Annotated in this window: 106 protein-coding genes, 5 tRNA genes and 14 pseudogenes (1 of these 125 running past the window's edge); 52 read left to right on the plus strand and 73 right to left on the minus strand. The window is 46.5% G+C overall.

The window, feature by feature from the left end; all coding sequences use genetic code 11:
- Positions 1 to 73: 73 nt before the first annotated feature.
- Both FTE26_RS12535 and FTE26_RS12540 read left to right on the plus strand, forming a co-directional pair.
- Positions 74 to 589, plus strand: a pseudogene (locus FTE26_RS12535) (hypothetical protein); the annotation flags it as partial.
- 171 nt (positions 590 to 760) lie between these two features.
- Positions 761 to 1,090 carry a DUF496 family protein gene (locus tag FTE26_RS12540; RefSeq protein ID WP_000450409.1) on the plus strand — a complete coding sequence of 110 codons (330 nt, stop codon included), beginning with the start codon at positions 761 to 763 and terminating at the stop codon, positions 1,088 to 1,090.
- 100 nt (positions 1,091 to 1,190) lie between these two features.
- Here FTE26_RS12540 and FTE26_RS12545 read toward each other — a convergent pair whose 3' ends face one another.
- Positions 1,191 to 1,373 carry a EutP/PduV family microcompartment system protein gene (locus FTE26_RS12545; RefSeq protein WP_001016348.1) on the minus strand — a complete coding sequence of 61 codons (183 nt, stop codon included), beginning with the start codon at positions 1,371 to 1,373 and terminating at the stop codon, positions 1,191 to 1,193.
- 71 nt (positions 1,374 to 1,444) lie between these two features.
- On the opposite strand from FTE26_RS12545, the pseudogene FTE26_RS12550 reads away from it, so the two are divergent.
- A pseudogene (locus tag FTE26_RS12550) lies at positions 1,445 to 1,573 on the plus strand (transposase domain-containing protein); the annotation flags it as partial.
- A gap of 288 nt (positions 1,574 to 1,861) precedes the next feature.
- Here the strand turns inward: FTE26_RS12550 and FTE26_RS12555 are convergent.
- The 13 genes and pseudogenes from FTE26_RS12555 to FTE26_RS12615 form a co-directional block, all read right to left on the minus strand.
- A pseudogene (locus FTE26_RS12555) lies at positions 1,862 to 1,954 on the minus strand (DUF957 domain-containing protein); the annotation flags it as partial.
- Between the two features lie 33 nt (positions 1,955 to 1,987).
- On the minus strand, positions 1,988 to 2,182 hold the full coding sequence (locus FTE26_RS12560; RefSeq protein ID WP_000988600.1) for a DUF5983 family protein: 195 nt from the start codon (positions 2,180 to 2,182) through the stop codon (positions 1,988 to 1,990).
- A complete protein-coding gene (cbtA, locus tag FTE26_RS12565; protein ID WP_000854814.1) occupies positions 2,179 to 2,553 on the minus strand; it encodes a type IV toxin-antitoxin system cytoskeleton-binding toxin CbtA in 375 nt (124 codons plus the stop codon). Before cbtA ends, FTE26_RS12560 begins: the two co-directional genes overlap by 4 nt.
- A gap of 88 nt (positions 2,554 to 2,641) precedes the next feature.
- Positions 2,642 to 3,010, minus strand: a complete 369-nt coding sequence (gene cbeA, locus FTE26_RS12570; RefSeq protein WP_001285585.1) for a type IV toxin-antitoxin system cytoskeleton bundling-enhancing antitoxin CbeA — start codon at positions 3,008 to 3,010, stop codon at positions 2,642 to 2,644.
- A 73-nt stretch (positions 3,011 to 3,083) separates the two neighbouring features.
- Positions 3,084 to 3,305 carry a DUF987 domain-containing protein gene (locus FTE26_RS12575; RefSeq protein WP_000692323.1) on the minus strand — a complete coding sequence of 74 codons (222 nt, stop codon included), beginning with the start codon at positions 3,303 to 3,305 and terminating at the stop codon, positions 3,084 to 3,086.
- A gap of 62 nt (positions 3,306 to 3,367) precedes the next feature.
- Complete coding sequence (locus FTE26_RS12580; protein ID WP_001186726.1) at positions 3,368 to 3,844, minus strand: JAB domain-containing protein; 477 nt, start codon at positions 3,842 to 3,844, stop codon at positions 3,368 to 3,370.
- Between the two features lie 15 nt (positions 3,845 to 3,859).
- Complete coding sequence (locus FTE26_RS12585) at positions 3,860 to 4,339, minus strand: antirestriction protein (RefSeq protein WP_077717789.1); 480 nt, start codon at positions 4,337 to 4,339, stop codon at positions 3,860 to 3,862.
- Between the two features lie 81 nt (positions 4,340 to 4,420).
- A complete protein-coding gene (locus FTE26_RS12590) occupies positions 4,421 to 5,239 on the minus strand; it encodes a DUF932 domain-containing protein (protein ID WP_001234629.1) in 819 nt (272 codons plus the stop codon).
- A 99-nt stretch (positions 5,240 to 5,338) separates the two neighbouring features.
- Entirely contained in the window at positions 5,339 to 5,572 is a 234-nt protein-coding gene (locus FTE26_RS12595; RefSeq protein ID WP_001119729.1) for a DUF905 family protein, read from the minus strand.
- A 78-nt stretch (positions 5,573 to 5,650) separates the two neighbouring features.
- Positions 5,651 to 6,105 (minus strand): annotated as a pseudogene (locus FTE26_RS12600) (IrmA family protein).
- A gap of 75 nt (positions 6,106 to 6,180) precedes the next feature.
- Entirely contained in the window at positions 6,181 to 8,697 is a 2,517-nt protein-coding gene (locus tag FTE26_RS12605; RefSeq protein WP_001348608.1) for a hypothetical protein, read from the minus strand.
- Between the two features lie 120 nt (positions 8,698 to 8,817).
- A complete protein-coding gene (gene agn43, locus FTE26_RS12610) occupies positions 8,818 to 11,937 on the minus strand; it encodes an autotransporter adhesin Ag43 (protein ID WP_021566425.1) in 3,120 nt (1,039 codons plus the stop codon).
- A gap of 327 nt (positions 11,938 to 12,264) precedes the next feature.
- Entirely contained in the window at positions 12,265 to 13,137 is an 873-nt protein-coding gene (locus FTE26_RS12615; RefSeq protein WP_001069680.1) for a GTPase family protein, read from the minus strand.
- A gap of 1,230 nt (positions 13,138 to 14,367) precedes the next feature.
- Between FTE26_RS12615 and FTE26_RS12620 the strand changes: the two genes are divergently transcribed.
- On the plus strand, positions 14,368 to 15,852 hold the full coding sequence (locus tag FTE26_RS12620; RefSeq protein WP_001297234.1) for a YfjI family protein: 1,485 nt from the start codon (positions 14,368 to 14,370) through the stop codon (positions 15,850 to 15,852).
- A 321-nt stretch (positions 15,853 to 16,173) separates the two neighbouring features.
- Here FTE26_RS12620 and FTE26_RS12625 read toward each other — a convergent pair whose 3' ends face one another.
- Together FTE26_RS12625 and FTE26_RS12630 are read right to left on the minus strand one after the other, a co-directional pair.
- On the minus strand, positions 16,174 to 16,776 hold the full coding sequence (locus tag FTE26_RS12625) for a hypothetical protein (RefSeq protein ID WP_000804452.1): 603 nt from the start codon (positions 16,774 to 16,776) through the stop codon (positions 16,174 to 16,176).
- Positions 16,777 to 16,862: 86 nt separating this feature from the next.
- A complete protein-coding gene (locus tag FTE26_RS12630) occupies positions 16,863 to 17,069 on the minus strand; it encodes a helix-turn-helix transcriptional regulator (protein ID WP_000957424.1) in 207 nt (68 codons plus the stop codon).
- Between the two features lie 758 nt (positions 17,070 to 17,827).
- On the opposite strand from FTE26_RS12630, the gene FTE26_RS12635 reads away from it, so the two are divergent.
- On the plus strand, positions 17,828 to 17,977 hold the full coding sequence (locus FTE26_RS12635; protein WP_052318419.1) for an Hha/YmoA family nucleoid-associated regulatory protein: 150 nt from the start codon (positions 17,828 to 17,830) through the stop codon (positions 17,975 to 17,977).
- A gap of 290 nt (positions 17,978 to 18,267) precedes the next feature.
- Here FTE26_RS12635 and FTE26_RS12640 read toward each other — a convergent pair whose 3' ends face one another.
- The 4 genes from FTE26_RS12640 to FTE26_RS12655 form a co-directional block, all read right to left on the minus strand.
- Entirely contained in the window at positions 18,268 to 19,839 is a 1,572-nt protein-coding gene (locus FTE26_RS12640) for an IS66-like element ISCro1 family transposase (protein ID WP_000381395.1), read from the minus strand.
- 19 nt (positions 19,840 to 19,858) lie between these two features.
- Positions 19,859 to 20,206 (minus strand): IS66 family insertion sequence element accessory protein TnpB, encoded by a 348-nt coding sequence (tnpB, locus tag FTE26_RS12645; RefSeq protein ID WP_000624622.1) that lies wholly within the window; start codon positions 20,204 to 20,206, stop codon positions 19,859 to 19,861.
- Positions 20,206 to 20,883, minus strand: coding sequence for an IS66-like element accessory protein TnpA (gene tnpA / locus FTE26_RS12650; RefSeq protein WP_001339397.1), 678 nt, complete (start codon positions 20,881 to 20,883; stop codon positions 20,206 to 20,208). The genes tnpB and tnpA overlap by 1 nt, the downstream gene beginning before the upstream one ends.
- A 222-nt stretch (positions 20,884 to 21,105) precedes the next feature.
- Positions 21,106 to 21,300, minus strand: coding sequence for a hypothetical protein (locus tag FTE26_RS12655; protein WP_001427456.1), 195 nt, complete (start codon positions 21,298 to 21,300; stop codon positions 21,106 to 21,108).
- A gap of 198 nt (positions 21,301 to 21,498) precedes the next feature.
- Here FTE26_RS12655 and FTE26_RS12660 point away from each other — a divergent pair, with 198 nt between their 5' ends.
- From FTE26_RS12660 to FTE26_RS12680, 5 genes and pseudogenes are all read left to right on the plus strand, one after another.
- Entirely contained in the window at positions 21,499 to 22,068 is a 570-nt protein-coding gene (locus FTE26_RS12660) for an inovirus Gp2 family protein (protein WP_001538131.1), read from the plus strand.
- Between the two features lie 259 nt (positions 22,069 to 22,327).
- Positions 22,328 to 22,729 (plus strand): putative zinc ribbon protein, encoded by a 402-nt coding sequence (locus tag FTE26_RS12665; RefSeq protein ID WP_000270974.1) that lies wholly within the window; start codon positions 22,328 to 22,330, stop codon positions 22,727 to 22,729.
- Positions 22,717 to 23,126: pseudogene (locus tag FTE26_RS12670) on the plus strand (zinc-ribbon domain-containing protein). Before FTE26_RS12665 ends, FTE26_RS12670 begins: the two are co-directional and overlap by 13 nt.
- Positions 23,127 to 23,409: 283 nt before the next feature.
- Positions 23,410 to 25,028: pseudogene (locus FTE26_RS12675) on the plus strand (ISL3 family transposase).
- Between the two features lie 79 nt (positions 25,029 to 25,107).
- Positions 25,108 to 25,400 (plus strand): annotated as a pseudogene (locus FTE26_RS12680) (gamma-glutamyltransferase); the annotation flags it as partial.
- A gap of 39 nt (positions 25,401 to 25,439) precedes the next feature.
- Here the strand turns inward: FTE26_RS12680 and FTE26_RS12685 are convergent.
- The 7 genes and pseudogenes from FTE26_RS12685 to FTE26_RS20305 all read right to left on the minus strand — a co-directional run.
- Positions 25,440 to 26,474 carry a phosphotriesterase-related protein gene (locus FTE26_RS12685; protein ID WP_001538129.1) on the minus strand — a complete coding sequence of 345 codons (1,035 nt, stop codon included), beginning with the start codon at positions 26,472 to 26,474 and terminating at the stop codon, positions 25,440 to 25,442.
- 2 nt (positions 26,475 to 26,476) lie between these two features.
- Positions 26,477 to 27,442 (minus strand): annotated as a pseudogene (locus FTE26_RS12690) (DMT family transporter).
- 56 nt (positions 27,443 to 27,498) lie between these two features.
- Positions 27,499 to 28,095: pseudogene (locus tag FTE26_RS12695) on the minus strand (glutamine amidotransferase); the annotation flags it as partial.
- A 13-nt stretch (positions 28,096 to 28,108) separates the two neighbouring features.
- Positions 28,109 to 29,337 (minus strand): IS3 family transposase gene (locus tag FTE26_RS12700; protein WP_097431850.1). Its coding sequence is split into 2 segments (ribosomal slippage): positions 28,109 to 29,022 and positions 29,022 to 29,337, totalling 1,230 coding nucleotides; the frame shifts between segments, so codons are not numbered across the junction.
- 91 nt (positions 29,338 to 29,428) lie between these two features.
- A pseudogene (locus FTE26_RS12705) lies at positions 29,429 to 29,593 on the minus strand (glutamine amidotransferase); the annotation flags it as partial.
- Between the two features lie 13 nt (positions 29,594 to 29,606).
- Positions 29,607 to 30,821 carry a PfkB family carbohydrate kinase gene (locus tag FTE26_RS12710; RefSeq protein WP_001538124.1) on the minus strand — a complete coding sequence of 405 codons (1,215 nt, stop codon included), beginning with the start codon at positions 30,819 to 30,821 and terminating at the stop codon, positions 29,607 to 29,609.
- A 195-nt stretch (positions 30,822 to 31,016) separates the two neighbouring features.
- Positions 31,017 to 31,124: pseudogene (locus FTE26_RS20305) on the minus strand (transposase domain-containing protein); the annotation flags it as partial.
- 72 nt (positions 31,125 to 31,196) lie between these two features.
- On the opposite strand from FTE26_RS20305, the gene FTE26_RS12720 reads away from it, so the two are divergent.
- Positions 31,197 to 32,330 carry an IS110-like element ISEc45 family transposase gene (locus tag FTE26_RS12720; protein WP_000555380.1) on the plus strand — a complete coding sequence of 378 codons (1,134 nt, stop codon included), beginning with the start codon at positions 31,197 to 31,199 and terminating at the stop codon, positions 32,328 to 32,330.
- 246 nt (positions 32,331 to 32,576) lie between these two features.
- Here the strand turns inward: FTE26_RS12720 and FTE26_RS12725 are convergent.
- A pseudogene (locus FTE26_RS12725) lies at positions 32,577 to 32,798 on the minus strand (IS66 family transposase); the annotation flags it as partial.
- A gap of 1,024 nt (positions 32,799 to 33,822) precedes the next feature.
- Between FTE26_RS12725 and FTE26_RS12730 the strand changes: the two are divergent.
- From FTE26_RS12730 to ldtA, 6 genes and pseudogenes are all read left to right on the plus strand, one after another.
- Positions 33,823 to 34,011 (plus strand): annotated as a pseudogene (locus FTE26_RS12730) (IS4 family transposase); the annotation flags it as partial.
- A gap of 8 nt (positions 34,012 to 34,019) precedes the next feature.
- Positions 34,020 to 34,163: pseudogene (locus FTE26_RS12735) on the plus strand (cobalamin biosynthesis protein); the annotation flags it as partial.
- A 151-nt stretch (positions 34,164 to 34,314) separates the two neighbouring features.
- Positions 34,315 to 34,860: a bifunctional adenosylcobinamide kinase/adenosylcobinamide-phosphate guanylyltransferase gene (gene cobU, locus FTE26_RS12740; RefSeq protein WP_000973176.1), complete on the plus strand. Its 546-nt coding sequence runs from the start codon at positions 34,315 to 34,317 to the stop codon at positions 34,858 to 34,860.
- A complete protein-coding gene (gene cobS / locus FTE26_RS12745) occupies positions 34,857 to 35,600 on the plus strand; it encodes an adenosylcobinamide-GDP ribazoletransferase (protein WP_001326708.1) in 744 nt (247 codons plus the stop codon). Before cobU ends, cobS begins: the two co-directional genes overlap by 4 nt.
- Positions 35,601 to 35,611: 11 nt before the next feature.
- Positions 35,612 to 36,691: a nicotinate-nucleotide--dimethylbenzimidazole phosphoribosyltransferase gene (gene cobT, locus FTE26_RS12750; RefSeq protein WP_097489400.1), complete on the plus strand. Its 1,080-nt coding sequence runs from the start codon at positions 35,612 to 35,614 to the stop codon at positions 36,689 to 36,691.
- A 61-nt stretch (positions 36,692 to 36,752) separates the two neighbouring features.
- The gene (ldtA, locus tag FTE26_RS12755; RefSeq protein WP_000986321.1) at positions 36,753 to 37,688 is read left to right on the plus strand and encodes a L,D-transpeptidase; all 936 of its coding nucleotides are present in this window, start codon (positions 36,753 to 36,755) and stop codon (positions 37,686 to 37,688) included.
- 54 nt (positions 37,689 to 37,742) lie between these two features.
- Here ldtA and FTE26_RS12760 read toward each other — a convergent pair.
- Positions 37,743 to 37,818: transfer RNA gene (locus FTE26_RS12760), tRNA-Asn, on the minus strand.
- A 326-nt stretch (positions 37,819 to 38,144) separates the two neighbouring features.
- Here FTE26_RS12760 and nac point away from each other — a divergent pair.
- Together nac and cbl are read left to right on the plus strand one after the other, a co-directional pair.
- The gene (gene nac / locus FTE26_RS12765; protein WP_001011466.1) at positions 38,145 to 39,062 is read left to right on the plus strand and encodes a nitrogen assimilation transcriptional regulator NAC; all 918 of its coding nucleotides are present in this window, start codon (positions 38,145 to 38,147) and stop codon (positions 39,060 to 39,062) included.
- Positions 39,063 to 39,163: 101 nt separating this feature from the next.
- On the plus strand, positions 39,164 to 40,114 hold the full coding sequence (gene cbl, locus FTE26_RS12770) for an HTH-type transcriptional regulator Cbl (RefSeq protein ID WP_087507337.1): 951 nt from the start codon (positions 39,164 to 39,166) through the stop codon (positions 40,112 to 40,114).
- Positions 40,115 to 40,151: 37 nt separating this feature from the next.
- On the opposite strand, the gene FTE26_RS12775 is transcribed toward cbl, so the two are convergent.
- Positions 40,152 to 40,227, minus strand: a tRNA-Asn gene (locus tag FTE26_RS12775).
- Positions 40,228 to 40,396: 169 nt separating this feature from the next.
- On the opposite strand from FTE26_RS12775, the gene yeeO reads away from it, so the two are divergent.
- Together yeeO and FTE26_RS12785 are read left to right on the plus strand one after the other, a co-directional pair.
- Positions 40,397 to 41,884 (plus strand): toxic metabolite efflux MATE transporter YeeO, encoded by a 1,488-nt coding sequence (gene yeeO / locus FTE26_RS12780; protein WP_021292827.1) that lies wholly within the window; start codon positions 40,397 to 40,399, stop codon positions 41,882 to 41,884.
- A 100-nt stretch (positions 41,885 to 41,984) separates the two neighbouring features.
- A tRNA-Asn gene (locus FTE26_RS12785) sits at positions 41,985 to 42,060 on the plus strand.
- A 452-nt stretch (positions 42,061 to 42,512) separates the two neighbouring features.
- On the opposite strand, the gene FTE26_RS12790 is transcribed toward FTE26_RS12785, so the two are convergent.
- From FTE26_RS12790 to shiA, 3 genes are all read right to left on the minus strand, one after another.
- Positions 42,513 to 43,229 carry a YebC/PmpR family DNA-binding transcriptional regulator gene (locus FTE26_RS12790; protein ID WP_000532912.1) on the minus strand — a complete coding sequence of 239 codons (717 nt, stop codon included), beginning with the start codon at positions 43,227 to 43,229 and terminating at the stop codon, positions 42,513 to 42,515.
- A 342-nt stretch (positions 43,230 to 43,571) separates the two neighbouring features.
- The gene (gene amn, locus FTE26_RS12795) at positions 43,572 to 45,026 is read right to left on the minus strand and encodes an AMP nucleosidase (protein ID WP_001060244.1); all 1,455 of its coding nucleotides are present in this window, start codon (positions 45,024 to 45,026) and stop codon (positions 43,572 to 43,574) included.
- A 101-nt stretch (positions 45,027 to 45,127) separates the two neighbouring features.
- Positions 45,128 to 46,444 (minus strand): shikimate transporter, encoded by a 1,317-nt coding sequence (shiA, locus tag FTE26_RS12800; protein WP_000378571.1) that lies wholly within the window; start codon positions 46,442 to 46,444, stop codon positions 45,128 to 45,130.
- A gap of 314 nt (positions 46,445 to 46,758) precedes the next feature.
- Here shiA and FTE26_RS12805 point away from each other — a divergent pair, with 314 nt between their 5' ends.
- Positions 46,759 to 47,811 (plus strand): glycosyltransferase family 9 protein, encoded by a 1,053-nt coding sequence (locus FTE26_RS12805; protein WP_000477887.1) that lies wholly within the window; start codon positions 46,759 to 46,761, stop codon positions 47,809 to 47,811.
- 261 nt (positions 47,812 to 48,072) lie between these two features.
- On the opposite strand, the gene yeeJ is transcribed toward FTE26_RS12805, so the two are convergent.
- Positions 48,073 to 55,149, minus strand: a complete 7,077-nt coding sequence (gene yeeJ, locus FTE26_RS12810; protein WP_126633508.1) for an inverse autotransporter adhesin YeeJ — start codon at positions 55,147 to 55,149, stop codon at positions 48,073 to 48,075.
- A gap of 716 nt (positions 55,150 to 55,865) precedes the next feature.
- Here yeeJ and FTE26_RS12815 point away from each other — a divergent pair.
- The 6 genes from FTE26_RS12815 (at position 55,866) to FTE26_RS12840 (ending at position 58,566) form a co-directional block, all read left to right on the plus strand.
- Positions 55,866 to 56,729: a DUF6387 family protein gene (locus FTE26_RS12815; RefSeq protein WP_000211446.1), complete on the plus strand. Its 864-nt coding sequence runs from the start codon at positions 55,866 to 55,868 to the stop codon at positions 56,727 to 56,729.
- A 147-nt stretch (positions 56,730 to 56,876) separates the two neighbouring features.
- Positions 56,877 to 57,095: a helix-turn-helix transcriptional regulator gene (locus tag FTE26_RS12820; protein ID WP_000250490.1), complete on the plus strand. Its 219-nt coding sequence runs from the start codon at positions 56,877 to 56,879 to the stop codon at positions 57,093 to 57,095.
- 15 nt (positions 57,096 to 57,110) lie between these two features.
- Entirely contained in the window at positions 57,111 to 57,440 is a 330-nt protein-coding gene (locus tag FTE26_RS12825) for a hypothetical protein (RefSeq protein ID WP_000790073.1), read from the plus strand.
- 13 nt (positions 57,441 to 57,453) lie between these two features.
- A complete protein-coding gene (locus FTE26_RS12830; protein ID WP_001030750.1) occupies positions 57,454 to 57,765 on the plus strand; it encodes a hypothetical protein in 312 nt (103 codons plus the stop codon).
- 78 nt (positions 57,766 to 57,843) lie between these two features.
- Complete coding sequence (locus tag FTE26_RS12835) at positions 57,844 to 58,134, plus strand: hypothetical protein (RefSeq protein ID WP_000164588.1); 291 nt, start codon at positions 57,844 to 57,846, stop codon at positions 58,132 to 58,134.
- A 51-nt stretch (positions 58,135 to 58,185) separates the two neighbouring features.
- Complete coding sequence (locus FTE26_RS12840; RefSeq protein WP_000416697.1) at positions 58,186 to 58,566, plus strand: hypothetical protein; 381 nt, start codon at positions 58,186 to 58,188, stop codon at positions 58,564 to 58,566.
- A gap of 125 nt (positions 58,567 to 58,691) precedes the next feature.
- Here the strand turns inward: FTE26_RS12840 and FTE26_RS12845 are convergent, their stop codons facing one another.
- The 6 genes from FTE26_RS12845 to FTE26_RS12870 all read right to left on the minus strand — a co-directional run bounded on the left by FTE26_RS12845 (position 58,692) and on the right by FTE26_RS12870 (position 63,686).
- Positions 58,692 to 59,096 (minus strand): H-NS family histone-like protein, encoded by a 405-nt coding sequence (locus FTE26_RS12845; protein ID WP_000005143.1) that lies wholly within the window; start codon positions 59,094 to 59,096, stop codon positions 58,692 to 58,694.
- A gap of 158 nt (positions 59,097 to 59,254) precedes the next feature.
- Complete coding sequence (locus FTE26_RS12850) at positions 59,255 to 59,734, minus strand: DUF4756 family protein (RefSeq protein ID WP_001233377.1); 480 nt, start codon at positions 59,732 to 59,734, stop codon at positions 59,255 to 59,257.
- 136 nt (positions 59,735 to 59,870) lie between these two features.
- A complete protein-coding gene (locus FTE26_RS12855; RefSeq protein WP_001000495.1) occupies positions 59,871 to 60,851 on the minus strand; it encodes a competence protein CoiA family protein in 981 nt (326 codons plus the stop codon).
- A 232-nt stretch (positions 60,852 to 61,083) separates the two neighbouring features.
- On the minus strand, positions 61,084 to 61,884 hold the full coding sequence (locus tag FTE26_RS12860) for a hypothetical protein (protein ID WP_000735922.1): 801 nt from the start codon (positions 61,882 to 61,884) through the stop codon (positions 61,084 to 61,086).
- Positions 61,881 to 62,450 (minus strand): replication/maintenance protein RepL, encoded by a 570-nt coding sequence (locus tag FTE26_RS12865; protein WP_000572028.1) that lies wholly within the window; start codon positions 62,448 to 62,450, stop codon positions 61,881 to 61,883. The genes FTE26_RS12860 and FTE26_RS12865 overlap by 4 nt, the downstream gene beginning before the upstream one ends.
- 906 nt (positions 62,451 to 63,356) lie before the next feature.
- Complete coding sequence (locus FTE26_RS12870; RefSeq protein ID WP_001076107.1) at positions 63,357 to 63,686, minus strand: helix-turn-helix domain-containing protein; 330 nt, start codon at positions 63,684 to 63,686, stop codon at positions 63,357 to 63,359.
- Positions 63,687 to 63,889: 203 nt separating this feature from the next.
- Here FTE26_RS12870 and FTE26_RS12875 point away from each other — a divergent pair, with 203 nt between their 5' ends.
- The 6 genes from FTE26_RS12875 to FTE26_RS12900 all read left to right on the plus strand — a co-directional run bounded on the left by FTE26_RS12875 (position 63,890) and on the right by FTE26_RS12900 (position 67,431).
- On the plus strand, positions 63,890 to 64,444 hold the full coding sequence (locus FTE26_RS12875) for a hypothetical protein (protein WP_000821759.1): 555 nt from the start codon (positions 63,890 to 63,892) through the stop codon (positions 64,442 to 64,444).
- 15 nt (positions 64,445 to 64,459) lie between these two features.
- Positions 64,460 to 65,011, plus strand: a complete 552-nt coding sequence (locus tag FTE26_RS12880; RefSeq protein ID WP_001224786.1) for a lipoprotein — start codon at positions 64,460 to 64,462, stop codon at positions 65,009 to 65,011.
- Between the two features lie 9 nt (positions 65,012 to 65,020).
- Positions 65,021 to 65,296 carry a membrane protein gene (locus tag FTE26_RS12885; protein WP_000430098.1) on the plus strand — a complete coding sequence of 92 codons (276 nt, stop codon included), beginning with the start codon at positions 65,021 to 65,023 and terminating at the stop codon, positions 65,294 to 65,296.
- A gap of 454 nt (positions 65,297 to 65,750) precedes the next feature.
- Positions 65,751 to 65,966: a hypothetical protein gene (locus tag FTE26_RS12890; protein WP_000655891.1), complete on the plus strand. Its 216-nt coding sequence runs from the start codon at positions 65,751 to 65,753 to the stop codon at positions 65,964 to 65,966.
- Positions 65,967 to 66,056: 90 nt separating this feature from the next.
- Positions 66,057 to 66,338 (plus strand): helix-turn-helix domain-containing protein, encoded by a 282-nt coding sequence (locus tag FTE26_RS12895; protein ID WP_000884144.1) that lies wholly within the window; start codon positions 66,057 to 66,059, stop codon positions 66,336 to 66,338.
- A complete protein-coding gene (locus FTE26_RS12900; RefSeq protein ID WP_000549476.1) occupies positions 66,331 to 67,431 on the plus strand; it encodes a reverse transcriptase family protein in 1,101 nt (366 codons plus the stop codon). The genes FTE26_RS12895 and FTE26_RS12900 overlap by 8 nt, the downstream gene beginning before the upstream one ends.
- Before the next feature lie 76 nt (positions 67,432 to 67,507).
- Here the strand turns inward: FTE26_RS12900 and mobQ are convergent, their stop codons facing one another.
- Positions 67,508 to 69,010: a MobQ family relaxase gene (gene mobQ, locus FTE26_RS12905; protein WP_000964108.1), complete on the minus strand. Its 1,503-nt coding sequence runs from the start codon at positions 69,008 to 69,010 to the stop codon at positions 67,508 to 67,510.
- 940 nt (positions 69,011 to 69,950) lie between these two features.
- Here mobQ and FTE26_RS12910 point away from each other — a divergent pair.
- From FTE26_RS12910 to FTE26_RS12930, 5 genes are all read left to right on the plus strand, one after another.
- Positions 69,951 to 70,388: a hypothetical protein gene (locus tag FTE26_RS12910; RefSeq protein ID WP_001259259.1), complete on the plus strand. Its 438-nt coding sequence runs from the start codon at positions 69,951 to 69,953 to the stop codon at positions 70,386 to 70,388.
- Positions 70,389 to 71,719: 1,331 nt separating this feature from the next.
- Entirely contained in the window at positions 71,720 to 72,229 is a 510-nt protein-coding gene (locus FTE26_RS12915; RefSeq protein ID WP_001400543.1) for a hypothetical protein, read from the plus strand.
- Positions 72,230 to 72,255: 26 nt separating this feature from the next.
- Positions 72,256 to 72,777: a hypothetical protein gene (locus FTE26_RS12920; protein WP_001044251.1), complete on the plus strand. Its 522-nt coding sequence runs from the start codon at positions 72,256 to 72,258 to the stop codon at positions 72,775 to 72,777.
- Positions 72,778 to 72,859: 82 nt separating this feature from the next.
- Positions 72,860 to 73,183, plus strand: coding sequence for a conjugal transfer protein TraD (locus tag FTE26_RS12925; RefSeq protein ID WP_001280265.1), 324 nt, complete (start codon positions 72,860 to 72,862; stop codon positions 73,181 to 73,183).
- Positions 73,184 to 73,519: 336 nt separating this feature from the next.
- Positions 73,520 to 74,077, plus strand: a complete 558-nt coding sequence (locus tag FTE26_RS12930) for a type 4 pilus major pilin (RefSeq protein WP_187803040.1) — start codon at positions 73,520 to 73,522, stop codon at positions 74,075 to 74,077.
- 68 nt (positions 74,078 to 74,145) lie between these two features.
- On the opposite strand, the gene FTE26_RS12935 is transcribed toward FTE26_RS12930, so the two are convergent.
- The 5 genes from FTE26_RS12935 to mtfA all read right to left on the minus strand — a co-directional run bounded on the left by FTE26_RS12935 (position 74,146) and on the right by mtfA (position 81,618).
- Positions 74,146 to 77,106, minus strand: a complete 2,961-nt coding sequence (locus FTE26_RS12935) for a type III restriction-modification system endonuclease (RefSeq protein WP_000766119.1) — start codon at positions 77,104 to 77,106, stop codon at positions 74,146 to 74,148.
- A gap of 9 nt (positions 77,107 to 77,115) precedes the next feature.
- On the minus strand, positions 77,116 to 79,014 hold the full coding sequence (locus tag FTE26_RS12940; protein ID WP_001400541.1) for a site-specific DNA-methyltransferase: 1,899 nt from the start codon (positions 79,012 to 79,014) through the stop codon (positions 77,116 to 77,118).
- A 151-nt stretch (positions 79,015 to 79,165) separates the two neighbouring features.
- Positions 79,166 to 80,464 carry a tyrosine-type recombinase/integrase gene (locus tag FTE26_RS12945; protein ID WP_001400540.1) on the minus strand — a complete coding sequence of 433 codons (1,299 nt, stop codon included), beginning with the start codon at positions 80,462 to 80,464 and terminating at the stop codon, positions 79,166 to 79,168.
- Between the two features lie 180 nt (positions 80,465 to 80,644).
- Positions 80,645 to 80,720: transfer RNA gene (locus FTE26_RS12950), tRNA-Asn, on the minus strand.
- A 100-nt stretch (positions 80,721 to 80,820) separates the two neighbouring features.
- A complete protein-coding gene (gene mtfA, locus FTE26_RS12955; RefSeq protein WP_001300307.1) occupies positions 80,821 to 81,618 on the minus strand; it encodes a DgsA anti-repressor MtfA in 798 nt (265 codons plus the stop codon).
- A 93-nt stretch (positions 81,619 to 81,711) separates the two neighbouring features.
- Between mtfA and FTE26_RS12960 the strand changes: the two genes are divergently transcribed.
- Positions 81,712 to 81,801 (plus strand) — tRNA-Ser (locus FTE26_RS12960).
- A 569-nt stretch (positions 81,802 to 82,370) separates the two neighbouring features.
- On the opposite strand, the gene FTE26_RS12965 is transcribed toward FTE26_RS12960, so the two are convergent.
- The 5 genes from FTE26_RS12965 to hiuH all read right to left on the minus strand — a co-directional run bounded on the left by FTE26_RS12965 (position 82,371) and on the right by hiuH (position 86,313).
- Entirely contained in the window at positions 82,371 to 82,901 is a 531-nt protein-coding gene (locus FTE26_RS12965) for a cytochrome b (protein ID WP_001079074.1), read from the minus strand.
- A 342-nt stretch (positions 82,902 to 83,243) separates the two neighbouring features.
- Positions 83,244 to 83,894 (minus strand): metal-binding protein ZinT, encoded by a 651-nt coding sequence (zinT, locus tag FTE26_RS12970; protein WP_001007756.1) that lies wholly within the window; start codon positions 83,892 to 83,894, stop codon positions 83,244 to 83,246.
- 256 nt (positions 83,895 to 84,150) lie between these two features.
- Complete coding sequence (gene msrQ / locus FTE26_RS12975) at positions 84,151 to 84,786, minus strand: protein-methionine-sulfoxide reductase heme-binding subunit MsrQ (protein ID WP_001240091.1); 636 nt, start codon at positions 84,784 to 84,786, stop codon at positions 84,151 to 84,153.
- Positions 84,787 to 85,791, minus strand: coding sequence for a protein-methionine-sulfoxide reductase catalytic subunit MsrP (msrP, locus tag FTE26_RS12980; RefSeq protein WP_272457584.1), 1,005 nt, complete (start codon positions 85,789 to 85,791; stop codon positions 84,787 to 84,789). It abuts the gene before it with no gap.
- Between the two features lie 108 nt (positions 85,792 to 85,899).
- On the minus strand, positions 85,900 to 86,313 hold the full coding sequence (hiuH, locus tag FTE26_RS12985; RefSeq protein ID WP_000920127.1) for a hydroxyisourate hydrolase: 414 nt from the start codon (positions 86,311 to 86,313) through the stop codon (positions 85,900 to 85,902).
- Between the two features lie 132 nt (positions 86,314 to 86,445).
- Between hiuH and hprR the strand changes: the two genes are divergently transcribed.
- Entirely contained in the window at positions 86,446 to 87,117 is a 672-nt protein-coding gene (hprR, locus tag FTE26_RS12990) for a response regulator transcription factor HprR (RefSeq protein WP_001362894.1), read from the plus strand.
- Positions 87,117 to 88,475, plus strand: a complete 1,359-nt coding sequence (gene hprS / locus FTE26_RS12995) for a two-component system sensor histidine kinase HprS (protein ID WP_000826741.1) — start codon at positions 87,117 to 87,119, stop codon at positions 88,473 to 88,475. The genes hprR and hprS overlap by 1 nt, the downstream gene beginning before the upstream one ends.
- Positions 88,476 to 88,582: 107 nt before the next feature.
- On the opposite strand, the gene hchA is transcribed toward hprS, so the two are convergent.
- A complete protein-coding gene (gene hchA / locus FTE26_RS13000) occupies positions 88,583 to 89,434 on the minus strand; it encodes a glyoxalase III HchA (protein ID WP_000218204.1) in 852 nt (283 codons plus the stop codon).
- Positions 89,435 to 90,024: 590 nt separating this feature from the next.
- Positions 90,025 to 91,083 carry a porin gene (locus FTE26_RS13005; protein WP_000824370.1) on the minus strand — a complete coding sequence of 353 codons (1,059 nt, stop codon included), beginning with the start codon at positions 91,081 to 91,083 and terminating at the stop codon, positions 90,025 to 90,027.
- Positions 91,084 to 91,732: 649 nt separating this feature from the next.
- Here FTE26_RS13005 and drpB point away from each other — a divergent pair.
- The 4 genes from drpB to vsr all read left to right on the plus strand — a co-directional run bounded on the left by drpB (position 91,733) and on the right by vsr (position 94,685).
- Positions 91,733 to 92,014 carry a cell division protein DrpB gene (gene drpB / locus FTE26_RS13010; RefSeq protein ID WP_243040254.1) on the plus strand — a complete coding sequence of 94 codons (282 nt, stop codon included), beginning with the start codon at positions 91,733 to 91,735 and terminating at the stop codon, positions 92,012 to 92,014.
- A gap of 39 nt (positions 92,015 to 92,053) precedes the next feature.
- Positions 92,054 to 92,749: a phosphohydrolase gene (locus FTE26_RS13015; RefSeq protein WP_000383064.1), complete on the plus strand. Its 696-nt coding sequence runs from the start codon at positions 92,054 to 92,056 to the stop codon at positions 92,747 to 92,749.
- A 66-nt stretch (positions 92,750 to 92,815) separates the two neighbouring features.
- Positions 92,816 to 94,234, plus strand: coding sequence for a DNA-cytosine methyltransferase (gene dcm / locus FTE26_RS13020; protein WP_001157218.1), 1,419 nt, complete (start codon positions 92,816 to 92,818; stop codon positions 94,232 to 94,234).
- Positions 94,215 to 94,685 (plus strand): VSPR family DNA mismatch endonuclease, encoded by a 471-nt coding sequence (vsr, locus tag FTE26_RS13025; RefSeq protein WP_000786004.1) that lies wholly within the window; start codon positions 94,215 to 94,217, stop codon positions 94,683 to 94,685. Before dcm ends, vsr begins: the two co-directional genes overlap by 20 nt.
- On the opposite strand, the gene yedA is transcribed toward vsr, so the two are convergent.
- Complete coding sequence (gene yedA, locus FTE26_RS13030) at positions 94,674 to 95,594, minus strand: drug/metabolite exporter YedA (RefSeq protein ID WP_001212238.1); 921 nt, start codon at positions 95,592 to 95,594, stop codon at positions 94,674 to 94,676. The two genes, vsr and yedA, sit on opposite strands and share 12 nt — an antisense overlap.
- 172 nt (positions 95,595 to 95,766) lie before the next feature.
- Between yedA and FTE26_RS13035 the strand changes: the two genes are divergently transcribed.
- The 3 genes from FTE26_RS13035 (at position 95,767) to dgcQ (ending at position 98,810) form a co-directional block, all read left to right on the plus strand.
- Positions 95,767 to 96,684, plus strand: a complete 918-nt coding sequence (locus tag FTE26_RS13035) for a DUF808 domain-containing protein (protein ID WP_000922682.1) — start codon at positions 95,767 to 95,769, stop codon at positions 96,682 to 96,684.
- 78 nt (positions 96,685 to 96,762) lie between these two features.
- The gene (locus tag FTE26_RS13040) at positions 96,763 to 96,945 is read left to right on the plus strand and encodes a YodC family protein (protein WP_000009301.1); all 183 of its coding nucleotides are present in this window, start codon (positions 96,763 to 96,765) and stop codon (positions 96,943 to 96,945) included.
- A 170-nt stretch (positions 96,946 to 97,115) separates the two neighbouring features.
- On the plus strand, positions 97,116 to 98,810 hold the full coding sequence (gene dgcQ, locus FTE26_RS13045; RefSeq protein WP_077628173.1) for a cellulose biosynthesis regulator diguanylate cyclase DgcQ: 1,695 nt from the start codon (positions 97,116 to 97,118) through the stop codon (positions 98,808 to 98,810).
- On the opposite strand, the gene FTE26_RS13050 is transcribed toward dgcQ, so the two are convergent.
- Together FTE26_RS13050 and yodD are read right to left on the minus strand one after the other, a co-directional pair.
- Entirely contained in the window at positions 98,807 to 99,622 is an 816-nt protein-coding gene (locus FTE26_RS13050; protein ID WP_000491497.1) for a mannosyl-3-phosphoglycerate phosphatase-related protein, read from the minus strand. The two genes, dgcQ and FTE26_RS13050, sit on opposite strands and share 4 nt — an antisense overlap.
- A 297-nt stretch (positions 99,623 to 99,919) precedes the next feature.
- Positions 99,920 to 100,147: a peroxide/acid resistance protein YodD gene (gene yodD, locus FTE26_RS13055; protein WP_000844800.1), complete on the minus strand. Its 228-nt coding sequence runs from the start codon at positions 100,145 to 100,147 to the stop codon at positions 99,920 to 99,922.
- Between the two features lie 162 nt (positions 100,148 to 100,309).
- Between yodD and dsrB the strand changes: the two genes are divergently transcribed.
- Positions 100,310 to 100,498, plus strand: coding sequence for a protein DsrB (gene dsrB / locus FTE26_RS13060; protein WP_000867217.1), 189 nt, complete (start codon positions 100,310 to 100,312; stop codon positions 100,496 to 100,498).
- A gap of 43 nt (positions 100,499 to 100,541) precedes the next feature.
- On the opposite strand, the gene rcsA is transcribed toward dsrB, so the two are convergent.
- The 14 genes from rcsA to fliF form a co-directional block, all read right to left on the minus strand.
- Positions 100,542 to 101,165, minus strand: coding sequence for a transcriptional regulator RcsA (gene rcsA, locus FTE26_RS13065; RefSeq protein WP_000103987.1), 624 nt, complete (start codon positions 101,163 to 101,165; stop codon positions 100,542 to 100,544).
- A gap of 289 nt (positions 101,166 to 101,454) precedes the next feature.
- Positions 101,455 to 102,240 (minus strand): flagellar biosynthetic protein FliR, encoded by a 786-nt coding sequence (fliR, locus tag FTE26_RS13070; protein WP_000983976.1) that lies wholly within the window; start codon positions 102,238 to 102,240, stop codon positions 101,455 to 101,457.
- 8 nt (positions 102,241 to 102,248) lie between these two features.
- Positions 102,249 to 102,518 carry a flagellar biosynthesis protein FliQ gene (gene fliQ, locus FTE26_RS13075; protein WP_000187358.1) on the minus strand — a complete coding sequence of 90 codons (270 nt, stop codon included), beginning with the start codon at positions 102,516 to 102,518 and terminating at the stop codon, positions 102,249 to 102,251.
- 9 nt (positions 102,519 to 102,527) lie between these two features.
- A complete protein-coding gene (fliP, locus tag FTE26_RS13080; RefSeq protein ID WP_001253441.1) occupies positions 102,528 to 103,265 on the minus strand; it encodes a flagellar type III secretion system pore protein FliP in 738 nt (245 codons plus the stop codon).
- Positions 103,265 to 103,630: a flagellar biosynthetic protein FliO gene (fliO, locus tag FTE26_RS13085; protein WP_001348482.1), complete on the minus strand. Its 366-nt coding sequence runs from the start codon at positions 103,628 to 103,630 to the stop codon at positions 103,265 to 103,267. The genes fliP and fliO overlap by 1 nt, the downstream gene beginning before the upstream one ends.
- Positions 103,631 to 103,632: 2 nt before the next feature.
- Positions 103,633 to 104,046 (minus strand): flagellar motor switch protein FliN, encoded by a 414-nt coding sequence (fliN, locus tag FTE26_RS13090; protein WP_001282098.1) that lies wholly within the window; start codon positions 104,044 to 104,046, stop codon positions 103,633 to 103,635.
- The gene (gene fliM / locus FTE26_RS13095; RefSeq protein ID WP_001295641.1) at positions 104,043 to 105,047 is read right to left on the minus strand and encodes a flagellar motor switch protein FliM; all 1,005 of its coding nucleotides are present in this window, start codon (positions 105,045 to 105,047) and stop codon (positions 104,043 to 104,045) included. The genes fliN and fliM overlap by 4 nt, the downstream gene beginning before the upstream one ends.
- Before the next feature lie 4 nt (positions 105,048 to 105,051).
- Positions 105,052 to 105,516 carry a flagellar basal body-associated protein FliL gene (fliL, locus tag FTE26_RS13100; protein ID WP_000133106.1) on the minus strand — a complete coding sequence of 155 codons (465 nt, stop codon included), beginning with the start codon at positions 105,514 to 105,516 and terminating at the stop codon, positions 105,052 to 105,054.
- A gap of 104 nt (positions 105,517 to 105,620) precedes the next feature.
- Positions 105,621 to 106,748, minus strand: coding sequence for a flagellar hook-length control protein FliK (locus FTE26_RS13105; RefSeq protein ID WP_000620088.1), 1,128 nt, complete (start codon positions 106,746 to 106,748; stop codon positions 105,621 to 105,623).
- Positions 106,745 to 107,188, minus strand: a complete 444-nt coding sequence (gene fliJ / locus FTE26_RS13110; RefSeq protein WP_000807584.1) for a flagellar export protein FliJ — start codon at positions 107,186 to 107,188, stop codon at positions 106,745 to 106,747. Before fliJ ends, FTE26_RS13105 begins: the two co-directional genes overlap by 4 nt.
- An 18-nt stretch (positions 107,189 to 107,206) precedes the next feature.
- Positions 107,207 to 108,580, minus strand: a complete 1,374-nt coding sequence (gene fliI, locus FTE26_RS13115) for a flagellar protein export ATPase FliI (protein WP_000213311.1) — start codon at positions 108,578 to 108,580, stop codon at positions 107,207 to 107,209.
- Positions 108,580 to 109,266 carry a flagellar assembly protein FliH gene (fliH, locus tag FTE26_RS13120; protein ID WP_001282706.1) on the minus strand — a complete coding sequence of 229 codons (687 nt, stop codon included), beginning with the start codon at positions 109,264 to 109,266 and terminating at the stop codon, positions 108,580 to 108,582. Before fliH ends, fliI begins: the two co-directional genes overlap by 1 nt.
- Positions 109,259 to 110,254, minus strand: coding sequence for a flagellar motor switch protein FliG (gene fliG / locus FTE26_RS13125; protein WP_000067950.1), 996 nt, complete (start codon positions 110,252 to 110,254; stop codon positions 109,259 to 109,261). Before fliG ends, fliH begins: the two co-directional genes overlap by 8 nt.
- Positions 110,247 to 111,905 (minus strand): flagellar basal-body MS-ring/collar protein FliF, encoded by a 1,659-nt coding sequence (gene fliF / locus FTE26_RS13130; protein WP_000994410.1) that lies wholly within the window; start codon positions 111,903 to 111,905, stop codon positions 110,247 to 110,249. The genes fliG and fliF overlap by 8 nt, the downstream gene beginning before the upstream one ends.
- 214 nt (positions 111,906 to 112,119) lie before the next feature.
- Here fliF and fliE point away from each other — a divergent pair, with 214 nt between their 5' ends.
- The gene (fliE, locus tag FTE26_RS13135; RefSeq protein WP_001274295.1) at positions 112,120 to 112,434 is read left to right on the plus strand and encodes a flagellar hook-basal body complex protein FliE; all 315 of its coding nucleotides are present in this window, start codon (positions 112,120 to 112,122) and stop codon (positions 112,432 to 112,434) included.
- A gap of 392 nt (positions 112,435 to 112,826) precedes the next feature.
- Here the strand turns inward: fliE and FTE26_RS13140 are convergent, their stop codons facing one another.
- The 3 genes from FTE26_RS13140 to yedE form a co-directional block, all read right to left on the minus strand.
- On the minus strand, positions 112,827 to 113,495 hold the full coding sequence (locus FTE26_RS13140) for an SOS response-associated peptidase (RefSeq protein ID WP_000334601.1): 669 nt from the start codon (positions 113,493 to 113,495) through the stop codon (positions 112,827 to 112,829).
- 106 nt (positions 113,496 to 113,601) lie between these two features.
- A complete protein-coding gene (gene yedF, locus FTE26_RS13145) occupies positions 113,602 to 113,835 on the minus strand; it encodes a sulfurtransferase-like selenium metabolism protein YedF (protein WP_000790498.1) in 234 nt (77 codons plus the stop codon).
- A complete protein-coding gene (gene yedE / locus FTE26_RS13150) occupies positions 113,832 to 115,037 on the minus strand; it encodes a selenium metabolism membrane protein YedE/FdhT (protein WP_000118901.1) in 1,206 nt (401 codons plus the stop codon). The genes yedF and yedE overlap by 4 nt, the downstream gene beginning before the upstream one ends.
- Before the next feature lie 186 nt (positions 115,038 to 115,223).
- Between yedE and yedD the strand changes: the two genes are divergently transcribed.
- On the plus strand, positions 115,224 to 115,343 hold the 5' portion of the coding sequence (gene yedD / locus FTE26_RS13155) for a lipoprotein YedD (RefSeq protein WP_001295642.1). Its footprint extends 294 nt past the window's final position; only the first 120 of its 414 coding nucleotides appear in the window; its start codon is at positions 115,224 to 115,226; its stop codon lies beyond the right edge, outside the window.

A 115,343-nucleotide genomic window follows, 5' to 3' on the forward strand; every position in this document is an offset into this window, starting at 1 on the left:
CAGCGCCTGACGGCGCTGTGTCTGGCATGCCTGCAATCCGGGAAACCGGACCAGGAAAAAACTTGCAGGCCATAACAGTATCTATCAATCTGCATTCTCACCGAACTTACTCGAACGCCCACGTCTGGAAAGCCATCTACAAAAACTCCTGACCGATGCCGTGAAAATGCGTGGACTGATTGCGCCCGCCAGCAAAGAAACCCGTATTCCAAAATCGATATATGAAGGTATCCAGACCATTAACCGCAATCTGGTTTGTATGCTGGAGTTGCAAATCAATGCATACTGGGCCACGCGCCCCAGCCATTTCGTGTTATTGAACGCGCAAAAACTTCGTGATACCCAGCACATGATGCAGCAAATACTGCTGAGCCTTGTTCATGCGCTGTACGAAGGTAATCCGCAGCCGGTTTTTGCCAATACGGAAAAATTGAACGATGCTGTGGAAGAGCTGCGTCAGTTGCTCAATAACCACCATGACCTGAAGGTTGTGGAAACACCAATCTATGGTTATGTGTGGCTGAACATGGAAACGGCGCATCAGCTTGAGTTGCTATCGAATCTGATTTGCCGGGCCTTGCGCAAATAATTCCTGAACTTCAGAATCATCTTGCTGCTGCTTCGATTCAGCAAGGATAAAGGGTATGATAGTGAAAAGGGATAAAAGCATTGTCATCTGCGGCAGCTATGAGTAATGTTGGCCCTAACGAATAGCGGTTGCTTAAACGAATCCGACTCTCACATTATCAGGGGTATAAAAATGGAAACTACCAAGCCTTCATTCCAGGACGTACTGGAATTTGTTCGTCTGTTCCGTCGTAAGAACAAACTGCAACGTGAAATTCAGGACGTTGAGAAAAAGATCCGTGACAACCAGAAGCGCGTCCTGCTGCTGGACAACCTGAGCGATTACATCAAGCCGGGGATGAGCGTTGAAGCAATCCAGGGCATCATCGCCAGCATGAAAGGTGACTATGAAGATCGCGTTGACGATTACATCATCAAAAATGCCGAGCTCTCCAAAGAACGCCGCGATATCTCCAAAAAGCTGAAAGCTATGGGCGAAATGAAAAACGGCGAAGCGAAGTAATTCCCGTTTTATTCAATGAGGGTTGCCCGGCAACCCTCATTGCTCATTGATTCTTATCTGTGTATCACCGTCATCATTCTCATCCGAGAACCAATCGAAATTAACAACAGCCTTCTTCTGTATGCAGCAAGGCAAAAAGTTCTGTAACTCCATTGTTATTAACTGCACTGGTTACTAACACGTTGTGCGCTCCAGCTTCCCGTAACCAACTTTTCACCAAAGATATTTGTTCCATGCTGGCTAAATCTGCTTTGGTTACTACTCCAATGACCGGGTGATTCATGGCCCGGTAGGGCGTTTTTACCTCTAATTCCTGCTTCAGCGCTGAGATTCCTGCTTGTTGCCAGAAAAGCAGGCACCTGCCGTCTGAACGGTATCGATCCGGAAGCGTATCTGCGCCATATTCTGAGCATACTGCCGGAATGGCCCTCCAACCGTGTTGACGAACTCCTGCCATGGAACGTAGTTCTCACCAATAAATAAGCGTCAATACGGTGCTCCGTTGACGCTTACTTTAATCCGTTTTCTGAGCTTAGATTTTTCTGTTCCTACCCAGACCGTGGATTTGGAATTCATTTTTTGTCAGGTCAATGCTAATCGTTAAAACGGCCATAACGCACCACCACTGGAAGGTTTATCAGTAATATCCTACCGTTGCTTCATGGTCGGGGCGTCCATTCCATTATTATCGGTTTTCCTTTCTGTTTATAAATGAAAACGCCAGCTGTATTCAGGCTGGCGTCAGGAGAAATGAAGCCTGTTGAGTGAGATTCACCGGTTCTGGTGCAGAAGCTGCAGATGGCGCAGGGTAAGGACATCTTCTCTTGCCTGCTTAATACAGGACAACAGTGCTGTTTCTGTGGTTAATGGCACTATACCCTGTATCACTGCATTGTCTTACAGCAACTGGTGAGGGCTGGCATAAGTTGCCGGTGTTTCGGTAGAGTCACGGTCATCCACCACGCGGAGTGAATAACCGTTTTCAGCGGCCTTATTAATCAGTTCAGTGATATTAACACCATCAATGTCAACGACAATGTGCCCCATATCCAGCGCCTGTACGTTAACGCTGTCGGCTTCCAGTGTCATCATTTCGCCTCCGGATACTTACCCAGGGTAATGTTATTTACCGTTCTGTAATTGTCGCGGGTCATCAGGCCGGTTGCCCGGCGTGCCCGGAGGATATCAATACTGTTTATTAACTGAGAGCGGGTACAGGCGCTGAATCCCGGCTGGTCGGTACGCACCAGCGCGTATTTTTCCACGAGAAAGTTCACCGCATCACACAGTGAAATGCCTGCCTCAATATGCTGCTCAATCACACGTTCATCGGCAAAAGGTGTGTCATTCAGTGTGAGGCCATAGTGCTGGTCCAGCAGTCGGGACAGCAGTATCTGCCAGATTTCAACAGGAGACGGGCGAGAACTGGCCGCCTGCCCGGGTAATACAGGTAATGTTTTCATACTGAAGATTTTCCTGATATGCAGATATAAAAATGGAAAAGTGGCGTGGTGAAAACACCAGGCCGTAGCAGAAGGCTATTCTGGAGAGTTAATTTTTCATTTCGGGCGTCGGATAAACAGCCAGATAAACGTAACCACAACTGCTGAGGGTATCGGCTTTGCAGGTCAGCCCTTTTGCATACAGCGTGACGGTATGCTGATGGCGGGGATTCAGTTCACCGCTGGTGAGCATGAGTTCCAGTTGTTTCATCAGCAGCGGAAAGGCCTGGTCCAGGTGGTACGCATCTGCATCGCTGAACAGGCCTCTGATACCGGCGCGGTCGGCAAGGTAATGCAACCGGTTACCCTCCTGCACCAGACGTGCCCCGAAACAGGGCGTCACGGTGCAGGGCAGCCCCCACCAGGGGCGGTCGTGATTGTCGTCGGGAAGTGTTGTCCCGGGGAGTGTGTCTGACACGATAAAATCCTTACAGAAAATCGGCTAAGAATGGTCCGGTAGTGGCGATAATTCTGCTCATCAGAATTCCCACTCAGTTCAGGGTGACGCTCATCAGCCGGACATACGGACCAAAACTGTCCTTACGGCGTTCAGCAAACACGGCCAGCACACCGGGAATATCCTGCACTTCACGACCGGTATACGCTTCAGCACTGCCGTGCCAGCGGTATTTACCGGTACAGAACGGAAAAAGACGGGATGTCGGATGTTGTTGGTGAATACGCATGGCTTCACCACGGGTGATAATTTTCATAATGGGATACCTCTGAAGACAGAAGATAAAAGTGAAAACAGGTGTGATGTGGTTGTGAAGGGTTAAAGCAGACCATGTTCGGCAAAGGAGAAAACCTGGTTGCCACCGACTATCAGATGGTCCGGCACCCGGATATCCACCAGGCCCAGTGCCTGTACCAGACGTTCGGTGATAAGCCGGTCTGCCTTACTGGGTGTGACTTCACCGGACGGGTGATTGTGTGCCAGTACCACGGCAGCGGCATTGTGGTACAGGGCGCGTTTAATCACTTCCCGGGGATGGACTTCCGTGCGGTTGATGGTGCCGGTGAAGAGGGTTTCACCGGCAATCAGCTGATTCTGGTTGTTCAGATACAGCACCCGGAATTCTTCACGCTCCAGTCCCGCCATGTTCAGAATCAGCCATTCCCGTGCTGCACGGGTGGAGGTGAAGGCCACGCCGGGTTCATGAAGATGGCGGTCCAGGGTTTTCAGAGCCCGCAGAATGAGGCTGCGCTCGCCGGGCGTCATCTCTCCGGGCAGAAAGGAAAGTTGTTGCATTGTGCTTCTCTCCATTCAGTCGATGATGCGCATAATGGCGCTGCATTCCGGATGCTGCAGGGCGTAATCCCGCAACCGGTAATAATGGACCGTCATGGCATAATTCTCCGTACGACAGGCATGATGACTGTACGTCATCAGACAGGCGGCAATACCGGCGGCTTCCGGGCTCATTTCTGCGCGGTTACCGTTCATGGCACTGAACAGTACCCATGTTTCGTCATCATCGTCATCCGGTTCGGGTGCCATAAATGCCCCGCCGTTGTTCAGGGTGTACAGATTACAGATACCACCGCAGTAGTCTTCGCACAGACGGTCCATCCAGCCGAAGACACGGGGCTCCAGGGTCACCCACTGTGGAATGAGGCCAAAATGCTGCGGCCAGAAGCTGATGCGCTGTTCATCAGGGACGAGGCTGGCAACCAACTGAGGCGGATTATTCTCTGGTGTTGTAGCTGAATAAATTGTGGGGGTATTCTGAGAAACGGTTTTCATGAGATAACTCCTTAAATAACAAATAAATGTGTGTTTTTCAGGAACGAAAGCTGAATGATTCCCTCACTCAGGGAAACGGCATCAGCGCAGGCTCTCCAGCATCGTTTCTGCCATCACCCACAATGCGCGATTGAGCTTAATGTCGGTATCAATGCTGTGAATGGCCCGGGTATGGATACGTTTTCCTTTTGCACTGCGACCGGAAATCCCGCCTTTCAGCATATTCTCCTGGATGGTCTGATATGCGCTCCACAGGTCCTTACCGTAATCCTCCCGGCGTCGCGGCGTCAGAATGTCGGCGGTGGTGACGGGCTGATGTTCGTCACCATAACGGTAAGTCAGTGCCGCCTGTGCCAGCGCCTGGCGTGCCGGTGGCGGCAGGACCAGCGACTGCATGGCATCACGCTTCTCCTCTATCCGGTCAAACACGCCCACCACCTCGTAAGCCCCTTCAATGACTCTGTCCACCACATTTCCCCGGTGCGGAACACGTACTTCCCCCAGAGACTGACCACAGACGCAGCCGTTCTGGCAGACGAACCTGAAGTACCCCGGCAGCATCTGGTAGCTGGAGGTACCGTCATGAGAGTTGAGCAGAATAATTTCAGGGACATGTTCTCCGTTTATCTCTCCGGCCCGCCGCAGACGCAGCATGTGTTTTGTGTATCCCCGGCGGCCCGGGTCGCGCACACGGGTCTGGCAGGCGAAGAATGGCTGAAAGCCTTCCCGCTGCAGGCTTTCCAGTACGGTGATGGTGGGGATGTACGTATAGTTCTGGCTTCGGGACGTGTGTTTATCTTCCCCGAAAATCCCCGGCACATAGTGCATCAGTTCTTCGTGTGTCAGCGGACGGTCACGGCGTATCTGGTTCGCATAACCAAAACGACTGGCTAGTCGCATAATTTGCTCCTTATCGGTGGTTAAGATTTACTGGTGTAATAAATGAAAAAGCCACGTCTCCCGGAGAAGACGCGGCCTGATGGGTGAAATGAATGACGTTTATTGTCTGAGAAGACCGTCACTGGCGAGCCGCGTATTAAGCACCTTTCCGGCATCGGGTTCAGAATTCCGGCAGCGCCAGCGTCGCTGACCTTCCGCGTTGCGGATAACCCGACGGAAATGCATTCCCGGGTCATCCTGGATAAACACATTGCGGTAAGCGGTTATGACAGCAACCGCCTGCCCGTATGAGAAAGATCCTTCAGCCAGGACATACTCTGTGTAACCCGGCATATCTGTTTTCTCCTGATAAATAAAAAGCCTCTGCCACGCGTTGTGACAGAGGCTGAAGCATGAAACTGACTTCAGGGATCAGTTAACGTTTTTTCCGGAAACGGTAATCAGCAGTGGATGGTAGTCCTGGGGATTGAAAACCGATAACGGCAACTGACACGATGGCCGTTACTTTCTTCAGTTGCTTTAATGATTTCGGTTGTGGCGACATTTTCCACGCACTCCGTTTCCAGAAATGCGTCTGTGGTTCGCGTGGCATTACTGTCACCAAAAGCTTCCGTTTCCATTTTTCTGGTCACCAGCGTCTGACCATATTTGTCTTTGAGTTGCAGAGTGATGGTGAGGGGGCCAAATCCTTCATCGTTTCCGCCATTATCCAGCCGGAACTGGTAAGCACAAATATTTCCCGGGAGCCATATCGTATCTGTATTGCGTATACTGATGTAACGTTGATCCTGTGCCCGGAGTGGGGCAGACCACGTTAACCCCAGAATGAAGGCGGTAATCATGCAGGTTTTGAACAGGTGAATCATGGTATTTACCTCTCTGAGTCATGACGATGACACTGACAAATCAGGTGATAAAGCGTAAAAGGCGCAGAATAGCCGTTATGCCGGTAACTCCGGGGGTAATGCTTCTTCCAGTCGGTTAACCATATTGCCGAGATGGGATGCATCATATTCCATGACGGGGCGTTGCCTGATGATACTGACCACCAGTGGTTTGATTAACATATTGGTCGCGGCCCGTTGTTGTATACCGGCGGCGAAAATGATCTCCAGAGCATTCTGATCGATAACACGGGCCAGATTCTCGTTCAGATTTTCAATCTCATGTCCGGTCAGCAGGAAACTGCCGGCAAGCCATGTCACCTGCTCCTGAATCATTGCCAGAATTTTGACGCGATCTTCTTCAACCAGCGCTCCGGCAATTTTTCCTGATACAGCGGAGGCAATCATTCCCCCCAGAACACCGCCAACCACACGCCCTGTCAGTGCACCAAATGGTCCCAGTGGACTGAACAGTATCCCGCCCGCCACTGACCCGACAGCTCCACCTGCCACACCGGAAGATGCCACGGCAAGATTCCTGATGAACTGCGCACCGGAGATCCGTCCCCGCAACATTTTGATCATGTCAGGGCCGGTTGTGACAGCTACCAGTGCCAGAGATGTCACCAGCGTACCCTTCATTACTTTGTTCAGGGCACTGATATTTCCTGCACCGGTCCCCTTCTGAAGAGCCAGTCGGACAGTCGGGCTGGCAGTCGAAAAATCAATGTGCTTCAGCATACCCTGAACAACACTGAGCCGGTGGAGTTGCTGGGTTGTGACGTAGACAGCCAGTGTGCGGGTGAAGGTTTTTCCTGCCTGGACAGCAGCTGTCTGCAGGGCAGCATCGCGATCGCCGGTGCTGAGCCAGAAGACCGATGCCGTCAGGGCAAAACTGATCCCTCCGGCCGCCAGACTGACAACCGAACCCTCGGCAATATCATAAGTGACCGATTCGATGGTCCCGAACCGGGTGATATTACGGGCCTGAGTATAAGTCAGATGTCCCCGACGAATCAGCCGGGACGCTTCTGCGGGATCGGTTACACCGGGTACTTTACCTTCGCGGATCTTATTCCTCATGGTTTCAACAGCGCCGGCATACTGATCACGGGGGACTTCCAGTTGCATGGGGCCATTATTTCCCATGTAACGATACTGTCCGTTTTGTCCGTCGAATGCCGCACCGACGCTACGGGCTGCAGTTGAACAATATTTCGTCTGGATTTCTGTTCCGCTGACCAGTCTGTCTGCTCCATTTCTGGCATTATTATCACCGAGGATCCGTGCGTTTTTCAGACGGACTCTGTCGACAATATGGTTTCCCCGTTCAGCGGCAAACCCATGTCCCTGCCCTCCGGAAGCAAACATTTTCTCATTTGTACTCCAGGTTTCCGGCAGTTTCATGAGAATCAGACCATTCGCCGTTGCATCGGAAATAAAGCTGTTGTAAGGGCGTTCATAAATTTCCTGACACAGTGTTTCTGTTTCGCGACAAAGAGAGGAGCAGTACCATTCCGGATCCGGCTTATGATTTTCCGGGGCATGATGTACTTCTGTCAGCCCGCAGGAGGCACAGATACGAAGCTCATCCACGTGATGGAATGATACAAAACGGCGACCTTCTGAAAAGGGATACCAGTCACCGCCGTCCAGGCAACGATCGAGAAAATCGTCATTCGCTTCCGGTGATAAATTCAGGCGGTTCCGGAAGAGCGTTTTCAGTTCATCAGGTGTGAATGACAGGTTCTCTTTCAACTGTTCGTTAAACCCTGCCATGTTTCTTTCATACCAGGCATTGTTCAGTAACCAGTTTCCGTCTGCCAGTTCAAATTCCCTCAGCTCTCCCCGGGAAATCCGTTGAGAAATGAGCGTCAGCCAGATGCGCTCCGTCAGTGAGTCAGGAAGGCTGTAATCGTTTTGCAAACTGGTCAGCCACGATTTACTGTTGAGCACCGGTTGTTCTTCCAGTGTCTGGCTGATGGCACAGGTCAGTTTTTTCAGCGCCTGGATCTGGCTGGCCGCCCATAGCAGCGTCACTAATGCAGCCAGCCAGTACAACAACCCGCCCCACCACATCAGTGACGGTGAAATATCGTACTGTAACGCGATCAATGGTGCGCATGCAGAACACGCCATAAGGAAAAAGGCAGTATAAAAACAGCAGTAATACCCGTTAATTTCCTTGCTGATATCTTCTGGTGTGATCCCATTCTGCTGAATGTTTTTGATCTGCAGGGGAACAGCCAGCAGACCACCGGCGAGAGCGGTGGTCAGAATAAATTTCACAGAGTCAAAGGTGTGAGCCTCCAGCGCGATATGTTTACCATCAAGTCCCCACATGAAGCTGATGATCATTCCGGCAATCGTCAGAAATACGCCTGCCAGCCAGCGAATATGGAACAACCGGGTTATGCGTTCGGTGATATAGCCAGCCAGTAAGGCCGGGCCGAACAGACACAGCAATATGAGCCCTGCCAGCGCAGAAGCCGTGCTGATTAATGCTCTGAACAAAAGGCGAAGAATGGCAAATCCTGCGATCAGCAGGATCAGCGCGCCGACTATCTGTAACATAGTCACTCCGTGATGAATATCATGTTATTGTTAATGCCAGCGAATGTGGCGTTGAAGATCCGTTGCGCCGGTCCGGGTCCCGGTCATGATGACCGGGACCACAGAGAGGCGATGGTTCTGTCAGAAGGTCACATTCAGTGTGGCCTGACCGTTATACCCTTCAGCGCTGCTGCCGCTGACGCTGTGGGCATAACCGGCCTGAACGCCCAGGGTGATATTTTCCCGGACACGGGCTTCCAGTCCGGCCTGCAGGTCCAGTGATGTGCCATTCTGTGAGGGAGAGAACGTCATCCCGCTGCCTGCAGTGGAAGTCCCCACACGCATATCTCCCCGGGAGCTGAAGGTGCGGATAACAGAAGGCTGTACCCACCAGTTCACCGGTAATTCACTCACACTGTGTTTTGCACTGTCACGCAGGGGGGCACGGGATGAGGTGCCTTCGCCAAAGGTCATATCGTTGTGGCTGCCCAGACGGAAACCGGCACGCACATGTTGTGCACTGCCATGCCCGAACTTCACATAACCGGCGTTGTCCTTACCGTCATCCAGGGAAAGTCCCTGCCAGGTATACTGCAGTTGTGGCTCCAGCATCAGGTTGTCAGTGATACTGAAGGGCAGACCGGTTTCCAGTGAACCCAGCCAGCCCCAGCCCCGGGCGCGGAAGTCGTTATTGTCCGATGACGCTTTCATGCTGTGGCGGGTTCCCTGTGCCACAATGTCAGCCCACAGGCCGGAGGACGTGTGTACCAGATTCAGGTATCCGCCCAGACTGCCGGCATCATCCCGGACCGTGCCGGCGCGGGAACCGTCATCATCCTTAACATCAACGGAAGAATGGCCTGCAGCACCATACACTCCTGTCGTCAGTGACATACCGGCAACCTCTGTTCTGAGTAGGTCACCCTCCAGACGGACGAGGCCATAGCTGCCGCTGCTTTCCGGCGTGGCCCCACGGGCAATACCGCCATTGTTATCGTGACCGAGATGACCGCCCTGAATGCTGAGACGGACGCTGTTGTTTTCACCATTTACACCGGTCTGATGGCTGCGGGAGCCTGCCACAATCCGGTCATAGTCCATTGCCTGTGTCAGCATGGAGGCATACAGGGGGACTTCTGCACGATAAGCATTTTCACTGCGCAGATACCAGCTCTCATCACTGTCCCGGTTGAGGGAGTAGTTAAAGGCACCGGCCTGCAGCCTGTTCCCCTGGACAAAGGCCCCTTCCTCCGTGGTGGCACCGTTAATGGCTTCAACCACCTGAATACCCTTACCGCTGGTCGCCAGCCCCGACGCACTGTTGCCGGCGTTCACCAGGTTCAGGATGGTTTTTCCGGTTGCCCTGCCGCCGTCAATGACCAGTCTGTCAGCATTGTTCTGTGCCATATCCGGGCGTACACGCAGGCTGATGGTGCCATTCTGTCCGTTCAGGTTTTTCACTTTCAGGGTTGCCGGTACGAACTTCCCTGTGCGGGTGGAGGTGAAATGAATCTGTCCGGCATGGCTGAGGTCATCCACCACCGACTGCACCGTGGCGTTATCGGGGATATTCCAGGTGGCACCGGAGGCGAGAGTGACATTCGTGGGGTCAATGGCACCGTTCAGCACAGTGCTGCCGGTCAGCTTCAGGGCTGTACCGCGCTGAGCAATGACATCCGTGGTGACGGTACTGTCGTTCAGCGTCAGCGTGCCTTCATTCAGGTTGACGGCTTTCTGGGTGAGTGTGGTGTTGCTGACAGTGAGTGTGCCACTTCCTGATTTTTCCACGCTGCCGTTACCGGTGAGAGAGCCTCCCTGCAGGAGTGCATCGCCTTCACGGATGGTCAGGGTATCGTTGTTCACCGTCTTCCCGGAAAGGGTAAGTATGGCGCCGTTATTCAGCGTGGTGGTGCCCGCCAGTGTGCCGCCCCTGGCGGTGAACAGTCCGCCATTTACCGTGGTATCCGTGGCCGTATCACCGGCGTTCAGCGTGAATGAACTGCCTTTTTCCAGCATCAGGGCATCCGCCTGACCGCCTCCGATACTGAATGCCTTTCCGTCGCTCCGGGTACCACTGACAGCGGCACCGGAATCGGCCAGCAGTACACCGCCATTTCCCATGGATACGGTGGTGGCGGTGCCACCGTTGCGGACATCCAGCGTTCCGCCATCATCCACGCGGGTATTAGTGGCTGTGTGTCCGGTCAGCACATCCAGGCGTCCGCCATTTTCCAGTACGACATTATCAGCTTTACCCTCCACAACAGAGAATGCTCCCAGGCGGTTTATGCCGGTAACGGTTGCAGCCGTACTGGTAACCAGTGCGCCGCCCTGCTTCAGGGTGACATTCGTGGCTGTACCACCGGCGTCCACCTGCAGTCTGCCCTTCTGATTAACGGTGGTATTCCCGGCCACACCCCCGTTTTTGACAATCTGCCAGCCGTCACTGTTCACAACAGTGTCAGACGCTGTACCGCCGTTGTGCACATACTGGTATCCCCCATTCAGCGTGGTATCCAGTGCGTGACCATGTACAGTCTGGTCGCCGCCGGCATAAACCACAGTGGTATTTGCCGTTCCTTCAGCTCTCACAATCTGGCGACCGTTTTTATTGATGGTTGTGCGTACGGCATCCCCGCGAACAAACTGCCCGGTATCACCGTTTTCTGCATCCGGTCCCCCTTCCGCCCCGGTATTAACAACGGTATCCGTTGCCACTGTACCGGGCTTGACGACCTGCCAGCCCTTATCATTAATGACGGTTCCTGTGGCTATCGCCCCCTCATGCATCCACTGTTCGCCACCATTCAGCGTGGTGTTCACTGCCCGTCCCTGAAGGCTCTGTCCGCCTCCGGCACTGATAACCGTGTCTGAGACACTTCCACCGGGGTTCACTCTCTGAAGACCACCACTGGTGACAGTCGTTTTGTTGGCTGTTCCGCCATCCTGTACCCATTGCCCGCCGGTATTGGCCTCGTTATCCGGCCCATACTCCAGCCCGGTACTGATGGTCATTCCGTTGGTCGTACCGAAGACAATCTGGTTGTCATGATTTGCCAGTGTTCCGCCGTTCACGGTTTCTCCCGGGTGCACAACGATGTCAGCAGCCAGCACCGGGAGTGACGTGACTGCGGCAAGAGACAGTGCAACCGCCACACCGCCACGTTTACCCCGTGCGCGGGCCAGTTCGGAGGCAACCACGAAAGCGCCCGTAATGTGATTCCATACCAGCCTGTAGCAGGTATTCAGATGTCGTTTCATCAGCTTTTCCTTAGATTGAGGGTGAATAAAAAAGCCGGTACCCACAAACGTGGATACCGGCAGGTAAAGGGTTACAGTGCCGGAGGTCCGGCTGTGGGAGTTTCTGAATTGTGGTTCTGTTGTTCCCTGAATGTCTTTCTGTACGTATCTGTGCATGTTACTGACAAAGGTTATTATTAGCTTATCGATCGATATAAACGATCGATAAAATAGATATCGATCGTTTTATTCTATTATTGAGCTATTGCACGGACAAGAGAGACAGTAACGAAAACAGTGCTTTTGTGAGCAGACTCAGAGTCAGGGAGGGCATCAGTCACGACAGGTTCAGAAGAAAATCCAGTTCCATACCGCACGGGCAACAGAGACCACCGTGTCACGAACAGCGCGCAGGGCCGTACGGACAACAGAGGCAACACAGACGCTCTCCGCTGTGTCAAATATCCGGTCCACCGCACCGGTAAACTGTTCACGGGCCTGAGAGCGGACAGATTCCGTGCGCAGCTCGTCCTGCAGTCGGGTCATCAGGGGACTGGCGGCATGGTCGGGAAGCGCTGTCATGAGCGCACTGACCAGCGTATCCAGTTCCCAGCCGGTGCGGGCCGATACGGCCACAACCGGATGTACGGGCCGGAACAGACGGAATACCGCCTCCGTTTTTTCGCGAATATTCTGTGCCTGTGCAGGAGAAGGCTGAATACCGGCCATATCCCATTCATGGCAGGGCTCCGTTTTGTCGGCCTGCGTCACCACAAACAGTACCCGCTGATGTCCCCGGTGCAGGATGTGTCGCCAGAAATACTCATCCACAGACAGGGCACGGTCATCGGCTTTAATCAGCCACAGTACCAGGTCAAGTTCAGGCAGAATGTCACGGTACAGGGCCTCATACTCTGCATCCCTGTCCCGGCTCTCGCCCACCCCGGGCAGGTCAGTGATAACCATGCTGTGACCGTGGCCACTCAGACGGAAGCGCCGTACTTCCCGGGTGCCGGCGTGAACATCACTGACCGGGGTGACCTCCCCCTGAAATAGTGCATTACAGAGTGAGGATTTACCGGCCCCGCTTTTACCCATAATGCCAATCACGGGTTCGTGACGGGTGAGTTTGCGCAGATGTTCCAGGATGTGACGGGAAAGCGAGTAAGGCAGGGAGGAGAGCGGTTTTTCAATTGCCTCAATGGCATCAGACGGATTCATACATGTATTCCCGGTGAAAAAAGACAAAACCCCGCGCACCGGAAAGGTGGCGGGGGATTCACGGAGATAATATCTGTCTGAAATTGTTTTTAATCGATGGGATTGTTGCGTATTAACATGAAGGAGATCAGGACTTATCCGTTACTGGGTGATCTCCTTCCATGAAAATACGCCGTTATTGTTAAACAGCAGGCTGATTTCTCCGTAAAGGGGAAAATATTTATCGGCTGCATGATTATCAGGTGTGTCTGTGTTTACTGCTGTGAGTATTTTTCAGTGTATTGTGGGGGAGATGTCAGTGGGAGATATTAAATTTACATTTATAATTATCTTACTTCTTCTGTGTGTTTTTTATAAGAGTGCACACGTAATGATATCTGTTGATACCATGTGGTTAAGTGTTTCCCTTCCTGGTCATGCGTAATGATTAAATGCTTTTGTGACACCATTCTTCCGGTCTGAATATTTATCCCGTTCTTTTTTATTTGTGCAGTGATACTGTCGGAAGAGAATTCAGTAATGTGAGGTGTCCTGGTCAGGATAATATCTGCTGAGATATTATTAGTTGAGTGTGTTTTTACTGAGCAAAAGCTGGCTTTTAATTCCTGTACTGAAACACTGTCGCTCGTCCGGGGTTAACTGAAACTGGATGATGATGTAAAATGAAGGCTGTTTTTGTGTTTGTCGAAGAAGTGTTATTTTAATCCATTCTCATCATTGGCTGGCGATTATACAGAAGTATTTGAAGAAAAAATGGTGCATTTTATCTGCGTCAGCAGGGAGGAAGTATTTTATTGATGTATCAGTATTAAATGGTTTTTGTTATTTATAAATATGTCATCCTGTCCATAGAATATTGTACTCAGCATTCAGTGCAGGAACTGTAGTCTTCTTTATTTTATTCTTCTTCAGGAGGGGGGGGATTCCTGAAGGCGTTATTCCCGGTGTTCTGTTTATGATTCATCCCGGCAGGAAACCGGTATCTGCAATACCCGGGATGATGCTTTTTGTTCGTACGTGGTTGTGTAAAATTTGAATAGTGGATGTGCTCTGAAGGGAAGGAGGGGACACACAGATTCATTTTGTCTTTCTTCAGCAGCAAAACACACTGTGGTTATTATTTAACCATTAAATCAACAAAAATTTTTACCTCATATTGATTTGACTGCTATTTTTGCTATTAATAGCCAGAATTGCAGTGCTTTTATATCTGTGTATAGTGAGGTTACTATGTCATTCGGTCAGCCTTGTGATGAGTTTCCCCTGAGTTCGCTGCCTCCACTCATTCGTGATGCCGTTATTGAAGCTCAGCAAATTACGCAGGCTCCCCTTGGGCTTGTGGCAGCGTCTGCCCTGGGCGCTGTTTCACTTGTCTGCCAGAATCTGATTGATGTCTGCAGACTGAATACACTGCGGGGGCCGGTCTCTCTTTTTTTCCTGACGCTTGCCGAGTCCGGAGAACGAAAAACCGCAGTGGACAAATTATTAATGAAGCCCCTGTACCAGCAGGAGATGCAGTTATATTCCAGATACAAAAGTGAACTGGCTGTCTGGAAAAACAAGGAAGAGCTTTTAAAGGCTCAGAAAAAAGCATTGTTGTCAAAACTGAATAAAGAACTCCGCAAAGGCGCGGATGAGTCAGAAACCCTCAGACAACTGGAAGTACTTCAGAAAAACAGTGCGGAAGAACCTGTGAGGTATAAATTCATTTTTAATGATGCCACGACTGCGGCAATTAAGAATCAGCTTTGTGGTAAATGGCGTTCAGTGGGTATTATGTCAGATGAAGCCGGTATTATATTTGATGGATATACCCTGTCTGAGTTGCCTTTTATTAACAAAATGTGGGATGGCTCTGTATTGTCTGTGGACAGAAAGAATGAACCCGAACAGATGATTGAAAATGCCAGAATGACGTTATCCCTCATGGTGCAACCCGGTCTTTTTGACCGATATATGGAGCGAAAAGGTTCTGTTGCCAGGGACAGTGGTTTTCTTGCCCGTTGTCTTATCAGTAAACCTGCAACCACGCAGGGGAAACGCTTTATTAACGGAGCTGTGATTCCGGGAGGATCATTAACGGCATTTCATGAACGATTAATGGAACTGGCCAGAGGCAGTATTGAAAAATCCAGTGAGGATGAACGGTATTGTTTGCATTTTTCGCCTGAAGCGCAAAAAATATTTATTGAGCACTATAATGTTCTGGAGCAGGATTTATCCCCTTCCGGACCCTTAAGCCCGTTTCGGGGACATGTTTCAAAAAAAACAGAAAACATTGCAAGAATTGCAGCGTTATTTCAGTATTTCAGCTATGGTGAAGGGAAAATCTCTGCCGATATCATGACGTCTGCTGTCGTAATAAGTTCGTGGTACACAGATGAATATAAAAAATTATTTGCGTTACCTGATGAATCTGAACTGCAGCAGAAGGACGCCGAGGAGCTGTTCGACTGGCTCATTGAGGAGTGCCGCGGAGAATGCCCACCCCGTGTCAGGAAAAATTATATTCTCCAGTGTGGCCCGGGTCGGTTCAGAAACAGGAAAAAACTGAACGCATTGCTGAACATTCTTGAATCTCAGTTCAGGCTTTCTGTCGTGCCGGAAGGAAAAACCATGTATGTTCTGCTTCCCCAGATAGCCAGTTTAAAGTTGTCTGATGTCTCTGGTATTTTTACCTCGGGTTATCACTACAATAAGCTGAGAGCGAAGTAACCGGTGAGCAGTTTTTCTCCATTATGCTTCAGACTTAGATGATTGATTATTATGGGGATTTCATCACCGATATTCAGATGTATGAATATCGGTGATGAACTAAAGCTCAGGAGCTGCGTGGTGGTGATGAATCAACAGGCATATAACTGATACCCGCCGGTCAGAAGTTCCAGCCTGCGACTTTCCTGTCTGCGTGCCCGCAGTCCGGCGTTCAGGTGCAGCGTGTGACAGAACGCACGGAGAGCGAAACGGCAGGCAGACAGGCCGTTCAGTCAGCCCTGGCACCCTGCCCGGATACCAGCTTCCCTGAAACAACTGGCATCAGGTGCGCTTATCGTCAACCGTTGTGCGGTATGCCAGGAGCACGTACTGATCCATCAGATCCGTCAGTGCTGCGCTCTGCTTCTGACGGTTGATGATCCATTCCTCCAGCTCTTTTTCTGATTTCCGTTTCAGATTCTCCGTCCAGTCGTCAAGGCAGTTTCCGGTCATTAAATCAAGCCAGCAAAGCCAGACCAGTTTGAGGCGCAACTCCGTGCCACCAAACTGACGGAAGAGGCTGATCAGTTTATTTGCCAGCGAACGCTGCCTCAGACGTTCACATTCAGACAGGAGAATGCCTTCCAGCATCGGATGATGAACCAGCAGATGTTCACTGGTGCATAAATTCACTATCAGATCATCATCCAGGGGCGGCGTGGTCCGTTTGTCCGGACCATAAATCAGCCGGTGCAGACTCTGGGGTACGATGGCAATCTCCGGTTTTTCACCATTGAATGACACCCACCCGGGCGTCAGATTATGGAAGTAGTAGATATTCGGATGACACACGCCCCAGGATACGGCGTGCCGGGTGAAGCCGGTCAGCCATTTCTGGTAGCTTTCGTGGAGCAGCTCGTAACGGGTCTGATACTGTGGTTTCATTTTCATATTCCTCACGGGGGATAACAGGCAGCAGAACGCCGCCGGCAGGCCGGAGACTGCGTCTGTTGCAGATGAACGGTTAAGAATTACGGACGGGACTGTGCAATACGCGCCTGCAGCCAGGCTTCCACTTCGCTTTTCAGCCATCGGGAGCTGCGGCCCATTTTGATGGGCGCAGGAAAGTCACCATCCTTGATGAGTTTGTAAAACCACTTATCGGTCAGGCCGGTCAGTTGAGTGATAAATGCCATGTCGACCATCTGGTCATCCATCAGTGAAACTGGGGTGAGCATGAGAATGTTCCTCCGGATGTTGTTAAACCAGCCGGTGTGGTCATGAAAACAACGCACCACCTTCACCGGCATAACAACCGGGGAGAAACGTAAAAAATAATCGGGAATGTGACCGCCAGGAGATAAACGGGGAGGTTACGGTGGCTGAGCCGTACCGGTATGCCGGGTGGTTGTTACGAAACGATGCTTCCGCACGCGCGCGCGATAAAGAAGGGATGATTTTCGTGAGGAAGAGGGGAAAACTGGCGTTCTGATAATTGCAGAGTTATTTACGGGGCGGTTACGATGGGGCAGACCGTGTCCGGTGGGCAGGCGACAGGTATCACCGATGGGATAAGACTGTCTGATTGGTATTATAAATATATAAGAGAGATCAAACACATGAGATCAAATACATGAGTTCATATATGTGAAATAAACACGGTGAGTGTGATCAGTGGGCATGATGAGAACGCAGTAGCAACAGACTGCGCTATCCCTGATAGCTGGCGTATAACCCGCGTATATAAAACGTATCTGCAATGTACGTGAACAGAGTGCATTAAGCATCCGTCTGAGCGGTAAACATATCCGACCTGGTGAGTGACAGTCTGAGAGACCGGTTAAGTGGTGGCTCGGGAGTAATGAGTTTGGGGTGGGTACCAGAATGCCAGTCTGGCGGTATGCTGACAGTATCACGTTAATTGCAGCATAAAGTGATGAGAGGCTAATGGAAGTTAAAACCAAAGCAGTTCCGTCGTTGTTCATCCCGGGAGACGCTGGAAAAAGTGATTTCCCACACGCGTTATAAACTTACCTCTGCGGAACTGGAAGCCTTCAACTCTGTGGTTGATCACTGGCTGGCAGAACTGACAATGAACAAGCTTTACGATCGTGTTCCCGCTTCAGTCTGGAAATATGTCATCTGAGCGTTCGGTAATCACAACTGCATCGCACCAGGTGTTATCCGCTTTGTGATTCTTATTGGCTCTTCTCAGGTTATTAAAAGCTGAATATGTTCCTGTTGTCGGGAACCAGGATAATACCGGGAACGTTAAGCGGTATAGCGACAACAAAGAATTCGAAATCAAAAGGGAATGGTGCCGGAGGCGTGGGCGGTAATGGGCTGATTTTCAGGTATTACCGGCTTACAGCGTGTGGTTGATATTGAGGGGCTGTGAGTTTCGCGGTAAGCGACTCGTCAGAACCGTATTGATATTTACTGAGAGCTCAGATCAACTTTCCAGGGCAACAGATCGCGTACCCGGTTTGCCGGCCAGTCCTGGATATGTTCAATGACGTAACGCAGCCACTTTTCTGGCTCCACATTGTTCAGACGGCATGTGCCGATCAGCGAGTACAACACCGCCGCATGTTCACCACCGCTGTCGGAACCCGCGAACATCCAGTTTTTCCGGCCTACGGCCACTCCCCGTAAGGCGTTCTCTGCGATGTTGTTGTCGATTTCCACCCAGCCATTACTGCAGTACACGTTCAGTGCATCCCACTGTTTCAGCAGGTATGCGAACGCTTTTGCCGTATCTGAGTGACGCGACAGTGTTTTCATCTGTTGCTGTATCCAGTCATACAGTGACTGCATCAGTGGCGCGGCTCTGGCTTTTCTTGCCGCCAGACGCTGTTCTGCTGAACAGCCCCGGACCTCTGCCTCGATGGCATACAGTTCACCGATACGCTGCAGGGCTTCCGTGGTGATGTAGGTGGGCGCTCTTGCATGCACATCGTGGATTTTTCTCCGGGCATGAGCCATACACGCGGCTTCCGTTATTCTGCCGGATTCGTATAACGCCCGGTAACCACCGTAAGCATCGGCCTGAAGCACACCGCTGTAACCGGCCAGGTGATTTTGTGGATGGATACCTTTCCGGTCCGGACTGTACGCGAACCAGACCGCCGGGGGCATCTGTGAACCGGCGTTACGGTCATCACGGACGTAGACCCACAGCCGGGCTGTCCGGGTTTTACCGCTGCCCGGCTCCTGGACCGGGACGGGGATATCATCAGCATGGACTTTACCGGGCATCAGCACATACTGGCGCAGGACGTCATACAGCGGCTCCAGCAGTTCAGCAACAGCACCTGTCCAGCGCCCCAGTGTGGCACGGCTCAGCTCCACTCCCTGACGACGGTATATTTCTGACTGGCGGTATAACGGCAGATGGTCTGCATATTTCCCGGTGACAACATGGGCCAGAAGCCCCGCTCCGGCATAACTGCGTGCAATGGGTTTTGAAGGTACTGGTGCCTGCACGATATGGTCGCACCGGCAACAGGCCTGTTTCGGACGTTGTGTTTCGATAACCTTAAAGGCGCTGCTGATAAGCTCCAGTTGCTCTGACACATCACATCCCAGAGAACTGAGTTCACCACCACAGGCAGGACAGCATTCCTCTTCCGGCCGGATAACCCGGGTTTCACGGGGAAGTGAGGCCGGTAACGGTTTACGGGCTGAAGACTGGCGCAGGGCGGATGGCAGTACCGGGTCATATTGCTCACCCAGCGTTTCCGCCATTTCTTCCTGAAGTGCGCTGATTCGCTCCTGTGCTTCCTGTATCTGCCGTTCGGTTTTTGCACGAAGTTTTTCTGAGCTTTTACCGAACTGCATACGTTGCAGTTTCGCAACCAGCGCCTTCAGCCGGTTGATTTCGGAAGCATAAGCCGCCACCCGCTGTGAGAGCAGGCGGTTGTATTCAGCCATCTGGCGGATGGTGTCCTGTTGCGTCTGCAACAGTGCCCGCAGGCGGGCGTTCTCATGAGCAAGTGAGGTGTCCATATCCTCACTTTACAACGGGTTATATGCGGATTCCAGCGCGTTCCGTTCGTTTCGGGTGCTTCCAGTTGATACCTTCAAGAAGCATGGATAACTGAGCCGGAGTAAGGTGCACCTTGCCGTCACGGGTGACTGGCCAGACGAAGCGGCCCCGCTCCAGGCGTTTGGTGAAGAGGCACAGTCCGTCACTGTCAGCCCACAACACTTTTATCTGGTCACCCCGGCGTCCGCGGAAGATGAACAGGTGTCCGGAGAACGGGTCATCCTTCAGGACGTTCTGAACTTTTGATGCCAGGCCGTTAAAGCCATTTCGCATATCGGTGATACCTGCAACCAGCCAGATACGCGAACCTGCAGGGAGAGATATCATCAGTGGCTGCTCCCTTTTATTTCGCGGATAAGTGTCTGTAATAACGCCGGCGTCAGTTTACCTTTAAGCCTGAGAGTTCCGGCCGGCAGAACCAGCTCACAACACAGACTGTCGGACGGTGTATTTATCTGCTCTGGTTCCTGTGCGGGGGCCGGGATTTTATTATCCGGCTCCGGCGTTAACGTCACGGGAAGCAGTGCCGGCATATTTTTTCCGGAAGGCAGCAGGCCACCTTTCCGGTATTGATGGCGCCAGTTGAAGAGCAGGTTATCGTTGATTCCGTTTTCCCGGGCGATCTGCGCCACACAGGCTCCGGGCTGCAGTGACTGCTCCACTAAGGCGATTTTAAACTCATAAGGGAAGTTGGGCCGCCGGGGACGTTTTTTTACCACGGGGGCTTCGGATATAACGGTGCTTTCAGGACGTACGACTGGTACCGTGGAAAATTGTCCGTAAAGGCAGGCATCAAGTTCCTGCTCCGACATGCCTGCGGGCAAAGGCCACGAAAGGCCAGCTCTCCGAAAGCGCACGAACATACTACAAACTGTTGATTTTGGTACACCCAGGCGACGCCCGGCCACAACCCGGGGTAAATGTTCTTCAAAGTGAAGACGTAAAGCTTCAGTGATCCAGGTCCGGTGTTTCATACGATAGTGTCCATTAAAAATGATGGACATTATTTTTGTAGAGCCGGAGGAAACAGACCAGACGGTTTAAATGAGCCGGTTACGTTTCGCGTATTTGTCAGAAACCCAGACGAGTTTTCCTGTATGGGACGAAATAAGGCAGCGGCAATACCTGGAAAAATTTAATATGGTATGAAGGAGAACCTGTCGGTTACGCTTAATATACCCGGTACACTGTCAGCTCAGGGGATACATGAACCGTTATCTCACCAGCTACACAGTATATACACACTGACTGACGCTGACAGTAGTCAGCAGGACCACAATAATCAGTGCCAGCAGTATGGTAACGATACGGTCTGTATTCCGGTAATAGCCGAAGGGGTCGACAGAACCACAATACGGGCAACATGTATTATGAGTAATCGCGTTTCCACAGTCCCTGCACTTCTTTTTGCGTATCACCATAACTCCCTCCTCACAGCCTTACCCGTAACCGGTTTTTTACATTAAAAAAACAACGCTGAAAATTCAACCGTCAGTCCGGAGACGATAGTTGGGGTATCACAGAGTGCCTGAGACAGTGTCCTGCCGGAGGTCACTTCAGGGACTCTGCGCATTTTTTACGACGTGGCTATTCCGTATGAACCATACGGAGATTTAACCATGACCTACAAATACAACCCCTTCTGGCAGCAACGTATTCGTGAGACGGTGCGGCACGCACTGAATGTTCATCCCCGCCTGACGGCATTGCGGGTTGACCTGCGTCTCCCGGATGTACCGGCAGCAACGGACGCAGCTGTGATATCCCGCTTCATCAATGCCCTGAAAGCCCGAATCGACGCTTACCAGAAACGTAAGCATCGGGAAGGTAAACGCGTGCATCCCACAACCCTGCATTACGTCTGGGCCCGGGAGTTTGGGGAGTGCAAAGGTAAAAAACACTATCACCTGATGCTGCTGGTCAACCGGGATACCTGGTGTCGTGCCGGCGATTACCGCGCTCCGGGATCACTGGCCGGGATGATTAAACAGGCGTGGTGCAGTGCCCTGGGAGTGGATGTCGGGTGCCATGCCACGCTGGTGCATTTTCCGGCCTGGCCGGCGGTGTGGCTGGCGCGTAATGATGACACCGGCTTTCAGCAGGTGCTGGAACGTGCTGACTATCTGGCGAAGGAACATACCAAAGCTCACTGCACCGGTGAGCGCAATTTTGGCTGTAGCCGGAGTTGAGCACGACTGGCGCGCCAATACCCGGCAAACCAAAAGTATGGGTTGTTGTCTGGCGGCAACGATGTATCCACTCGCCCACTGACTGTTTTTTACGTCAGTGTTCCATTGTGTGACAACCACAGTGCTGTAACAGCAACCAGCCTGCTTTACCCAAACTCCAGTCCAGATTTTAACTGAACCGCCATTCACACCCTGACCACGCTGCCCGTACCGGGACGGCTGTTGCCTGCGTGTCGTCTGGCGGCTGAGGAATATGACTATGTACGCAAAATCCTTTATCGCTCTTGATGGCAACGGACGTCTGACGGGCGCCCGTACTGCACAGGCCGCACCTTATGCTAACTACACCTGCCACTTGTGTGGCAGTGCACTCAGATACCATCCGCAATACGACACTGAACTTCCCTGGTTTGAACACACTGACGACAGGCTGACAGAGCACGGTCAACAGTGCCCTTATGTCAGGCCGGAGCGCAGAGAAATACAGTTGATTAAACGTCTGCAGCAATTCGTACCGGATGCCTTACCCGTGGTGCGTAAAGCCAGCTGGCACTGCAGACAATGTCACCACGATTATTATGGGGAGCGGTACTGCACACACTGCCAGACCGGAGGATTCAGTATTCCCCGGACAACTCAGGAGGAAATATGCGAATTCTGAACTGTTATATGGCGAATGACAGCAAAGGCCATTTTGTTACGGCGAAAGAAGCAGCGAAGCACAACCGCCAGGACGTTTTGTGCTGTGTGTCCTGTGGATGCCCGTTAACACTTCAGCGGGGCAATGACGGACAACCACCGTGGTTTGAACATGACCAGATGACTGTCGCTGAGAAAATCCTGCTGCGATGCACCTGGCTTGACCCGGCAGAGAAAGAGGCCCGTCGTTTGCATCTGCAGGGTATGACGGTTCCGGATTATACGGTGAAGGTGAGAAAGTGGTTTTGTGTGATGTGTGACGAAGATTATGAAGGAGAAAAGTGCTGCCCGCGTTGTGGTACCGGGGTATACAGCAGGGAGGGGGGCTGCAGGAAGGCAACTGGAAGGATAGGAACTGAGCGGTTCAGTCGCGGAAATCAGTTGCAGAGCTGTAATGATATCTCCGGGAGTGCTGCGTTGGTAGGGGCATCCCGGGATAGAGAAATTTTAGCACTTTGCCCTGAATGATTGTAGACGTTCCGAGTACTCGTACAGGTCTGAGTTATTACAGTTAGATATTCACTTTTTCTCCCGCATACTTCACATCTGTCAACGACGGATGAAAAGTGGTTCTTCCGCAACCTGGGTGGAAGAAAATGGATGAAACTTTCTGGCGAACAAGGATCTAAGCTGTTTTAAGTTATGGGCAACGCAATGCACTCTCTTAAGACACTTCTACAGTTACCTTGCGGATGGCGATGCAGTCGACAAATTATTAGCTCTGACGGTATAACCCTCCATCTCCACGGAAAACGCAAAACAGCACAATGTCCTGAATGCTTTAAGCGTAGCGACTCTGTTCATAGTTGTCGTCGGCGCCGGATACAGCATCTACCCTGCTCAGGGCAGACGCTATGGCTTGTATTTTCCGTCCGCCACTGGTACTGCCGTAACCCGGCTTGTCACGTAAAATTTTTGCCGAGTCGCTTGCTCCCTTCGCCAGTTCACACCAGCAGTCTTCACAGGCGTTACAAAATTAACAACGTCAACTGGGATTAATAGCTGGAGGTGAGGCTGGAAAACGGGCTGCAACGGCAGCGGGTCTCCGTTGCAGTGCTGATACTCTTCTTCGCAGGCTTATCAATACCCCGGAGACGAAACAGTCAGGCGCGCCTCATGTCGGTATTGATGAGTGGGCGTGGCATTGGGGCCACCGTTACGGTACGTTAATATTCAATCTTGATACTCACCGCCCCCTGGTCCTGCTTCCCGGCCGTGATCAGCGTACGCTGGCGACCTGGTTCAGAAAAGGTCCGGAAATACAGGTTGTATCGCGTGATCGCAGTGGAGTCTATGCGACAGCAGCACGTGAAGGTGCACCTCAGGCCAGACAGGTGGCCTATCGATGGCACCTGCTAAAAAATATTGGTGATGAGCCTGAACGAATGATGTACAGACATATGCCTCTGATACGTCTTGTTGTCAGAGAGTTATCACTGAAGAAATCACCTGAGCCAGAAATATCTGTGCCTGTAGCATCGCTCCGTCGTCTGGAACGCCTTAAACAGCACACCCGCAAAAAACGGCATCAGCGTTGGACAGAGGTTATGGCCCTGCATAACAAGGGATGTAGTTTCAGGGAAATATCCCGTATTACAGGCCTGTCGCGAGTGACAGTCAGTCGCTGGGTGGGTTCAGGAACATTCCCTGAAATGTCAACTAGGCCTCCAAAGCGAGGGCTTCTGGACCCATGGAGGGAGTGGTTAAAAGAGCAACGAGAATGTGGTAATTATAACTCCGGCCGGATATGGCGGGAAATGGTGGCCAGGGGGGTTACAGGCAGTGAAACCATCGTCAGGGATGCTGTTGCCAAATGGCGTAAAGGCTGGATCCCACCGGTTACTACTGCCGCAAGACTTCCTTCAGTGTCCCGGGTAAGCCGCTGGTTGATGCCCCGGAGAATAATCAGGGGTGAAGAAAATTATGCTTTCCGATTTATTAGTCTGATGTGTGAAAAAGAACCGGAGTTGAAAATAGCGCAGCAACTGGTACTCGAGTTCTACCGTATTCTGAAAACCTAAAATAAATCACAGCTAAGCAGCTGGTTCACTCGGGTCCACGAAAGCGGCTCAGCAGAACTTCGGTGCGTAGCTGCGGGGATGGAAGCTGATGCTGCGGCTATACGTGAGGCAATCAGCAGTCGCTGGAGTACTGGTGTTGTCGAAGGTCATGTAAATCGCCTGAAGGTGCTGATACGCCAGATGTATGGTCGAGCCGGACTTGAACTACTTAGGCGGAGGGTAATGAGTCCACTGGCATGAAAATCTTCACCTAGGTTGCGGAAGAGCCACTTTTGCACTGTTCGTGACAGTATGGCCTTTATGTACTCACTTTGTTACCGGTAGCTGGATCATCACTACCGTGCTGCAAATGGTGGTGAACAGCATCAATTGTGGAATGAATGTTGCCGAAGCGACCAATGCGCCTCGTTTCCACCATCAGTGGTTGCCGGACGAGCTGCGTGTTGAAAAGGGGTTAGTCCGGATACGCTCAAGCTGCTGGAAGCAAAAGGTCAGAAAGTGGCGCTGAATGAGGTGTTGGGCAGCACGCAAAGCATTATGGTTGGGTCGGATGGTGAGTTGTACGGCGCATCCGACTCGCGCTTGGTGGATGATTTAACGGCGGGGTATTAATTGACATCCCCCGGCGCAATGTGCCGGGGGATAATGGTTTTATGCGGTCAATAATCGTCCGGGATTATCGATACAGAGTTTTTTGAGGATCGTTTTATCGACGCCGCGCTCCGCCAGATAGGCCAGAAAAACATCTGGAACAAATCCCCAGCCATTACCGCCATTTTTAGCCCACATTTGTTTAAGGAAGACATCGTGGCTGAGAACAAGCTGATCGGCGTATCCCAACTCAATGAGATGAGCGACGGCATCGGCAGTCTCCTGCACCCCTGGCGCTATTCCCTCTTTCGGGAAGGTAATGTCTAGGCCAATCATGTCGAATTCCAGCCAGACACCTCTATCAAGCATTTTCCGCTGATACGCCACGTCTTTTCCTGACGGATCCGAGTGTGCGAGAGAGACTTTATTTGGCGAGACGCCCATTTCACCTAACACAATGTCGAGTACTTCATCACCGCGACGAAGCCAGCCCGGCATGTGAATATTCATCGCCACATGAGGATTGTTAATCTGTGCCAGCGAGGCAGCCCGCAAGCTGTTATGCTCGGCTTCGGTAAATGTCGGTGAAACACCTATTTCACCGATCATTCCGGCACGAATATCCGTATCGCCAATCCCTTGATTCAATTCTTTATCGATCGTTGTCGCCAGTTCATCAACCGTTTTATGAATTCTCTGGCTTTCAAATTTTTCCAGGTAGGGACCGGAGGAAGCAACAATATTCAGACCTGTTTTTAATGCGACTTCTCGTAATGCCTGCGCATCTCGTCCGATAGACTCAGACCCTGTGGCATCAACAATGGTGCGACCACCGAGCGAGATAAAGTTATTAATTTCGAAGATCACATCTTCAATAGGTTTGCGGTCCATATTATCAGCGCAGCAATAAGGATCGTGTTTTAATGCCCACTGGATTTCTGCCGTGACTTTTTTATCAACAAGCCGTTGTGAAAAAGGATAGCAAGGAGCATCCACAACAGAGGAAAGATCGTTGAACAGATGTTCATGAGGAAGTGTTAGCCCCATATCTTCACGGGCGACGGGGCCCGTCACAGTTTGTAGATAATCTTTCATGATTATACCTCCATTTTCTTCATTGTTTTCGAGGTTCTGTATTCCGGAATAGTGGTAACAATTGCACCGACCAGTGCAAACAGTGTTCCGATGATCGTGACCAGATAAACGCTATTGCCCAGCGATGGAATTAATACGTCAATCAATACTGATCCCAGTAACTGGCCCGCCGTTGAAGCAACCCCCAGCATCAGTAACCCCAGACCTCTGACCAAAATGGCCATTAAACCGATAGACATTAGTCCAAGCGGGCCGCCAAGATACATCCACCAGACATCTGGTAATTGAACAGTGACGTGCCCTAATGCGACACGAATAGCTAGCGCTGTGCCTAAAACACAAAATCCAACGATGAAATTCTAGGTGATTGAAACCAGCATGGATCCCGTAGCTTCAGCTACTTTTGCATTTCCAGCGGGCTGCCATCCTGCAAGCAAACCAGCTAAGAACGGAAGAATGGCAAGTAAGATGAAAGAGGTAGAATGCCACTGAGGTGACACAACAAAAATCGTAGCAATAACCGCAAATAATGCACCGATGATGCGATAAGGGGTAAAGTATTTTTTCTCGTCGACACCGATACCAAAGCGATCGCAAAGTAAACCAGACAGCAATAGCGCGGAGATCAGTGCGGTTTGAAACGTTGCGACCCCGAGTGCGCTGGCTGATGCGCCTTCAGAAAATACCACCATCGCTCCACAGAGACCGGCAAACCAGTTCCAGAGAGGAACTTTTCGGTTTTTAATCAGAGAAGGAATTGCCGCAAATTGTTGCCGGGTTTCTTTTCGCGCCATAATAATAAAAAACATCACGACTAAACCACTGGCAAAGGAGATAACTGCGCATGCATTACCATACTGTAACCAGTGACCTAATTGACCATTCACCGCTGATTGCATAGGGGAGAGCATACCCGCAAGAATCGTGGCAAGCATCCATAAGGGAGTTGAGTACTTATTCTTTTTCATACATCAATCCTTCTATTATAGTAAATGGAGTAACTGGAGTTACCCCATTATTATTATTATCTTGCAATATGAGTCAGTATATTTACCCACAACGCGGTATAGAACGGCCAGGACATAAACTGCTGTGTACCCCAGTGCGGTGAACAGTCACTCATAAAGCAGGCTATTTTCCCGTTGTGATAGTTACCAAAGACCAGTAATGGAGCGTTGTTTATTGTTAATACCACCTCAGCATTTTCTTTAGCGATCGCCCGGTTATAACCTAGGAAAAAAGGATATTCAGAGAACCCTTTAATAACTGGATGTTCAGGTTGTGATGGCTGTGCAATAACACCCTCTGGTTTTTCGACACGATCGTCACCATCTAACATCGTAACCGGGAGCACATCAGCCAGAACTGTATTTTTATAATTGGCTTTTGCTTCAATTCCCATGAATGAGAGATAGCCGCCAATCATCAATAACCCACCACCGTTATTCACATATTCTTTAATCAGTTCGAGAGCGTTTGGTTTTATGCGAAGCTGATAAAAAGTATCATTTTGTAGCAGGAAAGTATTACTACCAATATCACTAATAACGATGGCATCATATTGTTCTAACTGTGCCACATCTTCAGGGAAGGCAATTTGTACCGTATGTGCTGGCATATAGGTGGATTTGCCCCTATATTTCCAGACACCTGTTATCACTTAACCCATTACTGGCTTGCTGCCGTAGATATTCCCGTGGCGAGCGATAACCCAGTGCACTATGCGGATGCCATTCGTTATAATGCTCGAACGCCTCTGCAAGGTTCTTTGCTGCCGTTAACCCGTCTGGTTTGGGCATGACACTGATGTAGTCACGCTTTATCGTTTTCACGAAGCTCTCTGCTATGCCGTTACTCTCCGGACTCCGCACCGCCGTGCTCTTCGGTTCAAGCCCCAACATCCGGGCAAACTGCCGTGTTTCATTAGCCCGGTAGCATGAACCATTATCCGTCAGCCACTCTACTGGAGACGCCGGAAGCTCGTTGCCGAAGCGGCGTTCCACCGCTCCCAGCATGACGTCCTGTACTGTTTCACTGTTGAAGCCGCCCGTAGTGACCGCCCAGTGCAGTGCCTCACGGTCACAGCAGTCCAGCGCGAACGTGACTCGCAGTTTTTCTCCGTTATCACAGCGGAACTCGAACCCGTCAGAGCACCATCGCTGATTACTTTCTTTCACAGCCACTCTGCCTGTATGTGCCCGTTTCGATGGCGGTACAGCAGGTTTTCGCTCAAGCAACAGCGCATTCTGGCGCATGATCCGGTAAACACGTTTGGCATTGATCGCAGGCATACCATCAAGTTCTGCCTGTCTGCGAAGCAGCGCCCATACCCGACGATAACCATACGTGGGCAGCTCTCCGATAACATGGTGTATACGGAGAAGCACATCCGTATCATCAGTGTGACGACCGCGGCGGCCATCCATCCAGTCATCGGTTCGTCTGAGAATGACGTGCAACTGCGCACGCGACACCCGGAGACAACGGCTGACTAAGCTTACTCCCCATCCCCGGGCAATAAGGGCGCGTGCGCTATCCACTTTTTTGCCCGTCCATATTCAACGGCTTCTTTGAGGAGTTCATTTTCCATCGTTTTCTTGCCGAGCAGGCGCTGGAGTTCTTTAATCTGCTTCATGGCGGCAGCAAGTTCAGAGGCAGGAACAACCTGTTCTCCGGCGGCGACAGCAGTAAGACTTCCTTCCTGGTATTGCTTACGCCAGAGAAATAACTGGCTGGCTGCTACACCATGTTGCCGGGCAACGAGGGAGACCGTCATCCCTGGTTCAAAGCTCTGCTGAACAATTGCGATCTTTTCCTGTGTGGTACGCCGTCTGCGTTTCTCCGGTCCTAAGACATCAATCATCTGCTCTCCAATGACTAGTCTAAAAACTAGTATTAAGACTATCACTTAAATAAGTGATATTGGTTGTCTGGAGATTCAGGGGGCCAGTCTAATAGGTGACATCTACCTGACTATTTTTCAGACACTGGAGTAACCAGGTCGCACCTTCTTCATATTTACTTGAGGTAAAACTGTCATATCCTTTTGAATGAATCATATGAATATGCCAGGATTCCCCAATAAAGAGCACTTTTAGTGATTTTTTGGTGTTATTCATTCTCTGTCCCTTCTTAATGCGTAAAAATAGTTTGCTGATAATGTATACTCTGAATTCGATGTATCACAGATTCATGTTCAGGCATGTCGGAAGCATTGCTTGTCTCCACCGCTAGGGATGCAAAGGCGCTGGCATAACACAGTGCTGATTCCAGTGATTTTCCTTTCGCAAGTCCTGATGCCAGAGAGCCGTTAAACGCATCCCCGGCTCCTGCCGTATTTTTAACGACCGCTGGAAACGCTGGCGAATGAATGAATTTTTTGCCATCAAATGCGAGCGAGCCCTTGCTACCGAGCGTGATAACCGTGTTTTTTACCCCTTTATTGTGGATAGCTTCTGCAGCTCGTTTAGCTGATTCAAGATCGTGTACGTCTATGCCGGACAGTAAACCAGCTTCTGTTTCATTGGGGGTGATATAATCAACATCCTGAATAAGTTCGTTGACGATATCATTATAGGGTGCCGGGTTAATAATGACCGGGATACTGTTTTTTTGCGCCAATGTGATCGCTTGTTGCAGAGCGGTATAATTTGTTTCGAGCTGCAGAAGTATGACATCAGAATTAATAATCGCTTCTTTCTGAATAGTTATTTCATCGGACGACATTGTCATGTTGGCACCGGGATAGATCGCAATAACATTATCGCCAGTACCTTCATTAACAAGGATCGTGGCAGTTCCGGTTTGCGTTTCTTTCGTTTGATAAATTATACTTTTATAAATCTTAGACGAATTCATAAAGTTGATCGCATAATCACTAAAGTGATCTGTACCTACTTTTGTTATGAAATAAACATCAGTATCGGCAAAGCTTGCTGCCAGCGCCTGGTTACAGCCTTTTCCCCCCGGTGAAAATATAAAATTACTTGCCAGAAGCGATTCTCCGATAGTGGGAAGCCTCGGCAAATAACTGATGATATCAACATTAAACGAACCAATAACGCATACTTGACTTTTCATAGTTGAGTGGCCTTTTTTTATTCCCTGGGCTGTATCATAATTTTCAAGCGCATAAGCGATTTCATTTTTCGCAATAGTATCAAGCGAGTCTAGGACGATAAAAGCACCGCCATGATATCGAGTCAGATAGCCAAGTCTGGCAAGTTCATTAAGATCTGATCGAATAGTTTCTTTCGTTACATTGAGGCTATTGGACAGATCGGATACTTTTACAGAACCGAATTTACTGAGTCGTTTCAATATTTCATGATGGCGTTCAAATTTCATGCTTCACCTCACTTCAGTTACGTTAATATCTGTCGATGTATATTGATGTGATAATCACCATAAAGTGGCGGGGAAAAGCAAAAAAAATCAAAAATAGCCGGAGAAAAGGTAAGCGTTAATGGAGAATCATATTGATGCTTATTTATTGGTGAGAACTACGTTCCATGGCAGGAGTTCATCAATACGGTTGGAAGGTTATTCCGGCAGTACGCTCAGGATATGGCGCAGATACGCTTCCGGATCAATGTCGTTCAGAAGGCAAGTGCCGATAAGCCCATACAACAGTGCACTGCGCTCGCCGCCGAAGAACATAAAGATGGTATGACCTTTATATACTCACTATAGCATTGGTGGGATATTCCAGAGGAGGTCATTATGCATTCGGAAAATATTGCAGCTTACATCGGACTGGATGTACATAAAGAAACGTTGGCGGTTGCTATTGCTGCACCTGAACGGCTTGGCGAAGTTCGTTATTATGGTACGATTAACAACGAAGCCCAGGCTGTACGTCGATTATTTCAGAAATTGCAGGGACTTTACGGAAACATTCTTTCCTGCTATGAGGCTGGCCCCTGTGGTTTTGGGCTATATCATCAACTCACAGCGATGAATATAAAATGCCAGGTTATTGCCCCTTCCCGGATACCAAAATCACCGACAGACAGAATCAAAAATGATCATCGGGACGCAATTTCTCTTGCCAGGTTACTGCGGGCTGGTGAACTTACCCCTGTCTGGATCCCTGACCTGACTCATGAAGCTATGCGGGATCTAATCAGAGCCCGTGCAGCAGCTAAACGAGACAGCAGAGTTGCCCGACAGCGAATTCTGAGCATGCTATTGCGAACAGACAAACGTTATGCAGGGAAGCACTGGACCGGCAAACATCGAACCTGGTTAGCCAATCAATCATTTAGTCAGCCATCTCAACAGATTGCTTTTCAACACTATTGTCAGAGTCTGGAGCAGATTGAAGATCGCATACTTCAACTCGACCAGGAAATATCCCGCCTGTTACCTGAGTGGTCTCTGTGCAATCTGGTCTGCCAGTTACAGGCCCTTAAAGGTGTTGGTCAGCTAACCGCAATAACCCTGGTTGCTGAACTGGGTGATTTTTCACGATTTTCCAGTCCCAAACAACTCATGGCTTTTCTGGGACTGGTTCCAGGGGAATATTCCAGTGGAAACAGCATTCGTCCCAGGGGAATAACAAAAGTTGGAAACAGCGAACTGAGACGTCTGCTTTACGAAGCCGCCTGGTCTTATCGTACACCTGCAAAAGTTGGTGCATGGCTTATATATTACCGACCGGATTCTGTAACACAATATTCCAAAGATATTGCATGGAAAGCTCAACAACGATTGTGTTCTCGTTACCGAAGTCTGACAGCAAAAGGGAAAAAATCACAAGTAGCCATTACGGCGGTGGCTCGTGAGTTGACTGGATTTATGTGGGATATTGCACTTGCTGCCCAATCATCATTCAGTCAGCAGAAGCAAAATTAAACCCTGAAGCAGTCAGACACGGAATGAGTGATCCTCGTAAAAGAATTCAGGAGGTCAGAATGCGCCAATACCTGCATATAGAAAGAGGCCAGCTCACTGCGTAAATCGTCATGGGGCTAAAATCCCCGAATAAGAGTTTGTAAAATCCAAGATACAGTCTGACTGTTTCAGGTTCTTTAATCCGCGATATAACGAAGCTCCCGGAGCTGCGTAAGGTCTTTTTGGGCTCAATATTTGACAAAGGTCATAAGAGTTATTTCCGAGACAGATGGCACAAAGGGCTTTTTCCGCGGCATTATGTCTGCCTCCGCCTGACCGTCAACACTGTAATAACAGAGTGCGCCCCACTGATTCAGTACACAGCTGAACCATTCTCCCAGTCTGGATTTTTGGATAGCGTGGCATTTTTCTCCACCATGCATGCAGTGAGTCCAGTAACAGTTTGCTCTTCTTCTGCCTGACCACAAGATGTGCTGGACTGGTAAACGATGGGGATACCTGCTTACGCGAGAGCAATAAGTGGCTGGCCACAATTCTCGGTACAAAACTCTGCTGAATAGCAGCGATTTTCCCAGCGTGGTGCGTCGTTTGCATTTTACTGGTTCTAAGTTAACAATTATCTGTTCACTAATGACTACTCTAAAAACTTGTATCAGGACTATCACTTATTTAAGTGATATTGGTTGTCTGGAGATTCAGGGGGCCAGTCTATAAACTTTTTACAAAAGGATGAATGCAGAAGGTTACTCTAATGGCCAGAGTGATGACAATGATGGTCAGACGTTGACCTGCAGAAACTGCATTTTAATTGGTCTATAAAGTCTGCAAGAGGAATCAGGGTCAGATCAGTGAGTCTTATCGCGGCCCGAAGCTATGACTGAAAGAAGGCTGGATACAGAATTGCAACAATTTGGCAATGTCAGAACACAGAAGCTTTGCAAGCAGGTGAAAGGTTATGTCTAGCAAAAGGAGTATATCAGAATACATCTACTGATGTACAAAACACAACAATAGCTTCATGATATATAAATACGTGATGACGAGTGGTACTCCGCATGGTTATTTAACTTCTCAGCACCACTAATGATCCTGAGCAACTTCGTATTTGGGCCATTGCCATGGAGTAGAAAGCTGTGTCTGAGAATGCAGAATTTGAGAAAAGAAATCGCTTTCTTGGAGAGCTTCTGAAAATGGCACGCTAACAACGTTTTGTTAAAAAATGTGAATCACTTGCCGGGGCTGCATTTTCTATTCGAGGAGAATGTTGACGTAGATATTACAGAAATCTCAGCGCATCAGGATAAACTGCTACCTTAGGTCAACCACCAAAAGAAAATACAATACGTCCAGTTTGTATGCCTTTAATAACACATCTTCTAAATGTTGAAGAATTATCCCGCCTGCTGAAGAACGTTGCTCTGAGTGTGATAAACCTTTTTATTCTTGATGATGTCAGCGAGAAGATGGAATATATCCCCGACTGGGTCGTGGTTACCCGGTTAAACATCTGGTGGCGCTAATAAATCTGGCAAGTCACATTCTGTTGAATGCTGTGACAGTGCCTTACCGAGAGAGCGAAATTGTGGTGTTCTAGTGCATAGTCGCCACCATTCCGGATAATTCTATTGCGTTGTTTTACAAGTTCTTTTACAGCGCAGATCTGTCGCTGACGTTGAATCAATAGCCTGGATTTCAGAACACAATGCCCGTTTGCTGGTTGGTCCGGCAGTAGCATTAATTCATTATCTGAATGAAATGTGTCAATCCACAGAAACCGCTGTCAATGACGCATTTTGTCGGACGTTAACACGAGAAAGTCTGGCTATTCCGTAATGCCATCTTATTTCGTAATGGATTGAGAATGCTGGATTTTTAATTATATTACGCGCAGTATTAATCGCGTAAATGTTTTGCGGTCAGCAACGGTGGGGGATCCATTGTTCTGTTCAATGAATACCATCATACATTTGAATCAGGAGTCGGTATGATGATTTTGGTGACGGGGGGCGCACGGAGCGGGAAGAGTCGCCACGCAGAGGCGCTTATTGGGGACTCTTCACAGGTTCTGTATATCGCTACCTCGCAAATCCTTGATGATGAGATGGCTGCACGGATAGAACATCATCGGCAAGGCCGCCCGGAGCACTGGCGCACAGTGGAGCGCTGGCAACATCTTGATGAATTAATTCATGCAGACATTAACCCGAATGAGGTTGTGTTGCTGGAATGCGTTACCACAATGGTGACTAATCTGTTGTTTGATTATGGCGGCGATAAAGACCCTGATGAATGGGATTATCAGGCGATGGAACAGGCGATTAATGCTGAGATTCAGTCGTTGATTGCTGCCTGCCAACGTTGCCCCGCAAAGGTTGTATTAGTGACTAACGAAGTGGGAATGGGGATTGTGCCGGAGAGTCGTCTGGCACGACATTTTCGTGATATTGCCGGGCGGGTAAATCAGCAGTTGGCCGCTGCGGCAAATGAAGTATGGCTGGTGGTTTCTGGTATTGGAGTAAAAATCAAATGAGTAAATTATTTTGGGCGATGCTCTCATTTATTACGCGTCTGCCTGTACCGCGTCGCTGGTCCCAGGGACTGGATTTCGAGCATTATTCTCGCGGTATTATTACTTTTCCTTTGATTGGATTATTGCTTGGCGCGATTAGCGGGCTGGTCTTCATGGTGCTGCAGGCATGGTGTGGCGCACCACTGGCGGCACTGTTTAGCGTGCTTGTGCTGGTGCTGATGACCGGGGGATTCCATCTGGACGGCCTCGCTGATACCTGTGATGGCGTATTTTCTGCACGTAGCCGCGATCGCATGTTGGAAATCATGCGTGATAGCCGTTTAGGCACCCACGGCGGTCTGGCATTGATTTTTGTGGTACTGGCAAAGATTCTGGTGTTAAGCGAGTTGGCTCTGCGTGGCGAATCGATCCTTGCATCGCTGGCGGCAGCATGTGCGGTCAGCCGCGGGACTGCCGCATTATTGATGTATCGTCATCGTTATGCGCGGGAAGAAGGGCTTGGCAATGTGTTCATTGGCAAAATTGATGGGCGACAAACCTGCGTCACACTCGGCTTAGCCGCTATTTTTGCTGCCGTATTATTGCCGGGTATGCATGGTGTGGCTGCTATGGTGGTGACGATGGTGGCGATTTTCATCCTCGGTCAGCTTCTCAAACGTACGCTGGGTGGGCAAACGGGCGATACGCTGGGAGCAGCCATAGAGCTTGGTGAACTGGTCTTCCTGCTGGCACTGCTATAAAGAGACGTGACATGCAAATACTTGCCGATTTACTGAATACGATCCCAGCCATCGATTCTGCCGCTATGTCGCGTGCACAACGGCATATTGACGGGTTACTCAAACCTGTTGGTAGCCTGGGAAAGCTGGAGGCGCTTGCCATACAACTGGCAGGAATGCCGGGGTTGAATGGCATACCGCATGTGGGCAAAAAAGCGGTACTGGTTATGTGTGCCGATCACGGCGTCTGGGAGGAAGGGGTCGCTATTTCTCCAAAAGAAGTGACAGCCATACAGGCTGAAAATATGACCCGTGGAACAACCGGCGTGTGTGTGCTGGCAGAACAAGCGGGCGCTAACGTCCACGTAATTGATGTTGGTATTGATACTGCTGAGCCTATCCCCGGGCTTATCAACATGCGTGTCGCACGAGGTAGCGGCAATATTGCTTCAGCTCCGGCAATGAGTCGCCGTCAGGCTGAAAAGTTGCTTTTGGACGTCATATGTTATACGCAGGAGCTGGCAAAAAACGGTGTCACGCTGTTTGGTGTAGGTGAACTGGGGATGGCAAACACGACACCGGCAGCAGCAATAGTCAGCACAATCACTGGCCGGGATCCTGAAGAAGTGGTTGGGATTGGCGCAAACCTGCCGACAGATAAACTGGCTAATAAAATTGATGTTGTGCGTCGGGCGATTACGTTGAATCAACCAAATCCTCAGGATGGTGTTGATGTCCTGGCAAAAGTGGGTGGATTTGATTTGGTCGGAATAGCTGGAGTGATGTTAGGTGCTGCTTCCTGCGGTTTACCCGTGTTGCTGGATGGATTTCTTTCTTATGCTGCTGCGCTCGCAGCCTGCCAGATGTCTCCTGCGATCAAACCGTATCTCATTCCTTCTCACCTGTCGGCAGAAAAAGGCGCGCGTATAGCGCTCTCGCATTTGGGGCTGGAGCCTTATCTCAATATGGAGATGCGTTTAGGTGAGGGGAGTGGCGCAGCTCTGGCGATGCCCATCATCGAAGCTGCCTGTGCGATATACAACAACATGGGCGAACTTGCTGCCAGTAATATTGTTCTACCGGGGAATACGACTTCTGATTTGAACAGTTAAAAACGAAAAGTCTGATAAAAGCTATACTTAACGGATAGCTTTCGCGACATAGGAAAGGGACATGATGCGTCGTGTAAATATTCTTTGCTCATTTGCTCTGCTTTTTGCCAGCCATACTAGCCTGGCGGTAACTTATCCATTACCTCCAGAGGGTAGCCGTTTAGTGGGGCAGTCGTTTACTGTAACTGTTCCTGATCACAATACCCAGCCGCTGGAGACTTTTGCCGCACAATACGGGCAAGGGTTAAGTAACATGCTGGAAGCGAACCCGGGCGCTGATGTTTTTTTGCCGAAGTCTGGCTCGCAACTCACCATTCCGCAGCAACTGATTTTGCCCGACACTGTTCGTAAAGGGATTGTTGTTAACGTCGCTGAGATGCGTCTTTATTACTACCCACCAGACAGTAATACTGTGGAAGTCTTTCCTATTGGTATCGGCCAGGCTGGGCGAGAAACCCCGCGTAACTGGGTGACTACCGTTGAACGTAAACAAGAAGCTCCAACCTGGACGCCAACGCCGAACACTCGGCGCGAATATGCGAAACGAGGGGAGAGTTTGCCCGCATTTGTTCCTGCGGGCCCCGATAATCCCATGGGGCTGTACGCGATTTATATTGGCAGGTTGTATGCCATCCATGGTACCAATGCCAATTTTGGTATTGGGCTCCGGGTAAGTCAGGGCTGTATTCGTCTGCGCAATGACGATATCAAATATCTGTTTGATAATGTTCCTGTTGGGACGCGTGTGCAAATTATCGACCAGCCAGTAAAATACACCACTGAACCAGATGGCTCGAACTGGCTGGAAGTTCATGAGCCGTTGTCGCGCAATCGTGCAGAATATGAGTCTGACCGAAAAGTGCCATTGCCGGTAACCCCATCTTTGCGGGCGTTTATCAACGGGCAAGAAGTTGATGTAAATCGCGCAAATGCTGCGTTGCAACGTCGATCGGGAATGCCTGTGCAAATTAGTTCTGGTTCAAGACAGATGTTTTAAGAGCGTTGGTAATTAGAAAGCAAAAGCCTGCTAGAAAGCAGGCTTTTTTGAATTTGGCTCCTCTGACTGGACTCGAACCAGTGACATACGGATTAACAGTCCGCCGTTCTACCGACTGAACTACAGAGGAATCGTGTGAACGGGGCGCATATTAATGGCAGTGCATGGTGATGTCAAAGGGTGAAATGCATTTTTTTGTTTGTTTGCTGTCAATTTCAACAAAGTGGTGAGCTTTCAATCTTATTGGGTAATGAACCATCGTGGTGCATACCCTCCTTTTATAGGGCAGGGGAACGCGACAGCTGATTAAAGGAGCAAATGACGAATCTATCATAATCTCTTATTTGACAGTTGGTTAGCTTGTACATCAACACCAAAATAAAACTGGCAAGCATCTTGCAATCTGGTTGTAAGTAATGGCGGCACTTGGGCCGATTCTTAAAAACCGGAGGCAACATGAACTTCAGACGCCTGAAATACTTCGTAAAAATTGTAGATATTGGTAGCCTGACCCAGGCTGCTGAAGTATTGCATATCGCACAACCAGCGCTCAGCCAGCAGGTTGCCACACTGGAAGGTGAGTTAAATCAACAGCTTTTGATTCGCACAAAACGGGGCGTTACGCCAACAGACGCCGGAAAAATTCTCTATACCCATGCGCGGGCCATTTTACGTCAGTGTGAGCAGGCCCAACTGGCGGTGCATAACGTTGGTCAGGCATTATCGGGGCAAGTCTCGATTGGCTTTGCGCCAGGAACCGCTGCGTCATCCATCACCATGCCCTTATTACAGGCGGTTCGAGCTGAATTCCCGGAGATCGTTATCTATCTTCATGAAAATAGCGGTGCAGTGCTTAACGAAAAACTGATAAATCACCAACTCGATATGGCGGTGATTTATGAGCATTCCCCTGTGGCTGGTGTATCCAGTCAGGCTTTGCTGAAAGAAGATCTTTTCCTGGTAGGAACTCAAGATTGTCCGGGGCAAAGCGTTGATGTTAATGCTATTGCGCAAATGAACCTCTTTCTCCCCAGTGATTACAGTGCTGTTAGGCTTCGTGTTGATGAGGCTTTTTCCCTACGGCGGCTCACGGCAAAAGTCATTGGTGAAATTGAGTCTATTGCCACGCTTACCGCAGCGATTGCCAGCGGCATGGGCGTTGCAGTATTACCCGAATCGGCCGCGCGTTCGTTATGTGGCGCAGTAAATGGTTGGATGTCACGCATTACCACGCCTTCCATGAGTCTCTCTTTGTCATTAAATTTACCCGCCAGAGCGAACTTATCACCACAGGCACAGGCAGTGAAAGAGTTGTTAATGTCAGTGATTAGTTCTCCAGTGATGGAAAAAAGGCAGTGGCAATTGGTGAGCTAAGCGTTATATCGGGATGGAATAAGATGCGGGTTTTTATTATTTGTTATGCCGGGCATTAGACTTTAACAATAACGGGAAATCTGAACTGCCCGGAGTTTACCGTGAATTTCCAACAACTAAAGATAATCCGCGAGGCTGCACGTCAGGATTACAACCTGACAGAGGTTGCGAATATGCTTTTTACCTCACAGTCCGGCGTCAGCCGTCATATTCGGGAACTGGAGGATGAACTTGGTATCGAAATATTTGTTCGACGAGGTAAGCGACTGCTGGGCATGACTGAACCGGGCAAAGCATTACTGGTCATTGCAGAACGTATTCTGAATGAAGCCAGTAATGTTCGTCGGCTTGCAGACCTGTTTACCAACGATACGTCTGGCGTTCTCACTATTGCAACGACGCATACTCAGGCGCGTTATAGCTTGCCAGAGGTCATTAAAGCTTTTCGCGAACTTTTCCCGGAGGTACGGCTCGAGCTAATCCAGGGGACGCCACAGGAAATTGCGACGTTGTTGCAAAATAGCGAAGCTGATATTGGTATCGCCAGCGAGCGTTTGAGTAATGACCCGCAGCTCGTCGCCTTCCCGTGGTTTCGTTGGCACCATAGTTTGCTTGTTCCACTCGATCATCCCTTAACGCAAATTTCACCATTGACGCTGGAATCAATAGCGAAGTGGCCGTTAATCACTTACCGACAGGGGATTACGGGGCGCTCACGTATTGATGACGCATTTGCCCGCAAAGGTTTGCTGGCAGATATTGTATTAAGTGCGCAGGATTCTGATGTCATTAAAACCTATGTTGCTCTTGGGCTTGGGATCGGATTAGTTGCCGAACAATCCAGCGGCGAACAAGAGGAAGAGAATTTAATCCGTCTGGATATGCGGCATCTTTTCGATGCTAATACTGTCTGGTTGGGACTGAAGCGAGGACAACTTCAGCGTAACTATGTCTGGCGCTTTCTGGAACTTTGTAATGCAGGACTGTCAGTTGAGGATATCAAGCGGCAGGTGATGGAAAACAGTGAAGAGGAAATTGATTATCAGATATAGCAAAAAGCCCGCTATAAAAGCGGGCTTTTCAGAAATTTGGCTCCTCTGACTGGACTCGAACCAGTGACATACGGATTAACAGTCCGCCGTTCTACCGACTGAACTACAGAGGAATCGCTGTTGAGGCTGTTGAGGCACATCTTAACGGCGAAAAATCTTTTGTCAAACCCGATTTTTAAATTCCCCAACTGTTTGCCGTTTCTATCAACAGTTTGTTGCATTTGCAGACAATTTGTTGGCGAAAATCTTTGCAGCTTTGCTGATTCTCCCTCATTATTTGAAATGTGGTTTCACTTTCTGCAATTAAGGTCGGCTTTGAATATCTCCTCTGCTTTACGCCAGGTTGTTCACGGCACTCGCTGGCACGCTAAACGCAAGAGCTACAAAGTGTTGTTCTGGCGCGAGATAACCCCGCTTGCTGTTCCTATCTTCATGGAGAATGCCTGTGTCCTGTTGATGGGTGTCCTGAGCACTTTTCTGGTCAGCTGGCTGGGAAAAGATGCGATGGCCGGCGTGGGATTGGCGGACAGCTTCAATATGGTCATTATGGCTTTTTTTGCAGCTATCGATCTTGGTACTACTGTCGTTGTGGCATTTAGTCTCGGTAAGCGGGATCGACGACGAGCGAGGGTGGCGACGCGGCAGTCATTGGTGATCATGACGTTGTTTGCCGTACTGTTGGCAACGCTTATTCATCATTTTGGCGAACAAATTATTGATTTCGTCGCGGGTGATGCCACGACAGAAGTTAAAGCACTGGCGTTGACTTATCTGGAGCTGACGGTACTCAGTTATCCAGCAGCTGCCATCACTTTGATTGGTAGCGGGGCACTTCGTGGTGCAGGGAATACGAAAATACCGCTACTGATTAACGGTAGCCTGAATATTCTTAATATTATTATTAGCGGCATATTGATTTACGGCCTTTTCTCCTGGCCGGGACTGGGATTTGTCGGGGCTGGGTTGGGTTTAACCATTTCTCGTTATATTGGCGCAGTTGCAATTTTGTGGGTGCTGGCGATTGGTTTTAATCCTGCGCTAAGGATTTCGTTAAAGAGCTATTTTAAACCGCTGAATTTTAGCATTATCTGGGAAGTCATGGGGATTGGTATTCCAGCGAGTGTCGAATCAGTGTTATTTACCAGTGGTCGGTTATTAACCCAAATGTTCGTTGCCGGGATGGGGACCAGTGTTATTGCCGGAAATTTTATCGCGTTTTCAATTGCGGCTCTTATCAACTTACCCGGAAGTGCGCTCGGCTCTGCTTCTACGATCATTACAGGCCGAAGGTTGGGGGTAGGGCAGATAGCGCAAGCAGAGATTCAGTTGCGGCATGTGTTCTGGCTTTCCACTCTTGGATTAACGGCCATCGCCTGGCTAACGGCTCCCTTTGCCGGGGTTATGGCATCGTTTTACACCCAGGATCCACAGGTTAAACATGTCGTTGTGATTCTGATTTGGCTAAATGCTTTATTTATGCCTATTTGGTCCGCCTCATGGGTGCTACCCGCTGGATTTAAAGGTGCTCGCGATGCCCGTTACGCCATGTGGGTTTCTATGTTGAGCATGTGGGGTTGCCGGGTTGTCGTCGGTTATGTGCTGGGCATCATGCTTGGCTGGGGTGTGGTTGGTGTCTGGATGGGAATGTTTGCCGACTGGGCTGTGCGGGCCGTGCTGTTTTACTGGCGAATGGTTACTGGACGTTGGCTGTGGAAATACCCTCGATCCGAACCGCAAAAGTGTGAAAAAAAGCCAGCTGTGTCGGAATAAACGACAAAATGCAGATTATTTCAGCAAACGATTTCAAATTTAAAAAACAGGCTTTGACATTATGGGTGGGCATCGCTAATATTCGCCTCGTTCTCACGATTCCTCTGTAGTTCAGTCGGTAGAACGGCGGACTGTTAATCCGTATGTCACTGGTTCGAGTCCAGTCAGAGGAGCCAAATTTTAGTTTTGAGACATCTCTATGAGTCTCAAAACAGTTAAAAAAATAAAAATTATTTTTACCCGGTTACCTTGTAAAAAAGTGACCGGTTTTTTTGATTTCTGTGTTTCGTGCGCTTAATCGAGTCTCACGCTTCAGTGAGCAAGTTGCCCCCCCAACAGACATCACGATTCGCAAGGTCAAAAACTCTGTTCCATGAAGTACCGTACAAAGATAAAGAGAAAAATGCCTTATGCGGGATGTCGCTATCGCGTCTTTATCGGGAAACTATGCGTAATTGCCACTTTGCCTTCTGTAATCAGAAAAAGAAGAACTGGAATTTTAATAAATATTATTTCTCTGGGAACGAGTGGGGTATAATCAATATGACGAGTTGAATATTATATTTTTTATAAGAATTATATGAGATTAAAGAAATCTGCCGTAAAGACAGATTTCTTTAAAATATAATTAGAGATTTGCGACGTTATGATAAACTTTTTGTACATCGTCGTCATCTTCAAGGGCATCAACAAGCCCTTCAAAGATTTCTAAATCTTCTGGGGAAAGCTCAACTTCAGATTGCGCAATCATTTCTAATTCTGTTGTTGAGAACTCAGTGATTCCAGCTGCTTTTAGAGCCGCGATTCCTTTATGAAGGTCAGTAGGTTCGGTATAAATAACAATGTTACCTTCTTCTTCAGTCACATCACGAACATCAACTTCAGCTTCAAGTAAAATTTCAAAAATATGGTCAGGGTCTGATCCTTTAAATACAATCACACCCGTATTGTCAAACATATAGCTGACAGAACCTGCCGCTCCGATATTGCCGCCTTTTTTATTGAAAATTGTGCGAACGTTAGCAATCGTACGGTTAACATTTGAAGTCAATGTCTCGGCGATAATCATTGAGCCATTAGGACCAAAGCCTTCATAACGTCCCTGCACGAACGTTTCATCTCCGCCGCCTTTGGCTTTATCAATTGCTTTATCAATAACGTGCTTTGGAACTTGTGCCTGCTTTGCACGTTCAATAACGAATTTTAAAGATGTGTTTAATTCTGGATCGGGTTCACCTTGTTTAGCAGCAGCATAGATTTCTACACCGAATTTTGCATAAATTTTAGACGTTGCACCGTCTTTAGCCGTTTTTTTAGCAACAATATTGGCCCATTTACGTCCCACTGGAATGATCTCCTCGAAAATTTATTTACATTACTGGTAAATCGTTAACATGTGTTAATTCGGCATATTATATCATAACAGGAAAAATCTCGTCTATTAGAAATAAAAATATTCTAAAGCCATAATCTTATATTTAATTTTATAAAAACTTATATTGTTGGCGGGATTTTTTATAATTGTGTTTTGAAAGCATACTTGCTTTTAATATGTGGAAATCATTAAGACGATAATAAAACACGTATCCGCCCAAGGAAGCAAACAGCCCACGATTATTGCAGGCTATTTGCCAGGTGTCTTACTTACTCCTTCACATCTATTTCTGATAAGAAGGTTCAGAACTTATTATCGGAACGGCGGCTCATTAAAGGTTCGTAATTTACGCGAATGCAGTCGGTCGCCTTCTGCGCGCAGCAAATCGATCGCCCGAATGCCAATTTGCAGATGTTCGGAAATAGCGCCTTCATAAAAACGGTTAGCCTGGCCGGGAAGTTTAATCTCGCCATGCAACGGTTTATCTGAAACACACAGTAGTGTCCCGTATGGCACGCGGAAACGATATCCTTGCGCGGCAATGGTTGCACTTTCCATATCAATTGCTACGGCCCGGCTTAAGTTAAAACGAAGTGCAGAAGCTGAGTAACGTAATTCCCAGTTCCTGTCATCTGTGGTTACCACAGTACCAGTACGTAGCCGCTGTTTGACTTCCTCACCGGGCCTGCCGCTCACCAGCTTGGTGGCGTCATAAAGCGCACGTTGCACTTCAGCAATGCTCGGAATAGGAATATCGGGCGGCAGAACCGCATCAAGAACGTGGTCATCGCGTAAATAAGCGTGTGCAAGTACATAATCGCCAATGGCCTGACTTTCACGTAATCCGCCACAGTGACCAATCATCAACCAGACATCCGGGCGTAGCACTGCCAGATGATCGCAGATGGTTTTAGCATTTGACGGTCCCACGCCAATATTCACCAGAGTAATACCCTGACCATCGGCGGTAATTAAATGCCATGCTGGCATCTGATGTTTTTTCCATGCAAGGTCGGAAATGGCTTCTTCTGGCGCTTCGGTTTCGGCGGTGATCCAGTTCCCGCCAGCACAAGAAAGGGCAATGTAGGGACTATCAGGATCGAGGATCTGGCTGCATCCCCAACGAACGAATTCATCCACATAACGTGTGTAGTTGGTAAACAAGACGAACGGCTGAAAATGTTCAACTGGCGTACCGGTATAATGGCGCAACCGTGCAAGGGAAAAATCGACGCGGCGCGCATCAAAATGCGATAGCGGGGAGAATTCAGTTGGATGATAAATGCCGTCTGCAGTTTCATCGCCAATTTGCGCCAGTTCTGTTGTCGGGAAGTAGCGAGTTAACCCAGCGCTCATTGAGCGATCAAGTGTCAATTCAGAGCCATCGATGACATAAGGATAAGGGATTTCATGCTGCGAGGGTTGCACTGAGATATGCGCACCATAATCCTGATACAGCAACGTAAGTTGTTCATTGAGATACGAACGAAAGAGAGTAGGGCGAGTAATCGTGGTGGTGTAGCTGCCTGCGTGAGTAAAACGACCAAATGCGCGCGTTTTGGGGGGATTGGTTGTGCTACCGTCCCAGGTTACGGTCAGTGATGGATAGACAAAAAGACCTTGTTTGCGGGCGTTTTCATCAGGTAATTCGCCACTTGTAATATAGTTGCCAATGGCGTTGCGTAATGCGACTACAGATTGCTCATACAGCGCGTCGAGTTTATCCAGTGCCTGAGCTGGGGTCAGACCGGAGCCCTTATTATTCATGTGTGTCTCCTGTTCCATACAATTACCGCACATCCGATAGTATGTCACAGGAATGTGAAACAAAAGTGTAAGGCGAAGATCGGATGATCTTCGCCAGACTATCAAGCGCGTTGATTGTCTTTCATCAACAAAGCGGTCATTGCGGAAATCAGACATCCAGCCAGCAAATAAATGGCGACGCTATGCCAGTTCCCGGCAAAGTAAGTGATGAGTGCAGCGGCAATAAAAGGTGTAAATCCACCGCCAACCACACTGGCGACCTGATAACCGACTCCAGCACCACTATAGCGATAACTGGCACCAAACATTTCGGTAAACATCGGTTGTTGCACACACACCACCATGTCATGCGCAATGTTTGCCAGCATTATGGAGAAGAAAACTATCCAGAAAATAGATTGTGCTTCAAGCGCCATAAAGAAAGGAAATGCGCTCAACGTTCCGATTAACGCACCTGTGATATAAACCCTGCGGCGACCAAAACGATCGGCAAGCCAGGCAAAACAGGGAATTGTCAAGCAGCTTAATCCACCTACCAGCAAACCAATATTGAGGAAAAGTTCGCGCGGTAACCCCATATTCTGGGTTGAATAATTAAGTGCAAAGGCAGTAACGATGTACATCGTCAGCAATTCGCACAGTCGTAGCGCAATAATCTTCAGGAAAGCACCGGGATGTCGTAACAGCGCTTCGATAACCGGGATGCGTTTTTTCGCGGCAGCTTGATAATGTTGCTGTTGTTCAAATTCCGCGGACTCCTCCATGCCATTGCGCACCCACAATGCTCCCAGTACCAGTACGATGCTAAACAGGAAAGGAATGCGCCAGCCCCAGCTTAAAAACTGTTCGTCAGTCGTCATCATACTGATCAATGAAACCAGTCCGGTTGAAAGCAGTAAACCTACACCGTAGCCAACTTGTACACCGCTACTGTAAAAGGCTTTTTTATTTTTCGGTGCACTTTCAACGGAAAGCAACGCCGCGCCTCCCCATTCGCCGCCGACGGCAAATCCCTGAATGGCACGCAGTGTCACCAGCAAAATAGGTGCCCACCACCCAATGGTCGAGAATGAAGGAAGAATACCAATCAAGGCTGTCGCGATGCCCATCATCCAGACGGTCAGCATTAACATGCGCTTACGTCCCAGTCGGTCGCCAAAGTGACCGAAAATGACACCGCCGAGCGGACGGAAAAGGAATCCGACGCCAAAGGTGGCAAATGCGGCGAGCGTTCCCATCGCCGGGCTTACTTGCGGGAAAAACTCGCGATTAAACACCAGTGCGGCGGTGATGCCATAGAGTAAAAAATCATACCAGTCGACGACGGCACCAGCGAAGCTGCCTAACGCAGCTCGTCGGGCGCGACTTAACGAAAGCGTCCCTTCATCGGGACGAGTGGAGATGAGCGTGGAGTCCATAATGATCCTGTTTGTACTGTCTTTTTATAATTAGTATGGAAAAGGTAACTCACATTGCCGTCGATCTATAAACGAACCTTATGAGACTACCTCGACAGAGCGCATCTGCAAATGATTTTATGGCTGATTAGCGGCAACATGAAAAATTCGCTGGAAGATGAAAGCGCAGGAGTTGCTGGTGTTGTTTAAGGATTAAGCAGAGGACCCACAGGTTAGAGATATGAAACATAAAAGTCCGCATATGCACAAAATGGCACCCTGATGAGTCTGATAGACTGCATTGCATTATAACCAGTAGGGAGGCGAGGTTAGGTATGTTTTTAGCATCATTGTTGAGACGTATTGCATTTAGTTACTACGATTATAAAGCTTATAATTTCAATATTGAAAAAACAGACTTTGTTGTCATCCATATTCCCGACCAGATTGGCGATGCTATGGCCATCTTTCCTGTTATTCGGGCGCTTGAATTGCATAAAATTAAGCATCTTTTAATTGTTACGTCGACAATTAATTTAGAAGTGTTTAATGCACTTAAACTTGAAAAGACTAAATTAACATTAGTCACAATGACTATGCAGGATCACGCAACATTAAAAGAAATAAAAGATTTAGCAAAGAACATAACACAGCAATACGGTACGCCGGATCTTTGTATAGAGGCGATGCGTAAAAAGAACCTGAAAACGATGATATTTATCAGTCAGTTGAAAGCAAAAACGAATTTTCAGGTTGTTGGTTTAACCATGAAGTGCTACTCCCCTTTGTGCAAGAACGCGTCCCGGATGGATCAGAATCTCCGGACTCCTGTACCCATGACATGGGCATTTATGATGCGTGAGGCGGGTTTTCCAGCAGTCAGGCCAATATATGAATTGCCACTAAGTGAGGATGTACTCGATGAGGTGCGCGAGGAAATGCGATCGTTAGGATCTTACATTGCGCTTAATTTAGAAGGTAGCTCGCAGGAACGTACATTTTCATTATCGATTGCAGAAAATCTAATAGCAAAAATTCAAAGTGAAACAGATATACCAATAGTGATCGTTCATGGACCAAAAGGGGAAGATAAAGCCAGGGTATTAGTGGATTGTTATAATAATGTCTACCGTTTATCCTTATCACCCTCGATTAAACGTTCAGCAGCAATCATAAAAGATGCTTATATCGCAATAACTCCTGACACCTCAATATTACATATGGCAAGTGCCTATAATACTCCCGTTGTTGCAATTTATGCTGATTACAAAACGCGATGGCCCGCAATGGCCGATGTTTCGGAGTCAGTCGTCGTTGGGCAAAAAATTGACAATATAAGTCTGGATGAATTCGCAAAGGCATTAAAAAGTGTTTTGGCGAGAATATGAGACAGTACTTATGCATAGTAATGCCGATCTGTTATGAACGGTGGTGTCATCAATACTCTGAGGCTGGTCAATCATCACAGAAAACCAGCCTTTGGATCAAAGCTGTACTCACCGGATACGATCATAGTCACATCGAACGCGATTCTTGCGGTGCAGCAGTTTTATTTATTCATTTTCTGTGAGAGAAGGGCAAGCTCTATAGAGGGAATGTAAAAAAGAGTGCTCCGAATGGAGCACTCTTTAAGAAATTATAACGGAAAATCACAGGTTTTTATAACATGTCGCATAAGCAAACCCAAGCTTTTCAAATACGCTTTGATCACCTGTTGCCAGGGAAACTACGTATTGTTCGCTTGAGTTTGCGGGACTAGATGACCAATACATATTTGATTGAAAACCAGCTTCAGTCGTGTAATGCCCCATATCTCCCCATTCACTGTACAGTGACCCGATGCCTCGGGAACGACTATGGTTTAAATGGTCTGCACGGGGAAGTGTGTAGCCATTGCTACTGCAAAAATTTTCAGCAAGGCTGTATATCATGAAAGCATCGCCGGAGTTCACCCACCAACTCTTCACACGGATTTCGTATACATAGCTAGGGCCTCCTGATTTTGGCGTCGCCGTAATCCTTTCCCAATTGCTGCCGACATTTTTAAATGTCACTTTACCGGTAGCATCAACATCGACCCAGGAGGCAGAGCTTGAAAACTCATAATCAGCCGCCGTTTTTCCTGGGGCAAAGTTGTCATTATTCAACTGATAATACGCCCCGGTGAACCCCTGCGAAGGGAATGTAGTTGTCGGTAGGTCAGTACCATTGACTGATACTGTACCGCTCATTATTTTGTCTTCTGCGCGAGTGAATTGTATTGTGGTACTCAGACCAGCTTGATGAACACCATTCAATACAGGGATCAGCGTTGCGATACCCTCTCCGCCGCCTGTAATGGTGGCTTTGTAATCACCGTTGATATTTTGACTGTAATCAATTGCGCTAATTTTCATATAGGGCACGTTAGTACCTGATTGCACAAATTCCATCCCTTCAGAAACTTTGATCGGATTGCCTGATATATCGTGCAAAACAAGATGTAGCTCAGCACTATCGGTAAAGTCCCCTTTCAGTGAGGACCGATTGTTCTTAAGGACGGACTGCGAGGCGTCTGCCGGGCCTGCCACCAGCGTTATATCTACTGTTTGCATTCCACCAGCGGTCGTGACTGCGCTTACCGTGACGCTACCTGTCATCGCTCCTTTCACGCTTGTTGTCGCGATTCCGTTTTGATCGGTCACCGCTGTTAATGACGTTAATGTGGCAGAGCCGCTTTTTAAGGCGAAGTACACAGTGAGACCTTCGATCAGGTTACCACTGCCATCCTCAACCGTTGCCTTTAAGGTACTTAAATCACTGTTGGTGGCGGCGATAGTCGATGGATCAGCGATAAAGCTAGCAACATGTGCGGTGCTTGAGTTGCCAGTGACTTTCACGGTTGTCTGTGTCTGTATTGTTACGCCGTTATGGAACGATGCAGTCACCGTATATGTACCGACTTTATTGCTGGTCAGAACGACCGGAGCCTGACCTGAAGAGTTAGTTCTCACTTTTCCGCCACTTAACGTCGCCCCTTCTGGCGTTACGCTAAAGTTGATGACCTGACCCTCCACTGGAGTGCCATTTGCAGAGGTTAGCGTTGCCGTCAGAGTAGTGCCTGTAGGGGCATAGACACCGATAAGCGGACTGGACGCCGTGAGTGTCAGTTTTTCATCAATAGCCTCCAGTTGTTTCTCAAGTGAGGCTCCATTCGCCAGGGATGCTTTCACCATATACGAACCGTTTCTTTCGGGCGTCATGGAGACCTCGGCTATACCATGCGTATCAGTAGAGACAATATTTTGGCTGATGGTCATGTGCTCTGGTGGCTCTGCACTGAATGTTACAGATTCATTAAGAATCGGGTTGCCAAACTGGTCGTTGACGTGAGCTTTAACTGCTACGTCTTGTGCGACCATTAGCTGACCTTCAGGTATCTCCAGACTGGTAATCGTTGCAGAATTAATATCTGCTTTTGCATTCAGTAATCGCGATATGACTTCAGTAGGTTTATCTGCCAGAGAGGCTGAAACTGTTTTCAGTCCGACTTCGGTGCTTGTCACAAGAATTTCAGCGAAACCCTGATCATCCGTTTCAACGCTGGTGCTGCTTAGCGTGACGGAGGTTCCGCGGAAATTAACTTTTATGCCTTCTACCGGGTTGCCGTTAGCGTCAGTGACGCTTGCAGTCATGGTCGCGCCCTCGGTCGTGCTGACGACGAATGAGTATACAGAGGTTAAGGAGGCTAGTGTTGCGGTACCAGCATCGGCAATCAAAGTCACCTGTTTCGTATCACTGACACCATAATTGATCACGCTAACTGTCACGGGATAGGTGCCGGATTTGGTACCGCTCAGTGTAACTTCAGCCTTGCCGTTGATATCAGTAATGGCGGAACCGCCTTGTCCGAGAGTGAAGCTTGCGCTCACATCTGCCGGTAGCGTGAATGTCACCGCCTCATTGGCGAATGGGTTGCCGTTTCCATCAGTCACTGTTGCCTGCAGCTTGGTCATCCCAATGTTATTGGCGATGAAATTGTCCTCGGTAACGTTAAGATTAACCTGCGCAGTGAGCGTATCCGCAGTAAAGTTCACCACCAGTTGTCCACTCTTACTGCCAGCCATCGATGCTGTAACAGTATGAGCGCCTGCTTTTAAACCTTTCAGCGTGACTTTCGCTTTGCCTTCAGTATCAGTAATCGCTTTACCGCCATCGCTCAGCGTGAAGTTCGCCCTCACATCTTCCGGCAGAGTAAATGTTACCTCAGTGTTGGCTATCGCATTGCCCTCTGTATCAGCGACTGTTGCTGTTAGTGTTGTGAGATCGTTATTGTCGGCAATCACCGGATCCTTCGAGGCTGCCAGCGTGATTTCAGCATTCGCGACGTTCGGCACATAGGTCACTGTTTGTTGCATCGAATCGCCATTGTCGAGGGTTGCCGTCACTTGATAAACCCCGGCTTTTGTAGCGGTAAAGCTTGCGTAAAAATAGCCGTAGTAGTTGGTAGTATATATACCGTTATTACTGAGGGTCACGCCTTCACTTGGTGAAACGCTGAGGGTTACCTGATGCTGGGGTACACCATTGCCGTAATTATCCTTCACCTCAATATACAGACTGGTTGTCTCGCCTGCGGAGACTGTATCAAAAAGTGCATGTAGCAAGGTGAGATGTGCTGTAGACGCATCCGCGTTGACATTAATTGATGTGCTAAGCGTGGAGTTACCATTTTCCAGACTGGCCTCAACGGTATCCGGTCTCGCTCCTGATTCTATCGAGGAGCGGGTATTGGTATAAGTGACGGTTGCCTTACCCTGTTCGTTCGTTACGGCTTGGCCGCCATTCGTCATTTCGGCAGAGTTTGTTCGGCTGGTGAAGTTCACAGTCACACCTTTCACCGGAAAGCCATTATTATCAACGACTGTGGCGGTGATGACGCTGCCGGTGCTGTTCTGCGGGGTACCGGCGATTATGCTGTCTGGGACAGGCGTCAACTCGATAATTTTTGCCGCCGCTGTGTCGCCAATAAAATGCACAGTTTTGTTGTCGCTGGCACCATTATTAGCCAGTGATGCCGTGACCGTCTGCTCACCAAAGGCAACGCCTGCGATAGTGGCCTGCGCGATGCCAGACTCATTGGTATTACTCACTCCCGGGGTCAGGGTGAGTCCTGAAGAGGCTGAGCTGAATGTTACCGGAAGATTATTCACCTCATTGTCGAACTGATCTTTAACCGTTGCAGTTAGCGTTGCGCTATCGACGCCATTACCTGTGATCTCATCTTTTGATATCTGCAGGACAACCTGAGCCGAGGCTTTGTCCGCCACAAATGTTACCGGCTGCGAATCACTGGTATTGTTATTACCCAGCGTTGCGGTAACCGTATGCGTGCCCGCTTTTTTACCTTTCAGCGTGACATGCGCTTCCCCATTGGCCTGAGTGATGGCAATACCGTTATTTTCAAGGGTAAAGTTTGCCGCAACGTCCTGTGGCATGGTGAAGTTGACCGTTATCCCCGCCACCGGATGATTCGACGGATCTTTCACTGTTGCTGTCAGAGTTGTCTCATCCACGCCATTCCCAATGATTTCCGCTTTCGATGTTTGCAGAACGACAACCGCTCTGTCTTTATCCGCCACAAACGTCATTGGCTGTGTATCGCTGACATTGCTGTTAGCCAGACGAGCCGTGATCATATGCGTGCCCGCTAACGTGCCGGTCAGGGAGGCGATTGCAGTCCCGTTGCTATCCGTCATGCCTTTTCCGCTGTTGCTAATCGAGAACCGACTTGCGACGTCGTTTGGCACAGAGAAGGTGATTTCTTTATCTTTTAATGGGTTGCCATTTTTATCCTGCAAGGTTGCAGTCATATGTAGCGGAGCTGTGTTGGTGACGGTGATATCACCTGAAGGCACACTGAGGGTCAGGGCAGCAGTACTTTGATCACCGATAAAAATCACCTGTTGATTAGCCTGAGAACCAGAGCTCACAGAGGCCGTAACCCTATAATCACCATTTTTCAAACTGGTCAGCGTAGCTGTGGCGATCCCGTCGTGGCTATTCACTTCTGTTTGGCTCAGTTTCGCCTCTGCTGAATTAACATTGAAAGTGACCTTGACGTCATTGAGCAGGTTGCCTTTTGCATCCCGGACTGTCGCGGTCATTGTGGCGCTATCATTGCCGTCAGCGACCACTTCATTTTTCGACTTCTGCAGCTCAACCTGCGCGGTACTCGAGTCGCCGACAAAACTGACGATTAACGTTTGTTTCACGCCATTTTCAAGGGTGACTTCAACCGTGTTGTCTTCCTGCTTACTACTTTTCAGATCAAAAGTCGCCAGACCATTAACATCCGTTTTTGCGGTGTTTTGATTGTTGAAGGAAGTTGCCGATCCGCTTAATACCGCAAACGTGACGGTATGATCATTGATTGGGTTGCTTCCTTCATCAGCGACATTGACCGAGACGGTGTTTGCTGCATTCTCATTGGCGAGCACACCATTATTGCTGGCAGATAATGTCGCAATTTTTGCTGACTGCGGGTTGGCGTCGATGATAAAACCAGCGGTATGCAAATCTTCATTCCAGTTTTGCATTAATAGCTTCGCAGTAAGCCCACTGCCTTTGGTATAGGCGGTATAGGTTGCCTTATAGACGCCATCTGCGGTTTCTTTCCAGTCTGTAGTGACACCAGGTTTCACGTTGTCGATGCTGACTGCGTTATTCAGTTGCTGTTTTTGCTCCTTAACAGGTTTGTCATTTTCATCTCTCAGTTCTACCGTCACCTCGATAGGATTGCCGGAGAGATAACGGTCTTTATCAATTTTAATTGACGAGTGAGTTCGGGATGACGAAATAGAAATGATATTCACCACGGCGGGGGCTTTAGCCGCATCCACACCATTCAGCTGTGGCATCAGCGTCAGCGTGCCAGACATCGCTCCTGTGGTCAGGATCTGGGTATAGCTTCCGTCACCATTATCTTTCCATTCAGAAAGGGTGATGTCCTGAACACCTTCGTGACGCGTCGAGAGCACCAGCCCGACAACAGGATTACCTGCTGCATCATGCGCAATAAAAGTCAGTGTGGCGGTTGAATGGGAATCCGCGTTCAATGTTTGGGTACTTAACGATACCGAGGAATCTTTCTGGCTTAGCGTAGGTGCCTGAACGACCACCATGCTCTGTTCACGATTCGACAAATTGCCTTTGACATCTTCGGCGGTGACTTCAATCGGCCAGGTGTTATCGGTTTCTGGCGTACTGGTGAACCGGTAAGCCGGCAGGGTAACCAGAATATCTTTACCCGTTGTGACCACTTTGCCACCGGCAGCTTCCAGAGCGGTGGCTTCGACGTTATAGCCTTTCAGGGCATATTTGGTTTGTAGCGACGAAACCAATGATTTCACTTCTCCTGACTTCCCTGTCACGGGGTCTGTCAGGGTCAGGCGAACCAGTTCTTTTTTGCGGTATTCCAGAACGATGTTGTTGTTGCGATCCACCAGATCATAACGGCTGCCTGCAAGGCTACGCCGTGCAGCGACTTCATTCGGGTCAAGCTGTTTCTGCATTGCGCTGCCAGGTTGCCAGGTAAAATCGACGGCAAAACGGGTGTCATTTTCGCCCTGTTTACCCTGGCGTTGCTCCGCGCTGAAGGTCATCAGCGGGAAGGGGGTATAGTTAAGTCCAGCGGTTATGGCATGAGGATTACTTTGCCGATCGTCTTTATCGAACAGGGCCACTTCATCGCCATAATACTGTTCATAGACCAGTTTACCGCCAAGGTACGGCCAGGCGGGTAGCCAGCCTTCTGCGCGTACATCCCAGCCATTGGCCGGGCGGGCTTCATAATCGTTGTCCAGTTCAGGTGCGCTGCGCCAGTTGGTCAGTCGCAAATAGCCGTTACTGCTTAATTTTAGATAGTCGCGCCAGTACTCCGCGCCAATGCCGGCGCGGGAGTGGTAACGGCTAAGATCGTGGTCGAAAAAGAAGTTGATGCCCGACATCCATGTGGGAGTGAAATGACGCCAACCTAAGCCGTTGTTAATCTGCGTACGCTCGTCAGTACGATGGAGAGTATGCTGACTGAAAAAGAGATTATCAGGCGTTTCATACCACGGATGGAGAAAATCGAACTGGGAGTTCTTCAGGCTAAAATCTTCATCCACGCCCAGCGTGATTCTTGCGGTACCGAAGCGGCTTAACCAGTCTGTCATTGCGCCTGAAGCCTGAGAAGAGGCCCATCCACGCGCCATATTTGCCGCTTGCTCGCTGTTCATATCTTCGGCGAGCAGAGACCCGATTGGCTGTGAAGTACTGGCTATCTGTTGCTCAAGGTTGCCACTGCTATTACCCGGTGGCGGGGTTAAATTATTTTCACTAACTTGTGCCGGGACATCCAGTTCATCACCCTGGCGGACATTATCAAAACCTCGAGCAAACGTACGAAACTGGTTGAGTTTGCGTAACTCAGCCACCGAAATACCGAAACGTTCGGCAACGCTTTGGGCCGATTCCAGCGCTCCAAGGGTGTAGGGCACCGTATTGGCATTTGCAATGGCAATTTGTGCAGGAACTGGTTGTTGGGTTGCGGTGTTTACCACACCTTGTGCTGCCGCAGCCATAGGGAACGCAAGTTGAGTTATCAGGCAGATACCCGCAGTTAAGCGGCGTAGTTTAATTCCCATCCCGCATAAGATTTGTCGGTCATTTATTTCTTCTCCACTTCTCTTCTTCGTAGCCATGCTTACCTTCCCTGAACGAGCTAACATAAATGCGCCCTTTCTAGCACAGCGAAAAAATGTAAATCCTGATAGCAATATGATTGAAAATTAATAACTTTTCGTTAGGCAGTTTTGGGTGTGAGTTGCAAGAGGGGAGACTACTGAATAACTCAAGTTTTATAATCGAGGGGAAAATGGTGATGGCGTTCATAGCAAAACGCCCTCAACCATAAAGGTCGAGGGCGCTTAAGATGTTAAAAAACCGCTATCCGTTAAAAAGCAATGTTCAACTAAGGTCAGTGACATTGCGCTAAAAAAGCGAATTTTTAGAATTTGGCTCCTCTGACTGGACTCGAACTTCATCTGTATCTCCTGTTGTTACTGATTTTGTTAAGTTTAACTATATTTTTACCAACATATTTACCATCATTATTGTTTTCTTATCAATAAAATGTCAATTAAAAACAATTGGTTGTTGTCATAACCATCTAACTATACGAATCTGATTTAACTTTATCTATCAACATGATGTTGTCGTTATTTTTGTTAAAGTAATTGATATAAAACAATTAGTTAATTTTTAGTAAAGAAACGATGTTTAGTCAAGATTAAAGCACTTACATCCAAGATCACTTATCTGCTCTCACACCATTTTGAAAACCCGCCCCTCTTTTCCACTTTCTCTATCATGATGAATGGGTTAACTTTTATGAAACTTAAAAGCAATCGGTAGAATAATGACTACACAAAAGGAAATGGAAGAAATCAGGACTGCATTATCTTGGTTTGATGTACGCCGATATGATGGCCTGAAAGACCTCACCCTAGAACAAATCTATGCAGAGCTTGAAAGACGGATGTTGGCTTACAAAACAAGGCAACAATGGGAAACAGCAGGCAAAGATAATCAAATGCAAGCTATATACCATGATGCCAAAATCCGATGTGGTGATGTGATACTTCAATCAGACTGGATTTCAGGCAATCACAGACTGTCACATAGCTATGCTGTAAGACCAATGAGCAGAGTTCAATTGTTCAACTATGGGCGGGCTATGTATCGGCTGGAGAATTCTGAGCAAACAGACCCTGTTGCAGTGAGTTCTGACTACATCTCTGAGTATCTGAAACAAGGTGGCATGAATCCTGCCAACAAAATACTGGTTGAAATTGACTTGGAAGAAGCCAGCAGCGACGATCTCGCAGAACACCTGAAGGTGCTGATTGCTCTATGGCAAAAGCAGCTTAAAACGGCAAAACCACCAAAACGAACTTTTCGGTTTGGTCATAAGACTTTTCAAAGAATACTTGATTACAAAGTCATCCCTTTGATGGATTTGATCTCATGGGAACAGCTCTACAACGAAGGTAAGAACATACCTTTCAACATCTTAGCTGACATTCTACATGGTACTGGTGGGATTCGGAGCCGTGATAACATCAAAGATACTGATTATGATTACGCGAAAAGTTATCTTGATAACGATGAGTACTTCAAGGTTTTAAATGATTTTTATATTAAAAACAATATGTTAAAGGACTGGAAGATCACTGACGTGATAACATTTAACGATAAAGCCACGGATAAAAACAAAAAGTAAACACAAGGGATGTTCACAAGCTGCGAATGTCCCTATAAAGAGTATCCCTCCAAAAATTTCCGCGAAACTCACGGTTGGTGAACATCCCTAGTTTAGAACCAGCTAAAATCCTAGAATTATCTCCATCGAACAACACAGGAGATAAACATGGTTCAAAACAAAACAGATAAAACTTTAAAACTTATTCGCTTATCAGAAGTAATAAGGAAAACCGGGTTCGGCAAAACGTGGATTTATAAACTTATCAGCGCGGGGAAATTCCCCAAACAAATAAAAATCGGTGACAGAGCTGTTGCTTTCATTGAAAGCGAAGTTGATGAGTGGATTTATAAAGCTATAACTGCTTCTCGTAATACATCTAACTAATAAAAGGAAAATAACATGAAAAATATAAATGTGCCTGAAATATCATTTATCTTTGATAATGATAAAACTGAAGTTTTCTCAAGAATGGCAATGGATAACTTAGCTCTTTATGTGGAAAACATGTTTAAGATAATGGGTGATCAATTTGAACGTCATCTTTATGATGAAAAATATATGAATATGGTTATGGATCATATTATTTATATCACAAAACCAGACTTCCTCAAGTGGGTGAGAGACAATAATGTTGGGGAATGTGTTTTTTTGATTGATGAAGTTATGGAAGATTTAAAATACTCTTATAGAGAGTTCAAAAAAATCTATCCTAAACTTGGCATTAAATAAAGAGGAAGAAATCATGAATAAAGATCTGAAAAAAGAAGCAAACAAGATATTACTGCATTTATCTAAACAATGCTTTGAATTGCGTGTGAGTTCTGTTATTCAGAACCATCCTGAACAAGTAGAACAACTCAAGCATGAAGAAGCTTTTATGATGAATACTTATAAGGACAGTATTAAAGTAGCAAAACATATGTTCCCTAAAGTCGTAAGGAATACATTCTTTGATGTAAAGTTATCACCAAGGCTCATTGATAACGATTTTATATTGAAAGCATTAAAGGCATTTCATAAACAAATGGATTTTATGAAAGATTTTCAAAAGTAGTTTTTTGTTTTAGCCCCGTATTCAGGGGCTGAAAATAAGAGTAAGTTAAAATATATCATGTAAAAATGAGGAGTAATCATGACTAAAAATATTGAAAGTAAAAATACATCTACTGAGTTGTTCTATGATCTTGCAAAGCGTTCTTTTGAAGCGAGCTGGAAAACAATGCAGGATATGTGTAGTGATAGCATTTCGCATCTTGTCGATGATGCTGATTTTATGAGCGCATTTATACGGCTCACTATTAATCATATTTGTCATAACTTTGAGAAGTTTACTACACAAGAAGGAAATCAAGGACACCTTACAGAGGTCAACTTTGAAGAGGTTGCAGAACGGCTTGTGCGTAATGCTTGGGTGTTTTGCTAAAACTCATGTGTATTTTTATTTAAGTCTTAATATTAATAAGAGAGGATTTTTATGGAAAAAGTTAAGATGAGCAAAAAAGATAAAACGATGATATTTGCTATATCAGTGACATTAATGTTATACGTAAACAGGATTTACGGGATGGCAAGTGTAAATGATGAAGATGTTATGACTTTTGTAAAAGAAGAGGATGCTGTTGATTCACTGTTACGTACTCAAATGTTAGAAATCATTAATGGTTTCGATTATTACAAAGGTCTTTATGGTTCGGGTAAAGAAAAAAAGGAGCATATAGATATGGCAGAGCTATTGGAGAGAGTAACATTTTATTATGACCTTTATATCAGGGATATGTTGATAAGAAATCTGGAAAAAGGACAATCCTTAGTTGATAATGGAGTGCTCGACTGGGATCTGGACATAAATAGATAACATCAGGAAAATGTTATTTAGAGGAATGTATGAGTATATCAATAGTGTAATGACGGAATGGATTCCAGTATTACATATAGCCTGATTTTTAAAACCGTCAAAATAAATTGACGGCCTTAGAATGATCAGATTGCGAAGTCTTCCAGTGTTTTACCTGCTTCAATAGCAGCAGCGATCACTTTAGGAGTACGGCCCTGACCCGTCCAAGTCTGTTCATTACCGTTTTCATCTGTATATTTGTATTTAGCCGGGCGTGGAGCACGGGGGGATTTTGCTTTAGGCTGAGATGAACCAACCGCTAAAAGTAGTTCAGCAGGATCGATACCATCTTCTAACAGTTTCTGGCGGAAGGCTTCAAGCTTAGCCTGACGTTGTTCTTGTTCCTTGAGTATTGCCTGTTCTTCCTCACGGCGCTCATCAACGATAACAGAGAGTTTTTCCAGCATCTCTTCCAGCGTTTCCAGATCAGTTTCACGAGCCTGTGCGCGAAGTGTACGAATATTATTCAGTGCCTTGAGAGTTTCACTCATACGATGCCTTCCTGTGTTTAAAATGGGGATTTATACAGTTAATGTATAGGATGCGATTGAACAGCCAAAAATATACTAACCGATAAATAATATAGTAAATACTATCGGTTAATCAATCTAATAAATTCCATTTTACACTGAATAGCACAGGATAAGTTTTACAGAGGCATTTTCCTGCGTATCTGACTTGATGGTTTGAACTCTGACGAAATGCGGGAGAGTTGTTCAAGGCTCTGTTCAATAGAACGCTGAAACTCCAGAGCGGCTTCTTTACGCTGTTTTACGACCAAGGCAACAATTTCTTCATCACTTTTTTCTGAAAGTGTTTTGGAATAAAGCATTCTCTCATGCAGTACATCAAAATTACCTGATGATTTTGCTGCTGTTCGTGCTGTTGAACTGCTTATCGGGTTAAGTTCATCAATAAACAATTCAATAAGAGATTCTCTCTTTTTATCCAGTCTGCGAAGTTCGGTATGGGCAGACTTAAATTTTTTAATCTTAATCCACGGAATATTATCAGAGCATAGTTTACGATATTCATTTCGGTATTCTTCTATCGGAATATAATTTTTTAGTTCTTTTACTGTATCTAAATATTGGATTAAATCACTGTTGTCTGTTTTTACTTTTCTCATATAAAACCTCGTTAATAAAATAATGTATATATTTATATTACGAGATATGGTGTAAGTGTCAAATGACCTAATATATAGGCAAAAGTTTTATATGTTTTCTACTTCATCAAACTCATCTTCTTGAGAATAATCAATTTTATTTATGGCTTATATTCATTAATTTTCCTCTTAATATATCAAGCTCTTTTTGCTTACTTAATTTGGAACCAAACCATTTATATTCTAGGGTGTATTCAAAATCATTAAGGTATTTAATATGTGTTGTTTCCCAATTAATATATCGTATCCCTATGATTGCTTCACAATGGACACAGGTATTGGAAAGATAACCCTTCTTTACTTTAGGTGTTCTGACAAAACAAATTGTATGAGGAGCTTTATCAGTAGGACCATTGTTATGGATGAATACAGGTGTGTTTTTTTTACAACGGTAGCAAGTAATTATATCAGCAATATAATTGTGCTTTTTGTCATTCGGTATGTTTAATGGAGTATAGAGGTTTCTATCTATTTTATGTTTATCGCATAATCTGATAACATCCATAAAATGATTTATACAATCCTTACAAAAACCTAAGCGAAACCGGAAATCATGGCATCGCCACAAAAATGGGTTTTCAATGACTGTTTCTGATTTTAGCTCAATCCAAGGAATAGACAGTTTTTCTTTTTTATTTTCATCAGTCTCATGGGTATGATAAATTTCAATTGCAATTTTTCTACTGTTTTGAGTGTCAGCGACAACATCACAGCGATAGTTATCTATAGAGACTTCTTCGTGTGAGGAAGAAAAGAAATGTGGTGGGATAGTTTTAATATTTTCACCATGACAACCAAAACATTTACTGATTAGTGTGATTTTTCTATTTCCTCTAGCATTTTCATATACAGCATAACAGATGAGTATTTTTGCTAGTTTGTGATATACAGACTCAGGATCACATTGTGTGTCACTTCTGTGTGAAAAGTGTCTTTTTTTGATTTTCCCTTCCTTAAACGTTAATTGCTCATTGCAACACGGACAATAATATTTTTGGCCTTTAACTGCATCGTGAATATGAATGAGTTTTTCATCAACAGATTTAGCCCAAGGTATCTTAATAACAGTATCATTCATTCTTCATCCTCATTTGAATTTTTACTATTTATTGTCTGCTCTCTATAAAACAACCTTGCCTGATAACCTTTAAGTATTATCTTTGTTCTGGAATAATCAAATAATATATCCATATCTATTCTCCCACATGATTTACAGATCACAAATTCCCATCTGAGGTCATGTAATTTACTTATTGACATACTATCTTTTGTTTCGCCACCACAAGCACATTGCATAACAATCTCCAATTTTAAACTAGTTTAAGGGTTTTATATTGTTCAAATATAAGTTCACCGTTTTCAGTATAGATTTCAACTTTACCAACTTTTCCATCTGGTCTTTTAATTGAAAAGCGGATTAATCTCTCATCACGATACTTTTCAAAAAGTTCAGGTTTCTCAGCGAAGTATTTAGCTTTGGTGGAAACACTAAACAGATAATCACAACTTGAACTTATTGTTCTTTTAAAATCCATTTCGGATAATCCACTTTCTCTTATCTTTTTATTGATAAATTCTTTCAGTGGTCGTTCATAAAGTTCTTTTTCTTTAGCTCTACGTTCTTCCTCTTCTCTCTCTCTTTGTTTTTTAATCAAATAGGATTTATGTTTTTCTTCTTGCAGTTTAATATTTTCGCTGTGAATAATAGCATTTATACTTGAAGCAGGAACAACAGATGTCGTTAAAGCACAATGGGAATATTTATTATTAGCTTGTAGATTTTTTACCGTTTTTTCTATTTTTTCTATATGTAATTTTTTATCAAATGAAACAATCCTTCTGTCATTTTCTTTTCTTACCAATTTTGATGTGTTTTCAATATTATCTTGGCTATCTAAATTCAATGAAGATACAATTCCGTTTCCTACATGGTCGTAGAGAGCTTGTTTTTTCGAATCGATATAACATTCAAGAAATGAGTAGAGTTTAAATTCTTCAACTCCAAATGTTTCTTCAAGCATCGTCATTTGTTCTGCTAGTACATTGAGAATATCATTTTTTGAGAGTCTTTCATGAAGTTTTATTTCAAGTGAACCGGGTAGTTTTTTCATTTTTTCACCTTATTGTTACTGGGTTTATTAGAGTTACTGCTGGAAAGATAATATGTTTTCATAAACGTCAAGCGATCACCATTAAACATATAGTCTGGATTAATAAAGTAATAGTTCTGTACCATAGTCTCTGCGATAAATTTCTTATCAGCAAGTTCTTTCATGCCCTTGAAATAGGTCGTTCTCGATATCTTCACGATATCTTGATCTACAATATCATATGACATTAAAATAGTATCAGTATCCTTATTATCTCTGATAGCAAGATAAAGAATCTTGAAGACTTTCTTACCAGATGAAGACAATCCTTCAATAGCCGATACGCCATCAACATAAAGTTTAACAAACTGTGTCTTATCTACTTCCATAGCCTGAAAGAAGCCACCATTGCCAACGTGCTCTCCCGTATTTTCATTCACTAATGCTAAGCGGTCTTTTCCTGTTGTAATACGTCTAATACCAGTTTTTGTATGTAGATTTGTATCATTAAGAAATGGGTTTTTAGTATGACGTGGGAGACCTCTTCGTGATTTCTTTACTTCAGTTTGTATCTTATTTTCTATCATGGTATTTACTCCTTTATTTTTTTAGTTATACATTTAAGTTAATACTATATTTTGCGTGTAAGTCAACACTTAAGGTTTATATTTTTTAAAATAAATAACACTTAATGTTTTTACTTATGAAACTTGTAGTGCGACAGCATATATATAAATAATACTTTATCATTTTTATTTGAGAATAGTTATCAACTTAAGTACCGGGATTCGGGACTTTAACTCCCGGATGTCGGTACTTGGTTTTAAGCTATAACTGGCCTGAGAGCATTTTCCTTCTTCATTATTCAATTAGTGAAGCTGAGAACAACTATGCAGAGGCATTTTAGGGGTATAGTTTTACTTTTTATTGCATTGGTTTTCTCTCTTCAATTTATATCTCAGCGAAGTGATTGTTTCAAACAATCACTAAGCGCTGCTGATATCTTATTAAAGTTGAAATTTTTTCCCATTTACCTCATAGCGGCTATCGCCGCAATTCTTCATGGATAAATCCATCATTAACAGTGCAAAGCACTGTCCAGCAATGTGATTGTTTCGAAACAATCACGAAGTGCTGCTTCTATGAATATAGTTTCCCTATATGTTTAAGAGCAAATGCTATAGGTTGAAAATAACATGCTAACTTTCAAAACACGATCGTTATTAATTATTATAAGAAAAAAGGATCTAACGTTCATGAATACTTTAAATTTACGATTTAAATTATACATAAAAACTTGATGATTGGTTCAGTGTTAGGGCGTAGCCGTGCGTAAGCACCGAGATAAAAATCCTCAAAAAAGATTTTAAAAACACATTGTTATATTATTGGAAGAATATAAAATAATTTGATTGCTTTAACAAAAAAACTGGAAGTAAATTGGTATAGTTAAAATTTACTAACTAGTAGATGCTAATGAAAACCACATATGTTTACTTCGTAATATTATTTTTATCAATAATTTTTATTATTGTTTTTTTATTGTCTTCAGATAAATTTTCATAATTCATCACGATAGTAGCAAGTTCATCATCTTCCACGTAGAAATATGCTAAAGGCACATTTAACGTTTCTGCTAATTTTTGTGCAGTATGAATATCCGCTTCATGAACTCCTTTTTCGTATCGGTTGATACGAGTGCTTGCTACAAATTCGTCGATCCCGGCAGCAATGCCCAGCTTCTTTTGAGACAAACCAGCAGCCGTACGCGCTTCTTTCAAACGCTTACAAAAGATTTCTCTATGGGATTCTCGCTGGTTCATAAAAGCCCTCATCATCAAGAGCTACGAGAATCGTAGTTTTACCTTGTCTTGAATACTACGTTTAACGTAGTATCTGTTTGGGATGATGTACTGGTTTGCCGATACAGGTGACCTCAATGCTATCAAAAGTGATAGATAGAGAAGTTCACACGACCCATACCAGTTCAAGCCATTTTGTTATGTATTGACCTATGGGAAATGAAATGAAGAGAATCTTACTTGTGGCTGCAATGGCCTTAACAGGATGCCAACAGCTCAATGATGGCGTGAATACAGTTAATGGAGCAATCAATTCTTCGTTGTCATCAGTAAACAAAGCACTGGGGGGAACTGCCACACCTCAAAGCATTGGCCCGGTATCATCTGTTTCTGGTCTTGGTGCTGTTTGCAAAGACTATGAAGAAAATGCAATGGCAGCAGAAAAGAAATGGACTGGCAAAAGGATCTCTATCACCAATGCCACTGTTCTCGAGGTTACGAAGGGCAGAAGTGCCAGCGATATGATGACGGGAATGCCTAAGTCAGCCCCTAACTATTACCTTTTATTTAAAACCTCTGATACCAGCTACTGCGGCGCGATGGTCTGGCTGGATTACTACTCTGGTATTGATGATGCCGTTCTTACTTACAAGAAAGGCCAGAAAGTCAGCGTTACCGGAACGATAAACAATTTCGAAGTCCGTGGGTTCGCTACCGTCAACAACGCCGATATGCCAGTTCGTCTTGTTGTTCTGAGAAACGGCACAATCAACCATTAACTCTGGGATAACACTATGCGTAAATTTTTACTCGTGGCGGGTCTTGCTGCTCTTGTATCGGGATGCGGTGAAAAAGGCGATTTTGAAAAAGCGATCAACGCAAAAATATCACAATCAAAGCTGTGCTACTCCTTGCAGGACAACGATATTGTATTCAATAAAGGTTTTCCAATTAAGGTTAACCGTGGCTACCGTTCTGCCGGATACAGTGCCAGTGATGAAATCCTTAAAGGACTTGTTGAACAAGGGCTGCTCACTGTTTCACAACAGGCAAATGGGTTTAGCAGTGTTGATGTTCTGGAAGTAACTGACAAGGGCCAAGAGGTTGAGTTTTGGAACCGTGAGAATGGTGCCTGCGTCGGTCATCGGGAAGTTACTGAGATAAAGGAATGGACCGAACCGGGAAACGGTAATCAGAAAGTTGTACGCGTGTCATATACATGGAAGTTGGCGGATGTTCCTTCATGGGTGGACAAAAAAGCGTTCTCCAGCGTCAAGGGTATGAATGAACCTGAAGACGGCATGATTAATCTTGTTAAAACCAGCAATGGCTGGAAAGCGATCTAAGGGGCTATCATGGAAAACAATACCATCAAGTGTCCATTTTGCCTGAAAGAAAGCCAAAGGGGTGTCCATGTCTGCACCGGCTGCATGGCGACGGTTCTGTATGGAACCTTCCCCGGCTGGTATGCTTTCATTGTTATAGTATTGACCTTCGGCCTGTCTATTCTGATCGGAATGTCTACAGGTATGGCGGGAGCTACTATCAGCCTACCGATAATTGCGGCTGTTGGGTTTGTCGCAGGTAAGGCAATTTTCTCTGATAATGTTGTGTTTAGGCGAAAGATGTAAAACCCTTACCGTAAATGCAAAGAAACCATATCTGTTGAACTAAGTGTGGTTTTTTTGCATAACAAAGTATTTTATATTCCAAAAAAACATATAAAACATGTTGCCTGTCAGGCAACAACTATCTATTATCAAATCATGGACGAACGAACTCGTTTGTCTTTGCTCTTTAAAAACCTCTAGGATCGGTAAAGGACTGAGTGAAACTTTCAGTCAACCATTTCTCCAATACGAGACGTGGCCCATGTCCCTCTTCATTGTGATCGTAACTTAATGCGAAATGTATATTGCAATCGTCTATCTACGATACGGCATTGTTTAATGCTGAAATGGCGGGGTATCCAATCAGTTGTGTTGGATGGGTGTTGGCTGGCTTTGTCTACGGTGTGCAACACGATCCACAAGACATTTTGGCGGGGATGCAAGTTGCATCGTGTTGTTAAAATGAGAGGTTTTTATGAAAGATGTTTTAGACACTTTGCGCCAAGTGCGTGAAAAGAGCAAACACACTGTAGACAATAGCTCTTTGAAAAAACTGGATGATGCGATTCTGACCCTTGAAAAGAGAATCGAGGAGAATTCTAAAGGCCACACAGCCTTAGATTATCTTTCTTATATCGCGAAGATCTTTGCTTTAATTAAACTTCTGAGCGGTGATTCTGATTTTCATTGATATCTACCTACTAAGGGGATTTGTTATGTATCCATCTTCATTTTTTGAACGAGCAGCCAGCCATGTCAATCCCATTATCTGAGGTGCACTATGTTAGATATTGGTTCAACCATTAAACTATGCCGTGAAGCACGTAAGCTCACCTTACAAGAACTTTCAGATAGAACGGATTTAACGAAATCTTATCTATCTCGTATAGAGAACAATCAAAGAGATCCTACTATTACAGCGTTAGAAAGAATATCATTAGCGCTACATATCCCTCTAAATATAATCATCCTTCTTTCTGAAAGTGAAGAGACAAATGATGAGTTTTCTGACATCAATAATATGCTCAAAAAAACTATAATGGATACATTAGTTAATGCATAAAAATTGGAATTATTCAAATAAACCACTTGCTAATTTAGAGTCTCTATTCAAAATGCTGGAAACGAATGAAGAGAGGCTCACTTATCTTTTAAAAAACAAAAGAAAATATTTCAAAACGGTGCCTGTAATAAGAAAAGGTAAAAAAAGAACGACGTATAAAGTGGTTGGTGAATTATTAAAGGTACATGAGCTTATTAAACAGCGTATTTTTTCTAAGATATCACTCCCAGAGTATATTACTGGAGGTAGGAAAGGAGTCAGCTATATTGATGATTGTAAATCCCATCTTAATAAGTCAATTATCATTCAAGAAGATATGAAGGATTTCTTTCCTTCTATAAAAGAAGATCTGATAGCTAAAGCTTTTCAATATTACATGAACTTCTCTCCTGAAGTTTCGTTATTAATAGCGAATCTGTCAACACTTGAAGGCTCACTTGTTCAAGGGACTAAGTTAAGTACTGACATTGCCAACTTAATATTTTTAGAAGAAGAGGCTCTCCTCAGTGAGGAAGTTAGAAAATTAGGTGGAATTTACACGAGATATGTCGATGACATAACTATTAGTTTCGAATCTGAAGTTAATAATGATGATATTTCAAAAATAAAATTAATGATATTGTCAATGGCGCTCAAAAGTGGGGTTAGATTAAATAGGAAGAAATCAAGGGTTTTGAGGAATGGTCAGTCTAAAATTGTACATGGTGTAAAAGTAATCAAAGAGCTTAGACCAACACAAAAAAGAAAAGATAATATAAGGGTGTGTCTTTTTAATTTGAAGAAAAAAGTGATTGAAAAAGAAAGTGTTATGGATGTCCTTACGTTGTATTTTAAAATTAGAGGATTAATAAATACATTAAAGCAGCAAGGTGATAAGAATCATGCAGAGTATATAAAACAAGCTAATCAGTTAGTAGCTGGTGTTGATAAAAAGGAGGCAATAAAATCAATCAGGAAAATGAGAAAGGTTAAAGATATCAGGAAATTAAGATCGTTATATTCAAAGTTAAAACCATTAGGGTATACATCTAAAAGTGTTTCTGCTATTTTGGATGTTGAATATAAAACATGTAAATGTAAAATTAATAACTAACTGATTGAGAAGTTACGGGTAAATCATACTGGATTGTCATCGATTTATTACGGATTACGATTAATGTGTAATAAAATTATTTATTAACACGATAACTGGATGGTCTCAGTTGTGGTGAATTGTTTTTTTTGTTTTCATGTATCGACGGATTGAGAACTATGTCCCTATTGGCATTGTTGTGCTCGCTATTCTGACGACTTGGGAAACGGTTGATCTCATCCGGTGTTGGTTTATAATCATCTTGGTTAAACTTGGATTTTTTCTCATATTCAGTGCGAGAGATATGACGGCCTAATACCTCATCAAAGACATAGTTTTCAGCAATACGTTTATCATGTTCTTCACTGATAAGATCATTTTGGGATTTGTTTGCTTTAGCCCATACAAACTTCTGCTTGAAAAAATCTATGACAAGAGTTGTGAAGCGTTTAAAAATATTATCCTGACGTGGAGTAGTCTGTTTCCTCTTAACACGTTCAGGGGCGCTTCTGGATGCCCTGTTTGGGTTTTGAGAGGTGGATGTTTTCAGAATAGTATTTGTACCAGAATCAGAAATACTGATTGATGGCGGAATACAAGCAACAACCTTGCTGACTTTGGATTTATCACGATAGGATTTAACGCCACGCATACGAGTATGAGGAGCTGGTGCTACCAGTAAAGGTCTTTGTTCGTCATTTGTAGAAGAGCTGGATCGCGTTTCAGGTAAAACAATTTCTTCTGGTTCAGCAAGATGTGTAATCGTAAAGCTTCTGACATCAACGACGATTTCAAGATCAAGTTCGCTGAATGTTTTGTAGACTTCAACTGCTTCCTGCTTCGCTACATCACGAACTGTCTGTTCTGCGGCTCTTTGTTCCTGAGCAGCCTTACTACGCCATTTGGCACTATGGATACGTTTCATTGCAGGACGGTTTGTTTCAGCGGCTTTAGCAAGCCATAGCGCTTTTTCTTCATTATCTAAAGCTACCGCCGCTTTTTCTAATGCCTCTTCATGCTGGGCCTGAAGAGAACGATGATCGATACGTTCTGATGAACCAGCAGCAGCGAGGAAGCTGTTAGCCATAGATGCCCATGATTCACGCCAAAAAATAGACATTTTTCTGTCGTTCCAGCTTCTTTCCTTTTTGCCAAAACCTTCCGGGCCTATTGTTTTTAAGGTCAACATAACGTGAGCATGAGGATTATCACTATCGAGATCATGAAAAGCGATGTCAGCAATCATGCCTTTATCAACGAAATTTTTCTGACAATACTCAAGGACAAGTCTTTTCTTGTCGTCATTGTTTAACTCGGCAGGAATAGCAACATCGAAATAACGGGATGTTTGACCATTGTTCTGGCGCTCAACTTTTTCCACTTCATTCCACAATGCTGTAGAATCTTTTACGATGTGTTCTGGTGCGTTAGCTGGAGCTAATATGAAGTGCCCATATAAATCAGTACGGCGACTGTAATCATACGTATCACCTGTTCTTTCATCTGTTATGCGTGTACGAGCATGATAGGCAGCCTTCGCAACGGAAGACCTGCCTTCTGAACGTTTCACAATTTTAAAATCAAGATGAAAAATAGCCATACAATAAAAACAACCTCAATATAAATTTAAATATCAAACCAAAATATAAATCTCAAATGCGACTATGCTGGTTTTAGTTTTTCGTAAGAAAAACTCTGGTGTTGACGTTGACCTTGTTTCCGAAGGAAACGGTGTTAGCCTGCGGCAGGCAACCGTCGGTAGACCCCACACACTGCGTAGCAGTGTATAGGTGGGCATTGCTTTATTTTTATATCTCCTAACGGAGCTAAAAATAACGACAATGTAAAAAAGTTTTTCTATAGTTAAATAATAACTCTAGTTTTACGGGCTGTGAAATTTACAGGGCTAGAATCGGATGAACGGCTGAGGTATTACACGAACCTTAATGATTGTGGTTTTAGAGAGCGCCCGTAAGGGCAAAAGTAGTTAAATTAGTCTCCCGCCGTAGGCGGGAAAGTGAAATTTAGATAAAACAGTGAAAATAACAGATGTTTTTCCGTGTTGCACAATTCACAGGTTAGGCATGAAAATTATAATAAAAATATAACAAATAAAAAGAAAAACTCTAACGAGAAAAATTAAGTAACGTGGAGAGAATCGCTTAAAATGTTAGTGTGCGCTAGCGCACAAGTGTACGATTATTCAATTTTTCATTATCCTATTTTTGATTTTTAAACTGGTCTGACCATGCTTTATTCCAAACTGATAAAAAACAAAATTTGAAACTGACTATCATTAACAGGGCCTTGCCCTGTTTCAGCAATGTGATTGCTTGCGGCAATCACTAAGTGCTGCTATTGATTTTTATCTGTTGTATTTCGTATGCGTGAAATAAAAACATTGGCAGATGCCATTGAAACATATAAGAACATTAAAAAATCAGAATTAAGTCAAACTATATCAAATATATAATCATCAAAAGCAAAGACATAGCGAGTAAATTCTGTATTATATTATTTGTATTAAAAAGGAGAGGATTATGAGAACAATAACCATGTATAACAAAGAAAACTTAAAACAAGCGGAGGCGGTATACGATAAACTTCATTCTATAACCAGAAAGTTAAAGTGGGAGATTAACAAACTAAAAGAACAGTCTTTCTCTTTAACTCTAAAAGAAGAGTCAGGTAAATGTGTTAAAGACGCTTATTTAACTTTATTAGATAAGACGAAAACAGAACTGAATGACTCTATCTGTAAAATTGGATTTGTTGATAATGATGTTTATCTTTTTATTGACTGGTTTCTAAATAAACATTGTGCTGTGAATACCAGAGATGGTGCTGCTCCTGATGGAACACATTTTATCTTTTATGATTATATCGATCTTGAGATACAAAACTTCAACAGCATAGTATCAGAGATTAAAGATAACGCCCTTAATAAGTTGTTTAGAGCTATGGCGGTAAGCATTTAATCTGATTTAACTTTGTTTTCATGGAGAGGGGATAACAAAAAGAAAGGTGTATGTTCTTACTGTCAATACAACATATCACATAAATATTTCATCTTATATTATAAGGTGAGGTTGATATCAAAGTTCATGTTTTCCACTAGACGAAAGATGTCATGTTGCTGGAAGAGGTATAATGAGTTCATGACACATAGAACAGTGAAGTAGCAGTAATCAAGTATGGAAAAGTAGGGCATTATGGCTTCTTCATTCTGTTATTGGTGTTTTAGTTCATCTTCGTGAAACACAGGCTGTAAACATCGATTGTAGGCTTATACATGCACAGTTTACGGTCATATCTTAAAATCAACGTAAATACTAAAGCTCTTAAAACAGCGTCTTAAAATCGCATACAGAACGTTTTAAAGTAGTATAGTGAAATATAACAGAGAGAAAAAGACTAAATGTTTATCTGGTCTTTTTTATTTTTTAATAAAGTTAGGTTGTTTTATTTGACAAGCAAAATATTGTGTTGTAAATAAAATAAAGATACAAAAAAAGCCAACTTTCAAAGTTGACTTTTTAAGGACTAAAAAAGTTTTGCCGACTTTTGAAGCCTTGTAATCAGTTAGAGGAATAACGTGATTACAAATATAATAAAGTATTAAATAATCTTTTCATATTTGTCAAATCTAAATCTCAACTTTTTACAAGCTTTTCAAATACCATTTCCAAAAACATTTTAGTTCTCGAAAGCAATAACGTTAAAACCTGCTGTATCAGGTCTAAGAATCTTTGGACATCATGTGTTAAAAACTGTTTTGTTCTTAGGTTATTGTAGGTGGCATATAAACGGGGGGAAGTCGGTAGCCACCAACTTGAAGCGTTCATCTAAAATCTATAAAGCGGTAGTATAATTTTCTTTAGTAAAACGAGAAAATGCTTTAAATGATCATGATGTATCCGTAGGAGTCCGATGGGGTGTCCCAGTAATGGAAACGTGCTGGAACTCAATAGCTACGGTGAGAATCGCCAACCTGCGAACCTAAAAAAAATATTACAATAGTATTTTTTACGGGGGGTTAGGGGGGTGAAGCTTGCAGAAAAACTAAGTTTTCCTGACGGAAAACTACTACGACTGAAAGTCGCTACCTAAAACCCAGAACCTAATCTAATAAAATTCTAGTACTACTAGTACAAAAAAATAATTTAAAAAATCAGTAGGTAGGTGATGTTTCATTAAGTAACTAATGGAAAGTACGTAGGTTCATAAACTAAATATAGTGCATGGATTAATTTGAGTATTTTGGTTTTTAATTGTATTAATTAAGAAATATAAATAAAAAGGTAATGATATGGAAAGTAAAACAAAAAAATTAAGAATGGGATGGATACAAAATCTTACTGAGAATGAAAAAAAGATAATAGATGATTTTCTGGAAGAAGCCGCTAAGTTAAAAGGTAAAGCACTAAATAAAAAAGAAAAACAGACTGTCAAATTTATTGCTCGTGATCAAGTCCGCTCGATTAGAAAAGAGCAAAAATCAAAAAAACAAAAGAAGAGTAAAGTTGATATGGAAAAAAAAGAAGATGAAACAATTAATACCATATCAAATAATGCGGATGAGCAAGGAAGATTAAAGATACTATCAGCTAACGAAAGAGATTTTATCAATAATGCCATATATGAAGAAATGAAAATTAAAGGTAGAAAGCTTGTAAAATGTGAAATGAAAGAAGTTTTAAAAATCGCTCGAAAAAAGATCCTCAACAATCGTATATCTTGTCAGATCAAAAAAGAAAGAGACAAAGAACGTCATGCAGTAGTGTTTGAGTGGAAAAGACCAGAAACCTTCCGTCGTTAATCGGATATAATAATAGTGAGAAATATATGAATAAAACTAAAACTAAAACAAAAAAATTGAAAGAAAGTGAGTTTATAAGACATATAGAAAACAATCCTGTTGTCTCAACGGCTCTATGCGAGAAATATGGAATCTCTACTGAAACGATTGCCTATGCTTTATATGTTCATAGCAATAACTTCTTTCTTAAAAACGACTACGTTCAGGATGACATTCACTATGATATAGTTAAAAACAATTTAATAATAATGAAACCCACGCTTAGACAATATTATAGAAGAACAAGGCAAGTAGATTATAACGGATATACTTTTTTATCAGGAATTAAAGAATATCAAGACTATTGTATTTTGTTGACGCTTTGCTGCTATCATTGGATAGCTGATGTATTTACTGTCTATAATCATAGTGAAGGAAGCCAATTTGTCGTTGATGTTGCCAATGATCTTCTGAAAAGGAGCATAGATTATTTTTCAGTAGAACATGAAAATATTATTAACCGTTTTAATATCTTAAAAGAAAAGTTCCCATCTTACAAAAAAGGTTAATAAAATCATTTTTAAATATCCTCATTGACTAACATATATATAAGAAATATATATGTATCATGGAACTATAGGAGGATAGAAAATGAGTGATATTTCAGATAAAGAACAAACCAGAAAGAAACCACGAATCAAAAAGACACTGGAACAGCAATTAGCATCTGCTCAGATGCGTTTAAATCGTTTACAACATAAGTCTAAGAAAGAGTCTAAACAGATAGAAACACGCCAGAAAATAATTTTAGGTGCGGAAGTTGCCAAGGTTCTTGATTGTGATATTTTTACGGTGGATAAGGATCTTGTTTTAGGTATGCTACTAGAGATACCTCACCTACATCCAGATGATAAAGAAAGATTTAAAAGAAGCGGAATGTTATTTCTGGCTAGTATGAAAGGCCGAAAAACTTAATGGAATATAGAAGTCATTGTATAAATATAAAATGTTATATGTATTCAACTTTCATTGAATTAAATTTGACATTATTTTATATTAATTGTATTTTATTTTTATCATCACAGATGAATAACTCCATATTCAAATCTTGTAAGCTGTGGTGGTATTTAATAAAGTCATGGGGGTATACTCCCGATAAAAAGACCGTAAGTGAACACGGTCTTTTTATTTTCTGTTAAGTAATCCGCTTGTCGGCTGCTTTGTATATAATATTCTTTTTGTTGTTGCATTTATTTCTATATTTATTATTTCTTTTATATCATTTTGATCAATTATGGAGATATAAAGGAAATGAAAAAGACAGTATTAATTAAAAACATAAAAAATAAAAAAGGTTTCTCACTTTTAGAACTATTACTTGTTCTTGGGATCATCGCAGCATTAGTAGTAGCTGCTTTTATCGTTTATCCAAAAGTACAAGCTTCTCAACGTGCACAGGCTGAAAGTAATAACATAGCAACAATCCAAGCGGGTGTTAAGGCGCTTTATACATCAGCGTCAAGTTTTACAGGATTAACTAATACTGTTGCTGTTCAGGCTAAAATATTTCCTGATAATATGTTAAATGGTTCAACACCAATAAATGCATTCAAAGGAAATGTTGTGGTTGAATCAGCAAATACAGGTCCATCAGCAGCGCAAGGGTCATCATTCACCATAACATATAAGAATGTCCCTGCAGCAGAATGTACAAAAATTATTACAGCAGCGGCAGGTAATTTCTATACGGCAGGAGTAGGCACGGTCGGTAATGTTAAACCTGCTGGAGGTGTGCTGGATGTCGCAGAAACTGCAACACAATGTGAAAGCGGTGGGAATAGCAACACATTAATTTTCACGTCTATCTAACAAAAAGGGCTTGATAAATTATTTTTGGTTTCTTATTTAAGGAAAGGGCCTTACGGCCCTTTTCCATTTTATATACTGCTTAATACATCATTTATGTTTGTAGAGCGCATATATCTCGCAGGATTATTCATCTGATCTTTGAGTGAGATAAAATGAGCATTACCACAAGTAATTTTCGCATCTTCTTCATTACCAAGGCCAATGTGTTTACTTTTTGTTTCTACAACAAAGTAAATATGTTCTTCACCATTGTCTTCAATAACTAAGGCCCAGTCAGGATTGTAGGTTCCCAGTGGAGTCGGTATTTTAAACCAACCGGGAAGCTTCACATAAAGCTTAACTTCATCCTGTTCTTCGAGTTCCTGAGCGAAACGGCCTTCGACTTCAGAATCTTTAGGAACGTATTCGTAAACTGACTTAGACGAGGTTTCAAAAAGATTACGGGCATATCCCGTCAGTTCTTTATCCATAAACAGGCTTTGCGCATATACCTCGCCTTTCAGTGGATAATATTTAATACCATCAACAATTGACAGGCGTTTGCAGTAGTTGATTCGGCCTATAGCTTCACTGATAAACTGCTGTGGATTTTTAGCAAAATCAGCGAGTCTTCCACTCTCTTTCAGGATGGTGCTTAAACTGCGTCTTGTCAGTCCGGTTTTTTCCTGTAGAACACCAAGAATATCTGGCAATGGCTGCTCTGCAACATCAATTACAGTGCTTGTTGTCCCATTAGACAGAGCTTTAACATCAAGGCCAGATTGACTTTGTTTGATCGTTGCTTTGCTGAAACTGACCATTGCTTTCGCTACAGGCTGCATTTCAGAAAGTGATTTCGTACAGGATTTAATCAATTCATCTTCATCAAATGCCAGACGGTACAGCGTTTTTTGACAAATGCGCTGCCATAACGCTTCGAATTCCGGGCTGTTTAAGACTTCTTTCCGGTATTTGATTGTTTTACGCTCATCAGCATTGTTTATATTGAGTCGCCCTGCTGATTTACGTAGGATAGTTTCAATTTGTTCCTGTAGTAAGGCGTACTTCTCGCCAACAGCAAAAGTGTTTTTGAAAAGGGCTTCTTTCAGTGCTTTAGTTATTTTTCCCGACTTTTCCAGATAACCTTCAGTCTGGAGTTCAGCCCAAATCTCATGTGAACCTGCGATACCTACACCTTGCGGGTAATCAGAGGCGATCAGATGTGCAAACGCATCTTTTTCGATGATACCAAAACGGATGCCTGTTTCGTTCTCAATTTCACTCTGTAGTCGTTCAGCATAGGCTTCATAATTTTCACTGGCAATTACAGTCAGAATGTTAATGCTGTCATCACGAACACGTTCACCCTCTTGGTTAACACACAGGCGAAGACCACGCCCTAATGTTTGACGACGTTCTCGTTCACTTCCCATCTCTCGAAGGCTACAGATCTGGAATACATTGGGGTTATCCCAGCCTTCTTTCAAAGCAGAGTGTGAAAAAATAAATCTCACCGGATTAGAGAAACTCAAAAGCTTCTCTTTATTTTTCATGATGAGGTTATAACCGCGTTCCGCATTTTCGCGGCCTGCATTATTGCTTTCGGTTGTTTCAGCCCATGCACCTTTTTTATCAATGGAAAAATAACCATCATGAACGTCTTTAGCATGTTCTGGATGAGAAGGAACCAAAGTTTTATATGCGGGGCTTTTAATGGCCTTTAGATATTCTTCTTCAAAGATGCGGGCATATTCACCCGGTTCAAGCAGTCCTTCTTCATTAGTCTGGCGATAGAAATCAACCTTATCAATGAAAAATAGGGTAAGAACCTTGATTTGCTGAGGATTAAGGCGAAGCTCTTTATCCAGATGTTCACGGATTGTACGTCTAATCATATGCCGCTGGATAAGCATTGGGTCAATATCACCTACGATATCACCTTCTTTCATATAGTAGGTATTAGAAGGCGTATCCAGTGTCAGATAGCCTTCTTTGCCCGTGCGGATCTCACTTATCCTGTATCCCTGATAAATATCACGCCCCGTTTCGTCATCAAGTGTCATACCGTCATGCACGGTAATTTCAGAACGATTTACGCCCCCTTTTTTATCGGCTATATCAACAATAAGAGTCGCGCTAATGCTATTCTTCTTATTGTTAATACTGACCAGTTTTACATAGGGGCTATTACTTGCATTTTGGACTTCAAGCCCGGCAACTTCGATTTGTTTCACCAGTTTCTGATTGTAAGCATCAATGGCATCGAGGCGATACACCATATGATGTTTATGCACATGTGTCGCTGAATAGCGTAAGGTAAACATTGGGTGCATAGCATCAAGTGCGGTTTTACCTGCACCATTTAAGCCACCATCAACACTTTGCGGTTCATCGACAATAATAATTGGACGTGTAGCACGGATTAAATCAATGGGCTTATCCAGATCGTCCACAGTTGTTTTTTCACTGGACTGATAGAGCTTGTTAACATCTTTTTTGTTAATCGCACCCACAGTCATTACCATGATCTGCATAACAGAACTGGTTGCAAAATTTCGAACATCCGCAGGTTTTGCCGAATCATACAGATAGTATTCGTATGGAACTCCCGCATACAGGCTTTTGAAATGCTCTTCAGTAATTTGTAGTGTTTTATAAACGCCTTCCTTGATGGCAACGGAAGGAACTACGATGATAAATTTGCTCATGCCATATCGTTTATTCAACTCAAGCATGGTGCGAAGATAAACATACGTCTTACCTGTCCCTGTTTCCATCTCGACAGTAAAATCATGGCTGTCGAGCACAGGTGAAGGTGGAAGCTGGTTTTTCAACTGAACATTGTTTAAGTTTTTTAGCAGAACATCATCTTCGGGTATTTGTGGGTTAACAGGCATTGAACCCGTTGAACCTTCAAATGAGAGAACGCCCTGAGCTGGTGCCAGCACAGTCATTTCGCTTTCCCATTTTTCCTGACCTTCAAACAGATCGCAAACTGATGTTATGGCGTTTTGCTGATAGGTAAGGTCAGATTCAAAATGTAGTTTCATCTCATTCCCTTACAGGCTGTGCAGGTTAGTCAGGCCATGTTGTTCCAGAATGGCGCAAAGATTTGTTTTAGCAACATTATTTTCAAATGCGTCATCAAGGAAATAGCAGACAGTATCTTTGCCAGCTTTTAAACTCTTATGCCAGTCAATGATCCCCTTGGTTAGTTCCTCAACAGAAGAGGCAGGGATTTGACGGGTAAAGCAGGTAAACAATTTGCCACCATCAACACAAGAAACAGTTAATTCATCAAACTGACGGGTTTCAACGTTTACACTCAGATCAATACCACGCTTAAGCATCAGTTCAGTCAGCAAGTCTTCTTCACTACGACCTTCAAGGATTGGGCTTACATAAGCATCAAGCTGTTGTGAAAGTGTTTCGGCGGAGGCTTCCCACGGACGAATATTAGATGTATCAAGTTTAAACACACGAAAACCGACATCACCATTCCATTCTGGATTGTCTTCACGAACTTTTTTACCTGCACGACGCAGGCGTTCTTTGGTTAGCTCTGAAATTTTTAAATTAAGTCCGTTATTAGTACAGAATTCAGCCAGTGTTTTTTGTTCTTTATTATCTGGCGAAATCATTTCAGGGAGCTGAATTAGAATATAGTTTCTATTCCCTCCGTCTTCTTTATTCTTAAGGTAAACTGCATGTCCTGTAGTTCCCGAACCAGCGAAGAAGTCCATCACAAGCGAGTCCTTATTTGTGATCATGCTTATTAGTCTTACTATAAGCTTGGTTGGTTTAGGTGTATCAAATACTTTGACTCCATCAAATAGCGATTTGATTTCCGCATTGGCGTTTCTAGTGCTACCTGCAAAGTCATAAGGCCACCAAGTTTGGTTTACCACACCTGATTTAGTTTCAGAAAGGAATTTTTTTTCCATAGGGAAGTTGGAATCCCCACTTTTCCCCCACCATATTCTATCTTCTTCCTGTAACTCACTTAATATATCTTTTGGGCGACGCCAGCATGTTCCATCTGGTGGATAAATAGATTTACCCATTGGGTTAATCAAAGGATAATAATCTCTCTCACGAAATTCGCTTCTTGTTAACGGTGTTGCTAACCATACACCTCGTGGGTCATTGTCTGGATTTTTGTAATTAGATAATTGCTTTTCATTTCTATCTAAAAGATTAAGAGACAACTGACCATTATGATACAAAAAAAGGTGATTGTGGGTTTGAGCTATAGATATAGAGTCATTCCCCGGGGTATCTTTCGACTGCCATACAATGTTGGCAATGAAATTTTCCTCGCCAAAGATTTCACTACACATCTTCTTAACATTGTCTGATTCGATATCATCGACATTAACTGCGATAACGCCATCTTTTCTTAAAAGATTCTTAGCAAGTTTCAAACGTGGATACATCATATTTAACCAATTGGTGTGATAGCGACCACTGGTTTCGGTATTCGTGCTGCGTCGAGAACCCTCTTCTGTTTGCCCTGTGATCTCAAGATAATTTTTAATGTTATCTTGGAAGTTATCAGGATAAACAAAATCTTTCCCGGTGTTATAAGGCGGATCGATGTAAATAAGCTTTACTTTTCCGGCGTAGCTTTTTTGAAGGAGCTTTAACACTTCAAGGTTATCACCTTCGATCATAATATTTTGGGTGTTATCCCAATCAACACTTTCAGCTTTACACGGGCGTAAGGTGCCACGAGATGGGGTTAGAGCAAGCTGGCGAGCCTGACGTTTACCATGCCAGTTCAGGCCATAGCGCTCTTCTTTTTCGTCTACATTCTCACCTAAAAGCTGCTTTAAAACATCGAAATCGATGCTTCCTTCATTAAATGCTTCAGGAAACAATGACTTAAGTTTGCTAATATTATCTTCAGTGATATTCATTGATTGTAGTTCTGGCATATCAGAAGTTATTTTTTTCATAAAAAGTATCCATCATGAGGTCACGGGAAAGCAGTGTCCGAAATTGGTAAGCATTTTACGGCATGAAGTCATAGCCATCAACCAATGATGGCTATTCAAATATATTCAAAACAAAGGGTTACATGCTGCTATGTGATTTGTTATCAAGCGGTTAGGCTTGGTTTTCTAACCCAAAACGAGCATCTGTGGCAAATTCAAACGGCCTTACCATACCGTTTCTGCTTGCATCAAGGTAGTCAGCCCACCATTGGAGCATCAGGCGACGCTGCTCAAGATGTTTTGCCTTGTGGGTATAAGCAGCACGGACGCTGTTGCTTTCCTTATGGCTCATTTGAAGCTCTACAGCGTCTTCTGACCATAGCCCGGACTCAATTAAGGCACTACAGGCCAGAGTGCGGAAACCGTGTCCACAGATGTCCTGCTTCGTGTTATATCCCATATTACGCAGGGCTTTGTTGATGGTATTTTCACTCATGGGTTTAAACGAGTCATAACAGCCAGTGAAGATTAATCCATCATCATGGCCTTCTTCATAAGTCAGTTGTCGGATCTCTTTTAGTATCCTCATAGCTTGCTTACAAAGGGGAACGAAGTGCTTACGCTTCATTTTGGCACCACGAGTCGAATGTTTGACGTTTTCAATTGCTTCACGCTGTTCGGGTATCACCCATAACTTACTTTTGAAATCAATTTCAGACCAGCGAGCGAAACGAAGCTCACTGGAACGAATGAAAATCATCAGATTGAGCTGTATTGCCAGTATGGTTAACCTGCGGCCTTTGTATTCGGCAATTTTGTTCAGTAGCTGGGGTATTTCTTCCAGCTCAAGTGCAGGGCGGTGTTCAGTTTGTGGTTTCTGAACTGCACCTTCCATATCATAGGCTGGGTTATGGCGTATCAGCTTTTGCTGGACGGCATGACGTAGGATCGCGGTAATGTATTGTTGAATGCGCATGGCAACTTCAAGATAACCAAGAGCCTCAACTTTTTTCACCGGAACCAGCAGATCACCCGTATCCAGTTCGGCAACATCTTTGTCACCGATTACCGGGAAGACATAAGTTTCAAGGCGCTTCCATACGGCATCACCATAATCATCAGACCATTTTGTTTTCGTGGCGAACCACGCTTTGGCTACTGTTCTGAAGGAGCGTGTATTATCACGTTTGGCTTTAAGCTCTTTAGCCTCTGCCTGTTTCTTTGCATTAGGGTCAATACCCTGAGCCAGAAGCCTTCTGGCCTCGTCACGGCGTTGTCTTGCGTCAGAAAGAGAAACAGCAGGGTAAACACCGATAGAGAAAAGTTTTTGCTTCCCTTCGAAACGGTAGGCCATTTGCCAGTATTTCGAACCTTTAGGGGTAACACGAAGGAACATACCAAAGCCATCAGTCAGCTTGTATTCCTTCTCAAGGGGTTTTGCATTTTTTGCTTTAATATCAGTCAGTGACATGAAAACACCCCCTCATTTGTTGGTAAAAGGGAAATCGAACCAGCATTACCAGCATTTTTACCATCAAAATGATATGGCTTCGAGTGGTTTTTAGTGAACGAGGGTGAACTACTGAAGAGGGATAACCAATTGATAGAAATGCAGAAAGCAGACGTTAGTGAACGTCTGCTTTCTTGAAAATGGCTCCTCTGACTGGACTCGAACCAGTGACATACGGATTAACAGTCCGCCGTTCTACCGACTGAACTACAGAGGAATCGTGTGAACGGGGCGCATATTACTTAGCGGTACCTTGTCTGTCAACACTAAATTTCATAAGTCATTTCAATTGGTTAATTAATCTGCAAAGTTGTTAATTAATGAACATTCGTCGCCGAAAACGAGTCTGTATCATTAGTGCGATGCAGTCTCTGCAAAGGATCTTGTTGATAAAATTGGCAGAAACGTTGCCACAATGAAGGGAAACGAGGAGCAAAAAGTTCTGGGGCGCTAAAGAAATATTCAGAAAGTACGGCAAAACATTCAGCAGGATCACTGGCAGCATAAGCATCAATGCTCGCCGCATTCTCGCCAACCAATTCGATTTCTTCCTGAATGTTGTTCATTGCAGCATGAAGATCGTGTTCCCAGCCAGCAACCTCACGCAACGGAATAAAGGGAACTCCGCTGGCGCGATCGCCGTTACGGGTGTCCAGCTTATGAGCGACTTCATGAATAATCAGGTTAAAACCAGAAGCATCAAAAGAATCTTGTATATCCAACCAGTTCAAAACGATAGGCCCTTGCTGCCAGCTCTGACCTGACTGAACAATACGTTGGTTATGCACCAGACCGATATCGTCTTCCCATTCATCATCGACCACAAATGGCGCAGGATAAATTAAGACTTCATGAAAACCATCCAGCCATTCCAGTCCTAACTCCAGAACGGGTAGGCAAAATAGAAGTGCTATCCGGCAGCTTCTTAATGAATCCAGTTCAAAGCCCTGTAAAGGAACAAGCCGCTTTTGCTGTAAAAAACGTTCGGCAAGAGTGACTAATTTGCTTTGTTCCTGTTCCGTCAGACACGTTAAAAGGGGGATCGATAGTGCTTCCTGCCAGGGAAGGGCAGTTTGATGTGCTGATTCTTGTACTTTCCAGGGCCACTTAATCATCGTTTTGCTCGCAAACTCGTCACTTGAACAAAATTGCACGGACAGGGACTGTTAAAATGCCAAATTTCCTGGCATCATGGCAACCATCTGAACGGAGAGATGCCGGAGCGGCTGAACGGACCGGTCTCGAAAACCGGAGTAGGGGCAACTCTACCGGGGGTTCAAATCCCCCTCTCTCCGCCACTTTATCAATGACTTATCTCCCGACTTCCCGCCTTGCTTTTCCTAAACAGAACAATCGTAGAATATTCTTGAAGGGTTAGATCGTCACTGTTTTCTGTTCGATACTGTGACATTCAGCACTTGATTCGCTATGGATCTGACAGGAAAGTTTCGAGCGAATATGTGCAGTTATTCAGTCGTTTTCTTATCGGTCACCATTCTTCTTTTAGACATTCATCCTATGAAACTGCTGTAAAGTTGGTGGTGGGAACTGAAGTTGCGTAGAGAAGGGGTCAATATTTGAGCCAAAAAAGGAACGCGGCCGTCAGATTAAAGCCGCGGGACAAAGTCCATAATTTCCAAGAGTTGTTGAATTTCCCAGCTTTTTTGAAAGCCTTTGTATCATACTAACAAGTAAAAAAGGTTTAAATACCAAAATTAACCTGTATTTTTGATAAGTCTTACCATTGTACGATTTACACAGTTTCTGCTCCTCCTTGTTGATAGTGGAAAGGGTGCATTGTGCACTTGCGTAAACATTTATGACGCGTTGATGTCCATGGTTCACATTTCCTTGTCAGGGGATCGACTTATTTGCGGCGAGGCATCATTCGTAACAGAGTATTATCTTTCTGAATGTAGTGATGAAAGAGTGCTGCGCCAGCGTGAGCTGCGATTAAAAAGTAACCTATATTTGCCCAGGTTTCGTGAATATTTTTTATCAGTGCTTTAATTTCGCTGTTTGGGGTAACAAAGGGAGACACATTGAAACCAAGGAAACTCCACGATTTTCCACTGTAAGCCATCAAAGCAATCCCCAGCAGAGGAAGTGCAAGGAAGGTTATATAAAGCATGATGTGCATTAGCGAAGCCGCTTTCATTTGCCAGGCAGGTGGCGGTGGTACAATAGAAGGATCACTATAACGGTGTTTTATAATCAGGCGTGAAAACATTAACACCCAAACGAATATACCCGCATTGTAATGTGTTTCTCGCATCAGCAGATAAGTACTACTACCTTTAGGAAACCAGCCACGGAGTTCCATCGCGGCATAGGTTATTGCAACGAAAAGCAGCGTTATCCAATGTAAATAAATTTGAGTTTTTGAGAATCGGTTCATTTTTGTAGCTCCTGTAATTTTTACAGTCAAGCTATCCCACGAACCTTAAAAAATCCTTATACAGATGTGGTTTTAAGAATTTGTTATTTAAAAAATTGATAGTGCACATTGTAACCAGCCAATATAAGCAATGGCGTGAGCACAGGTATCTTTCTCTGTTGGCCGTATTGTGTATGGAATCCGTTATTGGTTAACTCAATGCGGGTTAGCTTATTAATATACAGACACGTCATAGTGATGAGCGTGTCTGTAGCTAGCTTGCGTTCAGTGGCGTTTGTGGATGGACCAGTGGCAGTTATGATGACTTACTAAAGCGGCATCGAGGCGTTATCATGAGAATACTCAATGAGACATCATTTCCTCGACCACTTCTTCGCTACTCAACTGATATGGATAATACGTTGGCCAGTTTTCCATTTCATTTAATAAAGATTGCTGTGAATCATTACCCATAAAAATGTGAAAATGAGATGATTTTCGTGGTGCAATTATATGATCGCTAAATTGTATATATTTAGGGGCTTTGCTTTCAGGATCTTTACATTCGAATAAGTAACGAACGCCTTTCTTGCCTGATTTATAGGTGAGTATTTTGTATCCATCGTAATCATATTTACAGGATGTTGTTTCATTATTTCTATGGAATTCAATAATGCCGTCCTCAATGCCAATCATCTCGATATCTGTTGCATAACCTTTGTGATAATAATCTTTAATTTCAGCAAATGTTTTAGTTTTATCTGCATCCGCTTTCTTCTGAAAGACGGGGTCAAGTTTGCCACTTTGCAGTAAAGGATAAACGGATTGCCAGACTCCATCCCAGTCACTGAGCGTTCGGTTTTGTACATTGGCATCATCAAAAACACCATTAGCAGCTTTTTGTTCGACCTCTGTTAAGGGTTTGCCGTGTGAGTGATGACCATGCGAAAAGGCAGGAGCGCTAACAATAAAGACACCTAAAGCAACAGCCAGTTTGTGAAGACGAATCGCCAAAACAGTTTCCTCCAGAGTCATTGTATATGATGTGTAATGTTATATTGTAACATATGGCAAAATGCAACAACTCTTAGGAAACGAGAGCATGGTATTCTCAAGTGTATTCAGCTATGTTATTGAAATAGAATAAATTATTCTGGAGATGAGAGGTTGATGACAAACGAAACATAACCTGATGTGATCTGCGCAGGCCGGACAGGGCGCTCGCGCCACATCCGGCAGGGATAACGCGTACTTTGTCGGCAATATGAAGTTATACAGATAATTTGTTGTGAACCTGCTTGCGTAACCGGTTAAAAAGGGAACGCAACTTCTTATACCGTAAGGCTAAAAGCAGTACAGCCAGCCCAGCGTAGATGAGCGGCTGCGGTGAAATAATCTTCACTGACCACAGATAATGTATTGGGGCCAGGATCGCGACAAGATAGACGAAATTATGCAACTGTTGCCAGTGCTTGCCGAGTTTTCGCTGCATCGCCTGGGTTGAAGTAAACGCTAAAGCAAGCAAAATAACCCAGCTGATAATTCCTAACGTTAAATAAGGCCGGGTAATTAACTCCTTACCTAATAACGCCAGATTATTCACGCCCAGCTCCAGCAATGCGTAACTGGTTAAATGCAGTGTCGCCCAGGCAAAGCACCATAAGCCTAACAGGCGGCGAGTGCGTATCAATAACGGCTGTTTTGCGTAGCGTGCCAGAGGTGTGATTAACAAGGTCGCCAGCAAAAATTTCAGTGCAGTGCGACCGGTAAAATGCTGAATATCTTTCACCGGATCGGCACCCAGTCCACCGTGATTGATCGCCCAGACCAGCCAGAGAAACGGCAACAATCCGGCAAGATGCAGGCAAACTTTCAGCCATGTCACCTGTTTTGCTGTCAGACGCATTCAGAAATTCTCCCGCAAATCCAGGCCACGATACAGCGATGCCACCTGGTCGGCGTAACCATTAAACAGTAGCGTTGGCTGGCGCTGTACATCGAGGATGCCGCCTGAACCAATAAATCGTTCGGTAGCCTGTGACCAGCGCGGGTGATCAACATGCGGATTAACGTTGGCGTAAAAACCGTATTCGTCAGGCGCTGCCAGATTCCAGGTGGTTGGCGGACGCTCGCGGGTCAGCTTAATACTGACTATCGATTTAATCCCTTTAAAGCCATATTTCCACGGCACAATCAGTCGTACCGGCGCGCCATTTTGTGGCGGTAACGCCTTGCCATAAACACCCACGGTCATCAGTGTGAGCGGATGCATTGCTTCGTCGAGACGCAATCCTTCGACATAAGGATATTTCAGCCCGCCGCCGATAAAGCGGTCCTGCTGGCCAGGCATCTGTTCCGGTGCATAAATTGTTTCGAAAGCGACATACTTCGCATTGCTGGTGGGTTCGGCAAGCGCCAGCAATTTGTGCAGCGGAAAACCAATCCACGGCACCACCATCGACCACGCTTCCACGCAGCGCATACGATAAATACGCTCTTCCAGCGGGAAGCGACGGGTTAAATCATCGTGATCGAGGGTCAATGGTTTTGCCACTTCGCCGCTGATTTTCAGTGTCCATGGATCGGTTTTCAGGCTACCAGCATTAGCGGCGGGATCGGCTTTATCCAGCCCGAATTCATAGAAGTTGTTATAGCCGGAAACTTTATCTGCTGGCGTCAGTGGCAGGTTATTTTGCCAGGCGGCAGGCTTGCTGAACTCCAGCGGTTTTCCGGCGGGGGCGGGTGGGCGATCGTTCCCTTTAAACCAGCTAAGCAGATCGGCATGCGCAGCGTGAGGCAAAGAAAGTGCAGCTGCGCTGATGCCCAGTGCTTTTAACACCTGCCGACGCTTCATAAAGAATACCGACTCGGCCGTAACATCTGATTCTTTTAAAAATTGATTCTTATTCATAAGCCATCACACTTTTTTGTCGTTAGCCAGCAAGAGCCGTTTACTGTTAATCTGTCAGGGAGTGTCCTCCCTAACAGTAGCAGAGATCTGCTTTTACATATTTATGCTTTAACTGCCACGATAGGTTGAATACCCATATTGGCTAAGTAATAAAGGCACATGATAATGCTCGTTCACTTTATTAATATGAAATTCAACGGGGATCTCAGGGAAGAAACTTTCAAGATTTTGTTTCTTGAAATAGTCCCCGGTTTTAAATACGACACGGTAATCGCCAGTAGTCGCAGTTTGCTCGGGCCACAGTGCCTTAATTCGTCCATCCTTATCTGTTTTGGCGGTATTAAGTTGTAACCAGCCGTTATCCGCCTTCTTTTCAAGAGTGACTGTCACGTCAGCAGCGGGTTTTCCGGTTTGCTGGTTCAAAATGTGCACGCTAAGAATGTTTTGTTGTGCGGCATAAACCAAAGAAGGTAATGAAAATGCTGCCGTTGCTACCGAGAGTACTAAATAACGCTTTAACATGTTTATATCCTTGTCATGTGAATGAGTTTTGAGGATAGCGAAAAAGCGGCCAGGGTAACCTTACAGCAGCATTACAATTTTGTAATGAACCAGGCTGTTTCTATAACATATGATTTATGGCATATTATTTTCATGAAGATTTTACTTATTGAAGATAATCAAAGGACCCAGGAGTGGGTAACGCAGGGGCTTTCCGAAGCGGGTTATGTCATTGATGCCGTTTCTGATGGCAGAGATGGGCTTTATCTTGCGCTGAAGGATGATTATGCATTGATCATTCTGGATATTATGCTTCCGGGTATGGATGGCTGGCAGATCTTACAAACGTTAAGAACAGCAAAGCAAACCCCTGTTATTTGCCTTACTGCAAGGGATTCTGTCGATGACAGAGTCAGAGGGCTGGACAGTGGAGCAAATGATTATCTGGTAAAACCTTTTTCATTTTCTGAGTTGCTGGCAAGGGTTCGGGCACAATTAAGGCAACATCACGCTCTGAATTCATCATTAGAAATCAGCGGCTTAAGAATGGACTCTGTCAGTCAAAGTGTGAGCAGGGACAATATCAGTATTACACTGACGCGCAAGGAGTTTCAGTTACTTTGGCTACTGGCCTCCAGAGCTGGCGAAATTATACCCAGAACGGTTATTGCGAGTGAAATTTGGGGAATCAACTTTGATAGTGATACCAATACGGTGGATGTCGCCATTCGCAGGCTCCGCGCAAAAGTTGATGATCCTTTTCCTGAAAAGCTAATCGCCACAATCCGGGGGATGGGCTATTCATTCGTAGCGGTAAAAAAATAATGAAAAGATTGTCTATAACCGTCCGTTTAACCTTGCTTTTTATATTGCTGCTGTCTGTTGCTGGCGCTGGAATTGTCTGGACTCTCTATAATGGCCTGGCAAGTGAGTTGAAATGGCGCGATGATACAACACTCATTAACCGGACAGCGCAGATCAAGCAGTTGTTAATTGATGGGGTAAATCCAGATACGTTACCTGTATACTTTAACCGGATGATGGATGTTAGTCAGGATATCTTGATCATTCATGGTGATGGCATCAATAAAATTGTTAACCGGACAAATGTCAGTGATGACATGTTAAATAACATACCTGCTAGTGAGACAATCAGCGCAGCTGGCATTTACAGAAGCATTATTAATGACACTGAGATTGATGCTTTACGAATTAATATTGATGAAGTTTCGCCATCATTAACGGTTACTGTGGCTAAATTGGCTTCAGCCAGACATAACATGCTTGAACAGTATAAAATTAATAGCATTATAATTTGCATTGTCGCCATTGTACTTTGCTCAGTATTAAGTCCGCTGTTAATCAGAACGGGATTACGAGAGATCAAAAAGTTGAGTGGTGTAACGGAAGCGCTGAATTATAACGATAGCCGGGAGCCTGTTGAGGTTAGCGCATTACCGAGAGAACTAAAACCTCTTGGGCAGGCGTTGAATAAAATGCATCAAGCCTTAGTCAAAGATTTTGAACGCCTAAGTCAATTTGCTGACGATCTCGCTCATGAACTTAGAACGCCCATTAATGCATTACTGGGTCAGAATCAGGTTACGCTCAGTCAAACCAGAAGTATCGCTGAATATCAAAAAACAATTGCCGGTAACATTGAAGAGCTGGAAAATATTTCGCGGTTAACAGAGAACATACTGTTTCTTGCCCGGGCAGATAAAAACAATGTTTTGGTGAAACTGGACTCGCTTTCTCTCAATAAGGAAGTCGAAAATTTGTTGGATTATCTTGAATACCTTTCAGACGAGAAAGAGATTTGCTTTAAGGTCGAGTGCAATCAGCAAATCTTTGCGGATAAAATTTTACTGCAACGAATGTTATCGAATCTTATTGTTAATGCCATTAGATATTCACCAGAAAAATCGCATATTCATATAACCAGTTTTCTTGATACCAACGGCTATCTTAATATTGATGTCGCCAGTCCTGGAACGAAAATTCATGAGCCTGAAAAACTCTTCCGTAGATTTTGGCGGGGAGATAATTCGCGTCATTCCGTAGGTCAGGGACTTGGTCTTTCTTTAGTCAAAGCGATTGCCGAATTACATGGGGGAAGTGCTACGTATCACTATCTCAATAAGCATAATGTGTTCCGGATTATGTTACCGCAAAGAAATTAACATAGGGCTTCAGTACGCCATAAATCAACCATGAAAAAACGCAGCCACGTCGTGAGTATTAACGTGGCTGCGATTGATTATGCGCTTACATTCATACGTAACAGGGATTAACCCGCATAAGCTGCCAGCATTTCCTGCGCCGCCAGTTTACCCAACGCATTCGCTGCGAAAGGACTGTCGCCGGTGAGAAGTTTACGGTCCTTATGTACTCGCCCGGTGATGTCGTCATTAATGATGTTCATGCCCATTTTCTTCAGCTCTTCGCCGAAGTACCAGGTGAGATGACCTGGCATATAGCCAATATCTGGCGTTTGTTTGTCTGCGGCGTCTGGGAATGCGCAAATGGAATAACCATTCAGTGGGTTATCGCCGTGGCGAAGCGCCAGAAAAGCCGCCGGGCCGTGGCAAAGGGAGATAACAAAACGGTCATTTTTGATTGCCCACTGTAAAGCGGCAGCTACGTCCTGGCTTTCAGGTAAACCAATAAGTGCGCCATGACCACCAGGAACAAAGATTGCTGCATATTCGCTATCAGCGTTGAGGCTGGCGACAACATCCGCGAGTTTCTTCGGATTGCGGAACAACGATTTATGCTGCTCAAAGAATGGCATTACTTTTTCATCTTTGTGCGGCATAGCCCAGTATTCAAACTTGGTCATCAGACCGGAAATGGTCGCCACTTCGAATTCGAAACCTGCAGCATGGAGATGATACAACGGCAGCAACGTTTCAATCGGATGGTTACCGGTCGAGAACAGTTTTCCGTTATCGGTTGGCAAATAACGTTCGTCTGCGGCGATCACCAGAATTTTATGTTTACCGCGATACGGTTTTGGATAGTCCACGCCATCAAGATCAGAGACAGGACTGGTATATTGGCTAAGCGAATATTCTGAAGGGAAGAATGCATTATCTTCAGCAATATCGACCTGCGGATTTTTACTTGTTTGAACAGTCATAGTGTATTCCTTATTGTTGCTAAGTTAGGGTAGTCACTATATTTGCGACTGAGCTGGTCGCTATTTTTAACCAGTCTGGAAAATTGAGTCAATATATCGAAAGCGGTAGTCGGCGGGTGTAAGTATGTAATGATGATGCTGCACTGGTGTTGAATATTATTCACGCCAAATTTTCCTTATTGAGCAACGTCGTCGCAAGTGGCCTCAATGATTTTAGACCATTATCAGAGGTACGGGGCGGCGGGGAGAGATTTAGTGCTGTGAAATATTGTGGTACTGATGAATATTTATATCGCGGATTGGTAGAGAAAAGATTATTTCATGCACTATTTTTGCAAATATTTCTATATGGGAAGCGGTTTTGTTGCAGATTAATTCATAAAGAAATGCATTTGGGTCTTGGCTGGAAGAGTCGCTGGTAGATGTTATTGTGCCAGCAGGGGCAGGGTAAGGTGCTGTATCGATATGCTTTGGCAATTGCGCGTGCCGCAGAGGGAGATAAAATGCCAATAAAAAAGCCTGAGTTCGATGAGGGACGAACTCAGGCTAGTGTTAAGTTTTACAGTAACACGCCGCGGCGCGTTGGCTGATTAGAACTGGTAGACGATACCAAATGCGAGTTGGTCGTCGGTGTTCAGTCCATGAGCGAGAACATAATCACTCTTATCAAGCAGGTTGATCTGATAAGCGGTATATACGTTCATGTTCTTATTGAAGTAATACCAGGTACCGATTTCAATGTAGTTCAGACGATCAGAATCTTTGTAACCTGCTACGTCCAGTGCTTTAGAATAGGAGTAACCGATGGATGGACGCAGACCGAAGTCGAACTGATATTGCAGAACAGCTTCGAAGTTTTGTGTTTTGTTCACAACATCACCGTCGTCGGAATTCATGTTGTGAGATTCACCGTACATCACAGCAGCATAGACGTTGTTGGCATCATATTTTGTTGACAGTGCCCAAACTTCTGCTTTTTCACCTTTACTATCACTAGACTGGAAATCAGTACGATCAGAGTTTGCGTAAGCACCAGCAAATGAGAAACCGTCAATAGTGTAAGTTACAGATAAACCATGGCCATCGCCATTTGCTTTGTAGTTGCCTGTACCTTCATTTTTACCCTGATATTGCAGAGCAAAATTTAGACCTTCAACCATGCCAAAGAAATCTGTGTTACGATAGGTTGCAACACCGTTGGTACGGTTGGTCATGAACAGGTCAGTACCAGCCCATGAATCACCGCCCCACTCAACAAACATATCAGTAAATGCTTCTGCATCATACGCGACACCGACATTACGACCATAGTCGAATGAACCAAAATCTTTGTAACTCAAACCAGCATAAGCCAAACGAGTTTGGTCAGGGTTGTGTCTGTTTGATGCTTCCAGGTCTAGTTCAAACTGACCGTAACCAGTCAATTCAGGGTTGATCTGAGTTTCACCTTTCACGCCTACACGGGCATAAGAGGTATCTTGAGAATTATCGCCTTTTTCACCATTTTCACGGTCGGTCAGAATGCGCTCACCAACCATCTTGCCGTACAAATCCAGTTTATTGCCATTTTTATTATAAATTTCAGCCGCATTTGCTGCGCCAGCAACTAATAACGCCGGGACCAGCATTGCCAGAACTTTTCTTTTCATTATGTATTCCCTTGTGATTATAATCTTCATGAATATATCAATAAGTGCCGTTATCCAAAAAAAAGCACATTTGGATACTATTCTATGAAGTTCATTTTATTTTAAAGATTACATGTAACAAATGTATTTAAAAGATTTCAAAATATTTCTAATCTATTTAATATAATTCAGAATTATGAATTCTAAATATAAACATTCATGAAAATTATAAATGTATATCAATATGTTATGAGTTGAATGGAAAGATAGGGAGTATCAATGATTGTTGCGCCAAACGGCAGGCGTGATCACGCGCACATTAATGAAGGTATAAAAAAAGCCGGCATCATGCCGGCCCAAAAAATATAAACAAGACGATAAAAGGCTAATAACGGGGTTATCATGACACAGAAATCAAAAAAGGTATAATTGAATTCGGTGCTAATATATTGTTTGGGTGAATTAATAAAACTATTACCAAGGATATAAATAAATCTTTATTGCTGTTTTTCCAGTAATTATTGCCATTGCGCAAAAATTATCTATTTGTTCAAAAAATGATTGAGTCTTGACTGGCTCATCCAATGTGGAAAAATGTGACTTTTATCACATAATAGTACTAAGTCTGAATTTTCCGGGTTATCTCAAAATGGAATACGGTTCGACAAAGATGGAAGAGAGACTCTCTCGCAGTCCTGGTGGCAAACTGGCTTTGTGGGCTTTCTATACATGGTGTGGCTATTTTGTCTGGGCAATGGCGCGTTACATCTGGGTGATGAGCCGGATCCCCGATGCCCCCGTGTCGGGATTTGAAAGCGATTTAGGCTCTACCGCGGGAAAGTGGTTAGGGGCACTGGTTGGCTTTTTATTTATGGCTCTGGTCGGGGCATTATTAGGCGGCATTGCCTGGTACACCCGACCTCGTCCCGCACGTAGCAGACGCTATGAATAAAAACTGCTAAGGTTGCGACTCTTTGGCAACGGAGCGCGTATGGACGTACAACACTGGCAGGCACAGTTCGAAAACTGGTTGAAAAACCATCACCAGCACCAGGACGCGGCCCATGACGTGTGTCATTTTCGCCGCGTCTGGGCTACGGCACAGAAGCTGGCGGCAGATGATGACGTCGATATGCTTGTGATTTTAACCGCCTGTTATTTTCACGATATTGTGAGCCTGGCGAAAAATCATCCACAACGGCAGCGTTCTTCAATCCTGGCGGCAGAAGAGACGCGTCGCCTGCTCCGTGAAGAGTTCGTGCAATTTCCGGCGGAGAAAATTGAGGCCGTTTGTCATGCCATTGCCGCTCACAGTTTCAGCGCGCAAATCGCCCCCTTAACAACGGAAGCTAAAATCGTCCAGGATGCGGATCGGCTGGAAGCCCTGGGGGCGATTGGCCTGGCGCGCGTCTTTGCTGTTTCAGGGGCATTGGGCGTGGCGCTGTTTGATGGCGAAGATCCGTTCGCACAGCATCGCCCGCTGGATGATAAACGCTACGCGCTGGATCATTTCCAGACTAAGTTGCTGAAGCTACCGCAAACCATGCAAACCGCAAGAGGCAAGCAGCTGGCGCAGCACAACGCGCAATTTTTAGTCGAGTTTATGGCGAAGCTCAGTGCCGAACTGGCGGGGGAGAATGAAGGTGTCGATCACAAGGTGATAGATGCGTTTTCACCCGCGGGCTGAGCGCGTGGACCTAAATGGCTGTAATTATGTTAACCTGTCGGCCATCTCAGATGGCCGGTTAAATCTATGCAGGAAAATATATCAGTAACCGATTCATACAGCACCGGGAATGCCGCACAGGCAATGCTGGAGAAACTGCTGCAAATTTATGATGTTAAAACGCTGGTGGCGCAGCTTAATGGTGTGGGTGAGAATCACTGGAGCGCGGCAATTTTAAAACGTGCGCTGGCGAATGACTCGGCATGGCACCGTTTAAGTGAGATAGAGTTCGCCCATCTGCAAACGTTGTTACCCAAACCACCGGCACATCATCCGCATTATGCGTTTCGCTTTATCGATCTATTTGCCGGAATTGGCGGCATCCGTCGCGGTTTTGAATCGATTGGCGGACAGTGCGTGTTTACCAGCGAATGGAACAAACATGCGGTACGCACTTATAAAGCCAACCATTATTGCGACCCGGCGACGCATCATTTTAATGAAGATATCCGCGACATCACCCTCAGCCATAAAGAAGGCGTGAGTGATGAGGCGGCGGCGGAACATATTCGTCAACACATTCCTGAACACGATGTTTTACTGGCCGGTTTCCCTTGTCAGCCATTTTCGCTGGCTGGCGTATCGAAAAAGAACTCGCTCGGGCGGGCGCACGGTTTTGCCTGCGATACTCAGGGCACGCTGTTCTTTGATGTGGTGCGCATTATCGACGCGCGTCGTCCGGCGATGTTTGTGCTCGAAAACGTCAAAAACCTGAAAAGCCACGACCAGGGTAAAACGTTCCGCATCATCATGCAGACGCTGGACGAACTGGGCTATGACGTGGCTGATGCAGAAGATAACGGGCCGGACGATCCGAAAATCATCGATGGTAAACATTTTCTGCCGCAGCACCGTGAACGCATCGTGCTGGTGGGTTTTCGTCGCGATCTTAATCTGAAAGCCGATTTTACTCTGCGTGATATCAGCGAATGTTTCCCTGCACAGCGAGTGACGCTGGCGCAGCTGCTGGACCCGATGGTCGAGGCGAAATATATCCTGACGCCGGTGCTGTGGAAGTACCTCTATCGTTATGCGAAAAAACATCAGGCGCGCGGTAACGGCTTCGGTTATGGAATGGTTTATCCGAACAATCCGCAAAGCGTCACGCGTACGCTGTCTGCGCGTTATTACAAAGATGGCGCGGAAATTTTAATCGATCGCGGCTGGGATATGGCCACGGGTGAGAAAGACTTTGACGATCCGCTGAATCAGCAACATCGTCCACGTCGGTTAACGCCTCGGGAATGCGCGCGCTTAATGGGTTTTGAAGCGCCGGGAGAAGCGAAATTCCGCATTCCGGTTTCGGACACTCAGGCCTATCGCCAGTTCGGTAACTCGGTGGTCGTGCCGGTCTTTGCCGCGGTGGCAAAACTGCTTGAGCCAAAAATCAAACAGGCGGTGGCGTTGCGTCAGCAAGAGGCACAACATGGCCGACGTTCACGATAAGGCCACTCGCAGCAAAAATATGCGCGCGATTGCCACGCGTGATACGGCGATTGAGAAGCGCCTCGCCAGTCTGTTAACCGGGCAGGGCCTGGCGTTTCGCGTTCAGGACGCCAGTCTGCCCGGTCGCCCGGATTTTGTCGTTGATGAATATCGTTGCGTGATATTTACCCACGGCTGCTTCTGGCACCATCATCACTGCTATCTGTTTAAAGTGCCTGCGACTCGAACCGAGTTCTGGCTGGAGAAGATAGGTAAAAATGTTGAGCGCGATCGCCGCGATATCAGTCGCTTGCAGGAACTCGGCTGGCGCGTATTGATTGTCTGGGAGTGCGCGTTACGTGGGCGCGAGAAGCTGACGGATGAAGCGCTTAGCGAGCGTCTGGAAGAGTGGATCTGCGGCGAAGGTGCCAGCGCGCAGATCGACACGCAGGGGATTCATTTACTCGCTTGATGCGTCCTGAATCACTGGCGCAACTACGGGTTTTGCCGGGAAGAGATATTTTCCCAACGTGACCAGTACCACCGCGAAGACAATTACGCCGAGCGCCAGCCATTCAATCTTCGACAGCGTCTCTCCGCCCAGTCCCGTACCCAGCAAGACCGCGACCACCGGGTTAACGTAGGCGTAGCTGGTGGCGAGAGCCGGACTGACGTTGCGGATTAAATACATATAAGCGTTAATGGCGATAATCGAACCAAACAGCGCCAGATAGCCGACCGCAAGGAAGCCTGAAAGGGAAGGGAGTGCCGTCAGTTTTTCACCTGCAATCATCGACGCGATCATTAACACCACGCCTGCCGCCAGCATCTCAATCGCACCCGCCATCATCCCTACAGGTAAGGTAATGCGCGAGCCATAAACCGAGCCAAACGCCCAGCTAATCGAGCCGATTAAAATCAGAATCGCGCCCCACGGATTGCCGCTTAAATTTCCACCGCTATTGAGCATGATGATTCCGGCAAGCCCAATGGCGATACCCACCCATTCCAGTTTGCGCGTTTTAATGCCAAACAGGCGGCTGAAGCACAGGGTAAAGAGGGGCACGGTTGCAACCACAACGGCGGCGATGCCGGAAGGAACATTTTGATGCTCGGCAACCGTCACCATGCCATTACCGACAGCCAGCAATAACAGGCCAATCACCGCGGCATTGAGCAGCGGACGTAGCGGGGGGAGTTTGTGTCCGCGCAGTAGCAAAAATGCCAGCAATAAAATACCGGCTGCCAGGAATCGAACGCCCGCCATCATTAACGGAGGCCAGCTTTCCACGCCAATCCGAATGACAAAATAGGTTGAGCCCCAAATGATATACAACGCAAACAGCGCGCCAAAAAGCGGTAACAACTGGCGGAAACGCATAATCCCTCACGGTGGAAATAAAAAGGTGGTTCATAGTAAACGTGAAAATCATTCTGCTGGCGAGAGATATAATTGCACTTGATTGTTAAAAAAATGTTGACCTGTGAAGCAAGTATCAGAGCTGCCGTTTTTGCTTCATACTTACACCCTTCAACAATAAAAATGAGAGGGAATGCTTTTGGCCGGGAGTAGTTTACTGACGTTGCTCGATGATATCGCCACACTGCTGGACGATATCTCCGTGATGGGCAAACTGGCGGCGAAGAAAACCGCCGGTGTATTAGGGGATGACTTATCGCTCAATGCGCAACAAGTTTCAGGCGTGCGGGCCAACCGGGAACTTCCCGTGGTCTGGGGCGTGGCGAAAGGATCGCTGATTAATAAAGTGATTCTGGTGCCGCTGGCGCTGATCATCAGTGCGTTTATCCCGTGGGCGATTACGCCTCTGTTGATGATTGGTGGCGCGTTTCTCTGCTTTGAAGGGGTAGAGAAAGTGCTGCATATGCTGGAGGCGCGTAAACATAAAGAAGATCCGGCGCAGAGCCAGCAGCGTCTGGAGAAGCTGGCGGCGCAGGATCCGCTGAAGTTTGAAAAGGACAAAATAAAAGGGGCGATTCGTACCGATTTTATATTGTCTGCGGAAATCGTCGCCATCACGCTGGGGATTGTGGCCGAAGCGCCGTTGCTTAATCAGGTGCTGGTGCTTTCAGGCATCGCGCTGGTAGTGACCGTGGGCGTCTACGGTCTGGTAGGGGTTATCGTTAAGATTGATGACCTGGGGTATTGGCTGGCGGAAAAATCCAGCGCGCTGATGCAGGCATTAGGTAAAGGGTTATTGATCATTGCGCCCTGGCTGATGAAAGCGTTATCGATTGTCGGCACGCTGGCGATGTTCCTCGTCGGCGGTGGGATTGTGGTACATGGAATTGCGCCGCTGCATCACGCCATTGAACATTTCGCCGGGCAGCAAAGTGCAGTGGTGGCGATGATATTACCGACTGTTTTAAATCTGATTCTTGGATTTATCATCGGCGGCATCGTGGTGCTGGGAGTGAAAGCCGTAGCGAAAATACGCGGTCAGGCACATTAATACTCGCACAGGCTATTATGCAAAATTCGCTATCTTCAACTAAGGTGAACAAGTTTCACTCGAAAAAAGGAGGCGAGTATGAGCTTTATGGTTAGTGAGGAAGTTACGGTTAAAGAGGGCGGCCCGCGGATGATTGTCACTGGATACTCCAGCGGTATGGTTGAGTGTCGTTGGTATGACGGTTACGGGGTCAAGCGGGAAGCTTTTCATGAAATCGAGCTTGTTCCGGGGGAGGGGAGTCGTTCTGCGGAAGAAGTTTGAAAGGGTATCATTAACACCAGGCCGGATCACTTCCGGCCTGGTGTGCCAATGCCTGCAATGAATGATAGTCGCGTCTTATCATGCCACCATTATAAAATTATCGCTGTTTTGCGGTACGCTATCGCCAGGTTATGCCAGAATCATAAAAAAGCAGGTTGGGAGTCGTCAGGGTGCAGCACGAGACAAAAATGGAAAACCAGAGCTGGTTGAAAAAACTCGCACGCCGCCTGGGGCCTGGTCATGTCGTTAATCTCTGCTTTATCGTGGTATTGCTTTTTTCCACCTTGCTGACCTGGCGTGAAGTGGTAGTGCTGGAAGATGCCTATATCTCCAGCCAGCGTAATCATCTGGAAAACGTAGCCAACGCGCTCGATAAGCATTTGCAGTATAACGTCGACAAACTGATCTTTTTGCGTAATGGCATGCGCGAAGCTCTCGTAGCGCCACTGGATTTCACTTCACTGCGTAATGCTGTAACCGAGTTCGAACAGCATCGCGACGAGCACGCCTGGCAAATCGAACTCAACCGACGACGTACCCTGCCAGTCAATGGCGTGTTGGATGCATTAGTCAGCGAGGGGAATCTCCTGTCTCGCGAAAATGAGAGCCTCGACAATGAAATTACCGCTGCACTGGAAGTTGGTTACTTGCTGCGACTGGCGCACAACTCCTCGTCGATGGTTGAACAGGCGATGTATGTCTCGCGTGCCGGATTTTACGTTTCGACGCAGCCGACCTTGTTTACGCGCAATGTACCAACGCGTTATTACGGCTATGTCACCCAACCCTGGTTTATCGGCCATTCGCAACGAGAAAATCGTCACCGCGCGGTACGCTGGTTCACTTCGCAACCGGAACACGCCAGCAATACTGAACCTCAGGTTACCGTCAGTGTTCCGGTAGACAGTAATAACTACTGGTATGGCGTGCTGGGGATGAGTATTCCCGTGCGTACCATGCAGCAATTTTTAAGAAACGCCATCGATAAAAACCTCGATGGTGAGTATCAGCTCTATGACAGTAAGCTGAGATTATTGACCTCTTCTAATCCCGACCATCCAACAGGGAATATTTTTGACCCTCGTGAACTGGCCTTGCTGGCGCAGGCAATGGAACATGACACGCGGGGCGGCATTCGTATGAACAGTCGCTATGTTAGCTGGGAACGTCTGGACCATTTCGACGGTGTGCTGGTGCGCGTCCATACGCTAAGCGAAGGCGTGCGTGGTGATTTCGGCAGTATCAGCATTGCATTAACCCTGCTGTGGGCGCTCTTTACCACCATGTTACTCATCTCCTGGTATGTGATTCGCCGGATGGTCAGCAACATGTATGTTCTGCAAAGCTCGTTGCAGTGGCAGGCGTGGCACGACACCTTAACCCGTTTATATAATCGTGGCGCACTGTTTGAAAAAGCCCGTCCGCTCGCGAAATTGTGTCAGACGCACCAACATCCTTTTTCTGTCATTCAGGTCGATCTTGACCATTTTAAAGCGATTAATGACCGCTTTGGTCATCAGGCGGGCGACCGTGTTCTTTCTCATGCTGCCGGATTAATTAGCAGTTCCTTGCGTGCGCAGGACGTTGCCGGGCGGGTCGGTGGTGAGGAGTTTTGTGTGATTCTGCCAGGCGCGAGTCTGACGGAGGCTGCGGAAGTCGCAGAACGTATTCGCCTGAAGTTAAATGAAAAAGAGATGTTGATTGCTAAGAGTACGACGATACGCATCAGTGCCTCGTTGGGGGTTAGTAGCAGCGAGGAAACCGGTGATTATGATTTTGAACAACTCCAGTCACTGGCTGACCGTCGGCTTTATCTCGCTAAACAGGCCGGGCGTAATCGGGTATGCGCGAGCGATAACGCTTAACGAGCGGAGAAAAAATGGTCCAGCCCTTCACGCCATCCTTCCGGTCCTTCACGCTGCGTTCGCCAGACGTGGGCCGGATCCTCATCATGCAGATGCACCCCTTCACGGTTTAGCCCTTTCACAATCACCGCGTAATCCATTACCTCCAGTAAGGGCGCATCGTTTGGCCCATCGCCCAGGCCAAGTGTGGTTGGGCGTTTGCCTGATAATTGTTGATAGGTCGCGATAATCCAGTTGGCGGCCTGATCTTTTCCGGCAGAGGCATCCAGGACGTGCCAGAAGCGCGCACCCTGCATAAACTGTAAGCCCAGTTCGTTCAGACGAGCGGTAAATTGTGCCATACGCTCGTCACTGTCGCGCCAGATTAGCGTTACCGACGCCTCATGCAGCTGCGTCAGCGCCGCCTGGCTACGGCTTAATCCCGTCCATTCGGCGATGGTTGCATCGTCGACATCATCGAAAGTCGTGAATTTAAAATGTTCTTTCTCGCGTAGCGTATTTAAAACCTGGCTGATTTCGCCATGGCTAATACCTGAGATGATGCGTGGAAAACCGTCTATATCCTGCCATTGTTCAGCAAGCTGGATCACTGCGCCATTTTCGGCAATCAGCGGTAACCCTTGTAGCCCCAACGTTTTTTGCAAGTACAGCATTTCCGCTGAAGTTTTACTGCTACAGAGAATGACGGGAACATTCGCTTCGCGTAAACGGCTGAGCCAGGGGGCAGCCGGTTGCCAGTCATAACTATGACTGTCCAGCAGGGTGCCATCAAGATCGCTAAAAACCAGTAGTGGTTGTTGAATTGAAAACATGGTCGCGCAGTTCTCCCCTTACCAGGATGATTCTCAAAACAGCACAAATAATCAAAGATGATTTTTTCGGGAGCGATCCCGTTGACGCCAGAGCCACCAAGGGGTGACGCACGTCACATTTCTATTCATAAGTAGCGTTAATCATTCATATCGCGAATATTTTCTTGTCAGCGAAAAAAATTGCGGATAAGGTGATGAACACATCAGATTTCCTGGTGTAACGAATTTTTTAAGTGCTTCTTGCTTAAGCAAGTTTCATCCCGACCCCCTCAGGGTCGGGATTTTTTTATTGTGCATTCAACGATTCACTTCAGAGACGCTGAAGTCATGAATATCCAGTTCGAAGGCATCCGCCAATTCACGCCATGTATGATATTCACGTCCATCGACGCTAACGTGTTCAGAATCGTTCTGGCTGCGATGAACTTCGCTTTCGCTAATTTCATTGATCGCCGCCAGCAGGGCATCGACATCGACGCTGACCTCACGTTTTGCGGTATCGCTGTACTCTTTTGCGGTTTTCATCATCTTTCCTCGCAACCGTTACTCTGTTGTTGCCGCCAGTCGTTAAGTCCGCCTGGCATCTCTTAAGTATAGACCGTCGAGAAAATCAGCACTCGCGCGCGCCTGGCGCTGCCAGAAAAACGAAATTGTTCTACACTGGCACAAAGCCACAGGAGGAAAACGATGAAGGTGAATGATCGGGTAACAGTCAAAACGGATGGCGGTCCGCGTCGTCCTGGCGTGGTACTGGCAGTTGAGGAGTTTAGTGAAGGCACAATGTACCTGGTTTCGCTGGAAGACTACCCGCTCGGCATCTGGTTCTTTAATGAAGCAGGGCATCAGGACGGTATCTTTGTGGAGAAAGCAGAGTAATCTTATTCAGCCTGACTGGTGGGAAACCACCAGTCAGAATGTGTTAGCGCATGTTGACAAAAATACCATTAGTCACATTATCCGTCAGTCGGACGACATGGTAGATAACCTGTTTATTATGCGTTTTGATCTTACGTTTAATATTACCTTTATGCGATGAAACGGTCTTGGCTTTGATATTCATTTGGTCAGAGATTTGAATGGTTCCCTGACCTGCCATCCACATTCGCAACATACTCGATTCGGTTCGGCTCAATGATAACGTCGGCATATTTAAAAAAGAGGTTATCGTTGTCTCTTTTTTCAGAATATCGCCAAGGATATCGTCGAGAGATTCCGGTTTAATCGATTTAGAACTTATCAATAAATTTTTTCTGACCAATAGATATTCATCAAAATGAACATTGGCAATTGCCATAAAAACGATAAATAACGTATTGGGATGTTGATTAATGATGTGCTTGATGTGCTGACTGTTAGAAGCATCATGGATGAAACAGTCCTCATTAATAAACACCACTGAAGGGCGCTGTGAATCACAAGCTATGGCAAGGTCATCAACGGTTTCAATGTCGTTGATTTCTCTTTTTTTAACCCCTCTACTCAACAGATACCCGGTTAAACCTAGTCGGGTGTAACTACATAAATCCATAATAATCGTTGACATGGCATACCCTCACTCAATGCGTAACGATAATTCCCCTTACCTGAATATTTCATCATGACTAAACGGAACAACATGGGTCACCTAATGCGCCACTCTCGCGATTTTTCAGGCGGACTTACTATCCCGTAAAGTGTTGTATAATTTGCCTGGAATTGTCTTAAAGTAAAGTAAATGTTGCGATATGTGAGTGAGCTTAAAACAAATGTTTCGCCACAGGAGTATCCTGGAAGATGTTCGCAGGTATTATTTTTCGGATAATCCTTAGGATAACATGATAAACGTTACGGAATTATATTAATGGCAATTCACTAATAATATCAGCCAGCAAATTAAAAATTTCACTGAATAAATGTTCGCAAAAAGGCGCAATTAACGGCATTAATGCCGCCATTAAAGAGATACCGACAGTCAGAGTTAATGGAAATCCAATAACAAAAATGGATAATTGCGGGGCCATACGATTCAGTAAACCTAATGCCAGATTCAGGGTCAGCAGCAGAGTAATGAGCGGTAACGCCAGCATCAGCCCGTTAAGGAAAATCAAACTCCCCGCTTTGGTGAGTGCCAGAAACGCATTGCTGTTCAACGGTTCGCCACCAATTGGCAGGGTGTGAAAGGTATCGACCAGCAGTGAAATCAACCATAAATGACCGTTAAATGTCAGGAACAGCAGTAACGCCAGCATATCCATGATACGGGCTAGAACGGGCATATTTAGATGGCTGGCCGGATCGACAAACGTCGCAAATGACAGCCCCATTTGCAGACCGATAATTTCGCCAGCGGTTCGCACAGCGGCAAAGGCAAATTGCATGGTGAAACCAAGCGCAATGCCGATCAGGATCTGCTGCACGGCCAGCCACAGAGCAAAGAACGAAAAAACAGGAACATCGTTGGCAGGTAATGATGGGGCAATAGCGAACGTGATCATCATTGCCAGACCCAGTTTTACCCGTTTCGGCACGCTGCGTTCGCTCAGAATTGGCGCGGTAGAAATGAGCGCCAGCACGCGCAGTAACGGCCAGAAGTACAGACTTAGCCAGGAAAGCCATTGATCGCTTGTCACCTGCATCATTGTACGGGCTACCCGATGATATACGGCAGGTTAGTGAACAAGGTGCGGACGTAATCCAGCAACAGATTGAGCATCCACGGTCCGGCAATAATAATGGCAATAAATACGGCGATGATTTTTGGAATAAACGACAGCGTCATTTCGTTGATCTGCGTGGCGGCCTGCAAAATACTGATGATAAGGCCCGTGACCAGCGCCACCAGCAACAGCGGGGCAGCCAGTGCCAGCGCGACTTTCATCGCTTCAGTCCCCATCATCATGACCGATTCAGGTGTCATTTTGCCTCTCTAGCTGTAAAAGCTCTGCGCCAGCGAACCGACCAGCAATTGCCAGCCATCCACCAGTACAAACAGCATCAGTTTAAAGGGCAGAGCAATGGTGGCGGGGGGGACCATCATCATCCCCAATGCCATCAACACGCTGGCTATCACCAGGTCGATAATCAAAAAAGGGATGAAAATCGTGAAGCCTATCTGAAATGCGGTTTTCAACTCGCTGGTCACGTAGGCCGGGAGCAAAATGCGCATCGGCACGGCTTCAGGTCCCTGCAACGGGCCAGTATTCGCCAGTCTGGCAAACAACCCTAAATCCGCCTCACGGGTCTGACGCAGCATAAACTCACGCAGCGGCTGCGCCCCTTTTTCCAGCGCCTCCTGCATTGATATTTTCTCTTCGCTGAATGGCTGGTACGCATCGACATAAATTTTGTCGATCACCGGCGACATAATAAAAAAGGTCAAAAACAGCGCCAACCCCAGCAATACCTGGTTAGGTGGCGCGGAGGGTGTTCCCAGCGCGTTACGCAATAAACCAAAAACAATAATGATGCGGGTGAAACTGGTCATCATCAGTAAAATTGCCGGAATAAACGTCAACGAGGTGATGAACACCAGCGTCTGCACCGGGAGCGACCAGCTTTGTCCACCGCCAGGCAGCGGCTGGCTGGTGATACCCGGCAGTTGCGCGAAGGCGAGGGGCGTAATCAGCCAGAGAAGGACAGGGGCGACAGACAACAAACGACGCATCAGGATCTCCCGCTACGCTTAAGCAAGTTTTTCATGACCGACTGAAAATCGGGCTGCGGTATCTCTTCCGTTGGTGCTGAAGGGGGAAGTTTATGCAGCAGATTGATTTGCCCTGCGGTAACGCCGAGCACCAGCCGTGCATCTTCCACATCGACCACCACAACCCGTTCACGCGCGCCCAGCGAAGCACTGGCGCTAATTTTCAGACCGTTAACGCCAGTGCGTTTAGGGGCAAATCCCAACCGTTTTACCAGCCAGGCAGCAGCGAGGATCAGGGCAATAATGGCGATGAGTGCGCCGCTCACCTGCAGCAGTGGCGCAGCAGAAACCGGCGCGGAAGATTGCACAGTAGCGTGGTTATTCATCACTAACGGCTCAGGCGGCGCATTCGCTCAGACGGAGTAATGATATCGGTGATCCGCACGCCATATTTATCGGCAACGACCACCACTTCGCCCTGGGCAATTAAATAACCGTTGATCAGAATATCCAGTGGTTCGCCCGCCAGACCGTCCAGCGCCACGACGGACCCTTGCGTCAGACGCAACAGCTCTTTGATGGTCATCCGCGTACGGCCCAGCTCGACGGTCAGCTTGACCGGAATATCCATAATCAGGTCGATATCCTGCAACGTTCCGCTGACATCACCACCGCCAAATTGCTGGAACACCGCGTCGGCAGCGCTTTTGCTGCTGGTTGATTTTTGTTCGCTCAAAGCTTCAGCCCACAGATCGTCCATTGCGCCGTTGTTGTCATCGGCCGGATTATTCATGTCACTCATTTGGGCTGTTCCTCGTTCAGAGAATTTAAAATCGGGTTAATCAAATGTTCTATCCGTAACGCATATTGACCGTTGAGAGTGCCGTACTGACTGGTCAGCACCGGGACGCCGTCAACATGGGCGATGATGCGATCGGGTTTTTCTATCGGCAGGACGTCGCCGGGTTTCAGTTTTAAAATCTGCGACAGGCGTAGCGAGATATCGGCAAAGTTGGCGACCAGCTCCAGCTGTGAATGCTGCACCTGGCGCACCAGGTTATCGCGCCAGTTCTGATCTTCATTACGCGAGTTTTCCAGCGGCGGGTTAACCAACAATTCCCGTAGCGGCTCGATCATGCTGAATGGCAGGCAGATATTAAATTCGCCGGTCAGGTTGCCAATCTCCACATGGAACGGCGTGTTAACCACAATGTCGTTCGGCGAGGTGGTGATATTGGTAAATTTCACCTGCATTTCCGAACGCACGTACTCAACTTCCAGCGGATTAATCGCCTTCCATGCGTCGCTATAGCCTTCAAGCGCCAGTTTCAACATGCGGTTGATGACGCGCTGTTCGGTATGGGTAAACTCGCGACCTTCCACTTTGGTCGGGAAGCGTCCATCGCCGCCAAACAGGTTATCCACGGCGATAAACACCAGACTCGGTGAGAACACCACCAGCCCAGTGCCGCGCAGCGGTTTCAGATGGATAAGGTTCAGGTTGGTCGGCACCGGCAGGTTGCGGGCAAATTCATGGTACGGCTGAATGCGGATGGCCCCGACGGTTATATCCGGGCTACGACGCAGCAGGTTGAACAGCCCCATACGAAAATGGCGGGCAAAGCGCTCATTAATGATTTCCAGCGCCTGCAAACGTTCGCGCACAACCCGTCGTTGGGTATTCGGATCGTACGGACGAATGTCACTTTCGCCGCTAACACTGGCTGTCGGTTCGTCTTTGACTTCGCTGTCACCATTCAACAGCGCATCAATTTCAGCTTGAGAAAGAATACTATCGCCCATGTCGTTATCGCAGAATAAAAGCGGTATACAGCACGTCGGTGACATCCTGTTTCGGTTGCCCGGCAACAAGCGGGGTGGAAAGCGTGGTTTTAATCTCGGCAATCAGGTTTTTCTTGCCTTCTTCTGTCGCCAGTACGGCAGCATCCTGACGCGAAAACAGTAACAGCAAACGGCTACGGACTTCCGGCAAATACTCACTCAGCCGCGAGCGGGTAGCTTCATCTTTCAGGCGCAGGGTTATGCCGATATAAAGCACGCGATCCGCATCGCCCAAATTGACCGTGAAGGTATCCAGCGCGTAGAAGACCGGGGAGGGTACGACGCGTTGCTGCGCTTTGTCGTCAGCGGCAACCTGATGCGAATGCCAGTAGCTGTAACCTGCGCTGGCACAGGCCGCGAGGGTAATGAATACCAGAATCGGGATCCAAAGCGATCGCTTGCTTTTCTTGCTTATCGCGTAATCAGTCATGTGTTGCGGTCTTCCTGTGTCGCTACTGCTTATCGGCTAATTATCCTGCGTCTTGAGCGCAACAAAGCGGGGAAAAGACGCGGATTACGGTGCTACCTCTGACGTTAGGCGAAAATATCAACGCCGCTGTTGCCTGTTACGCGCCCTTGTAAAGAGACGGGAACCGGAAGCGTATCGTCGTCTTCCCCCGCCAGAGGTTCATGGTTTGCTGTGCGTTGGCTTTGCTGTTGCTGGGAAGCGGCCTGCTGCTGACCACTAAAGCTTTCGCCACTGATGTTGCTTTGCCCTAACTGAATGCCACTTTCGGCCAGCTGCGTTCGCAGTACCGGAAGCGCTGCTTCCAGGGCGGCGCGTACGTGTTGATGCGGTGAAACCATCTGGATTTGCGCCTGGTTATCATCCACTTTGAGGGAGATTTGCACTTCACCTAAATCCTGCGGGTGCAGACGCAACTCTGCACTTTGTTGCCCCTGGCGGGTGAACAGCGAAATATGCTGGCTTAATGAATGTTGCCATTCGTGAGAACCCAGCGGTGCACTCAACACAGGCGCGGCGACGGTGGGCAGTGGCTGTGTCTGGTGTGGAGTGATTAGCGGGCTGGCGGCAGCGGTCACCGGTGAAGGTGTGCTGATGACTTCCGCTTTACTCTGGGCTTCTGCTACCAGCGGTGTTAATGGCTGAGCTGGCGTGCCGGGGGCATCATCAGGCTGTGCTGTTGTGAGTTGCGCAGAAGTCAGTTTTGTGAAGAGCGTTGGTTTCTCTGCCGGTAACACGGTTGACGGCACATCAGTCACTTTGGGCGTATTGTCAAAACCCGGCAACATCGCAAAAAGGGCGCTCAGGCTTGCGGTGACGTCTTCATTCAGATCATCCGCTTTTTCGTCTTTTGTCGTATTTTTGTCAGCCACCGCAGCCAACGTCATCGTTTGAGCGGTGGTTAATGGTGTTGATGTGGATTGTTCGTCGTTGATGACAGGCGGTGTTTCATCCACAGGGATCAGTAAATCCGCTTGTTGCGCATCGGCAAGAATCTCGCTGACCAGCGGCTCGCCTTTTGTCGTGGGCTTATCTGTTGCCACCAGCAACTGGGGGGCCGCTTTGTCGGTAGTTGTCTCGCCTGCTAATGCTTCGCTCAACAACGCGAGAAAATCTTGTGCAGCATCGCTGGCTTTGCCGCCAGGCAATGTGGTGGTGTCAACGTCGGCGGTAATTAAGGGCGCTAAGCGAATCATTCAGGTTTCCTCATGGCGGCGCGCTGGGCGAACTCATCCATCTTTTTCTGATCGAGGCGGTTTTCTGCAAGCAGTGCCGCCGTGGATTGCCGTTCCTGCAGTGTCTGCCAGGCCTGCAAACGTTGTTTCTTTTCTCGCCAGCTGTTCAGGGCAATGTCAACTTTCTGCGTCCACTGATTAAGTTGCTGGCGATGCTGAGTAATGGCTTTTTCCAGCGTCTGGATAAACTGCTGATAGTTGATCCAGCGGTTGCTGGTCATCCCGGCACTCATATCGCTGTTGAGGTTATTGCGATATTCATTCTGATAATCGATCAGCATTTTGAGCTGTTCTTCCGCCTGCTGACACCCGCGACGCATTTCACCCAGCAGGCGCGCGGCATCCTCTACCTCTTTTTCTGCCAGATCTTTCAGGGTCGCCAGCGCGCCATGTTCTGCCATCTGCCGTTATCTCCTGGGTTATGACACTGTCGGGAAAATACGCTCCAGCCCCTGGAGAGACGCTTCCCAGTCCGCGCGTTCAAAAATGCCTTGTTGCAAATAGCCCTCCAGCTGCGGCCACAGGGCGATGGCTTTGTCGAGCATCGGATCGCTGCCTTTGGCATACGCGCCGACGCTAACCAGATCGCGGTTACGCTGAAAACTCGACAACAGCTGTTTGAAGGTGCGCACTCGCGCGTAATGTTGCTCACTGATCAACGCCGTCATTGCGCGGCTGATCGACGCTTCAATATCGATAGCCGGATAGTGCCCGGCTTCCGCCAGTCGGCGAGACAGCACAATGTGACCGTCGAGGATTGCCCGCGCAGAGTCGGCAATGGGGTCCTGCTGGTCATCGCCCTCGGTGAGCACGGTATAAAACGCGGTAATCGAGCCGCCGCCGCTAATGCCATTTCCGGCACGCTCGACCAGTGCCGGTAATTTGGCAAACACCGACGGGGGATAACCTTTGGTGGCGGGTGGTTCGCCAATCGCCAGCGCAATTTCACGCTGGGCCATCGCATAGCGGGTGAGGGAGTCCATAATCAGCAACACATGCTGACCACGATCGCGAAAATCTTCGGCAATGCGCGTGGCATAGGCGGCACCCTGCATTCGCAGGAGAGGAGAAACATCCGCCGGAGCGGCAATCACCACGGAGCGTGCACGCCCTTCGGCACCGAGGATATTCTCAATAAAATCTTTTACTTCGCGTCCGCGTTCACCAATCAAACCCACGACAATGACATCGGCGCGGGTGTAACGTGCCATCATCCCCAGCAGCACACTTTTACCAACGCCGGACCCGGCAAACAGCCCCATACGCTGCCCACGCCCAACGGTAAGCAGGGCATTGATTGGGCGCACGCCGGTGTCCAGCACATGTTCAATCGGTGTACGTTGCAACGGGTTAAATGGCGGGGTAATCAGCGCACCGGTTTCCGTCGTATCGGGGGAGGGGAGGCCATCGAGCGGTTTACCGCTGCCGTCCAGAACACGACCTAATAACGCCGGACCGAGCGGTAACTGCTTGCCGCTTTGCAGTCCTTCAGCCGAAATGTTTTTGGCATAAACCCGCGCGCCGGGCAGGACACCTTCCACTTCCTCCAGCGGCATTAAAAACAGCCGTTGACCGTTAAAGCCAACGACTTCGCTTTCTACTTCGTGCGTTTCAGTGCCGTTCTGGCGTTCAATGACACAGGTTGCGCCGAGCGGCAATTGTAATCCGGTGGCTTCCAGCACCAGCCCGGTAGCGCGGGTTAATCGCCCATAGCGACGTACCGCAGGCAACTGCGCCATTTTGGCTTCAAAGTTATCCAGCGTGGTTAGCCAGCGAGTCAGGCGCGTGGTCATTACACCACTCCTGGTGCTGCCAGACGGCAGAGTTCTTGCCAGCGAGTGGCGACACTGGCGTCGAGATCGCCTTCATCGGCGGAGACTTTACAGCCGCCAGGATGGAGTGTGGGATCGCCCCGCAAGCGCCAGCCATGCAAACTTAAGGTTGCGCCGAGCATATCATCCACACGTTGCAGATCATCCGGGTGCACGCGCAGCTGTGGTTTACCGCTGAATAACGGTTCTTGCTGCAACAACTGTTGGATCTGTTTGATCAGTGCCGAGTTATCCACTGTTGGCGTCTGACCGATCACCTGACGTGCCGCCTCCAGCGCCATCTGCATCAGGCGCGAAGCAATCACACTATCAAGCGCATCAAGGGTAGTTTGAAATTCGCTGACCAGTTGCTGCATCCGGGCATGAATTGGCGCTTGTTGAGACTTCGCCTCTGCCAGACCTTGCTCCAGCCCCCGGGCCAGTCCTTCCTGATAGCCCTGCTCATGACCTTGCTGGCGACCTTCGGCAATCCCCGCCTGATAACCTTGCTCATGGGCCTGCATTTGCAGTTGCGCCAGTTGCTGCTCAAGGCTGGGTTCGGCCTCTTCAATGATGGTTTCTTCCGGCTCGACCATGGGCACAAACTCTGCCTGTGGTGGCGCGAGATCGTCCGGCGTCCAGGTTTTCCACGGCAGATTATCAGACATAGGTATCCTCGCCGCTGCCAATTACCATCTCGCCAGTTTCGGCAAGGCGGCGCACAATCAGCAGAATCGCTTTCTGTTCGTTTTCCACCTGCGACAGACGCACCGGACCACGGTTGGCGAGATCGTCGCGCAGAATATCGGCGGCACGCTGCGACATATTGCGCAGGAATTTCTCGCGCAGTGGCTGCTCGGCCCCTTTCAGCGCGATCAACAGCGATTCGGAATCCACTTCCTGCAACAGACGCTGAATGCTGCGATCGTCGACATCCACCAGATTTTCGAACAGGAACATCTCGTCGATAATTTTTTGCGCCAGCTCGCCGTCGAATTCGCGCACGGCGGTAATAACGGCTTCTTCCTGCTGAGTTTTCATCAGGTTGATAATTTCGGCTGCCGTTCTCACGCCGCCCATTTTGCTACGCTTGAGATTCTGACCGTCGAGCAAGCCATTCAGTACTTCGGTCAGTTCCGCCAGCGCGGCTGGCTGCACGCCGCCAAAGGTGGCGATACGCAACATCACGTCGTGGCGCAGACGTTCATCGAACAACGCCAGAATATCGGCGGCCTGGGCGCGCTTCAGATGCACCAGAATGGTGGCGATAATTTGCGGATGCTCATCGCGAATCAGATCGGCGGCACTCTGCGGCTCCATAAAGTTGAGCGTTTCAATACCGCTGGCGGTATCGCGAGTTTCGAGAATATCTTCCAGCAGGCTGGCGGCACGTTCCTCACCCAGAGCTTTGACCAATACCGAACGCAGATAATCGTTGGCGTTGATATTCAGTGCGGCAAACTGTTCAGCTTCTTGCTCAAACTCCGCCAGCACATCGGTTAGCTGCTTGTTGGAGATCTGCGTGACGTTCGCCATTGCAGCGCTCAGGGTTTGCACTTCGCGCTGGGAGAGGTGCTTGAACACCTCTGCCGCCCGGTCTTCGCCAATGGTCATCAGCAGGATGACGCTTTTATCGGTGCCTGTCAGGTTACTCATGATCGTTATTTATCCACTGGCGAATGACCAGCGCCACCACGCGCGGATCGTTATCAGACATTTCACGGATACGCTGGCTCATGACTTCTGCCCCCAGACGTTGGTTAGCGCGTCGTTGTTGGAGTTGTTCGTCTTTGCTCAGGCGGACTTCCACCGCATCTTCCACTTCCTCACGGGCCTGCGCCTGTTGCTGTACAGCTTTCATCGCCTCGGCGCGACGTGTTAACTGCGGGCGTACCGCTTTCCGCCACAGCAGCCACGCCACCAGCAGTACCAGCAACCAGCGACCGGCAGCCAGCAACTGATCGATAAACGCTTGCTGTTGCCAGAACGGCAGTTCTCCGCCGCTTTCGTCACTGCTATTGAACGGCGAGTTAACGACATTGAGCGAGTCACCGCGTTTTTCAGAAAAGCCCATCGCCTCGCGGGTCAGATCTTCAATTTGCTTCATCTGTTCGTTGCTGAGAGGCAATGGTTTACCGTCTGGCAAGGTTTTGTAATTCACCACTACCGCGACTGACAGACGTTGCACATCGCCCACGTTCATTTTGGTATGACGAATGGTGCGATCGACTTCGTAGTTACTGGTTTCATTCCGCTGTGTGCTACGCGGCCCGCTATTGCTGGTGGTGCTCGCCTGCTGCTGGCGGTTATTTTGATTTGCCGGAGGCGTGCTGATTGGCGCGTTATTCGCAGGTGCCGGTTGATTCGACAACGCCCCCGGTACGCCGCCCGGATAACCGGAACCGCTTTGCTCGCTCTCATTAAGCTGGCGTGAACGAAGCGCCGCATGAGATTCATCACCGTTAGGGCGATACTGTTCTTCCGTTTGTTCTTTACTGGCGAAGTCCAGCTGCGCCGTGACCTGGGCGTGAATATTACCGTTACCAACAATAGGCGACAGGATTGCTTCAATACGCCGCTGAATACGGCCTTCGACATCGCTGGCATATTTCAACTGAGCATCATTAAGATCGCGCCCGCTGGTATTGGACTGGGTTAACAGATGTCCGCCCTGATCCACCAGCGTGACGTTTCCCAGCGGCAGACCAGCAACGGCGCTGGAAACCAGATGCACAATGGCGCTAATTTGCCCTTCATCGAGTGCGCGGCCGGGTAACAGATTTACCGTCACCGATGCAGAAGGGGATTTTTGTTCACGGACGAATAAAGACGGTTTCGGCATTGCCAGATGTACGCGCGCCCCTTTTACCGGGCCGATAGTTTCGATGGTACGAGAAAGCTCGCCTTCCAGCGCCCGCTGATAATTCACCTGTTCGCTGAACTGGCTGATACCAAACTTTTCCTGATCGAGTAGTTCGAAACCGACCGCGCCGCCTTTGGGCAAACCTTGTTGTGCCAGGCGCAGACGCAGTTCGTGAACTTTATCTGCCGGAACTTCAATAGCGCCGCTGGCTTCGCTGAAGCGGTAAGGAATATTCATTTGCGTCAGTTGGCTGACAATTGCGCCACCATCCTGATCGGAAAGATTGCTGAATAATGTGCGGTAGTCGGGGGCTTTCGCCCACAGGATCAGTGCGACCATGACCGCCACTGCCGCGGAACCGGCAACAATCAATGGAATTTTCGGATTCGCACGCAGGCGATTAAGCCACTCAAGAGATTTTGTCTGGGCTGCAGTCGCATTCATCGCGCACCTCGTGGCTGATTATGGACGGCGTTATTGGCAAAGTGGAACAAGACTCACTCCCGGGTCAGCAAACTCGAAAAATTGACGCTGCCATTATTTGTGCTTTCGTTTTTTTCTATCCGCCAATAAACCCGTTTTTTTGTTGCTATTTAGCGCCTTTGTCTTATTGACTTACTGGTAGGCTTTGCTACCAGAAATTATCCAGGAGACGAAAATGTCAGCGATACAGGGGATTGAAGGGGTTATAAGCCAGTTACAGGCTACGGCGATGAGTGCGCGTGCGCAGGATTCACTGCCGCAACCGACCATTAGTTTTGCCGGGCAGCTGCACGCCGCGCTCGATCGCATTAGCGATACACAAACAGCTGCCCGCACGCAGGCAGAAAAATTCACCCTCGGTGAACCCGGCGTGGCGTTAAACGATGTGATGACCGATATGCAAAAAGCCTCAGTTTCTATGCAAATGGGGATTCAGGTGCGTAATAAGCTGGTGGCGGCGTATCAGGAAGTGATGTCCATGCAGGTGTAGGTTTTGTAACCTGTTGTTAATTACTTCCAATCTCACCGCTTGGGGCATGGATGGGGCAAACTCACTCAATTTCTGGTTTAAAATGGATACCTGATCCTGAAAGTTTTCTGCCATCCACGATCCGTATACGCGATAAACCCTCTGATCATCAGAGGCCTCATTTGATACACATCACCACGTCGGATGTTGTTACGACCGCAGACGCAACAGTAACGTTTGAATAATTTAATCTTTGTTGATGTTTTTATTCATATTCCGGGCTAGGGAAATAATCAGGCGTAATTGTGTCACTGGAATAGAGGTTTCTTGTGGCGCATGTGGAAGGAGCGTCTACTTTGTCTAATAGAGATTTCTTATGACGCAGTATTATTGATCAATAGTCTCCTGGCTTATCAAACCGGTTGAATTAACTCCGCTCCCTGGTTTTTGATATTACCCACCGCGCGCGATACCGGGTGCCAGGAGAACTGGTTTGCTGGCACACAGCCACTGGCCGCGATTTCTGAGGCTTCTTTACCGCCAATGTCTTGCCGCATCCATTCCCGCGCAGCTTCTGGCGACAGTACCAGTGGGCGGCGGTCATGAATGTCTACCAGACCCTGGTCTGCTGCAGCAGTGACAATTAAAAATCCTTCGGCTTCGTCACCACGCTCAAACGGTGTGCTACCTATCGCGGCCATAAAAACAGGTTGTCCATCAGCGCGATAGATAAAATAAGGCTGTTTTTTGTCGCCTTCTTTTTTCCACTCAAACCAGCCATCGGCAAAACAGATTGCCCGACCATGTTGCCAGAGCGGTTTAAACATACGACTGGTGGCCGCAGTTTCTACGCGGGCGTTAATCAGCGGCGGTTTATCCCACCATCCGGGAGCATATCCCCAGAAAACCGGATCCAGATGAAGGTGTTCATCACGTTCACTGAGCAGAAGAACTTTGGTTCCCGGCGCGACGTTGTATCTGCCAATGGGTTCGGGATCGTAGGGAATATCGCGTTCAATATCTTCCGCGAGAAGCGCAAGGTAATCTTCACGCGTTTGGGATTGGGCAAAGCGTCCACACATAGAAACCTCCTGAGATCATACTGAAAAGAATAGGAGAGGGGGCGGGTAAAATCTATGTGTCAGAGGCAACGATGTTCCCGCTGTGGGCCACAGCGGGAATGAGGGATTACTTCTGAATTAAATAACGAATGGTCGGCCCGTCTTGCTGAATATCCAGCACCGTATAGCCGTGATTACGCGCATCCAGTGGAATATTATTGATCGACTGTGGACAGTCGCTCATCACTTCCAGGATTTCCCCTTTTTTTAACTGCGGCATCGCCTCAAGAGTTGCGACTGCCGGATAAGGGCAGGGTTCACCCACCATATCAAGGCGGTAATCAGGAACGATATTTTTCATGCGATCTCCTTAGCAGTCTGCGGTGCCGCACGGCGGAAGAAGCGTTTTTCCCAGCCGATAATCAACATCAGCGCAGTAAACAACAGCAAATATGTCACCAGCAGGCCACCCATCGGGCCAAAGGTTTTCAGCAGGTTGATTTTGTCCCAGTCGGTGGCCAGCGCCGGAGCGAAATCATCCCAGTAATACGCCAGAATCGTTGAGCCGATCACGTTGCCCAGACCGACCCACCAGTAGTGCACCTGGCCTTCTACCGCGCGGTACATCCAGCCGGTTTCGCAGCCGCCTGCCAGCACGATGCCAAAACCAAACAGTAAACCACCAATTACCGCGTTTGGTCCCGCCCACATGATTTTGGGTTCAACGCCTAACTGTACGTAACTGAAGATCCCGATGGCACTCACCGCCATACCAATAATGATTGCTTTCGCCATATGGGTACGTCCGGTGATCCACATATCGCGGAACGCTGAAGTAAAGCAGATTTGCGCACGTTCAATCAGTAAACCAAAGCCGACGCCAAACAGCATTGCCAGCCCCAGTTTGGGTTGGTTCATCGCCGTGAGCAGCGCCCAGCCCAGCATGCCGAAAAAGACCAGCATCCCGAGACGAAAACGACGCCGCGCCTGATCCGGTTTTTGCGTCAGCGGTGAGGCGGCAGAAACTTTCTGCATTTTCACGGGAATACGGAAGATGGGCAGCAGGGTAAAGCGCGCGCCAAACCATGAACCAATGGCAGTGGCGATGGCAAAGAACCAGGCATGCAGCGAGAACTGAGGAATGCCGGTAAAGAACGCCGCCAGGTTACAGCCCATTGCCAGACGCGCGCCAAAACCGGCGATAATGCCGCCAATAATGGCCTGCATAATGCGGATACGGCTGCGCGGCATGCGTAGTTTGACATTGTTGGCCCACAGTGCTGCGGCAAAGCAGCCGCCAAACATGCCGAGGATCATCATCCCGTCGATGCGGGTTAATGGCGATCCTTCCAGATGGATAATTTTAAAATAACCCCACTCTTCAGCATGGACGCCAAACAGCTGCAGGAGCTGACCGCCCCAACGGGTAAATTCACCCGTGACAGCCCAAAAGGTGCCAGTAATGCCAAAATAGTAAGTGGAGAGAATACCCGCCGCGATGACCGCAGGGATGGGTGCCCAGAATTTAATCAACCAGGCGTGTTTGAATTGCTGCCATGACATGAATGTAGCCTCTGAACTCAGAAGGTTTGAAACAAGAATCGCGAATCATACATCATGCAAATTTATTTTCGGGATAATAATTCACAAAAATAATAGTTAGATCAAATTTCTCTCTGAACCTGGAAAGGCTGGCGACATCAGGGCTTTAATGCCACAATCCTCTTTTCTTCTCATGCAGGACGAATGATGAAAAAACTCGCAATTGCAGGCGCGCTCATGTTGCTGGCGGGCTGTGCCGAAGTCGAAAACTATAACAATGTCGTGAAAACCCCCGCGCCGGACTGGCTGGCGGGCTACTGGCAGACC

This window comes from Escherichia sp. S10b (genome assembly GCF_028421345.1).
Taxonomy (GTDB): domain Bacteria; phylum Pseudomonadota; class Gammaproteobacteria; order Enterobacterales; family Enterobacteriaceae; genus ECMA0423.

Bases quoted from the DNA above. Each gene is read 5' to 3' on its own strand.
- FTE26_RS12920 (WP_001044251.1), top strand. From the start codon at position 72,256: ATGAATAAAACTAAAACTAAAACAAAAAAATTGAAAGAAAGTGAGTTT.
- mtfA (WP_001300307.1), bottom strand. From the start codon at position 81,618: ATGATTAAGTGGCCCTGGAAAGTACAAGAATCAGCACATCAAACTGCC.
- tnpB (WP_000624622.1), bottom strand. From the start codon at position 20,206: ATGATATCTCTCCCTGCAGGTTCGCGTATCTGGCTGGTTGCAGGTATC.
- FTE26_RS12685 (WP_001538129.1), bottom strand. From the start codon at position 26,474: ATGAAAGATTATCTACAAACTGTGACGGGCCCCGTCGCCCGTGAAGAT.
- dsrB (WP_000867217.1), top strand. From the start codon at position 100,310: ATGAAGGTGAATGATCGGGTAACAGTCAAAACGGATGGCGGTCCGCGT.
- FTE26_RS12655 (WP_001427456.1), bottom strand. From the start codon at position 21,300: ATGGTGATACGCAAAAAGAAGTGCAGGGACTGTGGAAACGCGATTACT.
- FTE26_RS12605 (WP_001348608.1), bottom strand. From the start codon at position 8,697: ATGTTACAGATAGTCGGCGCGCTGATCCTGCTGATCGCAGGATTTGCC.
- FTE26_RS12625 (WP_000804452.1), bottom strand. From the start codon at position 16,776: ATGAAACCACAGTATCAGACCCGTTACGAGCTGCTCCACGAAAGCTAC.
- FTE26_RS12940 (WP_001400541.1), bottom strand. From the start codon at position 79,014: ATGAAAAAAATAACTTCTGATATGCCAGAACTACAATCAATGAATATC.
- fliM (WP_001295641.1), bottom strand. From the start codon at position 105,047: ATGGGCGATAGTATTCTTTCTCAAGCTGAAATTGATGCGCTGTTGAAT.
- FTE26_RS12720 (WP_000555380.1), top strand. From the start codon at position 31,197: ATGCATTCGGAAAATATTGCAGCTTACATCGGACTGGATGTACATAAA.
- dcm (WP_001157218.1), top strand. From the start codon at position 92,816: ATGCAGGAAAATATATCAGTAACCGATTCATACAGCACCGGGAATGCC.
- yodD (WP_000844800.1), bottom strand. From the start codon at position 100,147: ATGAAAACCGCAAAAGAGTACAGCGATACCGCAAAACGTGAGGTCAGC.
- cobT (WP_097489400.1), top strand. From the start codon at position 35,612: ATGCAAATACTTGCCGATTTACTGAATACGATCCCAGCCATCGATTCT.
- FTE26_RS12585 (WP_077717789.1), bottom strand. From the start codon at position 4,339: ATGAAAACCGTTTCTCAGAATACCCCCACAATTTATTCAGCTACAACA.
- FTE26_RS12915 (WP_001400543.1), top strand. From the start codon at position 71,720: ATGGAAAGTAAAACAAAAAAATTAAGAATGGGATGGATACAAAATCTT.
- FTE26_RS12620 (WP_001297234.1), top strand. From the start codon at position 14,368: ATGTCATTCGGTCAGCCTTGTGATGAGTTTCCCCTGAGTTCGCTGCCT.
- vsr (WP_000786004.1), top strand. From the start codon at position 94,215: ATGGCCGACGTTCACGATAAGGCCACTCGCAGCAAAAATATGCGCGCG.
- FTE26_RS12875 (WP_000821759.1), top strand. From the start codon at position 63,890: ATGAAGAGAATCTTACTTGTGGCTGCAATGGCCTTAACAGGATGCCAA.
- fliI (WP_000213311.1), bottom strand. From the start codon at position 108,580: ATGACCACGCGCCTGACTCGCTGGCTAACCACGCTGGATAACTTTGAA.
- FTE26_RS12860 (WP_000735922.1), bottom strand. From the start codon at position 61,884: ATGAAAAAACTACCCGGTTCACTTGAAATAAAACTTCATGAAAGACTC.
- yeeO (WP_021292827.1), top strand. From the start codon at position 40,397: ATGTGGTTTCACTTTCTGCAATTAAGGTCGGCTTTGAATATCTCCTCT.
- FTE26_RS12835 (WP_000164588.1), top strand. From the start codon at position 57,844: ATGACTAAAAATATTGAAAGTAAAAATACATCTACTGAGTTGTTCTAT.
- FTE26_RS12805 (WP_000477887.1), top strand. From the start codon at position 46,759: ATGTTTTTAGCATCATTGTTGAGACGTATTGCATTTAGTTACTACGAT.
- rcsA (WP_000103987.1), bottom strand. From the start codon at position 101,165: ATGTCAACGATTATTATGGATTTATGTAGTTACACCCGACTAGGTTTA.
- shiA (WP_000378571.1), bottom strand. From the start codon at position 46,444: ATGGACTCCACGCTCATCTCCACTCGTCCCGATGAAGGGACGCTTTCG.
- fliO (WP_001348482.1), bottom strand. From the start codon at position 103,630: ATGAATAACCACGCTACTGTGCAATCTTCCGCGCCGGTTTCTGCTGCG.
- FTE26_RS13015 (WP_000383064.1), top strand. From the start codon at position 92,054: ATGGACGTACAACACTGGCAGGCACAGTTCGAAAACTGGTTGAAAAAC.
- FTE26_RS13005 (WP_000824370.1), bottom strand. From the start codon at position 91,083: ATGAAAAGAAAAGTTCTGGCAATGCTGGTCCCGGCGTTATTAGTTGCT.
- FTE26_RS12890 (WP_000655891.1), top strand. From the start codon at position 65,751: ATGAAAGATGTTTTAGACACTTTGCGCCAAGTGCGTGAAAAGAGCAAA.
- hiuH (WP_000920127.1), bottom strand. From the start codon at position 86,313: ATGTTAAAGCGTTATTTAGTACTCTCGGTAGCAACGGCAGCATTTTCA.
- FTE26_RS12910 (WP_001259259.1), top strand. From the start codon at position 69,951: ATGAGAACAATAACCATGTATAACAAAGAAAACTTAAAACAAGCGGAG.
- FTE26_RS12965 (WP_001079074.1), bottom strand. From the start codon at position 82,901: ATGAACCGATTCTCAAAAACTCAAATTTATTTACATTGGATAACGCTG.
- FTE26_RS12630 (WP_000957424.1), bottom strand. From the start codon at position 17,069: ATGCTCACCCCAGTTTCACTGATGGATGACCAGATGGTCGACATGGCA.
- fliF (WP_000994410.1), bottom strand. From the start codon at position 111,905: ATGAATGCGACTGCAGCCCAGACAAAATCTCTTGAGTGGCTTAATCGC.
- FTE26_RS12595 (WP_001119729.1), bottom strand. From the start codon at position 5,572: ATGCCGGGTTACACAGAGTATGTCCTGGCTGAAGGATCTTTCTCATAC.
- cobU (WP_000973176.1), top strand. From the start codon at position 34,315: ATGATGATTTTGGTGACGGGGGGCGCACGGAGCGGGAAGAGTCGCCAC.
- FTE26_RS12870 (WP_001076107.1), bottom strand. From the start codon at position 63,686: ATGAACCAGCGAGAATCCCATAGAGAAATCTTTTGTAAGCGTTTGAAA.
- fliP (WP_001253441.1), bottom strand. From the start codon at position 103,265: ATGCGTCGTTTGTTGTCTGTCGCCCCTGTCCTTCTCTGGCTGATTACG.
- FTE26_RS12640 (WP_000381395.1), bottom strand. From the start codon at position 19,839: ATGGACACCTCACTTGCTCATGAGAACGCCCGCCTGCGGGCACTGTTG.
- FTE26_RS12850 (WP_001233377.1), bottom strand. From the start codon at position 59,734: ATGAGAAAAGTAAAAACAGACAACAGTGATTTAATCCAATATTTAGAT.
- hchA (WP_000218204.1), bottom strand. From the start codon at position 89,434: ATGACTGTTCAAACAAGTAAAAATCCGCAGGTCGATATTGCTGAAGAT.
- FTE26_RS12840 (WP_000416697.1), top strand. From the start codon at position 58,186: ATGGAAAAAGTTAAGATGAGCAAAAAAGATAAAACGATGATATTTGCT.
- FTE26_RS12855 (WP_001000495.1), bottom strand. From the start codon at position 60,851: ATGAATGATACTGTTATTAAGATACCTTGGGCTAAATCTGTTGATGAA.
- FTE26_RS13105 (WP_000620088.1), bottom strand. From the start codon at position 106,748: ATGATTCGCTTAGCGCCCTTAATTACCGCCGACGTTGACACCACCACA.
- FTE26_RS12845 (WP_000005143.1), bottom strand. From the start codon at position 59,096: ATGAGTGAAACTCTCAAGGCACTGAATAATATTCGTACACTTCGCGCA.
- FTE26_RS12830 (WP_001030750.1), top strand. From the start codon at position 57,454: ATGAATAAAGATCTGAAAAAAGAAGCAAACAAGATATTACTGCATTTA.
- yeeJ (WP_126633508.1), bottom strand. From the start codon at position 55,149: ATGGCTACGAAGAAGAGAAGTGGAGAAGAAATAAATGACCGACAAATC.
- fliR (WP_000983976.1), bottom strand. From the start codon at position 102,240: ATGATGCAGGTGACAAGCGATCAATGGCTTTCCTGGCTAAGTCTGTAC.
- FTE26_RS13040 (WP_000009301.1), top strand. From the start codon at position 96,763: ATGAGCTTTATGGTTAGTGAGGAAGTTACGGTTAAAGAGGGCGGCCCG.
- FTE26_RS12945 (WP_001400540.1), bottom strand. From the start codon at position 80,464: ATGTCACTGACTGATATTAAAGCAAAAAATGCAAAACCCCTTGAGAAG.
- yedF (WP_000790498.1), bottom strand. From the start codon at position 113,835: ATGAAAAATATCGTTCCTGATTACCGCCTTGATATGGTGGGTGAACCC.
- FTE26_RS13050 (WP_000491497.1), bottom strand. From the start codon at position 99,622: ATGTTTTCAATTCAACAACCACTACTGGTTTTTAGCGATCTTGATGGC.
- msrQ (WP_001240091.1), bottom strand. From the start codon at position 84,786: ATGCGTCTGACAGCAAAACAGGTGACATGGCTGAAAGTTTGCCTGCAT.
- FTE26_RS12900 (WP_000549476.1), top strand. From the start codon at position 66,331: ATGCATAAAAATTGGAATTATTCAAATAAACCACTTGCTAATTTAGAG.
- amn (WP_001060244.1), bottom strand. From the start codon at position 45,026: ATGAATAATAAGGGCTCCGGTCTGACCCCAGCTCAGGCACTGGATAAA.
- fliJ (WP_000807584.1), bottom strand. From the start codon at position 107,188: ATGGCAGAACATGGCGCGCTGGCGACCCTGAAAGATCTGGCAGAAAAA.
- FTE26_RS12935 (WP_000766119.1), bottom strand. From the start codon at position 77,106: ATGAAACTACATTTTGAATCTGACCTTACCTATCAGCAAAACGCCATA.
- FTE26_RS12825 (WP_000790073.1), top strand. From the start codon at position 57,111: ATGAAAAATATAAATGTGCCTGAAATATCATTTATCTTTGATAATGAT.
- FTE26_RS12540 (WP_000450409.1), top strand. From the start codon at position 761: ATGGAAACTACCAAGCCTTCATTCCAGGACGTACTGGAATTTGTTCGT.
- FTE26_RS12820 (WP_000250490.1), top strand. From the start codon at position 56,877: ATGGTTCAAAACAAAACAGATAAAACTTTAAAACTTATTCGCTTATCA.
- fliG (WP_000067950.1), bottom strand. From the start codon at position 110,254: ATGAGTAACCTGACAGGCACCGATAAAAGCGTCATCCTGCTGATGACC.
- FTE26_RS12710 (WP_001538124.1), bottom strand. From the start codon at position 30,821: ATGAAATTTGAACGCCATCATGAAATATTGAAACGACTCAGTAAATTC.
- msrP (WP_272457584.1), bottom strand. From the start codon at position 85,791: ATGAATAAGAATCAATTTTTAAAAGAATCAGATGTTACGGCCGAGTCG.
- yedA (WP_001212238.1), bottom strand. From the start codon at position 95,594: ATGCGTTTCCGCCAGTTGTTACCGCTTTTTGGCGCGCTGTTTGCGTTG.
- FTE26_RS12560 (WP_000988600.1), bottom strand. From the start codon at position 2,182: ATGATGACACTGGAAGCCGACAGCGTTAACGTACAGGCGCTGGATATG.
- FTE26_RS12660 (WP_001538131.1), top strand. From the start codon at position 21,499: ATGACCTACAAATACAACCCCTTCTGGCAGCAACGTATTCGTGAGACG.
- FTE26_RS12545 (WP_001016348.1), bottom strand. From the start codon at position 1,373: ATGAATCACCCGGTCATTGGAGTAGTAACCAAAGCAGATTTAGCCAGC.
- hprS (WP_000826741.1), top strand. From the start codon at position 87,117: ATGAAAAGATTGTCTATAACCGTCCGTTTAACCTTGCTTTTTATATTG.
- agn43 (WP_021566425.1), bottom strand. From the start codon at position 11,937: ATGAAACGACATCTGAATACCTGCTACAGGCTGGTATGGAATCACATT.
- yedE (WP_000118901.1), bottom strand. From the start codon at position 115,037: ATGTCATGGCAGCAATTCAAACACGCCTGGTTGATTAAATTCTGGGCA.
- fliH (WP_001282706.1), bottom strand. From the start codon at position 109,266: ATGTCTGATAATCTGCCGTGGAAAACCTGGACGCCGGACGATCTCGCG.
- cobS (WP_001326708.1), top strand. From the start codon at position 34,857: ATGAGTAAATTATTTTGGGCGATGCTCTCATTTATTACGCGTCTGCCT.
- FTE26_RS13140 (WP_000334601.1), bottom strand. From the start codon at position 113,495: ATGTGTGGACGCTTTGCCCAATCCCAAACGCGTGAAGATTACCTTGCG.
- cbtA (WP_000854814.1), bottom strand. From the start codon at position 2,553: ATGAAAACATTACCTGTATTACCCGGGCAGGCGGCCAGTTCTCGCCCG.
- fliE (WP_001274295.1), top strand. From the start codon at position 112,120: ATGTCAGCGATACAGGGGATTGAAGGGGTTATAAGCCAGTTACAGGCT.
- fliL (WP_000133106.1), bottom strand. From the start codon at position 105,516: ATGACTGATTACGCGATAAGCAAGAAAAGCAAGCGATCGCTTTGGATC.
- FTE26_RS12895 (WP_000884144.1), top strand. From the start codon at position 66,057: ATGTTAGATATTGGTTCAACCATTAAACTATGCCGTGAAGCACGTAAG.
- nac (WP_001011466.1), top strand. From the start codon at position 38,145: ATGAACTTCAGACGCCTGAAATACTTCGTAAAAATTGTAGATATTGGT.
- fliN (WP_001282098.1), bottom strand. From the start codon at position 104,046: ATGAGTGACATGAATAATCCGGCCGATGACAACAACGGCGCAATGGAC.
- FTE26_RS12575 (WP_000692323.1), bottom strand. From the start codon at position 3,305: ATGAAAATTATCACCCGTGGTGAAGCCATGCGTATTCACCAACAACAT.
- FTE26_RS12580 (WP_001186726.1), bottom strand. From the start codon at position 3,844: ATGCAACAACTTTCCTTTCTGCCCGGAGAGATGACGCCCGGCGAGCGC.
- drpB (WP_243040254.1), top strand. From the start codon at position 91,733: ATGGAAGAGAGACTCTCTCGCAGTCCTGGTGGCAAACTGGCTTTGTGG.
- FTE26_RS13035 (WP_000922682.1), top strand. From the start codon at position 95,767: ATGCTTTTGGCCGGGAGTAGTTTACTGACGTTGCTCGATGATATCGCC.
- FTE26_RS12925 (WP_001280265.1), top strand. From the start codon at position 72,860: ATGAGTGATATTTCAGATAAAGAACAAACCAGAAAGAAACCACGAATC.
- FTE26_RS12615 (WP_001069680.1), bottom strand. From the start codon at position 13,137: ATGAATCCGTCTGATGCCATTGAGGCAATTGAAAAACCGCTCTCCTCC.
- FTE26_RS12865 (WP_000572028.1), bottom strand. From the start codon at position 62,450: ATGATAGAAAATAAGATACAAACTGAAGTAAAGAAATCACGAAGAGGT.
- tnpA (WP_001339397.1), bottom strand. From the start codon at position 20,883: ATGTCCATCATTTTTAATGGACACTATCGTATGAAACACCGGACCTGG.
- FTE26_RS12930 (WP_187803040.1), top strand. From the start codon at position 73,520: ATGAAAAAGACAGTATTAATTAAAAACATAAAAAATAAAAAAGGTTTC.
- FTE26_RS12665 (WP_000270974.1), top strand. From the start codon at position 22,328: ATGTACGCAAAATCCTTTATCGCTCTTGATGGCAACGGACGTCTGACG.
- hprR (WP_001362894.1), top strand. From the start codon at position 86,446: ATGAAGATTTTACTTATTGAAGATAATCAAAGGACCCAGGAGTGGGTA.
- fliQ (WP_000187358.1), bottom strand. From the start codon at position 102,518: ATGACACCTGAATCGGTCATGATGATGGGGACTGAAGCGATGAAAGTC.
- FTE26_RS12815 (WP_000211446.1), top strand. From the start codon at position 55,866: ATGACTACACAAAAGGAAATGGAAGAAATCAGGACTGCATTATCTTGG.
- mobQ (WP_000964108.1), bottom strand. From the start codon at position 69,010: ATGGCTATTTTTCATCTTGATTTTAAAATTGTGAAACGTTCAGAAGGC.
- FTE26_RS12590 (WP_001234629.1), bottom strand. From the start codon at position 5,239: ATGCGACTAGCCAGTCGTTTTGGTTATGCGAACCAGATACGCCGTGAC.
- ldtA (WP_000986321.1), top strand. From the start codon at position 36,753: ATGATGCGTCGTGTAAATATTCTTTGCTCATTTGCTCTGCTTTTTGCC.
- FTE26_RS12885 (WP_000430098.1), top strand. From the start codon at position 65,021: ATGGAAAACAATACCATCAAGTGTCCATTTTGCCTGAAAGAAAGCCAA.
- FTE26_RS12880 (WP_001224786.1), top strand. From the start codon at position 64,460: ATGCGTAAATTTTTACTCGTGGCGGGTCTTGCTGCTCTTGTATCGGGA.